At 60.1% G+C, this 114,984-nt stretch carries 101 protein-coding genes, 1 other RNA gene, 4 pseudogenes and 4 riboswitches (2 of these 110 running past the window's edge); of the genes and pseudogenes, 65 read left to right on the top strand and 41 right to left on the bottom strand.

Annotation, left to right across the window (positions count from 1 at the left end; all coding sequences use genetic code 11):
- Positions 1-606, top strand: partial view of an aromatic ring-hydroxylating oxygenase subunit alpha gene (locus GLX_RS06315; protein WP_014105164.1) — the 3' portion only. 486 nt of this gene lie to the left of the window's left edge; 606 of the gene's 1,092 nt are visible here — the last part of the coding sequence; its start codon lies beyond the left edge, outside the window; its stop codon occupies positions 604-606.
- Between the two features lie 67 nt (positions 607-673).
- On the opposite strand, the gene GLX_RS06310 is transcribed toward GLX_RS06315, so the two are convergent.
- The 4 genes from GLX_RS06310 to GLX_RS06295 all read right to left on the bottom strand — a co-directional run bounded on the left by GLX_RS06310 (position 674) and on the right by GLX_RS06295 (position 3,120).
- Entirely contained in the window at positions 674-1,150 is a 477-nt protein-coding gene (locus GLX_RS06310; RefSeq protein WP_231850416.1) for a DUF2147 domain-containing protein, read from the bottom strand.
- Between the two features lie 121 nt (positions 1,151-1,271).
- Positions 1,272-1,637 carry a hypothetical protein gene (locus GLX_RS06305; protein WP_148268544.1) on the bottom strand — a complete coding sequence of 122 codons (366 nt, stop codon included), beginning with the start codon at positions 1,635-1,637 and terminating at the stop codon, positions 1,272-1,274.
- Positions 1,638-1,745: 108 nt separating this feature from the next.
- A riboswitch (cobalamin riboswitch) is annotated at positions 1,746-1,980 on the bottom strand.
- Between the two features lie 194 nt (positions 1,981-2,174).
- Complete coding sequence (locus GLX_RS06300) at positions 2,175-2,531, bottom strand: hypothetical protein (protein WP_231850415.1); 357 nt, start codon at positions 2,529-2,531, stop codon at positions 2,175-2,177.
- Positions 2,532-2,634: 103 nt separating this feature from the next.
- Positions 2,635-3,120, bottom strand: coding sequence for a hypothetical protein (locus GLX_RS06295; protein ID WP_041247229.1), 486 nt, complete (start codon positions 3,118-3,120; stop codon positions 2,635-2,637).
- A 237-nt stretch (positions 3,121-3,357) separates the two neighbouring features.
- Positions 3,358-3,603: riboswitch (cobalamin riboswitch) on the bottom strand.
- Positions 3,604-3,730: 127 nt separating this feature from the next.
- Positions 3,731-3,972: riboswitch (cobalamin riboswitch) on the top strand.
- Positions 3,973-4,726: 754 nt separating this feature from the next.
- Between GLX_RS06295 and GLX_RS17080 the strand changes: the two are divergent.
- The 5 genes and pseudogenes from GLX_RS17080 to GLX_RS06270 form a co-directional block, all read left to right on the top strand.
- Positions 4,727-4,933 (top strand): annotated as a pseudogene (locus tag GLX_RS17080) (integrase core domain-containing protein); the annotation flags it as partial.
- A 370-nt stretch (positions 4,934-5,303) separates the two neighbouring features.
- Positions 5,304-6,287 carry a DUF1852 domain-containing protein gene (locus tag GLX_RS06290; RefSeq protein ID WP_014105162.1) on the top strand — a complete coding sequence of 328 codons (984 nt, stop codon included), beginning with the start codon at positions 5,304-5,306 and terminating at the stop codon, positions 6,285-6,287.
- 26 nt (positions 6,288-6,313) lie between these two features.
- Positions 6,314-7,342, top strand: a complete 1,029-nt coding sequence (locus tag GLX_RS06285) for a methionine synthase (RefSeq protein WP_014105161.1) — start codon at positions 6,314-6,316, stop codon at positions 7,340-7,342.
- Positions 7,343-7,500: 158 nt separating this feature from the next.
- Positions 7,501-7,931, top strand: a pseudogene (locus tag GLX_RS17075) (transposase); the annotation flags it as partial.
- Between the two features lie 375 nt (positions 7,932-8,306).
- Entirely contained in the window at positions 8,307-8,945 is a 639-nt protein-coding gene (locus tag GLX_RS06270) for a transposase (RefSeq protein ID WP_014105158.1), read from the top strand.
- Positions 8,946-8,973: 28 nt separating this feature from the next.
- On the opposite strand, the gene GLX_RS17070 is transcribed toward GLX_RS06270, so the two are convergent.
- Positions 8,974-9,731, bottom strand: a protein-coding gene (locus GLX_RS17070; protein ID WP_148268543.1) for an IS5 family transposase whose coding sequence is annotated in 2 segments (ribosomal slippage) — positions 8,974-9,410 and positions 9,410-9,731 — 759 coding nt in all. Because the reading frame shifts where the segments join, the coding sequence is not laid out codon by codon here.
- 109 nt (positions 9,732-9,840) lie between these two features.
- On the opposite strand from GLX_RS17070, the gene GLX_RS06255 reads away from it, so the two are divergent.
- Positions 9,841-11,091 (top strand): IS701-like element IS1452 family transposase, encoded by a 1,251-nt coding sequence (locus GLX_RS06255; protein ID WP_012812328.1) that lies wholly within the window; start codon positions 9,841-9,843, stop codon positions 11,089-11,091.
- A gap of 128 nt (positions 11,092-11,219) precedes the next feature.
- On the opposite strand, the gene GLX_RS18705 is transcribed toward GLX_RS06255, so the two are convergent.
- Together GLX_RS18705 and GLX_RS17060 are read right to left on the bottom strand one after the other, a co-directional pair.
- Positions 11,220-11,977 (bottom strand): IS5 family transposase gene (locus GLX_RS18705; RefSeq protein ID WP_193360659.1). Its coding sequence is split into 2 segments (ribosomal slippage): positions 11,220-11,656 and positions 11,656-11,977, totalling 759 coding nucleotides; the frame shifts between segments, so codons are not numbered across the junction.
- Positions 11,978-12,021: 44 nt separating this feature from the next.
- On the bottom strand, positions 12,022-12,378 hold the full coding sequence (locus GLX_RS17060) for a methylenetetrahydrofolate reductase (RefSeq protein ID WP_231850414.1): 357 nt from the start codon (positions 12,376-12,378) through the stop codon (positions 12,022-12,024).
- Positions 12,379-12,757: 379 nt separating this feature from the next.
- Between GLX_RS17060 and GLX_RS06235 the strand changes: the two genes are divergently transcribed.
- Positions 12,758-13,660 (top strand): LysR family transcriptional regulator, encoded by a 903-nt coding sequence (locus GLX_RS06235; RefSeq protein ID WP_041247227.1) that lies wholly within the window; start codon positions 12,758-12,760, stop codon positions 13,658-13,660.
- 493 nt (positions 13,661-14,153) lie between these two features.
- Here the strand turns inward: GLX_RS06235 and GLX_RS06225 are convergent, their stop codons facing one another.
- Positions 14,154-15,233 carry an IS5 family transposase gene (locus tag GLX_RS06225; RefSeq protein ID WP_014105152.1) on the bottom strand — a complete coding sequence of 360 codons (1,080 nt, stop codon included), beginning with the start codon at positions 15,231-15,233 and terminating at the stop codon, positions 14,154-14,156.
- Between the two features lie 220 nt (positions 15,234-15,453).
- Here GLX_RS06225 and GLX_RS06220 point away from each other — a divergent pair, with 220 nt between their 5' ends.
- Entirely contained in the window at positions 15,454-17,820 is a 2,367-nt protein-coding gene (locus GLX_RS06220; protein ID WP_014105151.1) for a TonB-dependent siderophore receptor, read from the top strand.
- A gap of 179 nt (positions 17,821-17,999) precedes the next feature.
- On the opposite strand, the gene GLX_RS06215 is transcribed toward GLX_RS06220, so the two are convergent.
- Together GLX_RS06215 and GLX_RS06210 are read right to left on the bottom strand one after the other, a co-directional pair.
- The gene (locus GLX_RS06215) at positions 18,000-18,416 is read right to left on the bottom strand and encodes a CrcB family protein (RefSeq protein WP_014105150.1); all 417 of its coding nucleotides are present in this window, start codon (positions 18,414-18,416) and stop codon (positions 18,000-18,002) included.
- Between the two features lie 36 nt (positions 18,417-18,452).
- Complete coding sequence (locus GLX_RS06210) at positions 18,453-19,262, bottom strand: universal stress protein (protein WP_041247225.1); 810 nt, start codon at positions 19,260-19,262, stop codon at positions 18,453-18,455.
- A 135-nt stretch (positions 19,263-19,397) separates the two neighbouring features.
- A riboswitch (Fluoride riboswitch) is annotated at positions 19,398-19,476 on the bottom strand.
- 234 nt (positions 19,477-19,710) lie between these two features.
- Here GLX_RS06210 and GLX_RS06205 point away from each other — a divergent pair.
- The 3 genes from GLX_RS06205 to GLX_RS17055 all read left to right on the top strand — a co-directional run bounded on the left by GLX_RS06205 (position 19,711) and on the right by GLX_RS17055 (position 23,408).
- A complete protein-coding gene (locus tag GLX_RS06205; protein WP_014105148.1) occupies positions 19,711-20,721 on the top strand; it encodes a zinc-dependent alcohol dehydrogenase family protein in 1,011 nt (336 codons plus the stop codon).
- A gap of 144 nt (positions 20,722-20,865) precedes the next feature.
- Positions 20,866-22,770, top strand: coding sequence for a Hint domain-containing protein (locus GLX_RS06200; protein ID WP_041247661.1), 1,905 nt, complete (start codon positions 20,866-20,868; stop codon positions 22,768-22,770).
- An 8-nt stretch (positions 22,771-22,778) separates the two neighbouring features.
- Positions 22,779-23,408 (top strand): helix-turn-helix domain-containing protein, encoded by a 630-nt coding sequence (locus GLX_RS17055; RefSeq protein ID WP_014105146.1) that lies wholly within the window; start codon positions 22,779-22,781, stop codon positions 23,406-23,408.
- A 33-nt stretch (positions 23,409-23,441) separates the two neighbouring features.
- Here the strand turns inward: GLX_RS17055 and GLX_RS06190 are convergent, their stop codons facing one another.
- Complete coding sequence (locus GLX_RS06190; RefSeq protein WP_014105145.1) at positions 23,442-24,449, bottom strand: NAD-dependent epimerase/dehydratase family protein; 1,008 nt, start codon at positions 24,447-24,449, stop codon at positions 23,442-23,444.
- Positions 24,450-25,001: 552 nt separating this feature from the next.
- Between GLX_RS06190 and GLX_RS18940 the strand changes: the two genes are divergently transcribed.
- From GLX_RS18940 to GLX_RS06160, 6 genes are all read left to right on the top strand, one after another.
- Positions 25,002-25,337: a hypothetical protein gene (locus GLX_RS18940; protein ID WP_231850413.1), complete on the top strand. Its 336-nt coding sequence runs from the start codon at positions 25,002-25,004 to the stop codon at positions 25,335-25,337.
- Between the two features lie 308 nt (positions 25,338-25,645).
- On the top strand, positions 25,646-26,044 hold the full coding sequence (locus GLX_RS06180; RefSeq protein ID WP_014105143.1) for a GlcG/HbpS family heme-binding protein: 399 nt from the start codon (positions 25,646-25,648) through the stop codon (positions 26,042-26,044).
- A gap of 31 nt (positions 26,045-26,075) precedes the next feature.
- Positions 26,076-27,308 carry an MFS transporter gene (locus tag GLX_RS06175; RefSeq protein WP_014105142.1) on the top strand — a complete coding sequence of 411 codons (1,233 nt, stop codon included), beginning with the start codon at positions 26,076-26,078 and terminating at the stop codon, positions 27,306-27,308.
- A 292-nt stretch (positions 27,309-27,600) separates the two neighbouring features.
- Positions 27,601-28,155: a hypothetical protein gene (locus tag GLX_RS06170; protein ID WP_231850412.1), complete on the top strand. Its 555-nt coding sequence runs from the start codon at positions 27,601-27,603 to the stop codon at positions 28,153-28,155.
- 39 nt (positions 28,156-28,194) lie between these two features.
- Complete coding sequence (locus GLX_RS06165; RefSeq protein WP_014105140.1) at positions 28,195-28,866, top strand: TetR/AcrR family transcriptional regulator; 672 nt, start codon at positions 28,195-28,197, stop codon at positions 28,864-28,866.
- Positions 28,866-29,492, top strand: a complete 627-nt coding sequence (locus GLX_RS06160; RefSeq protein WP_014105139.1) for a Crp/Fnr family transcriptional regulator — start codon at positions 28,866-28,868, stop codon at positions 29,490-29,492. The genes GLX_RS06165 and GLX_RS06160 overlap by 1 nt, the downstream gene beginning before the upstream one ends.
- 68 nt (positions 29,493-29,560) lie before the next feature.
- On the opposite strand, the gene GLX_RS06155 is transcribed toward GLX_RS06160, so the two are convergent.
- Together GLX_RS06155 and GLX_RS06150 are read right to left on the bottom strand one after the other, a co-directional pair.
- The gene (locus GLX_RS06155) at positions 29,561-30,664 is read right to left on the bottom strand and encodes a PepSY-associated TM helix domain-containing protein (protein ID WP_014105138.1); all 1,104 of its coding nucleotides are present in this window, start codon (positions 30,662-30,664) and stop codon (positions 29,561-29,563) included.
- 198 nt (positions 30,665-30,862) lie between these two features.
- Positions 30,863-31,765, bottom strand: coding sequence for a LysR family transcriptional regulator (locus GLX_RS06150; RefSeq protein WP_014105137.1), 903 nt, complete (start codon positions 31,763-31,765; stop codon positions 30,863-30,865).
- A gap of 97 nt (positions 31,766-31,862) precedes the next feature.
- Here GLX_RS06150 and GLX_RS06145 point away from each other — a divergent pair, with 97 nt between their 5' ends.
- From GLX_RS06145 to GLX_RS06135, 3 genes are all read left to right on the top strand, one after another.
- Positions 31,863-32,945: an aromatic ring-hydroxylating oxygenase subunit alpha gene (locus tag GLX_RS06145; protein ID WP_014105136.1), complete on the top strand. Its 1,083-nt coding sequence runs from the start codon at positions 31,863-31,865 to the stop codon at positions 32,943-32,945.
- Between the two features lie 780 nt (positions 32,946-33,725).
- Complete coding sequence (locus GLX_RS06140; protein ID WP_014105135.1) at positions 33,726-35,237, top strand: aldehyde dehydrogenase family protein; 1,512 nt, start codon at positions 33,726-33,728, stop codon at positions 35,235-35,237.
- Positions 35,238-35,429: 192 nt separating this feature from the next.
- On the top strand, positions 35,430-36,710 hold the full coding sequence (locus GLX_RS06135; protein ID WP_041247223.1) for an NAD(P)/FAD-dependent oxidoreductase: 1,281 nt from the start codon (positions 35,430-35,432) through the stop codon (positions 36,708-36,710).
- Between the two features lie 201 nt (positions 36,711-36,911).
- On the opposite strand, the gene GLX_RS06130 is transcribed toward GLX_RS06135, so the two are convergent.
- The 4 genes and pseudogenes from GLX_RS06130 to GLX_RS18920 all read right to left on the bottom strand — a co-directional run bounded on the left by GLX_RS06130 (position 36,912) and on the right by GLX_RS18920 (position 38,651).
- Positions 36,912-37,130 carry a hypothetical protein gene (locus tag GLX_RS06130; protein ID WP_041247222.1) on the bottom strand — a complete coding sequence of 73 codons (219 nt, stop codon included), beginning with the start codon at positions 37,128-37,130 and terminating at the stop codon, positions 36,912-36,914.
- Between the two features lie 213 nt (positions 37,131-37,343).
- Positions 37,344-37,812: pseudogene (locus GLX_RS19325) on the bottom strand (membrane-bound PQQ-dependent dehydrogenase, glucose/quinate/shikimate family); the annotation flags it as partial.
- A 121-nt stretch (positions 37,813-37,933) separates the two neighbouring features.
- Positions 37,934-38,122 carry a hypothetical protein gene (locus GLX_RS18925; protein WP_231850411.1) on the bottom strand — a complete coding sequence of 63 codons (189 nt, stop codon included), beginning with the start codon at positions 38,120-38,122 and terminating at the stop codon, positions 37,934-37,936.
- Positions 38,123-38,225: 103 nt separating this feature from the next.
- A complete protein-coding gene (locus tag GLX_RS18920) occupies positions 38,226-38,651 on the bottom strand; it encodes a hypothetical protein (protein WP_231850410.1) in 426 nt (141 codons plus the stop codon).
- 238 nt (positions 38,652-38,889) lie between these two features.
- On the opposite strand from GLX_RS18920, the gene GLX_RS06110 reads away from it, so the two are divergent.
- Positions 38,890-39,366, top strand: coding sequence for a GAF domain-containing protein (locus GLX_RS06110; protein ID WP_041247221.1), 477 nt, complete (start codon positions 38,890-38,892; stop codon positions 39,364-39,366).
- A 70-nt stretch (positions 39,367-39,436) separates the two neighbouring features.
- A complete protein-coding gene (locus tag GLX_RS06105; protein ID WP_014105128.1) occupies positions 39,437-39,991 on the top strand; it encodes a hypothetical protein in 555 nt (184 codons plus the stop codon).
- Positions 39,992-40,081: 90 nt separating this feature from the next.
- Here the strand turns inward: GLX_RS06105 and GLX_RS06100 are convergent, their stop codons facing one another.
- From GLX_RS06100 to GLX_RS19260, 8 genes and pseudogenes are all read right to left on the bottom strand, one after another.
- Entirely contained in the window at positions 40,082-40,690 is a 609-nt protein-coding gene (locus GLX_RS06100) for a glutathione binding-like protein (RefSeq protein WP_014105127.1), read from the bottom strand.
- Positions 40,691-40,849: 159 nt separating this feature from the next.
- Positions 40,850-41,710 (bottom strand): copper resistance protein B, encoded by an 861-nt coding sequence (locus GLX_RS06095; RefSeq protein WP_014105126.1) that lies wholly within the window; start codon positions 41,708-41,710, stop codon positions 40,850-40,852.
- Positions 41,707-43,563 (bottom strand): copper resistance system multicopper oxidase, encoded by a 1,857-nt coding sequence (locus GLX_RS06090; protein ID WP_014105125.1) that lies wholly within the window; start codon positions 43,561-43,563, stop codon positions 41,707-41,709. The genes GLX_RS06095 and GLX_RS06090 overlap by 4 nt, the downstream gene beginning before the upstream one ends.
- An 81-nt stretch (positions 43,564-43,644) precedes the next feature.
- Positions 43,645-44,022 (bottom strand): hypothetical protein, encoded by a 378-nt coding sequence (locus tag GLX_RS06085; RefSeq protein WP_014105124.1) that lies wholly within the window; start codon positions 44,020-44,022, stop codon positions 43,645-43,647.
- A gap of 88 nt (positions 44,023-44,110) precedes the next feature.
- Positions 44,111-44,452: a metal-sensitive transcriptional regulator gene (locus GLX_RS06080; protein WP_014105123.1), complete on the bottom strand. Its 342-nt coding sequence runs from the start codon at positions 44,450-44,452 to the stop codon at positions 44,111-44,113.
- 92 nt (positions 44,453-44,544) lie between these two features.
- Positions 44,545-46,923 (bottom strand): heavy metal translocating P-type ATPase, encoded by a 2,379-nt coding sequence (locus GLX_RS06075; RefSeq protein ID WP_041247220.1) that lies wholly within the window; start codon positions 46,921-46,923, stop codon positions 44,545-44,547.
- 93 nt (positions 46,924-47,016) lie between these two features.
- Positions 47,017-48,639, bottom strand: coding sequence for an ABC-F family ATP-binding cassette domain-containing protein (locus tag GLX_RS06070; RefSeq protein ID WP_014105121.1), 1,623 nt, complete (start codon positions 48,637-48,639; stop codon positions 47,017-47,019).
- A 405-nt stretch (positions 48,640-49,044) separates the two neighbouring features.
- A pseudogene (locus tag GLX_RS19260) lies at positions 49,045-49,249 on the bottom strand (nitric oxide dioxygenase); the annotation flags it as partial.
- 191 nt (positions 49,250-49,440) lie between these two features.
- Between GLX_RS19260 and GLX_RS06060 the strand changes: the two are divergent.
- The 6 genes from GLX_RS06060 to GLX_RS06035 all read left to right on the top strand — a co-directional run bounded on the left by GLX_RS06060 (position 49,441) and on the right by GLX_RS06035 (position 55,501).
- Complete coding sequence (locus GLX_RS06060) at positions 49,441-49,782, top strand: cupredoxin domain-containing protein (RefSeq protein WP_081477874.1); 342 nt, start codon at positions 49,441-49,443, stop codon at positions 49,780-49,782.
- Between the two features lie 2 nt (positions 49,783-49,784).
- On the top strand, positions 49,785-50,600 hold the full coding sequence (locus GLX_RS06055) for an FTR1 family iron permease (protein WP_014105119.1): 816 nt from the start codon (positions 49,785-49,787) through the stop codon (positions 50,598-50,600).
- A 542-nt stretch (positions 50,601-51,142) separates the two neighbouring features.
- Positions 51,143-51,763, top strand: coding sequence for a sorbitol dehydrogenase family protein (locus GLX_RS06050; protein WP_014105118.1), 621 nt, complete (start codon positions 51,143-51,145; stop codon positions 51,761-51,763).
- Between the two features lie 18 nt (positions 51,764-51,781).
- The gene (locus GLX_RS06045) at positions 51,782-53,419 is read left to right on the top strand and encodes a GMC family oxidoreductase (RefSeq protein ID WP_014105117.1); all 1,638 of its coding nucleotides are present in this window, start codon (positions 51,782-51,784) and stop codon (positions 53,417-53,419) included.
- Complete coding sequence (locus tag GLX_RS06040) at positions 53,412-54,740, top strand: cytochrome c (protein WP_014105116.1); 1,329 nt, start codon at positions 53,412-53,414, stop codon at positions 54,738-54,740. Before GLX_RS06045 ends, GLX_RS06040 begins: the two co-directional genes overlap by 8 nt.
- 194 nt (positions 54,741-54,934) lie before the next feature.
- The gene (locus tag GLX_RS06035) at positions 54,935-55,501 is read left to right on the top strand and encodes a phosphatase PAP2 family protein (protein WP_014105115.1); all 567 of its coding nucleotides are present in this window, start codon (positions 54,935-54,937) and stop codon (positions 55,499-55,501) included.
- A gap of 192 nt (positions 55,502-55,693) precedes the next feature.
- Here the strand turns inward: GLX_RS06035 and GLX_RS06030 are convergent, their stop codons facing one another.
- Both GLX_RS06030 and GLX_RS06025 read right to left on the bottom strand, forming a co-directional pair.
- Positions 55,694-57,085 (bottom strand): NAD-dependent succinate-semialdehyde dehydrogenase, encoded by a 1,392-nt coding sequence (locus GLX_RS06030; RefSeq protein WP_041247657.1) that lies wholly within the window; start codon positions 57,083-57,085, stop codon positions 55,694-55,696.
- A 263-nt stretch (positions 57,086-57,348) separates the two neighbouring features.
- A complete protein-coding gene (locus tag GLX_RS06025; protein ID WP_014105113.1) occupies positions 57,349-57,795 on the bottom strand; it encodes an Rrf2 family transcriptional regulator in 447 nt (148 codons plus the stop codon).
- Between the two features lie 542 nt (positions 57,796-58,337).
- Here GLX_RS06025 and GLX_RS06020 point away from each other — a divergent pair.
- Positions 58,338-58,562 (top strand): (2Fe-2S)-binding protein, encoded by a 225-nt coding sequence (locus tag GLX_RS06020; RefSeq protein WP_014105112.1) that lies wholly within the window; start codon positions 58,338-58,340, stop codon positions 58,560-58,562.
- Positions 58,563-58,764: 202 nt separating this feature from the next.
- Here GLX_RS06020 and GLX_RS06015 read toward each other — a convergent pair whose 3' ends face one another.
- Together GLX_RS06015 and GLX_RS17040 are read right to left on the bottom strand one after the other, a co-directional pair.
- The gene (locus GLX_RS06015) at positions 58,765-60,279 is read right to left on the bottom strand and encodes a sodium:solute symporter family protein (RefSeq protein WP_041247218.1); all 1,515 of its coding nucleotides are present in this window, start codon (positions 60,277-60,279) and stop codon (positions 58,765-58,767) included.
- Entirely contained in the window at positions 60,276-60,452 is a 177-nt protein-coding gene (locus tag GLX_RS17040) for a DUF3311 domain-containing protein (RefSeq protein WP_041247217.1), read from the bottom strand. The genes GLX_RS06015 and GLX_RS17040 overlap by 4 nt, the downstream gene beginning before the upstream one ends.
- A 546-nt stretch (positions 60,453-60,998) precedes the next feature.
- Here GLX_RS17040 and ppdK point away from each other — a divergent pair.
- From ppdK to GLX_RS05970, 7 genes are all read left to right on the top strand, one after another.
- The gene (gene ppdK, locus GLX_RS06005; RefSeq protein WP_014105110.1) at positions 60,999-63,674 is read left to right on the top strand and encodes a pyruvate, phosphate dikinase; all 2,676 of its coding nucleotides are present in this window, start codon (positions 60,999-61,001) and stop codon (positions 63,672-63,674) included.
- Positions 63,675-63,746: 72 nt separating this feature from the next.
- Positions 63,747-64,601, top strand: a complete 855-nt coding sequence (locus tag GLX_RS06000) for a pyruvate, water dikinase regulatory protein (protein WP_041247216.1) — start codon at positions 63,747-63,749, stop codon at positions 64,599-64,601.
- 179 nt (positions 64,602-64,780) lie between these two features.
- Positions 64,781-66,457 carry an alpha-keto acid decarboxylase family protein gene (locus GLX_RS05995; protein WP_014105108.1) on the top strand — a complete coding sequence of 559 codons (1,677 nt, stop codon included), beginning with the start codon at positions 64,781-64,783 and terminating at the stop codon, positions 66,455-66,457.
- Positions 66,458-66,917: 460 nt separating this feature from the next.
- Complete coding sequence (locus GLX_RS19215) at positions 66,918-67,049, top strand: hypothetical protein (protein ID WP_267128691.1); 132 nt, start codon at positions 66,918-66,920, stop codon at positions 67,047-67,049.
- 488 nt (positions 67,050-67,537) lie between these two features.
- Entirely contained in the window at positions 67,538-68,764 is a 1,227-nt protein-coding gene (locus tag GLX_RS05980; protein ID WP_014105107.1) for an MFS transporter, read from the top strand.
- A gap of 156 nt (positions 68,765-68,920) precedes the next feature.
- Positions 68,921-70,186, top strand: a complete 1,266-nt coding sequence (locus tag GLX_RS05975; protein WP_014105106.1) for an acyl-CoA dehydrogenase family protein — start codon at positions 68,921-68,923, stop codon at positions 70,184-70,186.
- A 69-nt stretch (positions 70,187-70,255) separates the two neighbouring features.
- On the top strand, positions 70,256-71,257 hold the full coding sequence (locus GLX_RS05970; protein WP_014105105.1) for an asparaginase: 1,002 nt from the start codon (positions 70,256-70,258) through the stop codon (positions 71,255-71,257).
- 147 nt (positions 71,258-71,404) lie between these two features.
- On the opposite strand, the gene GLX_RS05965 is transcribed toward GLX_RS05970, so the two are convergent.
- Both GLX_RS05965 and GLX_RS05960 read right to left on the bottom strand, forming a co-directional pair.
- Complete coding sequence (locus tag GLX_RS05965; RefSeq protein ID WP_014105104.1) at positions 71,405-72,544, bottom strand: hypothetical protein; 1,140 nt, start codon at positions 72,542-72,544, stop codon at positions 71,405-71,407.
- A 194-nt stretch (positions 72,545-72,738) separates the two neighbouring features.
- Positions 72,739-74,190, bottom strand: coding sequence for an amino acid permease (locus tag GLX_RS05960; protein ID WP_014105103.1), 1,452 nt, complete (start codon positions 74,188-74,190; stop codon positions 72,739-72,741).
- Positions 74,191-74,672: 482 nt separating this feature from the next.
- Between GLX_RS05960 and GLX_RS05955 the strand changes: the two genes are divergently transcribed.
- On the top strand, positions 74,673-75,527 hold the full coding sequence (locus tag GLX_RS05955; RefSeq protein WP_148268640.1) for a hypothetical protein: 855 nt from the start codon (positions 74,673-74,675) through the stop codon (positions 75,525-75,527).
- Positions 75,528-75,551: 24 nt separating this feature from the next.
- Here the strand turns inward: GLX_RS05955 and GLX_RS05950 are convergent, their stop codons facing one another.
- The gene (locus tag GLX_RS05950) at positions 75,552-76,820 is read right to left on the bottom strand and encodes a hypothetical protein (protein ID WP_014105101.1); all 1,269 of its coding nucleotides are present in this window, start codon (positions 76,818-76,820) and stop codon (positions 75,552-75,554) included.
- A gap of 263 nt (positions 76,821-77,083) precedes the next feature.
- Here GLX_RS05950 and GLX_RS17035 point away from each other — a divergent pair, with 263 nt between their 5' ends.
- Positions 77,084-77,740 (top strand): histidine phosphatase family protein, encoded by a 657-nt coding sequence (locus GLX_RS17035; RefSeq protein ID WP_014105100.1) that lies wholly within the window; start codon positions 77,084-77,086, stop codon positions 77,738-77,740.
- Here GLX_RS17035 and GLX_RS05940 read toward each other — a convergent pair.
- Both GLX_RS05940 and cobT read right to left on the bottom strand, forming a co-directional pair.
- Positions 77,637-78,389, bottom strand: a complete 753-nt coding sequence (locus GLX_RS05940) for an adenosylcobinamide-GDP ribazoletransferase (protein ID WP_014105099.1) — start codon at positions 78,387-78,389, stop codon at positions 77,637-77,639. The genes GLX_RS17035 and GLX_RS05940 overlap by 104 nt on opposite strands.
- Complete coding sequence (gene cobT / locus GLX_RS05935) at positions 78,386-79,414, bottom strand: nicotinate-nucleotide--dimethylbenzimidazole phosphoribosyltransferase (protein WP_014105098.1); 1,029 nt, start codon at positions 79,412-79,414, stop codon at positions 78,386-78,388. Before cobT ends, GLX_RS05940 begins: the two co-directional genes overlap by 4 nt.
- Before the next feature lie 52 nt (positions 79,415-79,466).
- Here cobT and cobU point away from each other — a divergent pair, with 52 nt between their 5' ends.
- The 3 genes from cobU to GLX_RS05920 are packed head-to-tail and all read left to right on the top strand — an operon-like array spanning position 79,467 to position 82,095.
- A complete protein-coding gene (gene cobU, locus GLX_RS05930) occupies positions 79,467-80,006 on the top strand; it encodes a bifunctional adenosylcobinamide kinase/adenosylcobinamide-phosphate guanylyltransferase (protein WP_231850409.1) in 540 nt (179 codons plus the stop codon).
- Entirely contained in the window at positions 80,003-80,611 is a 609-nt protein-coding gene (cobO, locus tag GLX_RS05925) for a cob(I)yrinic acid a,c-diamide adenosyltransferase (protein ID WP_014105096.1), read from the top strand. Before cobU ends, cobO begins: the two co-directional genes overlap by 4 nt.
- Positions 80,611-82,095, top strand: a complete 1,485-nt coding sequence (locus GLX_RS05920; RefSeq protein WP_014105095.1) for a cobyric acid synthase — start codon at positions 80,611-80,613, stop codon at positions 82,093-82,095. Before cobO ends, GLX_RS05920 begins: the two co-directional genes overlap by 1 nt.
- Positions 82,096-82,191: 96 nt before the next feature.
- On the opposite strand, the gene cbiB is transcribed toward GLX_RS05920, so the two are convergent.
- Positions 82,192-83,205: an adenosylcobinamide-phosphate synthase CbiB gene (cbiB, locus tag GLX_RS05915; RefSeq protein WP_014105094.1), complete on the bottom strand. Its 1,014-nt coding sequence runs from the start codon at positions 83,203-83,205 to the stop codon at positions 82,192-82,194.
- Between the two features lie 321 nt (positions 83,206-83,526).
- Here cbiB and GLX_RS05905 point away from each other — a divergent pair, with 321 nt between their 5' ends.
- The 7 genes from GLX_RS05905 (at position 83,527) to GLX_RS05875 (ending at position 91,370) form a co-directional block, all read left to right on the top strand.
- Positions 83,527-83,799: a hypothetical protein gene (locus GLX_RS05905; protein ID WP_014105093.1), complete on the top strand. Its 273-nt coding sequence runs from the start codon at positions 83,527-83,529 to the stop codon at positions 83,797-83,799.
- Positions 83,800-83,955: 156 nt separating this feature from the next.
- Positions 83,956-84,645: a gluconate 2-dehydrogenase subunit 3 family protein gene (locus GLX_RS05900; RefSeq protein WP_050856092.1), complete on the top strand. Its 690-nt coding sequence runs from the start codon at positions 83,956-83,958 to the stop codon at positions 84,643-84,645.
- The gene (locus GLX_RS05895; protein ID WP_014105091.1) at positions 84,642-86,429 is read left to right on the top strand and encodes a GMC family oxidoreductase; all 1,788 of its coding nucleotides are present in this window, start codon (positions 84,642-84,644) and stop codon (positions 86,427-86,429) included. The genes GLX_RS05900 and GLX_RS05895 overlap by 4 nt, the downstream gene beginning before the upstream one ends.
- A 5-nt stretch (positions 86,430-86,434) precedes the next feature.
- The gene (locus GLX_RS05890) at positions 86,435-87,760 is read left to right on the top strand and encodes a cytochrome c (RefSeq protein ID WP_014105090.1); all 1,326 of its coding nucleotides are present in this window, start codon (positions 86,435-86,437) and stop codon (positions 87,758-87,760) included.
- 87 nt (positions 87,761-87,847) lie between these two features.
- Positions 87,848-89,056: an L-dopachrome tautomerase-related protein gene (locus GLX_RS05885; RefSeq protein WP_041247653.1), complete on the top strand. Its 1,209-nt coding sequence runs from the start codon at positions 87,848-87,850 to the stop codon at positions 89,054-89,056.
- Positions 89,057-89,418: 362 nt separating this feature from the next.
- On the top strand, positions 89,419-90,495 hold the full coding sequence (locus GLX_RS05880; protein WP_014105088.1) for a quinone-dependent dihydroorotate dehydrogenase: 1,077 nt from the start codon (positions 89,419-89,421) through the stop codon (positions 90,493-90,495).
- On the top strand, positions 90,495-91,370 hold the full coding sequence (locus GLX_RS05875) for a TIGR01459 family HAD-type hydrolase (RefSeq protein WP_014105087.1): 876 nt from the start codon (positions 90,495-90,497) through the stop codon (positions 91,368-91,370). The genes GLX_RS05880 and GLX_RS05875 overlap by 1 nt, the downstream gene beginning before the upstream one ends.
- A gap of 16 nt (positions 91,371-91,386) precedes the next feature.
- On the opposite strand, the gene GLX_RS05870 is transcribed toward GLX_RS05875, so the two are convergent.
- A complete protein-coding gene (locus tag GLX_RS05870; RefSeq protein WP_041247210.1) occupies positions 91,387-91,971 on the bottom strand; it encodes a YqgE/AlgH family protein in 585 nt (194 codons plus the stop codon).
- 130 nt (positions 91,972-92,101) lie between these two features.
- On the opposite strand from GLX_RS05870, the gene GLX_RS05865 reads away from it, so the two are divergent.
- From GLX_RS05865 to GLX_RS05855, 3 genes are read left to right on the top strand one after another with little or no spacing between them, the layout of a single operon-like run.
- Positions 92,102-92,860 (top strand): SDR family NAD(P)-dependent oxidoreductase, encoded by a 759-nt coding sequence (locus GLX_RS05865; RefSeq protein WP_041247209.1) that lies wholly within the window; start codon positions 92,102-92,104, stop codon positions 92,858-92,860.
- Positions 92,861-92,862: 2 nt separating this feature from the next.
- Positions 92,863-93,786 carry a polyphosphate kinase 2 family protein gene (locus GLX_RS05860; protein ID WP_014105084.1) on the top strand — a complete coding sequence of 308 codons (924 nt, stop codon included), beginning with the start codon at positions 92,863-92,865 and terminating at the stop codon, positions 93,784-93,786.
- A 52-nt stretch (positions 93,787-93,838) separates the two neighbouring features.
- Positions 93,839-94,402 (top strand): DUF3465 domain-containing protein, encoded by a 564-nt coding sequence (locus GLX_RS05855; protein ID WP_014105083.1) that lies wholly within the window; start codon positions 93,839-93,841, stop codon positions 94,400-94,402.
- Between the two features lie 107 nt (positions 94,403-94,509).
- Here GLX_RS05855 and GLX_RS05850 read toward each other — a convergent pair whose 3' ends face one another.
- From GLX_RS05850 to clpS, 3 genes are all read right to left on the bottom strand, one after another.
- The gene (locus GLX_RS05850) at positions 94,510-94,833 is read right to left on the bottom strand and encodes a YnfA family protein (RefSeq protein WP_041247652.1); all 324 of its coding nucleotides are present in this window, start codon (positions 94,831-94,833) and stop codon (positions 94,510-94,512) included.
- An 86-nt stretch (positions 94,834-94,919) separates the two neighbouring features.
- Positions 94,920-97,250: an ATP-dependent Clp protease ATP-binding subunit ClpA gene (clpA, locus tag GLX_RS05845; protein ID WP_014105081.1), complete on the bottom strand. Its 2,331-nt coding sequence runs from the start codon at positions 97,248-97,250 to the stop codon at positions 94,920-94,922.
- A 148-nt stretch (positions 97,251-97,398) separates the two neighbouring features.
- Positions 97,399-97,770, bottom strand: a complete 372-nt coding sequence (gene clpS / locus GLX_RS05840; protein ID WP_041247651.1) for an ATP-dependent Clp protease adapter ClpS — start codon at positions 97,768-97,770, stop codon at positions 97,399-97,401.
- Between the two features lie 318 nt (positions 97,771-98,088).
- Between clpS and GLX_RS05835 the strand changes: the two genes are divergently transcribed.
- The 9 genes from GLX_RS05835 (at position 98,089) to folB (ending at position 106,406) form a co-directional block, all read left to right on the top strand.
- Positions 98,089-99,213, top strand: a complete 1,125-nt coding sequence (locus tag GLX_RS05835) for a D-alanyl-D-alanine carboxypeptidase family protein (protein WP_041247207.1) — start codon at positions 98,089-98,091, stop codon at positions 99,211-99,213.
- Positions 99,214-99,349: 136 nt separating this feature from the next.
- Entirely contained in the window at positions 99,350-100,156 is an 807-nt protein-coding gene (gene map, locus GLX_RS05830) for a type I methionyl aminopeptidase (RefSeq protein WP_014105078.1), read from the top strand.
- 50 nt (positions 100,157-100,206) lie between these two features.
- Entirely contained in the window at positions 100,207-101,982 is a 1,776-nt protein-coding gene (ggt, locus tag GLX_RS05825; RefSeq protein ID WP_014105077.1) for a gamma-glutamyltransferase, read from the top strand.
- A gap of 71 nt (positions 101,983-102,053) precedes the next feature.
- Positions 102,054-102,148: signal recognition particle sRNA small type (ffs, locus tag GLX_RS16405), an RNA gene on the top strand.
- A gap of 64 nt (positions 102,149-102,212) precedes the next feature.
- On the top strand, positions 102,213-104,240 hold the full coding sequence (locus tag GLX_RS05820; RefSeq protein ID WP_014105076.1) for a DNA polymerase III subunit gamma/tau: 2,028 nt from the start codon (positions 102,213-102,215) through the stop codon (positions 104,238-104,240).
- Between the two features lie 15 nt (positions 104,241-104,255).
- The gene (locus GLX_RS05815; protein WP_014105075.1) at positions 104,256-104,579 is read left to right on the top strand and encodes a YbaB/EbfC family nucleoid-associated protein; all 324 of its coding nucleotides are present in this window, start codon (positions 104,256-104,258) and stop codon (positions 104,577-104,579) included.
- 22 nt (positions 104,580-104,601) lie between these two features.
- Entirely contained in the window at positions 104,602-105,198 is a 597-nt protein-coding gene (gene recR / locus GLX_RS05810; RefSeq protein ID WP_014105074.1) for a recombination mediator RecR, read from the top strand.
- On the top strand, positions 105,195-105,980 hold the full coding sequence (locus GLX_RS05805; RefSeq protein ID WP_014105073.1) for an SDR family oxidoreductase: 786 nt from the start codon (positions 105,195-105,197) through the stop codon (positions 105,978-105,980). Before recR ends, GLX_RS05805 begins: the two co-directional genes overlap by 4 nt.
- 24 nt (positions 105,981-106,004) lie before the next feature.
- A complete protein-coding gene (gene folB / locus GLX_RS05800) occupies positions 106,005-106,406 on the top strand; it encodes a dihydroneopterin aldolase (RefSeq protein ID WP_014105072.1) in 402 nt (133 codons plus the stop codon).
- 44 nt (positions 106,407-106,450) lie between these two features.
- Here folB and GLX_RS05795 read toward each other — a convergent pair whose 3' ends face one another.
- The gene (locus tag GLX_RS05795; RefSeq protein WP_041247206.1) at positions 106,451-106,783 is read right to left on the bottom strand and encodes a TIGR02300 family protein; all 333 of its coding nucleotides are present in this window, start codon (positions 106,781-106,783) and stop codon (positions 106,451-106,453) included.
- Between the two features lie 181 nt (positions 106,784-106,964).
- Between GLX_RS05795 and aroA the strand changes: the two genes are divergently transcribed.
- The 3 genes from aroA (at position 106,965) to rpsA (ending at position 110,952) form a co-directional block, all read left to right on the top strand.
- Complete coding sequence (gene aroA, locus GLX_RS05790; RefSeq protein ID WP_014105070.1) at positions 106,965-108,320, top strand: 3-phosphoshikimate 1-carboxyvinyltransferase; 1,356 nt, start codon at positions 106,965-106,967, stop codon at positions 108,318-108,320.
- Positions 108,317-108,958: a (d)CMP kinase gene (cmk, locus tag GLX_RS05785; protein ID WP_014105069.1), complete on the top strand. Its 642-nt coding sequence runs from the start codon at positions 108,317-108,319 to the stop codon at positions 108,956-108,958. The genes aroA and cmk overlap by 4 nt, the downstream gene beginning before the upstream one ends.
- Positions 108,959-109,236: 278 nt before the next feature.
- On the top strand, positions 109,237-110,952 hold the full coding sequence (rpsA, locus tag GLX_RS05780) for a 30S ribosomal protein S1 (protein ID WP_014105068.1): 1,716 nt from the start codon (positions 109,237-109,239) through the stop codon (positions 110,950-110,952).
- A 250-nt stretch (positions 110,953-111,202) separates the two neighbouring features.
- On the opposite strand, the gene GLX_RS05775 is transcribed toward rpsA, so the two are convergent.
- Positions 111,203-113,908 carry a M16 family metallopeptidase gene (locus tag GLX_RS05775; protein ID WP_014105067.1) on the bottom strand — a complete coding sequence of 902 codons (2,706 nt, stop codon included), beginning with the start codon at positions 113,906-113,908 and terminating at the stop codon, positions 111,203-111,205.
- A gap of 73 nt (positions 113,909-113,981) precedes the next feature.
- On the opposite strand from GLX_RS05775, the gene GLX_RS05770 reads away from it, so the two are divergent.
- On the top strand, positions 113,982-114,984 hold the 5' portion of the coding sequence (locus tag GLX_RS05770; protein ID WP_041247650.1) for a serine hydrolase domain-containing protein. Its footprint extends 170 nt past the window's final position; only the first 1,003 of its 1,173 coding nucleotides appear in the window; it begins with the start codon at positions 113,982-113,984; its stop codon lies off the right edge, out of view.

Here is a 114,984-nt window from a genome sequence, read left to right as displayed (position 1 = left end):
AAGGTCGTGCAGTGCCACTACAGTTTTATGCATGAGAACCTGATGGATATGAACCATCAGGTTCTCCACAGCCGTCTGGTCGGAAGCATGAAACCGCGGTTTCTGGGAATGGAGTGTGGGAAGGATTTCGTGGAGGCCCGCTATACATTTGCCCGCACGGCCGGTAAGCAGCCGTTGAGCGAAGCCCTGATTTACGGACAACGCCGGAAAGACGGCCGGGATTTCGCCTACCGGGATGTCATGACCATCCGCACGCAGTATCCGTATCAGACATTACGTATCGAAACCCAGGGCGTAGATAAACCGGTGATGGAATTGTGGATCGCCTACGTGCCCCAGGATCGGGAAGAGCTGAGCAACCGCGTTTTCGGCCTGTTATCCATACGCAGGTTGAAAATCCCGTTTGTGCTGGATCTGGCATGGCCACTGCTGATCGCCTTTACGGAGCGGGTTTTCACTGAAGATCGCGAAATTGTCGAGCTGGAGCAGCAGGCATGGCGGGAGCAGGATGGCGACCGGAATCAGGAGGTCTTTCCGGTTATCGTGGCGCTGCGCCAGATCCTTATCCAGAATGGTATGTCGCCCCGGAAGGATGCCAGGGAGTAAACCGGTCGATGCCCATGCTCCGTCTTAATGCGCATGGGCATCTTCGCCTGACCTGGCACCATGCAGATCAGGTGCTCATTTTGCAGTCCGGGCCGATATGACCCTTATAAGGGAACCAGGTCTGCGTTTGCCCGAACATCGGAATCCCGAGATAGCCCCGTAACTTGAGTTGTCCAGACTGATTAACCCACATACGGGCCTGATAGACGTGATTGGTATTGGGATCGAGAATGGACCCGTTCCAGCGGTTCGGTTGATCCGTATCTTGCACAAAGTCCTGCAGCATGGGCAAGCCACATTCCGAACGTCCTGTCTGGTCCCGTGGGATTTCATCACTATAGTTCAGGCCCACCAGCTTCCCGCACAAATGGTCGCCACACCGTGTGATCTCGAAGACACCCTTGTGGTTTCTGGTGATCCATTGCCCCAGAACGGCGGGCGGAGCTGTTGTTGCTGGAGGAACCTGTGCGTGAACAGCAGCAGTTCCTCCAATCATGACACTGAAGAATAGCGAGACACAGGTTGCTTTTTGCGCAATATGCATGATGTCTCTTTCGTTGCTTCGCGCGTGACTGAAATTATGAAATATCGGCGGATTTATCGGCGAATTCGCATGGAAAAGCGCATGACCGATGCTCCGCGATGCATGCCGTAAGAATGAGCGGTTAGGGCACCATGGATGTTTTCCATAATGGTTCTGTCGCGCCCGTCATCTGCTGTCTGAAAAGCCCGGTATGACCTTTACCATCATGCGGGCGCCCTTGGCCGGTTAAATGTGCCGTGCCCGCAATATGCGCAAAACCAATGCCGGCACATTCTCCGCTACGTATCGAGACGGGATAGGTATGGCTGCCATATATCGGCGTGTCATGTCCCCACACGTCGCCAGAAGCCACGTCCGTCCGGCGCACGCTGAAGGAAATGTCGTCGGTGCTGGTGTCAGGAATATCAGCAGTATGAGCACATGTCCCTGAACCATACAGGGCGAGTGGACCGGTTGTCAGAAACGCGCCGGTCACATAGCGCCGCATTATGATGTCTCCACCAGAATTATGAAACATCTGGGGCATCGCTCAGTTATAATGGTCTTCCCATAACGCATGGGCAATCTCCTGCCTTCGGTGCATCCCGCCCGACGACGTGGTTTGCAGACGAGGGCAGGTCTCCTGGCTCACGGATCATGGCCTGCCAGTCCATGCCTTCCCATTTCCCGAAGGAAACAGTGGCTCACCCGCAGGTGAACGAACCGGTGGCATACCGCATACAGTTGCGGGAGCAGCCGCTGACTGGCTCCCGGAACAGAATTGTCCAGCCGGAGCGTTACAGCATTCCCTTTTAACCCGCTTGCACGGGGCCATCGTCAATCAAGAGTCTCATCTGATTATGCGCGAAGCGAAAGGAACGCCCAATTCCTCGAAACGCGATGCCGGTCTGCATGGAGCGAAGAGCTTGTTGATACTGATCAAACCGCTCGTCCCACCCCGATAACGCCAGATTCCTGAGTATCTTCACGCTTGTAACCGACAGGTGGGGTTACGCCGCTCATGCGGTGACCACTATGCTTTCAGTCAACCCTTTGGGCTTGGTATACCGTATAGGTGCATGGCGGCATCACGCGCGCCAATGGTCCAGTGTGCGGAAATATAGGCCTGAAGCAAAGCCATACGCGCCTCGATCCCGTGCGTGTTTGATAAATCGCAGGCTGTATCCACATAGGCCAGAGCCTCTGACAGCAGGGGCGAAAACAGTTCCTCCAGGTAGTTGCCCCGCGCCTTCGGCGCAGCGGGAAGCTGATCAGCGGGAGGTGCCAGACGAAGGAATGTTTCAAATCCATCTGCACGAATGCGGTCTTCCGGGTTTGGAACAGGGAGTTCCGTCCTGGCTATTGCCTGAATGACGTCTTCCCGGAGAGGTGCGGATTCCATAAGGCGGGATACCGATATGGAACGTCGACGTCGCCGCTGTTGTATGAGGATAAAACCCGGCGAAGGTACGGGAGAAGCCATCTTTTTTCTCAATCGGAATGGATTAACTGGAAAGGGCTGCATTGGACCGGTCTTCGTATGTCAGGATGCGGGCATCCTCGTCACGCCATGCTTCGATCATGTCAGGATTCTGGTTAAGCCATCCAATTCTCTCGGCGCAAGATACAGGAACTCTCAATTTTTGACCGCGCTGGTTATTCAGGATTATTCCGGTCTGCTGCAGGTGCCCATCTTGTATCCAGAGCAGACGTTTCTGGTTGGTGATCCCTAGTATCCGTTGCACCTGCCGCCGCGTAAATGGACGGGAAAACAGCGCGTTGATCTGTTTTTCCACTGAGTTGGCAATAGATTCCAAAGCGTCGGTCCTTTTACGCATAAGGACCGCTACAAAGCGGACGAAAAGCTGTTTTACCTCGGGCTGCCGCAGGCGAAGGGCCAAGGATTGATCAAGACATGCATCAGAAAACATACACATTGCGACAACCGGCTCTGGTTCTGTAACGGCTGCCATGCTCATATCTGTGTTCATGGATATTTCTTTTTTATCCAGAATAAAATGTAGGTACCTGTGTCACGAGGTCAGGAAATTACGTGCGAGTTATAAGCCGCCGGCCAGAAGGCCTACGAAGAGAACCTCTTTGCGAAGCCGGGATTTATCCGGGTACAGACTAATAATCCGCATATATAGGGAGCCTTGACAGGCACATCGATAAGCAAAAGAACGCGTCACGGCTGATCTCCTGCCGCCGGTCAGTCCCGCCCGGTGGCACGGTTTGCGACGGTAGCAGGTTTCCTGGCTCACGGATCATGGCAGTTCGGTCCTGTCTTCCCACTTCCCTTACTGGAAGCAGTGACCCATCTGACTGAATATCAGATGATTGGATCCGTCTACATACCGCCTACAGTTGCGGGCGCAGCCACCGACTGGCTCCCGGATCATTACAGATCCCGCCAGAGCTTACGGTATTCCCTATTACTCCGCTTGCGCGGCACCACCGACATAAAGGCTTGCTGCAATATGCGTCAGGTCTCGTGAGCTACGCAATATGGATTTTTCAAAAACCTGCAATGAAAGAGCATGGTGTCCTTCACACAGACGGGAAGCTGGCAGACTTGCACTGTGGGCTGGCCTGCGCCACACTACCTTTACATCACAAGGCCCCGTGCGAACGGGTTAATAGGGAACGCCGTGCGTTCTGGCAGGGCTTATCAGGGTCCGGGAACAAGTCGGTGGCTGCCCCCGCAACTGTAGGCGGAGAGATTCCGGATCGTATGTCCTTATGACAGGACCCGTCACTGGCTATGACGAACAGGCTGGGAAGACTGAACCGGTATTGACGACCCGTAAGCCAGGAGACCTGCCTTTGTGACGTAACCAGTTCTATCGGGCGGGGTGCCCGACAGACGGAGTGACGGCCATGTTTTCTGTTTTATCCGCAGCTTTCCCCATTCGCGTGTTCTTTTCTGAGCAGTGTTGAAGAATGACGTACGTCGGGCAATGGCATGTCGCGGGCCTACTCCCGTCAAACACTTCAAAGGAAACACGGGAAATGCATACATATATTGGCGGTAGCCAGCGAAACGGAACGGGTCGATCCTATTTTGGATCGGAAAGCCTGACCCCCGCACAGAAACGGGCTATTTTGTCCCTGCCAGAAGATGGTGGGTATGGAACCTTACTGGACGGAGGAAGTATCCGGTCATCTCTCGTATTGATGGGCTTTATCGCCGGTGGATGTTCGGCGCGGTGGGGCATGGAACGCTCCCGCCTTACCGAACGTGGCCGGGAACTGCGACACAAAATCGAAGGTCGCTGATTTTAGTAGTGAGGTTGTGTGACGCTACTGGCGGAATCGAGAATTGCATTGAGCCGAGGCTTCTACGGCATATTGTCAGTTAATGAGGATAATGATTGAGGCAAACCGAACGACTGCGAGGAAGGTTGATTTCGGTTTATCGTAGCGGGTTGCGATGACGCGGAACTGGACTTGTAACGGTTTTGTGCCGGTCATCTGGTAATCCCCTCATAAAAAGAGTGGCTTTTGAAAGAGAATTTTCTCAGCGTAAGGATGAGGAGATTCTGATGAAGAGAGATCGCTTTATTGATGCCCGGATCATGGGTGTGATCCGCCAGGCTGAGGGCAGGCACTCCGCAGCAGAACGCTTATATCGAACGCTACAACAGAACTGTCCGGCAGGAATGGCTTGAGCAGTCTCTGTTTGAAACCATTCAGGACGTGCAGGAAGTCGCAACACAATGGCTCTGGACATATAACAATGACAGACCCAACATGGGGAACGGCGGGTTTACACCCGCCCGGAAACTAAAAGAAGCTGCCTGAATTCTCGGTCAGAACCCCACTAAAAATGGGGGGGATTACCCCTGCTTCACAAAGATCGGCTTTGGATCCCAAAAGCCGCTTGACCACAACGGATACTCTCAGAAAATGGGCTCACACAGGTCAGAGGCTATAACCGTTGGTATTACTTTTGCGCTTTATCTTTTCCAAAGGCAATTCCACTAAATTCATTCATGAAATATATTAATGATTTTATGAAATAAAATCATTTTTGATCATAAGTGTGTTCAGGCATAAATGCAGCCATGATGACCACCACCGCATGGGAAAGCCAGAAGTTAAAACTGAAGATGTCTTGCATCATCAGTGCTCGCATTCTGGTTCGGGGTGAGAAAAAGAACGCAGGACCGCAATGATTCAGGACACCACATTCAGTATCCATCGGCTTCGTTTCGATGAAAACTATCACCCTTCCGATAGAACGCGCCTTACAACCAATTTTGCCAATCTGGCGAGAGGAGAAAGTCGCCAGGAAAATCTGCGTAACGTCCTGCAGATGATAGACAATCGGTTTAATGATCTGGCGCAGTGGGATAATGCCAACAGAGATCGCTACACTCTTGAACTTGAGATCATCTCTGTCGAAATGGATCTCGCCTTTGCTGGTAAAAACGGTAGCTTTCCTCTGATTGAAGTCCTCTACACAACAATTGTTGATAAAAACGCCAATAAACGGATAGAAGGTCTCGCTGGGAACAGTTTTTCCTCGTACGTGCGGGATTACGACTTCAGCGTGTTGTTACCAGCTTACAATAAAGAGAAAACCGAATTCAGTGTCCCGCATAATTATGGAGACCTGCATGGAAATCTCTTTAAAAGCGTTATGAACTCGTCTGTTTACAAGAAAAATTTCAAAAAACTTCCTGTTATCTGCCTGAGTGTCTCGACCAATCGCACCTATCATCGGACAAAAAATCAACATCCTGTTCTCGGCGTTGAATATGAACAACGTGAATTTTCTCTGACGGACCATTACTTTAAAAAAATGGGAATGCAGGCTCGCTATTTCATGCCGCGCAATAGCGCTGCCCCACTAGCCTTTTATTTTTTTGGCGATCTGCTGTCTGATTACTCTACTCTTGAACTAATCAGCACTATCAGCGTGATGGAATCTTTTCAGAAGGTTTACCGTCCTGAAATTTACAATTCCAACTCCGCTGCGGCTGACTATTATCAGCCGAGCCTTAAACATCAGGATTATTCCAACACCCGCATTGTATACGACCGTGAGGAGCGTAAACAACTGGCGATCTCACAGGGACATTATACGGACGAGCAGTTCATCAGGCCGTATCACGACATTCTTGAAAAATGGTCTGCCGGTTACACCGCTTAGATATCAGAAACACAAGGTCATCTCTCATGAAAACACTGCTCCCTACTTCAACGGCGGGTAGTCTGCCCAAACCCTCGTGGCTCGCCCAGCCTAAGACACTCTGGTCTCCTTGGAGATTACAGGGGGAAGAACTGGTCGAGGGTAAACAGGATGCACTTCGCCTAACGCTGGACGATCAGGACCGTGCTGGCATTGATATCGTCAGTGACGGTGAACAGACACGTCAGCATTTCGTCACGACATTTATTGAGCATCTCAGTGGCGTCGACTTCAAAAACCGTCAGACGGTTAAAATTCGCAACCGCTATGATGCGAGCGTGCCGTCCGTTATCGGCACCGTAGCGCGCGAAAAACCGGTTTTTGTCGAGGATGCAAAGTTTTTACGCACATTGACAAAGAAACCTATCAAATGGGCGCTCCCCGGCCCCATGACCATGATCGACACACTCCATGATGGTCACTACAAAAGCCGCGAAAAACTGGCCTGGGAATTTGCAAAAATTCTTAATCAGGAAGCTAAAGAGCTGGAAGCCGCTGGTATCGACATCATCCAGTTCGATGAGCCTGCCTTCAATGTTTTCTTTGATGAGGTCAATGACTGGGGCGTTGCCATGCTGGAAAAAGCCATTGAAGGACTGAAATGTGAAACCGCAGTGCATATCTGTTATGGTTACGGCATCAAAGCCAATATCGACTGGAAAAATGCTCTTGGGGAAGAGTGGCGTCAGTATGAAGAGATCTTTCCCAAACTGCAGAAATCCAATATCGATCTGATCTCGCTTGAATGTCAGAACTCCCGCGTTCCGATGGATCTGATTGAACTCATTCGTGGGAAAAAGGTCATGGTCGGCGCGATTGACGTGGCCACCAAAACCATTGAGACACCTGAGCAAGTCGCAAATATCCTACGAAAAGCGCTTCAGTTCGTTGATGCAGACAAGCTTTATCCCTGCACTAATTGCGGTATGGCACCGTTGTCGCGTGATGTAGCGCGTGGCAAACTGAATGCTCTGGGCACGGGTACGGAAATTGTTCGAAAAGAACTGTCGGCCTGACAGACAACTCGGCAGGTTTTTATCGTGGAGGGCACGCAGGTCTTGCCCTACCATAGGGCCTGAATTCCTAAAAATATCAACAGTCAGGTGGTAATCCCCCCATAAAAAGAGTGGCTTTTGAAAGAGAATTTTCTCAGCGTAAGGATGAGGAGATTCTGATGAAGAGAGATCGCTTTACTGATGCCCGGATCATGGGTGTGATCCGCCAGGCTGAGGGCGGGATCTCTGTTCCTGACCTGTGCCGGGAGCATGGGATCAGCAACGCCACGTTTTACCGGTGGCGTGCGAAATATGGCGGCATGGATGCGTCAATGATCAGTCAGATGAAGGCTCTGGAAGAGGAGAACCGTCGGCTGAAGCGGATGTATGCGGATCTGAGCATGCAGACGGATATCCTGAAGGAGGCTTTGGGAAAAAAATGAAGCGGCCAGCCCGGCACCAGGAACTGGCCGCACAGGCTGTGGCGCATCACGGGGTCAGCATTGCGCTGGCCTGTCGGTTTTTTGAGATATCCGAGACCTGCTTTCGCTATCGTCCACAACTGGCAGAAGAGAACGACAGGATTGCCGATCTGCTGATGGGACTGACACAGGCTTGTCTTATGCATTCCGTGTTGCTGCGTGCGACAAAGGACTGATTTTCCCGGGATGGCCATCCCGGGAAAATCAAGAAGGGGACGGGTCGGTAACAGGCGGACCTGAATGGGTCGACTTGAGAGTATGACCACCCCTTCTTTTCCTTGTGGCCTGAACGGATACCCAAGGTCCGGCCTCGGATGACAAGCATAGGACATGGAAAAGATGATGCATCCAGTTGCGGCTTCCAGGGCCGAATTGCCACCCGCATCGATCACAATCGGGATCGATGTATCCAAGGATCATCTCGACGCTGCCCGTCACCCCGGCGGTGATAGCGTCCGTGTCGCCAACACCCGCAAGGGCCAGACCGCGCTTCTGCGCTGGAGATGCTGGCGCGCTATGGTGCTCTGCTGGAGCCGGTTGCCCGTCCGGTCCGCACGGATCTACAGAACCGCCTGGCCGAACTGGTGGCCGCGCGCCGCAGTTTGATGCGCGACCGCACGGCAACGCTCAATCTCCTCAAGACCCTGACGATCGGCTTGCTGCAGCGCCACGCGCGTCATCGCCTGCGGCAGATCGAGGCGCAGGTTACATCCCTCGATGCGGCGACTGACGCACTCGTGGCGGAAGATGCGCATCTGTCCCGGCGCCGGGACGTGCTGGCCAGTATTCCGGGACTGGGGACGGTCACGGCTCATGCGCTTCTGGCCGACATGCCCGAGCTCGGCATGATGGAAGAAGGTCAGGCAACCTCCCTTGCCGGGCTGGCACCCATCACGCGCCAGTCCGGCACATGGCGAGGCCGCAGCTTCATCCAGGGCGGTCGTGCCACCGTGCGGCAAGCGCTCTACATGCCGGCCATCGTCGCCATGCGGTTCAACCCAGACCTCAAGCGTGTTTACGACCGGCTCATCGCCAAGGGGAAACACGCCAGGATCGCCATTACCGCAATCATGCGAAAGCTCATCGTGCTCGCAAACGCCTTGTTTCACAAAGAGCGGCTTTGGATCCCAAAAGCCGCTTGATCACAACGGATACTGCTAGGCTCAGGACTCATAGCCAGAAGATGACGGTTGCAGCGAGGCAGATGGCTGAGAAGAAGACGTTCGGGCATCTGTCATAGCGTGTTGCGACCCGCCGCCAGTCTTTGAGGCGGCCGAACATGATTTCGATGCGGTTGCGTCTTTTGTATTTTCGCTTGTCGTATTTGACTGGTTTTCCGCGGGATCTTCTTCCCGGAATGCAGGGCCTGATCCCTTTTTCCTCCAGAGCATCCCGGAACCAGTCAGCATCATAACCCCGATCCGCCAGCAACCACTGTGCCATGGGAAGGCTGTCCAGCAGAGCAGAGGCTCCGGTGTAATCACTGATCTGTCCGGCTGTCATAAAGAAGCCCAGCGGTCGTCCGTTCTGATCGGTAACCGCATGCAGCTTGGTGTTCATGCCCCCTTTAGTGCGTCCGATCAGGCGGCCTGGATCCCCTTTTTTAACCGCAGGCTTGAAGCCGTGCGGTGTGCCTTGAGATAGGTCGCATCAATCATAATAGTCTGAGGCTCAGCCTTCGCGGTAGACAGGCCATCCATCATCCGCATGAAAATGCCCATGTCGCCCCAACGCTTCCAACGGTTGTAGAGCGTCTTGTGCGGACCGTATTCTCGGGGCGCATCACGCCAGCGCATACCATTGCGGTTCACAAAAATGATGCCGCTCAGCACGCGGCGGTCATCAACGCGCGGTTTACCGTGGCTCTTGGGAAAGAACGGCCGCAGACGCTCCATCTGTTCATCCGTCAGCCAAAACAGGTCGCTCATCTTCAGTCTCCTTGCAGAGCCTGAAGCAAAATTCCCTACATAAATCAATGGGTCCTGAGCCTAGCACTACAGTTGCATTTTGTGTTGAGTTCTGAATCTATGGGTAACCATGATTCAGGATATGATGAGTGGCGGTACGTCTGTTGAAGAGACGCTGGAATTATGGGCGCGCTCGCTTCGGTCCGCCAAGGATCGGATGGCGCCGCTGTTCACGCAAAAACGTGTCGTAGATTCGGCCTGTGCTTTTCTTGATGTTTTGATTGGCAATGAACCACGCAAGACGGGATGGATGCGAGCGGAAGCCGCAGGAGATCCTGGTCCATGGCGGCAGCAGGCGCTTCTGGGACGCGGGCACTGGGATGCCGATGCCCTTCGTGACGTCGTCAGGGATTATGTGATTGAGCATCTGGGCACTGAAGAGGGCGTGCTGGTCATTGATGAGACCGGTTTTCTGAAGAAGGGTCAGGCGTCCTGCGGTGTGGGGCGGCAGTATACGGGATCTGCCGGCAAGATCACGAACTGCCAGATTGGTGTGTTTGGCGCTTATGTTTCGGAACGGGGGCATGCCTTTATTGACCGCGCCCTGTATCTCCCGAAAGACTGGACATCAAAGCCTGAGCGTCTGAAGCGGGCCCACGTTCCCGATGACGTGGTGTTTGCAACCAAACCGGCGTTAGCCTCGATGATGATTGAGCGAAGTATTGAGGCCGGTGTGCCGTTCCGCTGGGTTGCAGCAGACAGCGTGTATGGCGTGGGCGACGTAGAACGCACGCTTCGCCGGGCAGGAATTGGATATGTGCTTGGGGTCAAGGGCAATCACTGGTTCGGATCATGGGCAACGGAACCGCTGATTGCCGGAGAGGCGAAAGATATTGCAGCAGGACTGCCAGACCAGGCCTGGCGTCGTCTGTCAGCGGGGCACGGCACAAAAGGTGAGCGACTTTATGACTGGGCGTATCTTCCGCTTGCTGATCTGGATGCTGAAGAATTTGACTGCCCTATAGCCGGACCATGGACACGTGGCCTGTTGATCCGCCGAAACATCGCTGACGGGGACCTTGCCTATTTTACGACCTGGAGCCCGAAAGGGACAACCACGCAGGAACTGGTGAACGTTGAAGGGACGCGCTGGAGGATCGAAGAAGGGTTCGAGACGGCCAAAAACGAATTTGGTCTTGATCATAACGAGACCCGCTCCTGGCATGGTTGGCATCGGCACGTCTCTCTGGTCATGCTGGCCTATGCCGTCATGGCCAGTGTCCGTTACCAGGCAAACTCACTGAAACCGAAAAAAACACAACTCAGAACACGACAGTCCTTGTCCGCTGGTCCATTCAGGAGATCAGGCGCCTCGTCGTAAAACTTGCACAACGCAGACTACCCGTCTCTCACATCCTCAGATGGTCCGTCTTTCGACGAACGCATCAGGCCAGTGCTATCCGCGCTCACTCACGACACAAAATGCAACTGTAGTGCTAGGCTCAGGACTCATAGCCAGAAGATGACGGTTGCAGCGAGGCAGATGGCTGAGAAGAAGACGTTCGGGCATCTGTCATAGCGTGTTGCGACCTGCCGCCAGTCCTTGAGGCGGCCGAACATGATTTCGATGCGGTTGCGTCTTTTGTATTTTCGCTTGTCGTATTTGACTGGTTTTCCGCGGGATCTTCTTCCCGGAATGCAGGGCCTGATCCCTTTTTCCTCCAGAGCATCCCGGAACCAGTCAGCATCATAACCCCGATCCGCCAGCAACCACTGTGCCATGGGAAGGCTGTCCAGCAGAGCAGAGGCTCCGGTGTAATCACTGATCTGTCCGGCTGTCATAAAGAAGCTCAGCGGTCGTCCGTTCTGATCGGTAACCGCATGCAGCTTGGTGTTCATGCCCCCTTTAGTGCGTCCGATCAGGCGGCCTGGATCCCCTTTTTTAACCGCAGGCTTGAAGCCGTGTGGTGTGCCTTGAGATAGGTCGCATCAATCATAATAGTCTGAGGCTCAGCCTTCGCGGTAGACAGGCCATCCATCATTCGCATGAAAATGCCCATGTCGCCCCAACGCTTCCAACGGTTGTAGAGCGTCTTGTGCGGACCGTATTCCCGGGGCGCATCACGCCAGCGCATACCATTGCGGTTCACAAAAATGATGCCGCTCAGCACGCGGCGGTCATCAACGCGAGGTTTACCATGGCTCTTGGGAAAGAACGGCCGCAGACGCTCCATCTGTTCATCCGTCAGCCAAAACAGGTCGCTCATCTTCAGTCTCCTTGCAGAACCTGAAGCAAAATTCCCTACACAAATCAATGGGTCCTGAGCCTAGCTTCCGGGCTTGACGCCGCAGGGTGAATTTCAGGGCAGGCGGCCACAGAGATATCAAAATCCGCGATGAGATGCAGATCAGCGACAAGATCGCTGGCATAGGTATAACCCCCTGGTCTCGAAGTGTAATCAGTAGTGCCTGTAGAAAAATCGTCATGAAGGGGCACGATATGATTAACACCAGCATCCCAATAACGACGGGTAAAGTCATCCACCTCTTCGCGGTTTGCACCGACACAGGTCAGATGGACGGTGGGAACGAGGCCTGTCTCCTGCTTCAGACGCAATACCGTGGAGAGAGTATCGGCCTGCGTGATTCCGCCCGCGCCATAGGTCACCGAGACAAAGCAGGGTACAAGTAGTGCCAGAGCCGTTGCTCGATTGTGTCAGTTCGCGGTGGAACAAATTCGAAGACAGAATTGGAGCTTCGGAATTACGCGACAACAATCCGTTAATATGCCTTTCTGAGAACCAGTTGCTCAACCTCTCTGTCATGTCAGTAGCAAGTACTCACAACGTCCAATTTTTTCTTGAAAATATCAGGGAAAAGTTGGACGCTTTGTTTGAAGCCAGAGTAAAAATGGTCGTGAGTGTCAATGAAGACCATGATCCGTGTCCGTATGAATGATTGCTTTCCGATGATAGAAGTTTATAAAAATGAACTGGAATGATATATTTTTATATCTATATAAATTTTGTGCATTTATCGGACAGAACATGAGCATTCTGGAACGCAGTCATTTGACAATCATTCGGGAAGTTGCACGGGAAGGTTCGCTGACGGCTGCCGGGGCACGTCTGAACCTGACCCAACCTGCGCTTAGCCATTCCATTCGCAAGATTGAACAACAGCTTGGCGTCAAGATATGGCGGCGGGAGGGGCGATCTCTTGTTCTTACTCAGGCCGGTGAATGGCTTTTGTCACTGGCAAACCGTCTGCTCCCACAATTTGAACTGGCGGAAAGCCATCTTGAACAGTTCGCAAATGGCGGGCGTGGTACACTGCGTATAGGGATGGAATGCCATCCCTGTTATCAGTGGCTTTTAAAAGTCGTTTCACCATATCTGGAGAAATGGCCAAAGGTCGATGTGGATGTAAGACAGAAATTCCAGTTTGGCGGGATCGGTGCGCTGTTCAGTAATGAAATCGATATTCTGGTGACCCCTGATCCACTTTACAAACCCGGTCTGAAATTTACGCCGGTATTTGACTATGAACTGGTGCTGGCTGTCGGCCCCGAACATCCTCTTCGAAAGGCCAAATTTGTCTTGCCGGAACAACTGGCAGACGAAACGTTGATTACCTATCCCGTGCCGTCTGAACGACTTGATATTTACACGCAATTCTTACAACCAGCTGGTATTGGACCACGGCAGCAGAAACAGATTGAAACGACGGACATCATGCTGGTGATGGTGACCCATGGAAGGGGCGTTGCGGCACTTCCCCGCTGGCTTGTGAAGGAGTATGCCTCCCGCTTTAAACTCTATCCTGTAAAGTTAGGTAAACACGGCATTGCGAAACAAATATTCCTTGGCCATCGAGAAACGGATGACAACATTCGTTATCTCTGCAATTTTATTGAATTTGCGGCTTCTCCTCACTTGATCGTGCCCTGATGCAGTCTTGGGTGTTTCCTGCCTATTATGCATAGTCACATGTCGGCAGAATCCTGCAGAGTGACCCGACACCATATGTCTGCCGGTGCTAATTAATGAAGCGCGTCATGGCCTGAAGCAGCGCAAGACACTGCGCCCCAAAGGCAAGCTCCAACGCGGCGCGTTCCAGTATTTCCATGCTCGCGCCAGCGATTGCCACGACTGTCCGTTGCGGGCGCGGTGCGTTCGCCCTTCGCGTCATACCCATGTCGTCGTCTTCGACGTCAACCATCCCTCCTTGCTCAGGGCGCGAGGAAAACGGCTCGCATGGGGCGAGCACGAAAACTGCCTGTATGAACGGCACCGCTGACACGTCGAAGGTGGAGGGATCGAAGAACCGTTGATTGGCGCGCGTGGTTCCTGATTTCAGGCTTTTGTCGTGCTGATTGACGGTTCTTGGGGTGACTTTTGATCTGCGTCTTGAGCAGATCGGACGCTGTCGCCAATGGGATAGCTACGCGGCCGCGTTCAACCTCTCGAGGAAGAGGAAGCGGCGCATGTTGTAGACGATATTGGCCAAGCCAATCCTCATGGTGGCCCGGGTAATGCCCACGGTCCGGACGAACAATCCCGTCTGCGATTTCTGATCGGCAAAGACATGCTCGACGCGGGATCGGATGACGGACTTCCCTGCGTTAGAGCGCTGGATATGGCGGGGCATGGGCTTGAGATGCGGCTTTTTCCTGTGAACCTTCGAGACGAAACCCTCTTTGTCCATGAAGTCCTCATTGGCTTTCGAGCGATACGCGGTGTCGGCCCAAACGCTTGAGGCCGTATTGGTTTTATCGAGCAAGCCCTCGCGCAGCCTGGCACCATCACTGGCGGCGGCATCCGTCGCTTTCCATTTCCGGATCAGTCGAAACTTTCGATCGATGAAAATATGCGATTTGTAGCCAAAGAACGGAATGGCGAGGTCCGTGGACGGGAGCGTCCCGTCCTCCTGCCGCTTTGCCTTCGTGAACTTCAGTGTCCATCGCGCATGGCGATCCTTGTGGGACAACTTGGCAGGCTTGTCCTGCCAGTCCTGCGGAATGCGGCCTTCCCGAAGATCAACTTTCTCCGCGTTGGTATTGCGCTGCTTTGGCGCCGCCACCAGCGTGGCATCCAGGATCTGGCCGGACATCGGCAGATACCCGGCGTTTCGCAGGGTGGCGTCAAAGCGCTCGAACAGCTTCTGGATGGCGCCAGCCTCGGTCAGCCGTTCACGGAACAGCCAGACCGTTTTGGCGTCAGGCACCCGGTCCGATAACGCCAGGCCGAGGAAGCGCATGAAGGACAGCCGGTCGTTGATCAGATACTCCGTTCGCTCGTCGGAGAGATTGTTCAGCGTCTGGATCACCAGGATCTTGAACATCAGCACCGGATCAAACGGGGGACGGCCACCTTTACTTCCGTCCGCATAGGCCAGAGCCCTGTCCAGATCAGGACGGAACACCTCAAAATCCACAGTCCGAGAAAACGCTTCGAGCTGATCGCCAAGGCCACTCAAACGGGCTAGTCGCTCGTCCACATCAAAGAAGCCCGGCTGCTTCATGAGCCATTCCCTCAATCATCACAGAAGAGAGGGAATCACACACAGAGGGCCAGAACCAGGGGTTTTTCGAACCCTCCAATTGTGTTCTTCTGGCATCACTTTCTGATTATATCTGTAAAAATACACATATATATATGAATATATATAGACAATCCTGGTTCGTGCCGTGCAGAAGGAGCTACCTTTTGTTTGATATTTTTCTTTCGGGCACCTCTGAACCATGCATGACCGTTTCCATCCTGTCCTTGTTACCGCGACGTTTTGCGCCTCGCTGCTGACAACAACGACGCTGGCAACCGCAGCATCCGTGCAGCCGGAACAAACGGGTAAGCAGGCAATTGTAAAGCAGTCGGTCCCGGCAAAACCGGGCGGCGTGGCAGCCAGCGTCATACCGGCGACAACCGCCCCTATTGCCGGGATACTGGATGGTTCCAATGGCGAGACGATCACCGTTCACGGCCACCATGCGGCGGATGGCACCGGCGCCAAATACATGAACAAGAACATCTATCTCGGCCCGCTGGGTAACCGCGATACGCTGGATGCCCCTTATTCCGTGATGGGTGTAACGCATGATGTGGTGGTCAACCAGCAGTTGCGCAATATTAATGACATGGCGTCATTCCTGCCATCGGTTCAGTTGGAAATTCGTGGTGATCCGAATACATCGCGCCCGCAGTCGCGTGGGTTCGAAGCCGATGTGGTGGCCAATTCCCGTCTTGATGGCCTGAACGTGGTTTCCACCACGCCCTATCCGGCGGAATGGGTTGATAACCTGCAGGTTCTCAACGGTCTGGCCGGGGCCATGTACGGGCCGGAAAACCCGGCTGGTGTGTTTGAATATACCCTCAAGCGTCCGACCAACCGCCGTACCGAACGGCTTTCAGTTGGTGTGGATTCCATCGGCACGCCCACGGTCAATGGCGACATTTCGGGCCGGATTGGCCGCAATGGCTGGTTTGGCTATCGCCTGAACATGCTGCACGCCAATGGTTCGGCCTATGCGCCGGGCAGTTGGATCCGGCGTGAGATGGTCAGCGCCGATTTCGATATCCATTTTGATTCCAAGACGGTCCTTGAACTCGATGCCAGCCACTATACCTATGATGAACGTGGCATGGCACCCGGCTTTGGTATTGCTGCCGGTACTGCTGCCAATCCCACCGGCATTGGCGGACAGTTGCCCGAAGCGCCCGATCTGGGGCGGCGCATGGCGCCTGACTGGAGCGGCTACAACATGGAAACCAATACCTTCCTGGCCAAGATCAGGCACCAGATCAACAGGGACTGGAGCTTTACGCTGGGTGGCCTGTACCAGGATGCCATGCGCCAGTCCTTTGGCATAAGCGATACATTGAGCGCCACCCAGGGGTATGAAGGTTTCTATACATCCAAAGCCACGGCGACCACGACGGCGGATGATTTCCGCGTGGGTAGTAACATGGCGTATTTCAATGGCCGGGTTCACACCGGGCCGCTTACGCATGACCTGGTGATTGGCACCAATGGCTACATGATGGGCAATTATAACCCGACCAGAGCCGTGACTGGTGCCCAGAGCCTGGGTACATACAACATGTATGGTACGGCCCCGACCAACGGTACGCAGCCTTATTATACGGGTCGTTATAAATCCAGCAGTATCATGAGCCAGTCCTTCATCATTGGCGATACGATGCGGATCAACAAGCATTGGTCGGTCATGGGCACGCTGGCGTGGAGCTGGATCGACCAGAAGGGGGCGCTCAATGCATCCAGCCCGCTCAAGAGAACCTTCCAGGCCAATGCAACCTTCAGCCCGACAGCCAGCGTCATATACAAGCCGACCCAGAACCAGACCCTGTACTTCACCTATGGTCGTTCAGCCGAGGCGGGTCCTGTCACACCCAACAATTCGGTCTATACCAATACGAATCTTGCACTGCCGGTCGGGCATTCGGAAGAATATGAAGTCGGTTACAAGCTGCGTTATCAGAAAATGCAGTTCAATGTTGCCGGTTTCCGCATGACCTCGCCTTACGCCATGTATATTGCCGCAGCCAATGGGACCTGCACCCATACAACGAACTGCCAGACCTATGAATATGGCGGCACGCAGCGCAATTACGGGGTGGAAGCCCAGATCTCGGGTGAAGTGCTGCCCAACCTGTCTGTCCTGGCAGGCATGACGTGGCTGGATGCGGAACTGGTCAACAGCAAGACGGCCACTTACAACAACAAGGAGATTGTGGGGGCCGCCCCGCTGCAGGCCAACCTGCTGCTGGATTACCGCCTGCCGGCGTCGCTGGGTTCGTTTGCCTCGGGCTGGGCGTTCAATGCAAGCGTGCATTACATGGGCAACCGTGCAGCCAACCTGACCAACACGCTGCATACCGGATCGTACACCACGCTGGATCTTGGCACGCGCTATGCCTTCCATGTTTCCAAGTTCCCATGGGTTGCGCGTTTTGGCGTGAGCAACGCCACGAACGAGCGGTACTGGGCATCGGTCTACACCGGTGCGCCCAGCGGCACATCCGGTGCGGCCTCCACCCTGTATGCCGGTTTGCCGCGCGTCTATCATTTCACCCTGTCGATGGAATTCTGAAGGCTCTGCCGGCCAGTGGTCGCAGGACCGGTATTGAAGATCGTCCCGTCACGGTCTGTAGTGGGACCGATCCTGCTTTCGGGCCATGCCGCGTCTGCTTTTGACTGCGGGCCGACGGGTCTTGTGTAGCTGTAGCCTGATATTGTGGGTTCGCGCCCGTGTAGGATACAGGATGCGGTTCAGACCCGACTGGTATGGTTGCCTGCATTAATGGCCTGTGCCGCCATGTAACCCGCCGTGACACTGGCCATGCACAGCCCGACCGACAGCCCGATATTGAACAATGCGCGCGCGGGCGACCCGTTCCGCAGCAGATCAAGAGTCTGTAGGCTGAAGGAGGAGAAGGTGGTGTATCCTCCGCAAAGCCCGACCATGAACACAAGCCGTCCGGTTTCCGACACGGGCAGCCGACCATTGGCCGCCGTAAGGGTGCCGAAGAACGCGATGGCAAAGGAGCCGGTCACATTGATCATGATGGTGCCCCACGGCAGGACCTGGCTCCAGCGTGCGGTTGCCATCCCCAGCCAGTAGCGCAGGAGCGTGCCCCCGGCACCGGCAAAACCAATGAGCAGGGTGGATAGCACATTTGTGGACATGAACAGTGTTGCTTTCTTTTCTCGGGTTGCCGGGCTTCAGTGGTGGGTCAGAAGGGGTATGGTGGCCTGGGTCAGGATATCCATGGTGGCACCACCAAACAGCCATTCAACAAGATGCGGACGGCCATAGGCGCCCATGATCAGCAGGTCACCCTGTGCTGCAATGGCATGGTTCAGGATCTGCGTGCCGATATCCGTATCCGTAATGGTAAAATGCACAACCTCCACCGCCACGCCTTTATGGCGCAGCGTGGTCACCAGTTGCGGGTCCGGTTGGGTGCCAGGTCTATGCTCACCTATGATGACCGTAATCTTGCCTGCCTTTTCCAGCAGGGGCCATGCGCTTTCAATCGCGCGTTCCAGGCCGGGTGATGCATGCCACGCCACGACAGGATTCAGCCCGGTTGTTGCATGATGCTGCATGGGGGCAAGGACAACAGCGGCCCGTGCATCATATAACGCCCCGGACAGGGCCTGCCCGGTGGCACCCGTGCGCGGGCGTGCCAGAACGACAAGGTCGCTGTTCGTCGCCGCTTGAGCCACGACCTTACGGATGTCGCCTACCTGCTCGCTCCAGTTCATGTCGCTTCCATGGCCTGCCGTGCAGGCCCAGTCCGTATAGATCTGGTGGATCTGCCTGGTTCGTTTGGTCACCATGCGTGTAAAGCGCTGGCGCGCAGCGGTATCGGGCATCCCTTCATCGGGGCTTTGGTAATTCGGGTCGCGGGCGGGGTGCGGGTGAAGTACGCGGATTGTAGCCCCTGTCAGGCGGCTGGTCAGTTGGCCCGCGCTTTCCAGTGTTGGGCGTGCGGTTTCCGGGCAGTCAAGGATGACAAGGATACGCATGCGGCTTCTCCTGTTCATGCACAACGGGAGGGATGACGCAGGGCAGGCCATGCACGCCTGCCCTCGGTTTGTGGCAAATGAATGGGAATTGCAGGACAGCAGACCACGGACGCACTCCTCCCTCACGCATAACATGGCGGGGTAGGAATCATCAGCCCGGCGGGCGGTTCGATTTCATGGCTGAAATCAGGCAGAGTCCATTGCCATCTTTATTATGCGGACAGACTGGCAGGGAAGTCAATCTCGGCTCCCATACGGGCGCGGCAGTGTCCTATTATGTTATTACAGGTATGGACATGATGAGACCGGATACATGCAGTCCTGTCAGGTTGCCGCCAGGCTGGGGATTGTCCCATTCCCTGTTTTCATCGCCCTGTTTGACTGTTCCCCGCATATTATTGATTGATAGGGATCATACACAACCCGCAAATCCAGGGAGATACCAGCAATGCCCAGAACAGTTGTGGTGCAGCCACCGGGTGGTTTCGAGAATGTCGTTATTTCACACCAGCATGCCCCGCCCGCCCCCGGCGCTGGTGAAATCAGGGTACGCCTGCACGCCTCATCGCTCAATTATCATGATTATGCAGTTGTAAGCGGCATGTGGGGGCCATCCATGCCGCGCATTCCTCTGGCCGATGGCGCGGGCGAAGTGCTGGAAGTGGGGGAAGGTGTTACGGAATTTGCGCCCGGTGACAGGGTTGTCAGCACGTTTTTCCCGACATGGCTTTCCGGCAGGCCGAATGTGATCGGTTTTGCCACGGTGCCCGGTGATGGCGTGGACGGGTACGCCCGGGAGGAGGTCACCGCACCGGCAACATCGTTTACCCACGCGCCGCGTGGCTGGTCGGATGTCGAGGCCGCCACACTGACAACAGCGGCCCTGACCGCCTGGCGTGCCCTGTTTGTCGATGGTCAGGTCCAGCCGGGCGATACGGTCCTGGTACAGGGCACGGGGGGGGTGTCGATCTTTGCCCTGCAGTTTGCAAAAATGGTTGGGGCGACAGTCATTGCCACATCCTCCAGCGATGCAAAGCTTGAACGCCTGCGTGCACTGGGTGCGGACCATGTCATCAATTACCGGCATGATGCCGGGTGGGGCCAGACGGCATGGGACCTGACGGACGGGAAGGGGGTTGACCACATTATTGAGGTTGGTGGTGCGGCAACACTGGAACAGTCCATGGCGGCGGTCCGGGTTGCGGGGCATATTTCGGTTATCGGTATTCTGGGCGGTGTTGCGGGCGAGCTGGCCATCGTGCCCATGCTGATGAAACAGTTCCGCCTGCAGGGCGTGCTGGTGGGGTGCAGGGCGGACCAGCAAGCCATGGTGCGGGCTTTTGACAGCACGGCCATACGCCCCGTCATTGATGCTGTGTACCCGCTTGAGGAGATCGTTGCGGCTTTCCGCCATCAGGAAAGCAATCGCCATTTCGGCAAGATCTGTCTGGAATTCTAGATAGAGGCATACCCTGCGTGGTCCCTGACAGTACAGGCCCTGCCAGGGATGGTTTTTCTTTTGGCCAGACCGAGAAATTAACCGTTTTTTTTGTTTTCTGTATGAAAACACATACCATCACTTGCAAATGGTATGGACATCAACATGACCACAGCCACCACGGCGTCCGGTGTAACCTATAGCGAAACCGGAACGACAATCGGCATTCCCTTCTTGCTGACGACAACATCCTATGACGTTACGATAACGGACGCGGATGGCAACACGATCCAGACCCTGGACGGGATCAATACCGGTATTGACCTGTTGCAGCTGAAAGTGGCGCCAACGGGTGATGTGGTTACCGGGTCGGATTCCATCACCACGCTTGTTGGTCTTATTGGTGGCAATTACGTTTCCATGCCTGGCAGTACAGGCGCCATCAATGTCGTGGCCAGTGCGATCAGCGGCAATACATATTATATTGGCGGCGATACCAACATCAACATACTGGTCAATGCGCTTTCGGGTAATACCGTCAATATCTATGGTGGCACGGCAACCTTCTCGGGCAATCTGGTGCTGGGGCTGCTGGCTGGTTCGACCATCAACATAGGCTATGGCGGTACGTATGATGGTGGCAGCAATCTCATTAGTATCCTGACCGGTTCCACGGTCAACTTCAAGGATGGGGGGGGCACGCTTGTGCTCAATGCCGACAATTCGGCCCTCAACCTGATTGCCGCCAATGGCGTGTCAGGGATCACGTTCAACAATTACGATCCATCGCTCGATACCATCCAGCTCAAGAACACCACGGCTCCCATCGACCACTACACCATAACTGGTGACAGCACGAAAACCATAACGCTGTACGGACGCGACGGGTCGGAGGTCGCGGCCTATCAGGTCTCCATGTCTCCCGATGCAAGCCTTGCCAATGGTAACTACAGCGTGGCGGATGGCGGCACGGATAATCCGCTCCAGATCAGCTACGTGGGCGGGAATACGGATATTGGTGTCTGTTTCCTGCCCGACACCATGATCCGGACCCCGGCGGGAGACGTGGCGGTACAGGACATCAATGTCGGTGATGAGGTGGTCACTTACACCGCAGGCCAGCCGCAGGCGCGCAGGGTCGTCTGGACGGGCACGGCTCGGGCCACCGTCCGTCCGGGCCTGCCCGATGATGAGGCGGGCTATCCCGTCCGTATCGTGAAGGATGCCATTGCCGATGGCATACCCTACCGCGACATGCTGATCACGGCGGAGCATTCGCTCTTTCTGGAAGGCGGGTTCGTGCCGGTCCGCATGCTGGTGAACGGTCGCTCCATTTTCTATGACCATTCCATTACCACCTATGATTATTACCATATCGAGACAGAGCAGCATGCCGTCATCATGGCCGATGGCATGCTGACGGAAAGCTACCTCGATACGGGGAACCGCCATACCTTCCGCTCCAGCGGCACTATTGTCAGCATTGGCAGGGGACCGGTCCGATCCTGGGCTAAAGATGCGGCGGCCCCGCTGCTGGTTGCGCCGGAAGTGGTGGGTCCCCTTTATCACCAGTTTGAAACGCGGGCGCGCGAGACCCTCCATGAAATCCGTGTCACTCCTCCCGTAATGACCCATGATGCGGATGTGCATCTGATTGCCGATAATGGTGCGGTTATCCGGCAGATGCGCCAGAATCGCGGCTTTTCCATCTTCATGATCCCACCCGGCGTGCGTTCTGTAAGCATCATGTCACGCACCAGCAGGCCCTGTGATGCGATAGGACCGTATGTGGATGATCGCCGCCAGCTTGGTGTGCTGATCGGGGAGATCAGGCTGTTTGAGGGGAGTGTGGCCTATACGCTTTCTTCCCATCTGGACAAGGGAGTCGCAGAGGGATGGCATGCATCAGGCGACGGGCGTTGCCGCTGGAGCAATGGCCGGGCCGAACTGGCGCTGGGTCCACGCCACCCGACCCTTATGGGTCTGCTCTGCCTCGAAATCATTGCGGGCGGTCCCTATGCCGATATGCCGGCAACTGGCACCGATGACCTGCAACGCCTGACAGCCTGACCATACACATGCCCCGTGCCAGCCTGACGAAGATGGGTGCGGGGCGGACCGAACCCATGGACATGAATAACGCCCTTACCCTGAAAGCCGGGCAGGTATGGACAGGTGCGCCACCGCGTAACGAGGTCCGTATTATTGACCGGATCAGTGGTAACGCCATTACATTCAGCAGGAAGGCCGGTTCGCTTTCCGGTCGGAAAGCGCAGGCAACAACCGTGCTGGGCTTTCGTAAATGGATACAGCTAAGTCATGCCATTTCCGATGAGGGCCTGTCGGCAGCCAGCCTGCACGGCTTTTCGCCCTCGCGCGAGATCGGGCAGCGCATCCAGTTGCTGCGCCGGGCCGCAGGTCTGAGCCAGCAGGCATTTGCCGATATGCTGGGGATGTCACGTTCGGCCATTGCCTTTTGGGAAACGGGACGCGCCAACCATATCCGTGCTCATGTGCCGCGTATTGCACGGGTATTTGGTATCAGTGAGGAAGTGTTTCTCAACGGGCAGAATCATGAGCGGACATCCATCACGGTTACGGAGGATGAAAGGAACATGATAACGCTGTATCGCTCCCTTCCCGTGGAAGGCAGGCTTCAGGCCATCAGGAAGATGGAGATACTGGCCCGCAGGGAACAGGCAGCCTGACCTGACTGTCCCGACACGATGGCACGCGGGTACTCAGGTGGTGGGGAAAGGCCCGTAATAATCCCTGTACCATGCCACGAAGGCATCAACCCCGTCCTGGACCGACGTGGCGGGGCAGAAGCCTGTCAGTTGCCGTAGGGCGGTGCAGTCCGCCCAGGTGCGCAGTACGTCGCCCGGTTGCATGGGCATGTAGTTGCGGATGCACGGCCTGCCCAGCGCTTTTTCTATTGCTGCGATGAACGCCATGAGGCTGACTGGTTGGCTGTTGCCGATATTGATTACCCTGTAGGGTGCAACGGGACTGGCACCGGGATCAGGCTCGCCCGGTCTGAGCGGTGGTCTGACCATGAGCAGGCAGATCGCCTCCACCAGATCGTCAATATAGGTGAAGTCGCGTTCCATGATCCCGTTATTGTAAACATCAATCGGCTTGCCCGCCAGAGTGTTGGCGGTAAACCGGAACAGCGCCATGTCCGGCCGCCCCCACGGGCCATAGACGGTAAAGAAGCGAAAGGCGGTGAACGGGATGTCCCAGATATGGGAATAGGAATGTCCCAGTTCCTCGGTCGCCTTCTTGGTTGCGGCATACAGGCTGAGCGGATGGTCGCAGCGCTGGGATTCCACAAAGGGTATTTCCCTGTTCGCCCCATAGACGGACGAGGTCGAGGCCAGCATGACATGGCCGGGCCTGTGCTGCCTGACCTGTTCCAGAATGTTATAGGTTCCCACGATGTTGGCGCTGATGTAGCTGCCCGGGTTTTCAATGCTGTGGCGCACACCGGCCTGTGCCGCAAGGTGGATGACCAGTTCTGGCTGGCTCTGCTCAAATGCGGCCGCAATGGCCTGTGTATCTTCAAGCATGAATTCATGGCAGGTAAATTGCGCGAATTCCCGCAGCATGGCATGGCGTGCGTGTTTCAGCGCCACGTCATAATAGGGGACCATGCCGTCTATGCCCGTGACCTCATGACCTTCACGCAGCAGGCGCCGGGCAACGTGAAAGCCGATGAACCCGGCCGTGCCGGTAACAAGAACGCGCATCCTCAACTCCAGAAAAATGTGGCGGCCGGGAAGGGACGCGCCTGTCTTGCTTCAATCCTGCGTCCCGATGCCCATACCTCCTGACAGGGGCAGGGTAGCGGAAAGGATGGAACGGGACGGCGCCCGGGATACGCCCCGGTGCCCGGGCATGTTGTCGGGGCAGGCAGCATGCACGAGCAGGCATGAAAATTTCGTGCGGTGGCCAGTTGCGTTGTATTTCCCTGATGAAATGACATGTGAGGGGTATATGCCACAGCCAAGGGGCGCATGACCAGTCAGGCTGACGTGTCATGGCCGCGCTCCAGCCTTGCCACGGTTATCTTGACATGGTGGGGCCGGGCGATGGAACTGCACATTCGGCCATGCGGGGGCAGGGAGAGCAGGCTGTGGGAAAGGTGCCGTAACGGGTCCAGTCCATAGAGCGTTCCGCCGCTATTCTGGAAATCATCGCGCAGGTAAGGCGGCAGCGCGCCTGCAGCAGATCACGCCATTTCGGGCATCGGAGAAACCACCGTCCACAACATCCTCAAGACGCTGGACCAGTTGGGCTACGTGCAGCGAAGGCCGTATCATCTGGGCGGGCGTATCCTTAACCTCTCACGCATTGCAGGTGATGATGACGGACTGCGCGCCCGCATGCACCTGACCCTTGAGGCCATTGCGCACGAAAGCGGGGCCACCGCCTATCCGGGCGTGTCCAGCGAGGAGGAAGCGGTCTATCTGGATATTGTGGGGCCACGCGACCCGGTGGTGTGTGCATCGCGCCTGCAACGGCGCGAAACGCTGGAAGGCTCGGCAGTGGAGCTTGCCTTCTCTGGCTTTCATGCCCGACCTGGGCAGGCGTGTCTATGCAACCCGCGCCCATGCGCTCAACGCCACAGTGCTTGATGAGATCAAGGTGGTCCGGGTCAGAGAATATGCCCTGGACCTGGAGGCCAGCCAACCGGGCAAACACGGTGTGGTGGTGCCATGGCGGGAGAACGCGGAAGTGCGGGCCAGGCATTGCCCTGACTGACCCTTCGGCGCAGATGCCGCGCTACCGCCTTGTCCGTCTGGCATGGATAATGCGGCATGTGGAACAGGCCACCATTCAATAATGTTGAATAAATGGGGATTGTGTCCATTGGCGCGTTACGCCTGGTCCGGGATGGGGCTATTTTGCATTGTCTGACCAATAAGGCACGGAAACCACGTCCATGAAACTGTCCCAGGCAACCACCATGCTTGATGCCGCCCACGCTGAAGCCCGCAGGCGCGGGGTAAGTGTATGCATATCCATTCTCGATGCGGCGGCGTGGCCCGTGGCGTTCATCCGCATGGATGGCGCGCCGCTGGGTGTGATCGATGTCGCCAACAGGAAGGCCCGCACTGCCGTGCTGTTCCAGATGGACAGCGCCGAATTTGCCAAAATCGGCCACCCTGATGGCGCGGCCTATACACTGGAAAACACCAATGGCGGCCTGGCCAGCTTTGGCGGTGGGCTTGTACTGCGGGCACCCGATGGCAGCATGCTCGGCGGTATTGGCGTATCAGGCGCCAGTACGCACGATGATGTTGAGATTGCGCGTATTGCCGCGGCAACCCTTGTGGCCTGACCCGTTTTCCTTTTGCCGGACTTTGATCAAGATGACAGAAACGATGTCACCCACGCGTGCAGCATTGCCGATCACGGCACCCCACGGCACAAAAGCCGCCTTCCTGATCCTGACTTTCGGTACATTCGTGGTTGGGACGGGGGAGTTCGGCATCATGGGCATGCTGCCGGAATTCGCGGCATCCCTCGGCCTGTCGGCATCCGATGCCGGGCATGCCATTACGGCCTACGCGCTGGGTGTTGTGGTGGGCGCGCCGCTCATCACCATCCTGGGGGCGAGACTGTCGCGGCGGGAACTGCTGCTGATCCTGTTCCTGCTGTTCGGGACTGCCAACATCCTGAGCGTGGTCATGCCCACGCCGGGACTGGTGGAAATCGCCCGCTTTATCACCGGCCTGCCGCATGGGGCGGTGATGGGGATATCGGCACTGGTGGGAGCATCCATGGTAGAGCGGGCGCGGCGCGGTTGGGCTGTGGGGCGCATCCTGTCCGGCATTGCCATTTCCACGCTGGTGGGTGCGCCGTTCTCCACTTTCGCCGCCGATCATTTCGGCTGGCGGATCGCCTACCTGATCATTGCAGCCCTGGGATTCGTGACCTTTGCGGGCGTATGGCGCTACATTCCCGCCGATACACCCAACAGGGCAAACTCCCCCCTGCGCGAGATCCGCGCACTGGCCAATATCCAACTCCTGCTGACATTGCTGACGGCAGCCATCGGCTTTGGCGGCATGTTTGCCATCTATACCTACCTGACCAGTGTGCTGCAGAACGTGACCCATGTGCCCGAATGGCGGATCATGATCTATATGGTCGTGTGCGGTGCCGGGATGCTGATCGGCGCGAATGCGGGTGCGTGGCTGGTTGACCGCAACCTTGATCTTGCGGCCCTTGTCGCACTGGCGGGGAGTGCCGTTGTCATGCTCGTCTTCCCTGCCGTGCTGCATAACGAGGTGGGGTTGATGATTGACGTGCTGCTGGTCCCGGCATTCGTAAATGCGCTTGGCCCGGCCTTGCAGACCCGGCTCATGGATTTTGCGGGTGATGCCCAGACGCTGGCTGCATCCCTCAACCATTCCGCGTTCAATATTGCAAACGCGCTCGGGGCATCCATGGGCAGTGCCCTTCTGGCCAACCAGTTCGGGTATGGTTCGCTGGGTATCGGGGGGGCCTTGCTGTCGGCAGGTGGGCTTGCGGTCTATCTTGTGGCCATGTTCGTGCTCCGCTGCCACGGCCTGAAGGAAGTGCGCGGTCCTATCGACTGAACGGTGCGGGCGGATGTGGCAAGGACCGCGTCCGGCCCCGTAACGCTGGCTCCCGCCATGCGTCCGGCTTTTCTGATAGGCCGGGCAGTGTGGCCATGCCGGTTTTTACAATGCCTTGTGCGCCTGTGGTGAGGTGCCGGCACGGTGTAAAAAGGTGCTGCCAGGCAAGGGGATTCCGTGCCGATTGAATGCATTGACAGATAATATGCGGGTTTTGTAAAACGATACCGTACCGTTTTATCAATGGTGCGGCATGACCCGTGCATGCCCCATCCCGACAGAGCAGGATTTTATGAACAGAGGCAGCATGACCGGTTGGTGGCGTTGCAATGGTGCAGGCAGCGCGCATGGGGCGGGAGGCGTATGGTGGATGCGGGGACGGGCAGGTCTTTCGTATCGTTTTGTGGCAGGTGCCTGTTCTGTCCTGCTGGCACTCACCACACTTTCCCACGCTGCTCGGGCGGCCTGCGGGGAGCATGATGTCCGCATCGAACTGTCTGCCCGCCAGGTGGGGGTTATGGTGGGATATATGTGGGGGCGCGGCGTACTGCATGACGGGCCACATGCCTACCCCTTTACGGTGCGGGGTGGGGGCATGCTGTCGCTCGGCGGGGCCAGAATGTCCGGTCTGGGTTGTGTGCGCAACCTGGCGCGCATCAGGGATTTCAACGGTACGTACTGGACGGTGGGCGGCACGGCTACGCTGGGGCGCGGCACGACTGGCATTGACATGGAAAACGCACGGGGCGTTGACATCCAGTTTGCCGGTCGGAGCCATGGTGCCCAGTTGTCGGGGCAGGTCTCGCGGCTTTATTTCCGCCTTGCGGCCCGTCAGGCGCAGCCCTGATGCAATGGGGTGACCGAACGTAGGAAAGTGTGAGAAGTAATGGCCCTGTCTGCTCATAAAACCGGTGGCCGGCCTTCCGTTGAAGGGACCGAAGAACTGGACCGCACCGTACTCGACATTGCGACCCGGGCCTTTCTTGCCGATGGGTATGCCGCCACGTCCATGGAACGGATATCGCGCATGGTGGGGTGTAGCAAGGCGACCATCTACCGGCGCTATCATTCCAAGGAAGATCTGTTCAAGGCGGTCGTGCGTGCGCGGTGCAGCCATCTGTTTGATGCCATGCATGAAGCATCCCTTTCTCCTGATGACCCGGTGCAGGCGCTGCGGCAGCTCATGTGGCGTTTCCTTGAGTTCTCCCTCATTCCCGAAACGGTGGAAACATATCGTGTCATGATCGTGGATGGCCGCCGCATTCCTGCCCTGCTGGACAGTCTGGCAGGCGAGATTGCCAAGACCTTCTACGATCACATCGTAAGCCTTCTGGCCAGGGCCCTGAATAAGGGTGACACCCCGCAGGAGGTCGCGTGGCTGGAACAGCTTGCCCACGGCCTGACCGGCATGGTCGCGGGGTGGGCTTTCCGGTTGGTATTGGTGGGCCGGCAGCCGTTCGAGACAGAGGCAGGCAAGAAGCAGTTCTTTGATATTACATGGTCTGCCTTCGAGATGGTGATCCAGGCAAGCCGGAAGGACAGGGATACAGCGCAGTGATGCCATCCGACCACGCGGCGCTTATGGCAATCGGGGAAGCCGTGACGGTCAGGCCGGGCAGCAAGCTTTTCCGGCAGGGCGACACCGGAACGCATATCTACATGGTGGAAAGCGGGGTAGTGCGGATATCTCATGACCTGCCGGACGGAAAGCGGCAGGTACTCGCCTTCCGCTGGGCGCACGACGTGTTCGGCATGGCGCCAGATGGCTGGTATTTCAACAATGCCGATGCGCTGGACAAGGGGCGTATCGTACGCTTCCATACGGAAAAGCTGCAGGGGCTTCTGCTGGCTCGGCCACACATGCAGCACAGGTTCCTGCTCAAGGCAACGGCCGAGATCAGCCTGCAGCAGCACCGCATCATCCTGATGTCAAAATATGATGTTGTGACGAAGGTGGTGGCCTTCCTGCTGGAATGCTGTCGCAAGGACCAGTATTTTGATTCGGTGACACGCATCCTGACACTGCCCATGAGCCGCCCCGACATAGCGGATTACATGGGGGTCGCGACCGAAAGTGTGAGCCGTGCGCTGGGCGTTCTCGAGCGCAGGAAGGTCATTCATCGCCACGACATGCATCATCTTGCCATAGACCTGCCCCGGCTACGCGAATGTGCGCGGTTATAAGGCCCGCCACAGGGTAGCCCTGTCCTGAAAGACCGGGAAAAGCCTGCCATCATGGTGGGCAGGGATCTTCAGTCTGCCATGACGGGGGCTTTACGCCGGGCTGAATTCCTGCGGCGCATCACCCACATCACCCCACCGGACAACGAGAAGAAAACCAGCCCAACCCCGCACGCCAGGACCATGGCTTTCCATACGATGGCCACGGGACGCGGAGCTACGAGTCTGGCTTCATGCATCATGTGCAGCCACTGGAAGCTGCGCTCGCCATTGCGTTGCTGACCGGGGTCGCGCGTCAGGCGCAGGCTGTCGGCCTGTGCATCGTAATGCATGGAAGCAGGACGGTTGGCGCCATAGGTGGGCAGGATGACCTCAAGCGACTGCCGGGCCGGACTGTCCCCCAACTGGACCGAAAGCAGCGTTGCTTCGGGCATGCGGGTCCTGAGCGCCTGCAGGGCTGCATCCAGCCCCGCTTCCCCCGGTGCCGCGGTAGCGGAGGGGAGATGCTGGTGGGGCGGGGCCGGGCGGGTGTCGCCAAAGAGTGGCCGCATGAAGGGAAAGGCCAGGATGGTCCCGCTGACCGCCATGAACAGCAGCATGCCCGAAAGCCAGAAACCCATGCTGACATGCAACTCGCGCCACAGGCGCAAGCCGCGGGCGCGGCGTGACACCATGGTGGTGCGGCGCCATTTGCCGGATTGCCACAGCGCGGTAGAGGGGCACCAGATGATCAGGCCCGTCACCGCCATGGCCGTCAGCACGATGCCCATGATGCCGGTTGCGTTCTGGCCATAGGGTAGTAGGAACAGGTCGGCATGCACTGTGTGCAGGAAGCGGATGGTGGCCGGAATGGTGTAGGTGCCCATGACCGCCGGGTGGACCGGATTGACAAAGACTTCAAAGGTGGGATGGCGCTCCCCCGGTGGGCCGTAGGTCACGATGGCGCTCCTGCCTTCGGCCGGGGGGGCAAAACGCAGCGGAATCATGCCCGCCGGCATGCTGGCGCGGGAGGCTGCGATCATGGCCTCCGTGCTGGCGCGTGGCCCGTTATCGCCCACGGATGGCGGCCCGGGCAGCAGTAGTGGAATGATGATGAGCAATGCTCCGGTCAGTCCCTGCAGCATAAGGGGGAGCATGAGGATAAGCCCCATCCAGCGATGGACTTTACGAAGCATGCGGCATCTTTCCTGCGGACCGGATAATTGGTGCGTATGTTATCAGGCCGTGCGTATCATACCAACGGGTAGATATTATTGTTCCGGTAAGGAAAAGTATCAGCCTGACAGATGCCTGGCAGGGTTGGCGGGGGAGGGTCAGGCCACTGCCGGTCCGCATGATGGGGCGTGCGTGGTTTCGGGCTGGCAGGAATTCGCTCAGGCGGGTTCAAACAGGTGGCGCGCCATCTCCCCCATGACCAGACGGGCCGCAAACGAGGCGGAGCGGGTGCGGTTCGTCACCAGCGCCAGCGCCATGGATGAGAGGCGCGGGTCAATAATGGGGATGAAGCACAGAGTGCCCGCACGCACTTCTTCCATCACGTCCAGGTTGCTCAGTATGCCTACTCCCAACCCTTCGGTAACAAGGGATTTGATCATCTGCACATTATCAGCCGATGCCGCGATCTCAAGCGGTATGTCTCTGCCTGCCAGCAGCCCATCCAGTTCGTGGCGCAGGGCCAGCGGCGGTTCGGGCATGACCAGCGCATAAGCCGCGCACAGGCTGATCCGTGCGCTGTGCAATGCGGCAATGGGGTGGCCGGGCAGGGCGACAAACCCCAGCGAGACACCGGTGCTGCTCACCACCACCAGATCGCGCATAGGGGGGGGATCAAGCATCAGGCCATAATCGACATCACCTTGTGTCACGGTGGCCGCGATATCCTGGTTGTCAAGGATGTTGGTGCGGATGGTAATGCCCGGATGGCTGTGACGCAGCATGTGAACCAGACGGGGCACCGGCCCGCAGGCAAGGGCCGCGATCAGGCCGATTGTCACATGTCCCCGCCGCAGGCCCTGCAGGTCGGCAATCTGCTGGCGCACGCGCTGCATGCCGCGCATCCATCCCCGCCCTTCCGCCAGCAGGCATTCACCCGCAGGGGTAAGGCGCAGCCCGGTAGGCAGCCGCTCGAACAGTGGTACACCCAGCGCCGCCTCGCCCTGCAATATCTGGCGGTCTATGGCGGAAGCCGCGATATGCAGTTCTTCCGATGCCCGGCGGATGGAGCCGCACTGGGCCACCACCATGAAATAACGCATGAAACGGGAAAAAACCGGCACGGCGCATCCGCTCTCTTTTTGCGAACAATAAAAACGATATTATGATATATACGTGCATACGCACATTGGAAAAAATCGGGCATCCGCCGCCTTCAGGATGACCGCCATGTCCCCTTCCGCGCACGCTGCTGACCAGCTTCCCCGTAACTGCACATTTGAACCCGATGACTGGAAGATCCTTGCGCGCTTCTGGTACCCCGTGGCGCTTGAGCGCGATGTCGGAGACAAACCGCTTGCAGCCATGCTGCTTGATGAGCCGCTGGTGGTCTATCGCGCCGGTGAGGAAATTGTCATAGCCCATGACCTGTGCCCGCATCGTGGCGTGCCGCTCAGCCTGGGATCGGGCGATGGCCGCAGCATTGCCTGCGCCTATCACGGTTTTCGTTTTGGCGGTGCGGGGCGCTGCGTGCGCATTCCCGCCCATCCCGATAACGCCATCCCATCAAAGATGAACCTGCGCACCTATCCCGCCATCCGGCGCTATGGTCTGATCTGGACCTGCTTGCGGCCAGATGGTCAGTGGCCACAGGATGCCGACGCGATCCGGGACAGCGCCGACATTCCGCTCATGCCGCACTGGGAAGATGTGGGGTTCCAGCAGATTGTCTGCCCCTCCATCGACATCCATGGCTTTGCGGGACGGCAGATGGAAGGGTTTCTCGATGTGGCCCATTTCGCCTTTGTGCATACCGCGACCTTTGCCGATGCCGACAACCCTGTCGTGCCGTCGTACAGGCCGGTATTGACCGACAAGGGGTTTGAGGTCGAATACCGTAGCACCGTTGCTAACTACCCCATCGGTCGTGTGGCGTACGGGCATGACGGGTTTGAGTGGCTGCGTCATTTCCGCACCCATCTGCCCTTTACCGCGACCCTGACCGTATATTTCCCCGAGAACGGGCGGCTGGTGATCATGAATGCGGCAGCTCCCGTTTCCGCACGGCTGACGCGCCTGTTTGCGCCGATATGCCGTAATTTCGATACCGACCAGCCCGTGCAGGATGTGTATGACTTTAACCGGAGCGTATTTGAGGAAGATAAAGCCATTGTCGAAACCCAGAAGCCCGAATGCCTGCCACTTGATCCCCGGCTGGAAGCTCATGTTCCTGCTGACCGCAGTTCCATTGCCTATCGCCGGGGGCTGCGTGATCTGGGGTTGAGCCGCTTCTTCATTTCCTGAATACAGGGCGATGCCGTCATTACCCTGACCGGCAGTTCAACAGGTTTTCCCTTTTGAACTGCCTGAAAATCATGACGAGATTCCTGGGGAAGCCTTTTTAAAAGTGGCATCCCGGAAAATTCTATCAGTCGTTCATTCCAGAACGGTTTCTGATGCTGCCACGGCCGGTAGATGGACGGTAGCCTCAACACTGACCATCCTGTTGCTTCGTTGATTACAAAATAAAAAATTCACATCATGAAAACCTGCGCTGTCCATGTGGTGCGGGTGAGAGGTCGCCCGGCTGCGTATGCGGCCATAGCACGTCATGGGCGATCCGACTCAGGAAAATGATGCGATGGCCCGGACACACGCATGTTGGATAAAATTCATAAGGAATAAATATTTCCCATTTTTTAACATACTAACATATTGATATATAATAATTTGCACTGTGTATCTTATGGCACCAGATGCAGACCTCACGATTACGTTATATTATTTCCGATTGTCGTACCAAGTCTGTCTATATATATATGAATATAGATGGTTCCCCGATATTGCGCCGGGGCGTGTTCCGATACTGTCTGGTTTGGAGGGAAATAATATCCACCTGATTGGCACGATCATGATCTGCAATTTCAGGTTAGGAAGTAAATTCAGACATCCCTTACTGTATTTCGGATCACATCCATGCCTTCGTTTTGTTTATATCTTCAAAATACATGAAATTAATGAGGTTATTTCTGACCAATTTATTAATTTATGTTTTTTGAAGGATTGTACTGAAGGAATATTATCATGTCAGCAGACAGCCTTACGGCAGCCCCGCCGTTCAAATCCCGCTATGGCAATTATATCGGTGGTAAGTGGGTGGCCCCGGTCGATGGTCATTATCTGACCAATACATCTCCCGTTGATGGCCGTGTGCTGTGTGAAGTGCCCGCTTCCACCGCAGCCGATGTAGAACTGGCACTCGATGCCGCGCACAAGGCCAAGGCCGCCTGGGGCAACATGGCACCGGCAGACCGCGCGCTGATCTTGCTCAAGGCAGCAGATATCATGGAGAAGAACCTCGATCTTCTCGCCCGCGCCGAGACATGGGACAATGGCAAGCCCATCCGCGAGACCCTGACCGCCGACATCCCGCTGGCCATCGACCATTTCCGTTACTTCGCTGGCTGTATCCGTGCCCAGGAAGGTACGCTGAGTGAGATCGACGCCACCACCATCGCCTACCATTTCCATGAACCGCTGGGTGTCGTGGCCCAGATCATTCCGTGGAACTTCCCGCTGCTCATGGGTTCGTGGAAGCTGGCTCCCGCACTGGTTGCCGGTAACTGCGTGGTCATGAAGCCTGCCGAAAGCACGCCTGCTTCCATGCTGGTGCTGATGGAACTGATCGGTGATCTGTTCCCGCCCGGGACGCTGAACATCGTCAACGGCCTGGGCAAGGATGTGGGGGCAGCCCTGTCCAACAGCGACCGTATTGCCAAGATCGCCTTCACCGGTTCCACCCCGACCGGCAAGATGATCGCGCATGCCGCCGCCGAACACCTGATCCCGGCCACGCTGGAACTGGGTGGCAAGTCGCCGAACATCTTTTTTGCCGATATTATGGACAAGGACGACGATTACCTGGACAAGGCGATCGAAGGCTTCACCATGTTTGCGCTCAACCAGGGGCAGATCTGCTCGTGCCCCAGCCGTGCTCTGGTGCATGAATCCATCTATGAGAAGTTCATCGAGCGCGCTCTGCCCCGCATCAAGGCGATCCGCCAGGGCAATCCGCTGGACCCGAACACCATGATGGGTGCGCAGAACTCCCACGGCCATCAGGAAAAGATCCTGTCCTACATCGATATAGGCAAGGGCGAAGGCGCCGAACTGCTGACCGGTGGCGGTCGTCCCGACCTTGGTGGCGACCTGAACAACGGGTGCTACGTGCAGCCGACCGTGTTCAGGGGCAACAACAAGATGCGCATCTTCCAGGAAGAGATCTTTGGCCCGGTTCTGGCTGTAACCACCTTCAAGACAGAAGAAGAAGCGCTGGCCATCGCCAACGACACCCCCTTTGGCCTCGGCTCGGGTGTGTGGAGCCGCGATGCCAACACCTGTTACCGCATGGGCCGTGGGCTTGAGGCCGGTCGCGTGTGGATCAACTGTTACCATGTCTACCCGGCACATGCGGCATTTGGTGGTTACAAGAAGTCCGGCATCGGACGTGAGACCCACAAGATGGTGCTCGAACACTACCAGCAGACCAAGAACATGCTGGTCAGTTACAGTGAAAAGAAGCGCGGCTTCTTTTGATGCTGGGGCGGTGAAAGCCGCCACACCCTGAGCGACAGGCAGGACGGCCAGGCCGGGTTTACCGGTTCGGCCGTCCGGCGTCGTACCCATGCCGACAGGGTAGGAGTAGACGGATTTTTTTTGATTTAATGCATGCAGCAGGTTTTCCCCCCGGCGGCGGAGTGCTGTGCGGCAGGGTTGGAGGAATGTAGGATGGCACAAAAGTTTCGGGTCGTGATTGTAGGCGGCGGCGTGGCCGGACTGGCGCTGGCAACCCGGTTGGGTAATTCCATCGGGAAGTCGGGCCACGCGCAGGTCACACTAGTCGACAAGAGCTTCGCCCATGTGTGGAAGCCCATGCTGCACTGCTTTGCCGCAGGCACGGCTGCCAATGAGAATGACCGCATCAGCTTCCTATCACAGGCCAGTCGCCATCATTTCGAATTCTGGCCCGGTGAGATCGCGGGCATGGACCGCACGGCCAAGACCATCATGCTCGCCCCCGTTGTCGAACCGACCGGTGAGGTCATACTCGATGAACGCAAGCTGGAATATGATGCGCTGATCCTGTCGATTGGCAGCCGCGCGAATGATTTCGGTACGCCGGGCGTGGCCGAGCACTGCCTGTTCATTGACAACCTTGTCGAGGCCAACGGCTTTAACGAACGTTTCCGCATGGAACTACTCAAGGCATTTGGTAATAACGAGGAACTGGACATCGCCATCGTGGGCGGTGGCGCCACCGGTACCCAGCTTGCGGCTGAACTGCACAAGGCGCTCGATCTGGCCTCGCTCTACAGCTTTGGCAAGAAGCCGCCGAAGCTGAAGATTACCCTGCTTGAGGCTGGTCCCCGCATCCTGCCTGCTTTCCCTGAAGCGGTTTCCACGGCCGCGCAGAAGGAGCTTGAAGCCATTGGCGTGACCGTGCAGACAGCGGCCATGGTCAGTGGTGCCGATGAAAAGGGCTTCATGCTCAAGGATGGCACCCGCATTCCCGCCACGCTGCGTGTATGGGCGGCAGGGGTGAAGGCACCCGATGTCACGCGCAAATTCGGTAACCTGAAACTTTCGCGTTCCGGCCAGCTTGAAGTGCGTCCTACCCTGCAACTGGTCGAGGATGACAACATCTTCGCTGTAGGCGATTGTGCCTTCATTGCCGAAAAGCCGGTTGCTCCCACGGCGCAGGCCGCACGCCAGCAGGCGCACCACCTGGCCCGTCATATTCCGGCGTGGATCAATGGCCGCGCGCTCCCGCCCTTCGCTTTTAACAACAAGGGTGCAGTTGTGGCACTGGGTGACTATAATGGCTGGGGTACATTTCCTGGTGGCAAGGTATTTGGTGGTGGCTGGCTGCGTGGCATCAGCGCGCGCATGGTTCATCTCATGCTGTACCGCCAGCACCAGTTCGAGCTTTATGGCACGTTCCGCGGCCTGATTTCGTGCCTGGTGGACTGGCTGGATGTATTCGTGCGCCCCTCCGTCCGGCTGGACTGACGCCTTTCTTTTTTCAGGGCGCAGGTCTGTTTACCGCCGCATGTCTTCGGGCATGCGGCGTTTTTCGTGACCGCTGCGTGATGGCCCGCAGGGGGAGTGTCAGGCAGGGGGAAGGGGTTGGCCGGTTTTACTGCCCGAATTCCCTGAAAGGTCAGGTCTGGGCAATGATGATCTTCTTCTGGTCGGCAAATTCGGTATCGGTCAGGTTTTCTGGTGCTGCAAACCGGTCGGGTGTCCCCTGCGCAGAAGGCTGTACGGTATAGCCAGAACGATATTTTCCTGAGCCTCCAGCGCCTCTTCATTGATGATGCTGCTGTCACGTAACCGCGCCAGTCGGGCAGGCCAGTCACAAGCGATGTTCAGGCTGTCGGCCTGTGCGGCGGGCAGGTCATTTCTCCATCCGCTTTCTGTGGGGTGCATTCCCACGTTATTTCTACGTACCATTGTTTTGCGGCATTGTTGCCATGTCGCGCCTCTGGGCAGTGCAGGCATGGCGGTTTTTATCCCAATACAGATGTAATCAGCAGCACGACCCCGACCGGACAGAAAAAAGGGGTGCCAGCCTGAACCGGACACCCTTGGCGTGCGTGCGCTGCGATTACTGCGCGATTGTGGCGGCATCTTTTTTCATCATCAAACATAATAGGCGATGATGTGGTCATCACTGCGGGTGCCAAGACCCCCGGTGGCCGCCTGCTGCGATCTGGACATACTGCTTGCTCTCGATCTCATAGGACATGGGCGTTGCCTGGCCACCGGTGGTCAGGCAGTCGGTCAAGGTGATCTTGCTGGTGGCAAGGTCAAAGGTCCGCAGGTAGTCATCTGCCATGGCACCCATGAATACGAGGCCACCCTTGGTTACAATGCCGCCACCAATGTTGTACATGCCCGTGGGTAGCGGTAGGTTGTTATGCGTTTGGAACAGCCCCGTATCGTGGGTCGTACCCATGGGGTGTTGCCATACGATTGTCTTCGTAATCAGATCAATGGCCGAGATCGTGCCTCAGTTCGGCTCCATGCTGGGGATATGCAGCGGGTTCCGCCACGGGCTGGTCAGCGCGATGCAGGGCGTGCCGTAATCAGGTGAGACGGACAGGGCGTCCGGTATCATCATCCAGCTATGGGCGTGCAGCGTGCCGCCAACTTTGAGCAGTGTGATCTCCAGGTTAAACTCATACCCCTGGTCGGGGCCTGCAACCGTGCCTTCGCCATCTTGCTGCACATCACCTGTGCGCGTGGCCCAGGCCCGCTTGAGGTGGCTGATATTGCCCCACGTAATTCTGGTTCAGCGAGGAATAGCGGTTTTCCCCATCGTGTGCCCGTAGGCTTGCCTGTCGGCATTGGCCACGCCATCGGCGGTCGGGTCGGGTCGGGTCGGGTCGGGTCGGGTTGACCGGGCTCTGAGCTGCCATGCGGCCCTTGGACACAGTGCCATCTATGGAGTGGGCGCTGAAGTAACTGATGGCCAGCACCACGGCCGCCAGGTCAATGGTGCCAGCATCTCCCGCTTGTCGGTCAGCCAGCTTTCACTGGTGCATCAGACTCATGGCCGCAGCATCCATACGCCAAAGCCGATGGTGCCATCAGCCGGACTTCCAGCTCCCGGATGTTGAAGCCCGTTTCGATCAGTACCCACAGGGTGGTCAGTCTCAGGAAGGCTGCAGAGATCCGCATGGTCAGACGGAAGGCCTTGATCACCTCCACTGCCACGGCAGGAATCAGGCAACCTACCAGCACATAGAACCATGACCCGCCCAGGAACATAAGCTGTGCACTGCCAAAGAAAAATCCCCGCCAGTTCCAGAAATACTGAGGTTGTGATGGAAAACAGCGTTTATTTATCCTCTCACATTCCTGCGTTATTTCTGAAATTTTAAATAGATCACAATGGTAGTAGGACTGGCTCCTGTCTTTGTACGGCCAGCGTGTCTGCAATACCATGACGCAAGCAGGCGGCATCAGATGGATTGCAGGGAATGTCACATGTATATGATGCAAACATATGGCCCTGTCTCATGAATGAGACACTTGTCCCGTCCCTGCCGGTGATGGCGGGAACAGCATGGTGCGCAGGCCGTGCGCAAACGTCGCGCTCGCTGTGGGGAAGAAGGCCGGTTGACCCGGTGACACAATCATGCCCACTGAAGGCAACTTGAGTGTGACAGAGGATCAGAGAACCATGGCCGCCCCCACCCTGCGCCTGACCCCGGACGAACTGGTGCCGGGTGTTGCTGCCGTTCTGGCAACGGAGACGGACCTGATTGCCAATATGGCGAACATCGCCGCCCTTGTATATGAAGCCCTGCCGGACCTGAACTGGGCGGGGTTTTACCTGTGGAAGGAAGATCAGTTGGTGCTCGGTCCCTTTCAGGGTCGGGTTGCCTGTACGCGTATCGCATTCGGCAAGGGGGTCTGCGGGGCGGCCGCGCGGGATCGGGTAACGCAGGTCGTGCCGGACGTACACGCCTTTCCCGGCCATATCGCCTGTGACGCGGCATCCGCTTCGGAAATCGTCGTGCCCATACTGGTAGGGGAGCGATTGCTGGGCGTGCTGGATCTCGATAGCCCGCACAAGGCACGTTTTGGCCAGGCTGAGCAGGCCATGCTGGAAAAGATTGTGGCGTTGCTGGTGCAGACCCTGCCCGATGGAGCTTGACGGACGGCAATGGCCATTCTTGTCCATATCCATTAAAATATAGATATCGACGGGGTATCAAGGACAGATCATGAGCATGCGTGTGAAAAAGGGAATGCTGGCAGGGCTGCTGGTGCTGGTCATGGGCAGCGTGGCCAGCCCTGTTCTGGCGGCACAGCCCGGCCCGCAGGATACGGACAGCGCATGCGCGGGGACAGGGCCGGTCCTGCCTGATGAACTGGCTGGTTGGGCCACGCCGGAATCTGCCACAGCTGCGGCCAATGCGGCGGGGTTGGCCGCCATGGTTCTTGTGCCCGGCCGCGCGGTGAGCGCCCGCCTGCACCTAGTAAGCAAAATGGAATATGTGCTGCCGCCAGAACAGGCCGGTGCCCCGGACAGTACGGGCGGCATGGTGGTGTTCCAGGCGCCCGTGGCTGGAACATACCGGGTCATGCTGGGGCAGAAAGCATGGCTGGATGTGGTGCGTGGCGGTGAGACCACGGCATCCGTCCACCACCAGCACGGGCCCGCATGTAGCGGTATTGGCAAGATGGTGGACTTTGAACTGCCTGCCGGGCGCTCCGTTATTGAACTGAGTGCCGCCAGCACGCCTGAAATCGAAATCATGGTGACAGCCGTACCGTAAGGACTGCCCCATGTCCTGCCGCCACTGCGGGCCGGACCAGCAGAGGCGGCAGCAGCGGGGCGCTTTGCTGCCGGTTACAGGCCGCCGGGTTCAGGCCAGCCCTTCTGTCTTCAGGGCCTTGAGGGTAGCGGGGCGGGCAAAGACCCGCTCATGCAGGGCATATGCCTTGGGATAGGCCGAAATATCCACATTCACATGCGGGGCCCAGCTTAGGATGACCGCAATCAGTGCGTCCGCCTGCGTAAAGCCCGTGGGCAGCATGTAGCCATCCGTTCCCGCATCCAGTTCCGCTTCAAGCTGGCCCATCCGGCGGGCGATCACGCTTAGGATGCGTTCACGTGTTACGGCTGGTAGGTCTGGGGCAAAAAGCGGGCCAAAAGCGCTGTGCACGTCCTCGCAGAAGCCCAGTGCTTCAAGCAGGCGTGCCTGCTCCAGTGAGCCTGCTGCCGGATGGAAAGCGGCAATGTCGGACTGTGCGCCAATATAGGGCAGCACCGCCACGTTCTGGGTCAGTACCACACCGGGAGCGATTTCCAGCGCCGGCACAGCGCCACGCGGGTTGATCCTGAGGTAATCCTGCCCATTGGCCGTTTTCTTGGTCTTCAGGTCCACCTGCTCCAGCGTGTAGGGCAAGCCGGTTTCGTTCAGGATGATATGTGAGGCGAGAGAACAGGCACCAGGCGTATAATAGAGCTTCATGGAGTACTATTCCTTGTCCTTGTATCGGCATGTTTGTCGGCCATTCCGCTTCGTGTGTGATCTCGGGCGGGGCGGATGAAAGGTGGCACAGCGACCCGGTGATGAGAAGCAGCCCCACCGGGCAGCAGCCTTTCCGGGCCAGGCTGTGCCGCAGGCAGGTCAGAACCAGCCGCGAATGCCAAAGCTGAACCGCAGCGTGCCTGTCTCCCCCTGCTGGTCATGCACAATCCGGCGCGCCTGTGTCAGGTAGCCGGAATAGGTCACGGCAACATAGGGGGCGAATTTGCGCCATATTTCATAGCGCAGCCGTAGCCCGGCATCGACATCGGACAGCCCGGCGCCCACCTGCCGTGCGGGATCGGATTTGGTGTAGAGATTGAACTCTGCCTGAGGCTGCAGGATCAGCCGGTTGGTCAGCAGGAAATCGTATGATCCCTCGATCCGGGTGGCGAACCGCCCCCGGTCGCTTACATAGGCGGTGGCCTGGAATTCAAACTGGTAGAGAGCAAGTCCCTGTATGCCTACAGCGCCCCAGGTGCGCGTCGGGCCATCGTCAATATCCGCACGCACGCCGCCCTGCACGTTGAAATAGGATGAAATGGCACGGCTGTACAGCAGTTCATGATCGCCATCATGCAGCCGTCCCCGCTCAAGCGTACCTTCGGACTTGAGCCAGACACGGTTGTAGTCGGTCCCGTACCAGGCTTCCCCATCCCAGCGGAAATCCGTGCCACCAGGTGCGTAGCGTCCCTCCAGTTCATCCATGATGCCGTGGAAATAGCGGGCATGGTCCATCACCGGCTTCATGTTGCCCAGATAGACCACCGGTGTGGCGGAAGGGGCATCGGCAGCATGATAGGTCGGCTTGGGTGGGGCGTACGTGCGGGGCGTATTCTTGTGGGGGGCTGTGTGTGTGGTGGCCGTGTGGGTGCTGGCACTGTCCGGGCTGGTGGGCTGTGCCAGTGCCGCCGCGCCCATGCCGGATGACAGCACGGCGGCCATGCAGATCAGGCCCCTCATTCCACAATGACCGTGCGGAACATGCCCAGTTCCATATGCAGCATGAGATGGCAGTGATAGGCCCACATGCCCGGTGCATCGGCGGTAACCAGATAGCTCAGCCGTGAACCGGGCTGCGCGATGATGGTGTGTTTATATGGGCGGTATTCTCCCTGTCCGTTCTCCAACTCGCTCCACAGCCCGTGCAGGTGGATCGGGTGTTCCATCATCGTGTCATTGATCAGGGTAAAGCGTACCCGTTCGTTGCGTTGGAGGCGGATTGGCCCGGACTCGGAAAATTTTCGGCCATTGAAGCCCCATATGTAGCGTTCCATGTTGCCGGTCAGGTGCAGGATGATCTCCCGCGAGGGTGGGCGGGGGTCCGTGCCGGGGCGGGTGGCGCGTAGCTGCCGGTAGTTCAGCACGCGGCGGCCATTGTTCTCCAGCCCGTCGCCGGGGCTGTCCAGGCGGTCAATAGGCATGCGGGCGATGTTCTGGTTTTCCACATTCAGTGGTGGTGGTCCCGGATCATCGATTTCCAGCGCGGGCGTGCTGGCCGGTTGGGTATGCCCCATGTCCATGCCGGGCATGCTGCTGTCCATTTCCATGCCGGGCATGTTCATATGATGCAGGGCGTGGTCCGGTTTTTCGTCCGGCATATCCATGTCCTGCATGTCGTGGTCCGGCTGCGTGTCGGGCATGTCCATGTGCTGCATGGCATGGCCCGTTTTCATGTCGCCCATGCCCATATCGACCATGGTTCGCACCGGGCGCGGGTCCATGGGCGGGATCGGGCCGCTCATGCCGGGGCGGGGGGCGAGGGTGCCCCGGGCGTAGCCGGTGCGGTCCTCGCTCTGGGCAAAGATGGTATAGGCAGCGCTGTCGCGTGGCTGCACGATCACGTCGTAGGTTTCCGCCACCCCGATACGGAATTCATCCACCGGCACGGGTTCGACATCATTGCCATCAGCCTGTACCACCAGCATTTCCAGACCGGGTATGCGGATATCAAAAAACGTCATGGAGGATGCGTTGACAAAACGCAGCCGTACCCGCTCACCGGGGCTGAATAGCCCGCTCCAGTTCATGTCGGGCGCATGGCCGTTCATCAGGTAAGTGTAGATGATGCCGGTCACGTCCGAAATGTCGGTCGCCGCCATGCGCATGCGTGACCAGGCCAGGCGGTCCTTCAGGGCCGGTAGCAGGCCACCTGCCATGCGAGCCTCATGCGGCAGGGAAGCGGCAGTGCGCTGGCGGAAGACATAGTAGTCATCCTGCATCTTGAGGTTGTTGATTATGTCCATGGGCGAGACATCCGTCCATTCAGACAGCACGATCACGTAATCCCGCGCACAGGCATGCGGGTCGGGGCGCAGGGGGTCGATCACCACCGCGCCATACAGTCCCTGTGCTTCCTGCATGCCGGAATGGCTGTGGTACCAGTAGGTTCCGCTCTGGCTGACCCGAAAGCGGTAGGTAAAGCTCTTGCCGGGCGGTATGCCGGTAAAGCTCAGGCCCGGCACGCCATCCATGGTGTAGGGCAGGCGTATTCCATGCCAGTGAATGGAGGTGTCTTCATCTTCAAGCGTGTTGGTCACGCTCAGGGCAACCGTATCCCCCTCCCGCCAGCGCAGGATGGGACCGGGCACGGCCCCGCCTATGCATGGCGCGTGCAGGACCTTGCGGTCGATTTCGATACGGGTGCGGCCAACATTCAGGCTCCATGCCGGGTGCGAGGCTGGTGGTACCATGCCCGTGGGGCTGGCATGGGCGGCAGGTGGGCGGGGCAGGGCGGCGGCAAGGCCGCCCGCGCCCAGGCCCGTCACGAAGCGCCGCCGGGTCAGGCGCGCGCGTGAGGGAACAGGCATATGCATGGGAAAAATCCGGAAAACAGGGCTGTCAGAACCTGCCGGGGCATGCGCGCCAGCAGGGCATGAAGCACGCCAGACAGGCGTTTATGTGTTCCGGTTTTTCGGGGGGCGGAGCGGGGGCAGCCAGTCACCGCCCGGGTGCCGGGCCGGGGTATGGATCCCGAAGGGCCGTCCGCCCGTTATGGGACAGGCGATCAGGTGCGGCGTGGTAGGGGGGGAGGGTATGTCCGTGCCCGCATGGATATGGCAGCACTGTCCGCCCGTGGGTGTGGTGTGGTGCATATGGACCATGTGGGCGGCATGGGTTGCCGCTGTCATGCACTGGGGCTGGTCTGCCTGTGTACAGACAATCAGGGTGGGATGTGCCCGTGCGGGCAGGGGAACAGCACCGACCAGCAGCCCGACCTGCACCAGCAGCCAACTCAGCAGACCAATCCAGACCCGGCCATGTGTCCTGATCATTCAGGGCTCCCGTGCACCGATGCACCACGCATAGACAGGGGTTTTATAATACCCATGGGGGGCATAAGAAAGCATTTTTTCCACTTTGTTAGCGGATCAGCTTGCGTACGATCCCTAGCAGTTCATCCATCGTCTCATCTCCCCCGTCTTCCATTACGGCCTTGCGCACGCAGCCCTTGGCATGTGTGGACAGGATCTGGATGGCCACCCCGTCCAGTGCTGCCTTTATGGCCGAGACCTGGGTCAGGATATCAACACAATACCGGTCATCCTCGATCATGTTCAGCACGCCGCCCATCTGGCCTTCAATGCGGCGCACGCGATTAATAAGGGCTTTCTTGTGGGGCTGTTCAACCTTTTTTGGGTCAGGCTGCGGGACGCATTGCGCGCACTCTGCCTGTTTTTTTCCTGGCTGTCCGTTTCGTGGCATGCACCGTAATTCCCTGCATCGTTTCGTGGCACGATAGCAGCCTAAGGCTCCCCGCACCACGCATGCTCCGCATTGCGCGCGGGGCGGGGCATTCAACTGCCCGCGCGGGTGCCGGGCTTCCAGCGGTTGAGTAGGAGCGCGTTGCTGACGACCGAGAGCGAACTCATGGCCATCGCACCGCCCGCCACGATCGGGTTGAGCAGGCCGAACGCCGCCAGTGGCAGGCCGAGAATGTTGTAGATGAAGGCAAAGAACAGGTTCTGGCGGATCTTGGCAATCGTTGCGCGGGAAAGCGAGATGGCATCGGGCACACTGCCCAGTTCGCTGCGCATCAGGATAATATCGGCTGTATCGAGCGCTATGGCAGCCCCGGCGCCAATGGCAAAGCTTACATCGGCCGCCGCAAGGGCCGGGGCATCATTGATCCCGTCCCCCACCATGCCCACGACTGCGTTCTCACTCCGGTATTTCTGCACTTCATGCGCCTTGTCGGCCGGCAGCACGCCCGCGCGGTAATCATCCACCCCCACCGCGCGCGCCACCACGGCGGCCGTGTGCTGGTTGTCGCCTGTCAGCATGATGACCCTAATGCCCGCGGCCCTGAGCGTGCTGACGGTTGCCACCGCATCGGGGCGCAACTGGTCGGACAGGGCAATATAGCCCAGAAACCGCCCATTCGCCGCAACGCCGATGGTGGTCTTGCCTTCATGCTCCAGCCGGTCGGTTACCGCAGTGTCGGGCATGAGGTTGCTGTCCGTCAGGAAGCGGGGTGAGCCAAGGCATGCGGCAATCCCGCCAACACGCGCGGTAACGCCCTTGCCCGGTATGGCCACAAAATCCGTGACCGGTTCCGGTGCTACGCCATTGGCCTGCGCATGCGCCACGATGGCCCGGGCCAGCGGATGTTCGGAATCCTGTTCCAGCGCGCAGGCCATGGCCAGCAGCGTGTGTTCATTCACGCCCGCCGTGGGCAGGACATCGCTGACACCCGGCCTGCCCTGTGTTAGCGTGCCGGTCTTGTCCATGATGAGCGTTGTCAGCTTCTGTGCCCGTTCCAGCGCATCGGCGTTGCGGAACAGGATGCCCGCGCGCGCGCCCGCCCCGGTGCCCACCATGATGGCCGTGGGCGTTGCAAGCCCCAGCGAGCATGGGCAGGCAATGACCAGTACCGATACGGCGGATACGATACTCCACCCCGCATTGCCCGTTACAAGCCATCCCACCACGAACGTGACCAGTGCGATCGCCAGCACCGCAGGCACGAATATGTTGGCAATCCGGTCCACCAACCGCTGTACGGCGGCCTTCGATCCCTGCGCCTGCTCCACCATGCGCACGATATGGGCCAGTGCCGTATCATGGCCCACGCCGGTGGCGGTAGCGCGCAATGCGCCGGTGGTATTGGTCGTGCCGCCAAAGACCGTGCTGCCGGGTTGCTTGATCGTCGGCAGACTTTCTCCCGTCAGCATGGCTTCGTTGACTTCCGATGCCCCTTGCGTGACCGTGCCGTCAACAGGAATGGCTTCACCGGGGCGTACCACGAATGTGTCGCCTACGCGCACATCCGCCACGGGCCGGTCCACAATGCTGCCACCGGTCTCGATATGGGCTATGGCGGGCTGCAGGCGCAGCAGGCTTTCAAGCCCCGCCCCCGTCTGGTTGCGTGCCCGGCTTTCCATTAGCCTGCCTAGGGAGATCAGGGTAATGATCGCGACACTGGCCTCGAAATAGATCGGCTGCTTCAGGCCCAGTGCGACCACAATCGCGCTGAAGCCGTAAGCAATGCTGGTGCCCAGTACCACCAGCACATCCATGTTCGCCCCCCCGCCGCGCACGGCCTTCCAGGCGCGCGCATACATATGGCGCGCGCAGTAGGCCTGAACGGGTGTTGCCAGCAGCCATTGTAGCCAGCCGGGCATCATGTGCATGGAGCCTGACAGCATCATCACCATCTGCCCCCAGAAAGGGAGCGACAGCAGCAGGGTCAGGCCAAACTGGCGGCAGGCCGCGTGCCATTCCCGCGCGCGTTCCATGCGGGGATCAGCCTGTGGCGTATCTTCAACGGGTTCTGCGCCGTAGCCCGCCTTTTCAATACGGGCGATCAGGGCGGCGGGATCGGTTACGCCGGGCACGAAGACGATATGCGCCCGCCCGGTGGCAAGATTAACGCTGGCGCGTGTCAGTGGCAGGCGGTCTAGCACCTTTTCGATCCGGGCGGAGCAGGCAGCGCACGACATGCCGGTTATGGCCAGGTCGATGCTCTTTTCCCCCACCGTAAAACCTGCCTTGCCGAGGGCGGAGGCAACATTGGCAAGGGTTGCGGCGGGGGTGTCCAGTGTGACCTGTACGCGTTCGGTGGCAAGATTGGCGGTGGCATGCACCCCGTCCTGCCGGTTCAGGACTTTTTCGATACGGGCAGCGCAGGCAGCGCACGACATGCCGCCAACAGGGAATGTAAAGGTCTGGGGCATGGGGCCACTCCGTGAGCATGCCACCCTGATATTATACCCCCCTATGGTATTATCAAGGAGTAGAACATTATTTTTACCGCCGCCTGCCCGCGTCTACGCATGCAGTCCCGGTGCTTCCTGCCCGGTGCGCGCCACATATTCCGTATAGCCACCATCATACTGGTGAATGCCATCTGGTGTCAGTTCCAGTACCCGGTTGGACAGGGCGGAAAGGAAGTGCCGGTCATGCGAGACAAACAGCATGGTGCCTTCGTACTGCGCAAGGGCGGTGATCAGCATTTCCTTGGTGACGATGTCCAGGTGGTTGGTCGGTTCATCGAGCACCAGGAAATTGGGCGGGTCGAACAGCATGAGCGCCATGACCAGCCGCGCTTTCTCGCCGCCTGAAAGCACGCGGCAGCTCTTTTCCACCTCATCGCCCGAAAAGCCAAAGCTGCCCGCAAGGGCACGCAGCGAACCCTGGCTGGCCTGCGGGAAGGCATCATCCAGCGTCTCGAACACCGTGCGGTTGCCATCAAGCAGGTCCATGGCATGCTGGGCAAAATACCCCATCTTTACGCTGCCCCCCAGCGTGACCGTACCCGCATCGGGCTCGGTCGTGCCAGTGACCAGTTTGAGCAGGGTGGACTTGCCCGCGCCATTGACGCCAAGGATACAGCACCGTTCCCTGCGGCGGACCAGCAGGTCAAGGTTATGGTAGATCACGCGGTTGCCATAACGCTTGTCCACGCCGCGCAGCTTGACCACGTCCTCGCCCGAGCGGGGCGCGGGCGGGAACTCGAAGCTGACTGCCTGCCGCCGCTTGGGGGGCTCCACGCGGTCGATTTTCTCCAACTTCTTGACGCGGCTCTGCACCTGGGCCGCGTGCGAGGCGCGGGCCTTGAAGCGTTCGATGAAGTTGATTTCCTTGGCCAGCGCCGCCTGCTGGCGCTCGAACTGGGCCTGCTGCTGCTTTTCGTTCTGGGCGCGCTGCTGCTCGTAAAACTCGTAATCGCCCGAAAAGCTGGTCAGGCTGCCGCCATCAATCTCGATCACCTTGTTGATGACCCGGTTCATGAATGCCCGGTCATGCGATGTCATGAGCAGCGCGCCGTCATAGCCCGCCAGAAACTGCTCCAGCCAGATCAGGCTTTCCAGATCCAGATGGTTGCTCGGCTCATCAAGCAGCATCACATCGGGGCGCATAAGCAGGATGCGGCCCAGGGCAACGCGCATCTTCCACCCGCCTGAAAGACGGCTGACATCGCCATCCATCATTTCCTGGCTGAAGCCCAGGCCATGCAGCACCTCGCGCGCCTTGCTGTCCAGCGCGTAGCCGCCGAGTTCCTCAAAGCGGGCCTGTACCTCGCCAAAGCGCTCAAGGATTTCTTCAAGCTGATCAGCCTGTTCGGGGTCGGCCAGCGCATTTTCCAGCGTAGCCAGTTCGGCGGCTACTTCCGATACCGCACCGGCCCCTTCCATCACCTCGGCCACGGCGCTGCGGCCTGCCATTTCGCCTACGTCCTGACTGAAGAAGCCGATGGTGGTGCCACGATCAACCAGGATCTGGCCCTCATCGGGTTCTTCCTGTCCCGTGATCATGCGGAATAGCGTGGTCTTGCCCGCGCCATTGGGGCCGACCAGCCCGATCTTCTCCCCCTTCTGTAGGGCGGCGGAGGCCTCGATAAAGACCAGGCGCTGGCCGTTATGCTTGCTGATGCTGTCGAGACGAATCATGGGTCCTCGGGGGCTGGAGCTGTCGGCGCACTTAATACAAACCCGTGAGCCGCGTAAACCGTGGCCTGCCCGGCCCGAAGGGAGCGTTTCAGTGTGTGGGCGTGTCGTTGCCCGCCATGGCATAGGCGCAGGGACTACCGCATACAGGGCGCTGGTAGGTGGATGTGCATGGATGCGGCGTAGAAGGGGTTGATATGGGTGCGATTGGTCATGGCGCCCGCCCGGGCGGGTGCTGCATCGAGCGGGAAGCTCATCTGGATGTCATCTGCGGTGATTTCGGGGCCTACACCAAGCAAACCATTCGCTCGTCGCCTGTGTCTGTTCCCAGTAATCCATGTGTAGTTTTACTTGTGGGTTGATGACCTGTGTCTGCGCCCCTTTGCAATCAAGGCAGCAAAGGGGCTTACCGGCCATGGCGCCAAGGCTGTCAATGTTGCGGGCATAGGCCAGCGCCGCCAGCGCGCGGAGTTGTTCCCCATCGGTCTGGTGCGAAAGGGTGAACAGGTCACGGATTGCAGGAGTGACGCAGCAAGTGGCGGTACATTTCCGTCGTAATGACCAGGCCATGCGCTTTTAGCGCGGGTACGGATGATGGCGTGGGTCGTCTCATAAAAAGGGGCGGTCAGGGGAATATCCCATAAAGATATATATTATATGAATCTTTATGGAGGCGCAGCACACTGCATGCCGCCCATGTCAGTCCTACATTGATGGAGCGGGGAATGAGACGGCATGGTTCTTCCTATAATTGACAGTAATAATTAGTCGCATAATATGCGCGACACGACAGGAGTGTCCCGTATGCGTTTTGTAAGTGTTGTTTCTCCCCTCTGGCTTGCCGCATGCGTGTTCGTGCCGCATGCTCAGGCTCAGGACCCGGTGCATCTGGAGGTGCGTGACCATCATTTCACGCCAGATCATTTCACCGTTCCCGCAGGCCAGCGCTTCCTGATCGTGCTGGACAACCATGATGACACGACAGACGAGTTCGAGAGTTACGACCTGAAATTCGAGAAGATCGTGGTACCCGGCGGCACGATCACGGTACATGCTGGCCCACTGCACCCCGGCACCTACAAATTCTTTGATGATTACCACCCCGATCAGGCCACGGGTACTGTCACCGTAACGCAGGAGCCCTGATCATGCTGGGAAGTTTGCTGATTGTTTTTCGTGAGGTCATGGAAGCGGGCCTCATTATCGGGATCGTACTGGCGGCAACGCAGAATATTCCTCACCGTGGCCGCTGGGTGGCGGGCGGCATTGCCGCCGGCGTGGTAGGGGCGGCGATTGTGGCCGTTTTTGCTGGCAGCCTGTCGGCTGCCCTGTCTGGCAACGGGCAGGATGTGTTTTCCGCCACTATTCTGTGCATCGCGGTGCTCATGCTGGGGTGGCACACGGTCTGGATGACACGCCATGGCCGTGAGATGGCGGGGGATATGAAGGCGCTGGGGGCCGAGGTCGTCTCGGGCGAGCGTTCGCTGGCCGCCATGGCGGTGGTGGTTGCCGTGGCCGTGCTGCGTGAAGGGGTGGAGGTGGTGCTGTTCCTGTATGGCATTGCCGTGTCCACCCATTCCGGCCCGCTGGCTATGCTGGGAGGAGGGGTACTGGGTATTGTAGCGGGAGCGGCGCTGTCCTGGCTGCTGTATCGTGGGCTGATCGTGATCCCGCTGCACCGGCTGTTCGCGGTGACCGGTCTGCTGATTGCCTTCCTCGCGGCGGGTATGGCCAGCCAGGCCGCGGCCCTGCTGGCGGCCGATGACCTGCTGCCTGCCTTTGGTTACGAGATATGGGACACGTCGTGGCTGCTGTCCGATGGCGGCATGCTGGGCCGTGCCGCCAAGGCGCTGTTTGGCTATTCGGACCGGCCCATGGGCATCCAGCTTATGGCGTGGGGCGTGACGCTGGTGGTCATGGTGGTGGCCACCCGGATCGCACGCAGGCGCCCGGCCCCCCCATAGGCTGCTGGTGCCAGTCCCGGTGTGGGCGGGTCACCATGCCGGGCCAGGTCATGCAACAAACGATGCTGTCAAGGTATGCATGATATACTGGTTAGAGTTCTCATTTTTATGATTTTTTATGTAAATAAGTCTATTCAATAAATATAATAAATAAGATTGGATGGATTTGTACCGGCCAAGATTAAGATATTTTAATGTATATCTGTGCCGGATTTATTTTAATAAAAAGTAAAAAATTTGTTCTTATTTAAAATAAGTGAAAGTTACCTGTTGGTTGTTTAAATAATATTTTTCTGTATTTTGTAATAAATTATTATTAATGATATTTAATGCTTACATTATTTATAAACACAATAGGTATATTGCCTGTTTATAGATTTTACTCAGGAAGTGTAAGTCTGTCATACGCTAATATAGGGATATAAAAAGTTGCAGGGTCACATTCGGTAACGCTATCGAGTGAAGCACTATTGCATCCCGCATGGTCATGCCTGTATCTCCGGCATTCCTGCTGGACCAAAGCGCATGAGAGGCGACGCCAGATGGCTGCAGACCGGCCCTGTTTTCCTGCCAGTATCCACCTTTCCACTCCCAATGCGGTCCGGTTGAATCGGGCGCTGCGCATGTCTCGGCGTGACATGCTGCTTGGTGCCCTGGGTACTGCCGTCATGACCCTTGGCACGGGCAGGGGACTGGCTGCTACTGCTGCGGTGGAAGACGATGCGGAGGGGGCGCTGTTCATGGCTCTCTCGCAGCGCCTGACCGATCGTGATGCGCTCGACCCACGCATTGGTCATGCGCTTTATGCTGGCATCGTGCAGGGTGCGCCGCAGCGGCGTGAGCAGATCCACAAGCTGCACGACCTCATGGCGGGTGGTAATTTTGGCAGCGCGCGCGACCTGGCCAAGGCGGCTGAACAGGCCGACCCCGCGTTTAAGGACGTGATTCACGAAATCATGACCGGCTGGTACCGTGGCGTTGCCGACCAGAAGGTCGTGGTCTATCGCTCGGCGCTGATGTTCGACATCACCAAGGATGCCATCTACCCAAAGACATATGCGGCAGGTGGTCCGTTCTACTGGACCCGGACGCCCCCGGAAGTAGCGCTGCCCAAAGGTGAGCCAGCCCTTTCGCCATCGAAATTTGTCGTAGAACCCACCTGATATTCCGGAGCATTTTCCATGCCTTCCGACCAAGATCTTTCAGCCGACGTTGTGATCGTCGGCTCCGGCGTTGCGGGCAGTTCCATTGCCAACGAACTGGCGCGCGCGGGTATTTCTGTCATTGTGCTGGAAGCTGGCCCCCGCGTGGATCGTCAGCATTTTGTCGAGAATTTCCGCAATCTCGAGAACAAGCCCTCCTATCAGGGGCCATTTCCGTCCGTGCCATGGGCGGTCCATCCCCCCAACCAGATCACGCCCAACGATTACCTGCATACCACCGGCCCGGATGCCGAAGCCTACCAGCAGGTCTACCTGCGCATGATGGGCGGCACGACATGGCACTGGGCGGGATGCGCCTGGCGCTACCTGCCATCCGATTTCGAGCTGAAGACCCGCTACGGGCAGGGCCGCGACTGGGCATTGAAATATGATGACCTGGAGCCGTTCTACTACCAGGCCGAAGTGATGATGGGCGTATGCGGCCCGGACCCTGCCAAGGAGGACCTTGGCTCCCCGCGCCGGCAGCCCTATCCCATGGATGCGCTGCCCATTTCCTATGCTGCCCAGCAGTTCCGCCAGTTGATCAGCGAAAAGACGCCCTACCGCGTCGTGCATGAACCGCAGGCCCGCAATACCCGCCCTTATGACAGCCGTCCGACCTGCGAGGGGCATAACAACTGCATGCCGATCTGCCCGATCGGGGCGATGTACAATGGTAGCTATTCCGTCTATCATGCCGAGGCGGCGGGGGCGAAGTTCGTGCCCAATGCTGTGGTGTACAAAATTGAGCGTGACAGCGCCAATAAGCGCGTGACGGCAGTGCATTACTACGATCCCGACAAGGGATCACATCGTGTGACCGGCAAATACTTCGTCATTGCCGCGCATTGTATCGAAACCGCCAAGCTGCTGCTTGTCTCATCCGATGAACAGAGCCCCAATGGCGTTGCCAACAGTTCGGGCCATGTAGGCCGGAATATGATGGACCATACCGGCGTGCAGGTGACTTTCATCAGCGGCGACAAAGCGTTGTGGCCCGGTCGTGGCCCGCTTGAGACCAACGTGATCGACAACTTCCGTGATGGGGACTGGCGTAACGAACGCGGTGCGTACCTCGTGCACATGGTTGATGACAACCAGGTTGACCTTGCCACGCAACTTGCCATTTCCAAGGGGTATGTGGGCAGGGAACTTGAAGAGCAGATCCGCTATCTTGCCTCCCATACCGTGCGGCTGTTCAGCCATAACGAGGGGCTGGCCGACCCGGACAATCGCCTGACACTCAGTGCTACGCACAAGGACGTGCTGGGCATCCCCCACCCGGAAGTCTATTACAAGCTCCCGGAATACACGGTTAAGAGCTGCGAGCACACGCGCGGCCTGTTCCGTGATCTCATCGGCCTGATGCACGGGACCGACGAGCAGTGGACCCCCGGCTACTTCCCGCAGGACCATCCCGCGGGTAGCACCATCATGGGTACGGATCCCAAGGATTCCGTGGTTGATGGGTTCTGCCGCACGCATGACCATGAAAACCTGTTCATTGCGAGTTCGTCCGTATTCTCGTCGGTCGGGACCGGCAACATCACGCTGACAGTCGCAGCCCTTGCCCTGCGTGTTGCCGACACGCTTAAAAAAGAACTCGCTCATGCCTGATGTGAAACGCACTATCCTGTGGTCGGTCCTGACCGCCGGCACAGCCCTTGCCGCTCTTTCCCCCCTCAGTGCGCGGGCGGATGACCAGCAGCCTCCCGCCGATCTGATGGCCCGGGGTGAATACATTGCCACGGCAGGGGACTGTGTGGCCTGCCATACCGCACCCGGCGGGAAGCCGTTTGCCGGTGGCCTGCGTATCAGCACGCCCATGGGCGATGTCATTACCACCAACATCACGCCCGACCCCGAGCATGGTATTGGCCAGTACACGCTGGAAGATTTCGAGAAAAGCCTGCGCCACGGCATCCGCCGCGATGGCAACCGTCTCTATCCCGCCATGCCCTACGTCTCCTATTCAGGCATGACGGATGAAGACGTCAAGGCGCTGTACACCTGGTTCATGCATGGGGTGAAGCCGGTGGCGGAATCACCTCCGGTAACGGAACTCAACTTTCCGGCCAACCTGCGCATAACCATGGCGGCGTGGGACCTTGTAGCCGGGAGCGTTACGCCCGAAACAGGTGATTCCGCCACGTTTGACAAGCTGCGTCGTGGCAAGTACCTCGCCAATGCGCTGGCGCATTGTGGTACCTGCCACACCCCGCGTAACATCATGCTCAGCGAGAAGCAGGACAGCTACCTTGCTGGTGCACCCCTGCAGGGCTGGTATGCGCCCAACATTACTTCCAGCAAGACAGCGGGTATTGGCAACTGGAGCGAGGATAGTCTGGTCCAGTATCTTCGCACCGGGCATGTCGATGGTCTGAGTCAGGCGGCCGGCCCGATGGGCGAGGCGGTCGAGCATAGCACCAGCCATCTGACTGATGCGGACCTGCATGCGCTTGCCGCCTATATCCTTCAGGTTCCCGCCAAGGATGATGAGGCCGAGCATACCCCGCGAGAACAGGTAGGCAAGGCGGCAGACGTGCCCGATATCCGTACGGGTGAGCTGACCCGTATCGACAGGCTCGATGAGATGGATGGCGCGCACATCTATGATGGCAACTGCGCTGCCTGCCATGGTGCCAATGGGGCTGGTACCAGTGACCATTATGCACCGTCGCTGTTCCACAACACGGTTGTAGGGTCTGCTCGCCCTGATAACCTGATCATGGTCATCCTGAGCGGCGTGGACCGCACGGCAGGGGGGCTGCATGTCCACATGCCCGGCTTTGCACAGAACTCCGATGTGCAGCGCCTGAGCAATGCGGAAATTGCCAGCGTAGTTAATTACGTCATGGCGACCTTCGGCAGTGGCGACCATGGCGTGACCGCAGACCAGGTGCAGCAGATGCGCGCCCAACTACCCAAGGCACCCTGATACCGCCAGATCCGGTACCCCGTAACACGGGTGCCGGATTCCGCGCCGGGCCGTATGGCAAGACCGTTGCCTGCCGCCTGCATAAAGCAGGGCACATATGGCGGGCAGGGTGCTAACCTGCCCTGGCATGCCGGTGCGGCTGGACGGCCAGACCTGTACCATGCATTCGGACAGGCGGGAGTGATCCTATCATCATGATGCGCTTTATCACCGATTTTGCAGACCAGGGCGTTATCCTGCCGGTCATGGTAACGGGTGGTGTGGTCATGGCGCTGTATGGCTGGTGGCGGGGTGCGGCTGTATGGGTGGTTACGGTCAGCCTTGTACTGGGCATTATGTTGCTGCTCAAGATTGCGGGCCTGTACTATGCGTGGCTGGCCCACGTACCCATCATCAGCCCCAGCGGGCATGTTGCGGCAGCCTGCGCGGTCTATGGCGGCCTGCTGCTCATGCTGGGGCAGGCACGCTTTGCCCGTTTTCCCGTTTTCATGATGCTGCCTGTTCTGGGGGTAGCGCTTGTTGTTGGCCTAACCCGCCTGTCCCTGCACGCCCATACGCTGTTTGAAGTCGTGACGGGGGGAATTGTGGGCTGTGCGGGCGCGTTCATGATCGGGCGCAGATGCGGGCCGGTCCCTCATCCTTTATGGATGTACCTGCTCTCCTGCATGGGCGGTGTCGCCTGGCTGTTTCACGGCTATCATCTGGCGATCGAGGGCACGATACGCAACTTCTTCGCACCCGAATCCCTGTTTCATACCTGACGTGCCAGCATGCCGGGCCTGTGTGGCCCATGCGTGCGGTCCTGCCCGGCAGGGCATCAGGGTGTTGTAGTAGAGGGATCGTAGGAGGGCATTCTGGCGCAGCCCGGCTGGGGGCAGAAAAGGAGCCATCAACCGGGTTTATCCGGTTGATGGCCGGTCTTTATGACCAGAAGGGTCTGGTCTATGCGCCGATCAGAACGGTGCGTCGATGTCCACCACGTCAATCAGCTTGTGATTGACGAATTCCTTGATCCCAAGGCCAATCAGTTCACGGCCGTAGCCAGAACGGGCCACGCCACCAAACGGCAGGTCGGCCTTAACCATGGTCGGGTGGTTGACATATACCATGCCGGTGTAGATCTGCTCCGCAACCTTCACGCCACGCTTGGTGTCCTTGGTAAACACGGCACCGCCCAGACCATAGGGGGAATCATTGGCGATGCGAATGGCATTGGCATCATCCTTGGCACGGTAAAGCTGGGTTACGGGGCCAAAGAATTCCCACAGGCGTGCGGCATTGTCCTTGTGCAGGTTGGTCATCAGCATGGGGCGGAAGAACGCACCTTTTTCCGGCACCGGACCACCGATGACTTCAACATGCGCGCCGTGCTTCTTGGCTTCCTCGACCTGGGCCAGCAGGTCGTCCGCTGCCTTCTGCGAGGACAGGGGAGCCAGCTGGGTTGCCGGGTCCATCGGGTCACCTGCCTTCAGTTCGGCAACGCCCTTCTTGTACATCTCGACAAATCTGTCATAGATGGCATCCGCCACGATAATGCGCTTGGCCGATACGCATACCTGGCCCGCATTCCAATGACGACCGAACACGGCCCACTTCACGGTTTTTTCCAGATCAGCATCATCCAGCACGATGAAGGCGTCCGAGCCACCAAGTTCCATGGTGGATTTCTTGAGCGCCTTGGCCGCGATACCGGCAATGACGGTGCCAGCCCCTTCAGAGCCGGTCAGGGCTACGCCACACACGCGCGGATCGCTCAGGATCACTTCGGTGTGATGGCGCGCGGCATACAGGTTGCGGAAAGCCCCTTTGGGCAGGCCGGCTTCCTGCATCAGCGTATCAAAAGCGGCAGCGCATTGCGGCACGTTGGAGGCATGCTTGAGCAGGACCGTGTTACCGGCGGAAAGCTGCGGCGCGATGATGCGGGCAACCTGATAATAGGGGAAGTTCCACGGCTCAACCGCGAAGACAATACCCTGCGGCTGGTGGATGAGGGTAGCGTCGCCTTCGGCGGCATTGGCCACGGGCAGTTTTTCCGGTGCCAGCAGTGCCTCGGCCCTGGCGGCGTAGTATTCAAAGATTTCCGCCGAGAGAATGGTCTCCGCCTTGGCTTCGGCGTAGATCTTGCCCATCTCCAGCGTGATCAGCCTGGCATATTTGTCGATATCGCGGCGCAGGATCTGGGCGGCGGCCGTCATCACCTTGGCGCGTTCGGCAAAAGATGTGTGACGCCATGCCTTGAATGCATCATAGGCCTCGGTCAGGGCAGTCTGGATTTCCTGGTCCGTGGCATCGGGAAAAGTCTTCAGCTTTTCACCAGTGTAGGGGTTGGTCGTTGCATAAGCCATAAGCAGTATGTTCCTCAGAGTTTTGTTGACTATATATTCCACGGACACGCGTGCAAGAATCGTTTCATGTGCCGTTTTATTCCTGCTGACCATAGATTGCGGCCAGTTGCGGGCGACTGACTGTACAAAGCCTTGCAGGATCTGCACTTTCCGCAGTTGCAGCATGCCCGCCATGGTCGCACCATGAAGGGAAATTTACCTTGCGGACCGATCTGGGCACGGATTTTTTCTTGACGCAATGGTCAGGTTTTTTCCGGTTGTGCTCACATCATGGTGGGCAATCGCAGGCGCAGGCGTTCGTTATCGGTTATGACATCGGCCAGTGTATAATGATCCAGCACCGCGATGAAGGGGTCCAGCGCCTTTCCCAGCACGCCACGCAGACTACAACAATCGGCCAAAATGCAGGACTTTGCATCGATCCTTGCGTGCTGCATGCAACCGACCGGCGCCATATCTTCTTCCGTATGGCACACCACATCGTCAATCAGGATGGAGGCGGCAGGCTGGCCCAACCGCAGGCCGCCATTGCGACCCCGGACCGTCTTGAAAAAACCAGCCTGGCCCAGGCGGTGGATAATCTTGACCAGATGGTTTTCAGAAATGCCATAAACGCCCACAACCTCGCGGATGAAGGTGAGGTGGTCGGTATGAATCCCCAGATAGATCAGTGTCCGCAGGGCATAATCGGTATGCAGGGTCAGGCGCATGGTACAAGATATATAACGTTTGCACCGTGTTTCCAGTGGAAAGGGATACTATTCCCGACCTGTCCGACGCCCATGCGCAAGGGCGGGCAGGCGGCAAGCGCGTGTGTCGGGCACTCTGCCTGACCGACATGCGGCCTGTATCAGAGGTTACGATGTCGTGCAGCACGATATCGACCACATTGTATCCATTTAAGACTGTGCTTCCCGATGACATGACTGGCCAGGAGCAGATTGGACAGTGAGCATGGTGGGTGACGGTTCTTCCGTACGGGCCGGAACGGATAACACCAGTGTGCATGGTGCTGCGCCGGATGCCTCTATGGCCAGCATAGGTCGTATTTCGGACGGGAAAATTATTTCCTGGTTCATGAAGAATTTTATAAGGAATTATCGAACGTAATGATTATAAAAATACCTATATCCATCAAGTGGGCCGGGAGTGGCATGCAGGACAGGATTAAAAACAAGAATGAGTATTAATTGTATTGCGACTTGTTCTCATTTGTGATTATGTAACGCCACACTACGGATGGAATGGATGGATGTTTGTCTGCTCCTGCAATATGCTGACCGACACGGATGTGGAAACGGCCGTAAAAAATGGCGCCGTAAGACCTAAAGAAGTCTATGAATCCAAAGGATGCCGGGCCCAGTGCGGCAACTGCGTGACCGGTGTGGTCTGCCTGCTGCGGCAGATGATCCATCAGGGCCGGATGGTCGTGCCGGAAGCCGCACATGGCGCGGCCGCGATGGGCGCCGCAGTCTGATCCACGGTCTGAAACGGCAAAAGGCCCCAAAAGGGGCCTACCTGCATGGAAATCGATATCAGGAATGGTTCAGGGCAGCGGCCCTTCTGGCTGGTGCTGCCCGTCGTTGTGCCTTCGTTGGCAGGGGTTTGGTCACCGATATGACGACCATGGCATATCCCTGCACGCTGCCCTGATGTGGGCGCATGCAGGGAGCCATATCCTATCGCTGCACGCCCGTCGGGCCGGTCCGCAGGGTGGAAGGGGAGGCACCAAGCGCCAGCCGGATGACCGAGCCCAGTGCCAGGGTTACGGCAATATTGATGACCAGTCCCAGCAACCCGGTGGAAACCGAGGCGGAAAAACCGGCAAATGCGATGGGATGCACCGGTTTGAGTCCATCCATCCAGCACAGGCCCAGTCCGGTAAGCGAACCGACGATCCACCCCCCGATCAGGGCGGGCGCGGGCAGGCGGAGCGGCAGTAGCCCCATGATCAGCGCGGGGAAGGTCTGTAGGATGATGACGCCGCCGAGCAGTTGCAGGTCGATGGCAAACTTGGCGTTGAGGAACACCACGCAGATCAGTGCGCCAATCTTGACCCCGAAGCCTGCCAGTCTGGAGCCGGTCACGGATTCGCTGTGTCTGGGCAGGATGTTGTGCATGATCAGATTGGCCGCACCAATGGCCATGACCGAAGCAGGGACCAGCGCACCTACCGCAATTGCAGCAAAGCAGAAGCCGGCAAACCATGACGGGAAGATGGCCAGAAAAAGTTGTGGTACCACCTGCGAGGACGATGTGGTCACGATGCCGGCCGCATGCGCCATCAGCCCCAGCAGCGCGATCAGTCCCAGCACAATGGTATAGATCGGCAGGAACACCGCGTTCTGCCGGATCGTATCGGCTGATTTGGCAGCAAGGATGCCCGTAAGGGTATGCGGGTAGAGGAAGGCGGCGAAGGCGGATGACAGGGCCAGCGTTGCATAGGGCACCGTCTGCCCCTGTGACACGATCCGTCCGTCCGGCACGGGGGGCAGGTGTTGGGTGGCAGTGTGGAACATGGCGCCATACCCACCCAGATGGATCGGCACGATGATGACCGCTGCCAGTACCGCGATATAAATCATCACATCCTTGATGAAGGCGGTCAGCGCCGGGGCGTGCAACCCCCCTAGCCAAGTATAGGCCGCAAGGGAGACGAAGGCGATCAGTAGCGGCAGCATGCCGGTAAAGCCCAGTGCCTCGATCACGGTGCGGATGCCGATAAGCTGTAGCGCGATATAGGGCAGCACGGCGATCAGTCCGCTTAGCGCCACCGCAAGTTCCAGTGTCCGGCTGCCAAAGCGTGCGCGTACGATATCGGCCGCCGTGGCATGTCCGCCATCACGCGCGATGGTCCACAGGCGCGGCATGACCGCAAAGATGAACGGATAGACGATGATGGTATAGGGCAGGGCGAAAAAGCCAAACCCGCCGGTGGAATAGACAAGTGCGGGCACGGCGATGACGGTGTAGGCGGTATAGAAATCCCCCCCCACCAGGAACCATGTGACCCAGGCACCGAATTCACGGCCACCCAACCCCCATTCCTCGCCTGCCGTGTGGCTGGCAGTGGTCTTGCGCCGGTTCAGCAGTGGCCGCCACAGCCGGACGGTACTGCCCAGTACGATGGTGGCAACAAAGCAGAGTACGAACACGCCAATGGCGGCGTTGTCGGGAAGAATTGATGCATTCATGACTGACGGTCCGACTTCCAAGCCATCCATATAAGGACTGAGGTTACGGGCACCCAGGCAAGCTGATACCAGTAGAAGAATGGAAATCCGAACAGGGTCGGGTCATGCCGGTTATACAGTGGCACCCACAGGAGCCCTGCGAACGGCAGGAGGAGGAGCAGCGCTTTTTTCATTATGACCGTACTTCTTGTTTTTTTATGGCCGGGAAGGATTTTTTATTAAACACTGGCCGAGTGTCAACATAATTAAATGGATAGGAAAGTATTTTCGAGAGAGATTTTGTAATAGAAATTTTATTATTGTGCAGTGCGCAACAAATTTGCTGCAATGCACAAGAAAATATTAAAAAAATATGCATTTTGAGGGGCCATAAATTAATTCATATTATAAATAACTAAAATTATAAAAAATAATATGATAGGGGTATTTCCTATTGGCAACCAAAAGATCAAAGCCAAAAATTATTATAACACATTGTTATATAAGTAATTTATTTTAGATGGTCATGTTGGGGAGTCTCTTCTGTCCGGACCATGTAAGGTGATGCGCCCATTTTGTGCCGTCAAAAATAGTGATTGCCCCTGTGGGGGTCTGGCGGTTAATTTCTTGTCCCGGACCTGCCAACAACAAACAATACTAATAGCGCGGTCGCCTGTTTTTACCCTGTTCCGGACCAGGCGTGATTTCTGACAGACGGACGCGTGTAGGAACGAACAGACATGACCAAATGGGTTTACAGCTTCGGAAGTGGCCTCAACGAAGGGCGCGCGGATATGCGCAACCTCCTGGGGGGCAAAGGCGCCAATCTGGCGGAAATGGCGGCGAACGGCCTGCCTGTTCCGCCGGGCTTTACCATTACGACGGAAGTCTGTTCGGCCTTCTATGAAAACGGCCGGAAATATCCTGATGCACTGAAGGCGCAGGTGGATGCCGCTCTGCAGCGTATCGAGCAGTCCATGGGTCTGCGCTTTGGTGACCCTGAAGCCCCGCTTCTGGTCTCGGTGCGCTCGGGTGCGCGCGTGTCCATGCCGGGCATGATGGATACGGTGCTCAACCTCGGCCTCAATGACCAGACGGTCGAAGGTCTGGCCCGTTCATCGGGTGATGCCCGCTTCGCATGGGACAGCTACCGCCGGTTCATCCAGATGTACGGTTCGGTCGTGATGGGTGTGCCCCATCACCATTTCGAGGACGTGCTGGAGCAGTTCAAGCGCGCCAACAGCGTGGAAGATGATACCGCCATTACGGCTGGCCAGTGGCGCGCCATCGTGGTGGATTATCACCACATCATCACCACTCATACCGGCGCCGAATTCCCCACCAACCCGCAGGACCAGTTGTGGGGTGCGATTGGCGCCGTATTCGGATCGTGGATGAACCCGCGCGCCAACACCTACCGCAAGCTGCACGAGATCCCGGCTTCGTGGGGGACGGCAGTCAACGTGCAATCCATGGTGTTCGGCAATATGGGCGATGACTGCGCGACCGGCGTGTGCTTCACCCGTGATCCCTCGACGGGTGAGAACATTTTCTATGGTGAGTACCTGATCAATGCACAGGGCGAGGATGTGGTGGCGGGTATCCGCACGCCGCAGCCCATGGCCTGTGCACGTGCCGAAGCTGGCCAGCACCCGATGGAAACCGCTCTGCCGCAGGCTTACGGCGAACTGCTGCGCGTGCGCTCCCTTCTGGAAACCCATTACAAGGACATGCAGGACATCGAATTCACCGTCCAGCGCAACGTCCTGTACATTCTCCAGACCCGCAACGGCAAACGCACAGCGGCCGCAGCACTCAAGATTGCCATCGACATGGCACGCGAAGGGCTGATCACGCAGGAAGAGGCCATCCAGCGCGTGCCCGCCGCATCGCTTGACCAACTGCTGCACCCCACACTCGATCCCAAGGCCGAGCGCGTGCAGCTGACCCGTGGCCTCCCGGCCTCTCCCGGTGCGGCAGCGGGTGCGGTCGTGTTCACTGCGGAAGAGTGTGAAGCCCGTGCGGCGAAGGGGGAGGACGTGATCCTCGTCCGTATCGAGACCTCGCCGGAAGACGTTCACGGCATGCACGCCGCCCGTGGCGTGCTGACCACCCGTGGCGGCATGACCTCGCACGCCGCCGTGGTGGCGCGTGGCATGGGGCGTGTGTGTGTGGCCGGTGCCGGCAGCATCCATGTCGATTATGCGGCGGGCTCCCTGAATGTTGGCTCCCATACCGTAAAGGAAGGCGAGTGGATCACGCTCGATGGCGGGACGGGCGCGGTCTATCTGGGGCGCGTGCCCACCATCGAACCCGTGCTATCGGATGATTTCAACACGCTCATGGGCTGGGCGGATGCGGTGCGCCGCCTGGGCGTGCGCGCCAATGCCGAAACACCCGAAGATGCGCGGACCGCACGCCGTTTTGGTGCGGAAGGGATCGGTCTTGCGCGGACCGAGCACATGTTCTTTGGCCCCGACCGCATCGGCTTTGTCCGCCAGATGATCATCGCCGATGAGGAAAGTGTGCGCCAGAAGGCCATTGCCGCCCTGCTGCCGTTCCAGCGCGAGGATTTTGCCAGCCTGTTCCGCATCATGGCCGGCCTGCCGGTCACGGTGCGCCTGCTCGACCCGCCGCTGCATGAGTTCCTGCCGCATGCCGAAGCCGAAATGGCCGAAGTGGCGCAGGCGCTGGGCAAGAGTGTGGATGACGTGCGTACCCGCTGTGCGGCACTGGCCGAAACCAACCCGATGCTGGGCCACCGTGGCTGCCGCCTTGGTCTGACCAGCCCGGAAATCTATGCCATGCAGGTGCGTGCGCTGATTCAGGCGGCGGTGATGGTTGAAAAAGAACTGGGTAAGCCCATCCACCCCGAGATCATGATCCCGCTGGTGGCGACAAAGGCTGAACTGGCCACCACCCGCCGCGCGGCCGAGGACGAGATCGCGCGCGTGTTGAAGGAAGAGGGAACCAACCTCAACTACTCCATCGGCACCATGATCGAACTGCCTCGTGCTGCCCTGCAGGCGGACCAGATCGCCGAATATGCCGATTTCTTCTCGTTTGGCACCAACGACCTGACCCAGACGGCCTTTGGCCTGTCACGTGATGATGCAGGCTCTTTCCTGCCTTACTACGTTGACCATGGCCTGCTGCCGCGCGACCCGTTCGTATCCATCGACCGTGATGGCGTGGGCGCGCTTGTGCGCCTTGGTGTGGAACGTGGCCGACAGACCGCCCCGGACCTGAAGCTGGGCATCTGCGGCGAACATGGTGGTGACCCGGATTCCATCGCGTTCTTTGATGAAGTCGGGCTGGATTATGTCTCGTGCTCGCCCTTCCGCGTACCGGTTGCCCGCCTTGCCGCCGCCCAGGCGGCGCTGGCCACGCGCCGGAAGGCCGCAAGCCCGGCCTGAATGTGCCCTTGGCCATAACACCGTAAAAAATGGCGCCCTGCCTGTGGGTGGGGCGCCATGTCAGGCAGGACCATGAGCAATCAGCCAATTGTCCTGCACCTTGTCTCCGAAGCGACAGGGCAGGCGCTGGAAGCCGTCATGCGCGCCTGTAGCGCGCAGTTTCAGGATGCCGAGTTCTCGCCACGCAACTGGAACCTTGTGCGCACCCGCGTGCAGGTCGGGCGCGTGCTGGCGGGGATACGCGATGAGCCGGGGCCGGTGCTCTCCTCGCTCACTTCACCCGACCTACAGACCATCCTGCGCGTGGAGTGCGCGCGCATCGGGGTGCAGGTCAAGAACATTCTTGATAGCACCATCCATTTCCTTGAAGAGCAGACCGGCATTGTGGCCGAGCGCCATCCTGGCGGCCAGTACGTGATGGATGACAGCTATCGTCGCCGCATTGATGCGATGCAGTACGTCATCGCTCATGATGATGGGCAGAAGGCCACGGACCTTGCTAAGGCCGACGTGGTCCTTGTGGGCGTGTCGCGCACATCCAAGACACCAACATGCTTCTACCTTGCCAACCGGGGCATCAGGGCGGCCAATATTCCGCTGGTGCCGCATGCGCCGCTGCCGCCGGGACTGGTGGATTTTCATGGTCTGGTGGTGGGGTTGACGATCGACCCCTATACGCTGCTTGAAATCCGACGCTCACGGGTTGGCATGATGCTGCCGGGACGCTCCATCGCCACCCCCGGCATGTCGGAAACATCCGTTCGGCCGTATATCGACCCCCAGAATGTGCAGGAAGAACTGCAATGGGCGCGCCGGTTATGCGTCCGGTTCAAATGGCCGCTCATCAACGTAACTCACCGCTCGGTGGAGGAGACGGCTGCTGCCATCATCGACATGCTGGAGCATGACGGCGTGACGGGGAAATAGCGCGTCGTCCGCTTTTCCCGTCACGCTTCTCGTGCCGTCTGCATCCTGCCTCATGCCGATAGGGGCGTGTGGGTGGGGGCTGCCGCTACACTGCGTGGGCTTTTCATCCTTGCCAAACAGTGATCTTGATAGCCGGACGGTCAATCAGGGCCGGACGGGAACAGGGAAGGCGTGGGACCATGCGCGGATCAATCGGGAGTATGTTGCTGGATCGGCTCCGGCTGAGTGGGGTCTCGCGCATTTATGGCGTGCCAGGTGACTACAATCTGGAATTCCTGGCACTGATCGAGCGGACCCCCGGCATCACGTTTATCGGGACCTGTAACGAACTCAACGCCGCCTATGCGGCCGATGGTGATGCACGGCTGACCGGTATCGGCGCCGTACTGGTCACGTATGGGGTCGGAGACCTGTCGGCGCTGTCGGCCGTGGCGGGTGCATGCGCGGAAGGGGTGCCGCTGGTCGTGATTTCCGGCATGCCGCCGTGGCATGCCATCGAATCTCGCGCGCTGGTGCATCATACGCTGGCCGACGGCAATTATGATAACGTCATGGCCTGCTACCAGCAATTCACGGTGGCGACGGCCCGCCTGCATCCCGCCAGTGCCGTAGCCGAGACGGATCGCGTGCTGCACGCGGTGCAGGCGTTCAGGCGCCCGGTTTATATCCAGTTCCCATCTGATATCTGCTATGTCGATGTAGAGGTGGGATCATCCCCCGTCGCAGCAGGGCTATCGGACCCTGCACTGGTAGACCGTGCGGCTTCATGCATAGCGCAGCGCATCAGACAGGCCCGCCAGGCCGTGGTGCTGGTCGATGCTATGGTGCGGCAGTATGGCCTGGCGGAGCGGGTGCAGCAGTTGTGCATGCAGTACGGCATTCCCTACGCTGTCCTGTCCTCGGCGCGTACTATCATGCCGGAGGAGGGGCAGGAATGGCTTGGGGCTTATGGCGGTGCTGCCTCCGCCCCACATGTGGCCGATTATGTGCATGGGGCCGATTGCGTGATCGGGTTGGGCGTGCGGTTCGTGGATTCCACGTCCGGCTATTTTTCGCAACAGATCGGTGTCGGTGCGCTGGTTGATATCCAGCCTTTCAGCCTGACCTGCGATGGTGAAAACTTTCAGGGCATAACTGCGGCCAGCCTGCTTGATGCGGTCCTGCATAAACTGGCGGCGCAACCGCATAAGCGCGCGGACCTCCCGCCCCCAGCAGTAAAGACTGCCCCGCCACCTGCCCCGCAGGCATGGGAACAGGCGGTTTTCTGGCCCAAAGCCGAGGCTTTCCTCCAGCCGGGTGATGTGGTGGTGGCCGATAACGGGTCATCCATGACAGCCATGCTGCATGCGCGCCTGCCCGCGCGGTGCAGCCTGCTGGTGCAGCCCATATGGGCTGCCATCGGCTATTCCCTGCCGGCAAGCCTTGGAGCCTGCCTTGCTACGCCGCATAGGCGGCATGTGCTCTTTATTGGCGATGGGTCATTCCAGATGACCGCGCAGGAATTGTCCACCCTGCTGCGCCACCGGTGCAACATCACGATCTTCCTGATCAATAATGGCGGCTATACCATCGAGCGGATGATCCTGGGACCAAAAGCCGCATACAATGATATCGCCAACTGGGATTATGCCAGCCTGCCCATGGCCCTGGGGCCAGATGCAGCGCCCCTGTCGCTCAGGGCGGGGAGCGTGGCGGAACTGGACGCGGCACTGGCGCAGGCCGCGCGGCACGAAGGCGTTGTGTTTGTGGAAGTCGGCTTTACCCCCATGGATGCACCCCCAGCCATGGCGGCCATGGGAGCCGCCGTGCGCCGCTATGACTACGGAATCGAGACCCCTGACCTGAAGGACGCATAGGGGGCAGCACCAGGCCTTTCCCATAACATTTATGGCGAAAGGCCTGTTTTTTGTGCTGGACGGGAGCCTCCATGCAGGTTATTGAAAATACATCTGTTTTTTCGGTGTCGCAGGAAATGTGACAGTCATCCTGCTGAAGCGGGCTAAGAAACAGAAATTGACATCACTAAAATGTGATCATGAATGGTTTAAATTTATGCGTTTGCATATTTTTTAACCAGATCATTCCCCCTTTTTTTCAGAAAAAATCGGTTTTGCTGCTTTTTGTGGCGTCATTCTCCATCCTGTCTGGGATAGAGCAATGATTCTTAGATGGTCGTGAGTATTTGTTGGTCAACAATATCATATAAAATATGTAATGAGTCCGTTTTTTTCAGTAAATATGGCATGTTTTCCATTGCCTGTATTTTAGTTCTGGTGTTCTTTCCGTCTCACCAACTCAACACCAGAGGAAAAACAAATGTTCATTACAAACATCAGCACCATGATTGCTCACTCCGTCAACGCCATGTCTTCCCTGACCATGGTTGCTTTCCTGCCCATGATTGCTGCCCTGATGGTTGCGACCATCGTGTCTGATCGCGCTGCCTGATTGCTGGGGGTTCTGTCCTGATACCCCTGCAGCCGGAATTCCCACAATAATGTGGGAATGGCTGGCAGGCAGTACAGTAGGGCTATCTGCATGACGGGCGCTTCGGCGTCCTTTTTTATGCCTGCCATCTGGCACAAGGCCAGTATCTGACCTGCATTGCGGTTGTGAATGACCACGCATGGCCGGTGCTGTCATGCCCGCTTACGCAACTGCACTGTTTTTTTGCTTTTCTGGAATTCAGCATGAAGGCCGGGCGGGGCAGGGTGTGCCATTCTCCATGGGGAGCAGGGGTCTTGGCCTGTTCCATGATTTTTACTTCACGGTCAGTCCGCCGGAAACCGGCCTTGCCAGCCAGTGGCAGCAAGGCATAGCCTGAAGATATGGACTTCGCGCGTCATGCAGGGTTGTAGGCGGTCGTGCATGGGTGTATCGGCCCGGAAACATCAGCGCGCACATGCGCGTGTCCCTATCTTTTCCTGGGTCCATGCATGACACAGACACCAACCAACGCTGGCGTGGGGACGGATGTATCCGTTCATGACGCCGTCCGTCCTGGCCTGATCTTCTTCATCCTTGCATTGGGCGGTTTTGCCATTGGCACGGCCGAATTTGCTGCGATGAGTCTGGTCCCCATGATCTCGGCGGACATGCACGTCACCGTTCCGCAGGCGGGGCATGCAATCGAGGCCTATGCGGCGGGCGTGTGCGTGGGCGCGCCCCTGATCGCCATGATCGGAGCCAAGCTGAGCCGCAAATACCTGCTGATCGGCATGATGATCATGTATGTGGTGGGTAACGGACTGACCGCACTGGCGCCGAATTATGGGCTGCTGCTACTGTGCCGCTTCATCAGTGGACTGCCCCATGGGGCCTATTTCGGCACGGCGGGCATTGTTGCGTCCTCGCTTGTGCCGATCAACCGGCGCACGCAGGCGGTGGCGCGTGTGGTGCTGGGTTTGACTATCGCCACGATTGGTGGCGTGCCAATGGCCAATGGCCTGGGTATGATGGTGGGCTGGCGCTGGGCCTTCGTGCTGATTGCGGGTCTGGCGCTGTGCACGATGATGCTGATTGTCCGTTTCGTGCCCATGGACCCGCCGCGCCCGCAGGCCAGCGCCATGACAGAAGTGCGTGCCCTGCGCAACCGGCAGGTCTGGCTTACGCTGGGCATTGGCGTGGTGGGCTTTGGTGGTATTTTCTGTGTCTATACCTACCTTGCCTCCATTCTGGAGGTGGTGACGCAGGCGCCTGCCTATATGACTCCGGTCATGCTGGCGGTATTTGGTGTGGGTATGACCGTGGGTACCATGGCCTGTGCCTGGGCGGCTGACAGGAAGATGATGCCGACCATTGGCGGTACGCTTCTGGTCAATGCGGCGGCGCTGGCGGGTTTTCCGGGTTCGGTGCATTCCGTGTGGGGCATGATGCCCATCGTGTTCATGATCGGGTGCGGCGGCGGGCTTGGCACTGTAATCCAGTCGCGCCTGCTCAGCGTGGCGGTGGATGCACAGGCCCTGGCCGCAGCCATGAACCAGAGTGCGTTCAACATGGCCAATGCCATCGGCCCCGCGCTGGGTGGTCTTGCCATTAGTGCCGGGCTGGGCTGGTCTTCGGTCGGGTGGGTTGGTGCCTGCCTGGCTATGGGCGGGTTCATGATCTGGCTGCTTACCCTGAGCGACATCCGTGCCGCCGCCCGCAGGCAGGCAGGCGGCTAGAGCGGAACCTGTCTGAATGCGTACATTCAGACCGGTGAAGATGTTCGTAAAAACAGTACAGCAGAACACTCCCACCGAACCGGTTTTCGGTGGGAGTGTTCTGGGCTGGCTGGGTAGGATGGTTGCTGGTCTGCCTCATCTTTTCTATCGTGCGGCATGACAACCCCGTCCCCTGACGTACATTGCCTGCCGCCCCTGCTGCATGACCTGCTGCCGCCCTATCGCATAAGTGGCGCGACGGGGGCGGTGCTGCTGCGTGTGCAGCATGTGCTTGATACCCGCATTGCCCCCACCGCGGCGCAGCGTGACCGGAGCGGTGGCTACCCTCATCAGGCGATTGCGGCCCTCAAACCGACAGGCATTCTGGCCCTGGCGGTGCCGGTGGAATGGGGTGGGATGGGCGTGACACAGGATCTTTCCCTTGAAGTCATGCTGCGCCTTGCCGTGGCGGACCCGGCCGTGGCTCAGATATACAAGGTGCATGATGACCTCCTGCGTGAGATATTCGCTTATGCGCCGCCTGCGCTGAAGGCGCAGCTTGCGGCCCGTATTCTGGGCGAGCATATCATCCTTGGCATGGCGGTCGCTGAAAATGGGCGCACGGCCGACAGTTTCCTACAGACGCTGGCCCGCCCCGGCCCTGATGGCATGCATGTCCTGTGCGGGCGCAAGATCTATGCCACCGGCGCATCGGGTGCCGATCTGGTGGCGGTCTCGTCATTCAACCCGGTGGCGGCGCAACAGGCGGGATCGGTCCGTGCGGGGGTGCGTATGGACCTTGTGCCGCGTGGGACGCAGGGGATGGTCTTTCATCATGACTGGAACCGCATGGGCCAGCGCGCCACCGATTCCGGTACCGTAACACTGGAGCAGGTGTGTGTGCACGATAGCTGGAACGCACTGGCATCCGATGCGGACCTGCCGCAGCACGTCGCCCTGCGCTTCCAGGCCGGTTTCAGCGCGATTCTGGCGGGTATCGGCATTGGCGCGTTGCGGACTGTCTGTGCGTTCGTGCCCCGGAATGCCCGGCCATGGGGTGCCGCAGGGGTGGAAAATGCCGAGCAGGACCCCTATGTGCGCCGCCTGCTGGGTGAGATCGGGGCCGACCTGTTTGGCGCCTATTGCGCTGTGATGGAGGCAGGCCGGATGCTGGAACGCTATGAAGGCGGCCAGGTATCGCGTGGTGCCGTGGCCATGGCGGCCAGTGCCGCGCGTTCTCTGGCCACGCGCGCTGGACTGCGGGCGGCCAGTGATGCACCGTCTGCCGCCGGCGCGCGGGGGACCGATGCCGCCTATGCGCTGGACCGTTACTGGCGCGATGCCCGTACCGTTTCGCTGCATGACCCCGTTGAGTGGAAGAATGCCGAAATAGGCCGCCACCTGCTGACCGGCTGGCTGCCCAAGCCCGGGCTTTACCAGTAGCGTTGTTTGACACGATCAGTCTGCGCGTGATTGATCGCACGTCCTGATCCGACCAGTGGGAACCCGACCATGCCGCGACCTGTCATAGCCATTATCTCCACCGGCGGTACCATTGCCCGGCAGGCTGCCGACCCGCGTGATACGGTCGACTATGCGGAAATCGGCACAAATATTGACGGCGATGACCTGCTGGAGGCGCTGCCCGAGGGTGTGCGTGCCCGCTTTGCCGTGCGCGGGATTGCGTTTTCAAGCTGTGATAGCGTGGAGATGACCCTGCCGCGCTGGTTTGAACTGGCCGGTGTCATCAACCGCACCCTTCTTGAGCAGCCCAATGTGGACGGGGTTGTGGTGACGCACGGCACGTCCTCGCTGGAGGAGGCGGCCTGTTTTCTTGATCTGGTGCTGGATGTGTCCTGCCCCGTGGTGGTGGTGGGCGCCCAGCGCCCGGCCAGCGCCATCAGTGCCGATGGCCCGGCCAATCTGTTCGCGGCCCTGCTGGTGGCGTCCGCCCCGCAGGCCGCAGGCCGTGGCGTTCTGGTTGTGGCCAATAATGAGATCCATGCGGCACAGGAAGTCACCAAGGCGTCGACCTACCAGTTGGAGACCTTCCGCTCGCCCGATTTCGGGCCAATTGGTATGGTGGAGGCAAACCGTGTCATTTTTGGCCGCATGCCTGCCTATCGTCGGCACATTGGCTGGCCCGAAGCCTACGGTGTGGGGGGCACGGTGCCGCGCGTGGATATCTGCTACAGCCATGCAGGGGCTGATGGTGTGGGCATACGTGCCTTTGTGGCGGCAGGGGCGCGGGGCCTGATCTCGGCGGGGATGCTGCCGGGCATGTGCACGCCTGCGGAAAACGTGGCGCTGGATGAAGCCGTGACCCGTGGCGTGGTGGTCGTGCAGGCCACCAGCGGCTATTGCGGTGGTGTGGTGCAGCGGCAGGAATTGTGCCAGCGCGGCATTCTTGCGGCTGGGCACATGCGGCCACGGCAGGCGCGCATCCTGCTGGCGCTGGCGCTCATGACCGGGATGGACCGGGACGGCATGCAGGCGCTGTTTGACATGCCCTGACCTGCCCCCGCAGGGATATGCCGTAAGGCATGAAGGCGTTTCTGGTGACGCTTTTTTTCAAAAAGCTTTAAAGAGCGTCACCTTTATTGAAACAAGACGGCACCCAGAAACTTTTGTTCTTAAATAGTCTTGCAGTGTGTGCGATTTTTAGAAAATACTGTTGAACGCCACCTGTGGTGAGATGACCTGCCCGGTATTATGCCCGGCAAAGATGGCCGTCACCCCGGCAATCACGCCAAAGCGGGGCGACCAGTTATATTCAATGGCCGGGGCTATCAGCCAGTCACCCGAAGCCTGCCCCAGCAGGTTCTGGTAACGCCCCTGCGCGTCATGCCCGCGCACGACCGCGCCATTGGCCCAGTCGCGTGCCAGGTCCATTGCGATGACCCATTTCTGGTTCACACCATATTCCAGCGAAAAGCCGCTCTCCCCATACATGCCCGGATGCGCCAGCCCACGGAAGCCAGCGGTGGTGCCATAGCTGGAGGTATCGGCAATGTGCGCCTGTGTCAGCGCACGGCGGAACGTACCCCACATGCGCAGTCGCAGTTCATGGTGGCCGGGCAGGGTATAGGTGGACTGTTCCGTAAACGCGAGGCGGAAGGTATAGGTGCCCGTACCCACGCCATCTTCATCGCGCCCCAGACGGGTATAGTCGCCTGAGGGAAAGGCCACCCCCACAAATACGCTTAGCGCCGGAATGAACCGCTTCGGGTCCGCATCAAGGTAGCGCCACATGACATCCACTGGCAGGTCACCCATTTTCAGGCCACTGGTCGTACCACCATGGCCCCTGCGCCAGCCGTAACTTATGTCCGGTGTCATCTGCAGGCTGATGGAGTTGGTGATGGAATATTTGTAAAGCGTGAAGTTCGAGACCGCGTGCGCCCGGTCATGGACCGGCATGCCGCCACCTGTACTGTCCAGATAGCCCACTGGCTGGCTGTAGGCGACATACGGTTCCCATGCAAAGACGCCTGCCTTTGTCAGTGCGCCGGAAGGCGAGACGAGCGAACCGGTATACCACTGGGTATAGGCCTCCCGCTGACCCTGGGAACCGGCAGCAACGCCATTGCCCGTGTTTTCCGCCCATGCCGGGCGGGTGGGGCCCAACAGCGTAAAAACCGATAGCGCAACGAATAATATTGATTCCGAAATCGTAATGTATGATGGTGCATGATAGGGGTGATCAGGCCGTGCCTGCAATGTGGTTGCATTGCACAGGCGTCGGCTGCCCGCGCACTGCACTGCGCTGACCGGTATTGTGGGAGACATGGTTACGGCCATTTCCTGCTTTGAACATCCCTTCACGCATGGCAGTGCGTACCGGGTCTTGTTGATGGCGGGGGAACGTAAGGGCGGGGTGTCGTGGGGCCATGCACTGTGGCAGCAGGCACGGTATCAGGACATTTCTTGCAGTACTCCTTGCTTTGACAAAACTGGCTGGACCGGCGGGGGAATGGCAGTTCCTCCGCCGGGTTTCATGCCGTGGGTGGAGATGTGTCGTCCGTCCGGGCGGCGTGCGCGTTATGGGTGGGGGCAAGGTATTTCCAGCCCGCCACCAGCAGCAGCCCCACCACCGGAATGCTGGCCAGCGTGCAGGTGCCGTTGGGGTAATCGCATGCCATCAGCACCAACACGCCGCCCAGGAAGGCCAGTGTCAACCATGAGGTGAAGGGGGCGCCCGGCATTTCAAAACCGGTCGGTGCGATCCGCCCGCTGCGGACCGCCTGGCGCAGCCGGATCTGGCTGAGCAGGATGAAGGCCCATGTGCTGATGATGCCAAGGGCGGCCATGTTCAGCATGATCTCGAACACCTGCGATGGCACGATATAGTTCAGCACCACCCCCACCAGATAGACCGCAACCGTAAGCAGGATGCCGTTGGCGGGTACGGAATGCGTGTTCATGCGCGCGAGCATGCCGGGTGCCGCCCCTCCCAGTGCCATGGCGCGCAGCACGCGCCCGGTGGAATACAGCCCGGAATTGAGGCTGGACAGCGCGGCGGTCAGCACCACGATGTTCATGATCGTATCGACACCGGGTATGCCCAGCGCCTCGAAAAAGGTTACGAACGGACTGGTGCCCGCGTGGTAGGCCGTCCAGGGCAGCAGGTTGACCAGCAGCACGACCGAGAACACATAGAACAGCCCGATGCGCCAGATGACACTGTTGATGCTGCGCGGCAGGACCGTGCGCACATCAGCGCATTCCCCCGCCGCCGTGCCGATCAGTTCAATGCCGGAATAGGCGAATACCACGCCCTGCACCAGCAGCAGGCTGGCCACCAGCCCGTGCGGGAACAGGCCACCATTGTCGGCAATCAGGTGCAGACCTGTCTGGTGGCCGCCCACCGGCATCCGCACACCCAGAATGACGCTTCCAATGACCAGGAACAGGCACAGCGCCACGATCTTGATTAGAGAGAACCAGAACTCGATCTCCCCGAACCACTTCACGCCCACCATGTTCAGAGTTGCAACAATGCCCAGCGCCATCAGGGCAAAGACCCATTGTGGCACGGCGGCGAATGTACCCCAGAAATGCATGTAGAGCGCAACCGCCGTAATATCGACAATGCCGGTCATGGCCCAGTTCAGGAACGACAGCCAGCCTGCGACAAAGGCCGCCTTTTCCCCCAAAAACTCGCGTGTGTAGGAGACAAAGCTGCCGCAGGTCGGACGGTACATCACCAGTTCGCCCAGCGCACGCATGATCAGGAACGAGAACAGACCGCAGACCAGATAGACCAGCGCCAGCGAAGGGCCTGCCGCCTGCAGCCGCGACCCGGCACCCAGGAATAGCCCGGTCCCGATCGCGCCGCCTACGGCGATCATCTGGATCTGGCGCGCGCCAAGGCCCTTCTGATAGCCGTCATCTTCCTCCGGCACGATGGGCGTGCTGTCTTCCTGCGCGGGGTCTGGTCTGCTCATGCTGTGATCTCCGCCATGATCGGCACGGGAGGAAAGGCAAAACTGTGTCGGGCAACGGGTGGCGGGTCCGGTCTGTCTGTCATGATGAGGCTGATGACGCTCGCGTGCTGTCGTAATATGGATATACCCCGTGTTTCAGACGACGGTCCGGTTCGGGGCGGCAGGCTTGTGCAAAAAATATGCAGTTTCCGTCTGTGTATCTGCAAGGGTGGCTGTGCCGTCTGGCTGCCAGCCGGTGGTATGGGATGTTATGGAAAGAAATATCATGTGGCATCAAATGGTTGTTCTACAGCGAACATTGTCAGACGCGCTAATGACTGACAAGTATGGATGCCTTAATAAATACGTTATGACTAATAAACAGTCATTATTTTCAAAACATCAGCAATTTATGCCTAATTATTGGTCTATTGAGGAGCCCCCAGGACATGCCTGAAATGGAATCTGCACAACGGGGATGGTGGCCTGCATGTCGGGGGGGCATGGGTGTACTCGGGGCCGTGCTGGCATGCCTGCTCTCCACTGCTCTCGCCCATGCCGATAATGAACATTTTGAAGGCAGCGAACTGGCGCATGATGCCCCGCAGTATTTCGTGCTGCGCCCCGAAGGCCGTGCCGTGCCGGGTGAGACGGGAGAACTGCGCCTGTCGGAAAGCGGGATCGAGTTGACCAATGGCGAACAGTTGGAAGTGACGCTGGTGCCGGCACGTGGCAGCCATCTGGTCTATCAGGTGGAGTATGGCCAGAACCCGCGCCTGCCATCGGGGGCAACCCTGTGCCCCCTGCCGCTCAACCCGCTTTACCTGGATTTTGAAAGCCTGCCTGAAAGCCCAGACATTTATGACATGAGCCTGTATTGCGGCTCACGTCCGGTGTCCTTCAGCGCGATTGCCCCCAACCGGCGTGCGGGTGTGTATCACTATCGCCGCATGGCGGATGCGGTGTGGGCCCACAGCACGACCGAGGGCGGCTACCTGCACGGTGCCGTCGTGCAGTATTGCGCCACCCGTCATGAAGCCGCAGGCAGCAATGCCTGCACCAGTCGGGAGGAAGCCGCCTATGCCGCCATCATGGCGCGCAAGGTGCCCGCCCCTGTGCTCAGGCGGTGCGCGGCTTATGTGACGGGACTGGCCGGGCATGTGGGGTATGTCAGCTTTGCCGGTCTGCTCAATTGCGCGCGTGTGCGCGACAGCCGCGCCCTGTTCGATTACTGCACAACGCGCATAACCGGACAGAAGCGGGAGGATGATACCCGTTTCCTTGATGGCAACCCCACGCAGGCCCAGGGGGTTGCGGTATGCTTCAACGCGCTGGCGGCACGGCAGGCGCGTGAATAGGCCCCGGCGGGCGCGCCTGTCCTGTCAGGCTACATCGGGCACTTCTATGCCCGATACGAACTTGAATATGTCTTCATGGTGCAGCAGGAACACGCGGTGCTTCTTGCCCAGCAGCAGGGCCTCCTGCGTGTAGGGCGCGTTGGACACGATGGCACCGATATCGGCCTTGCTGTCCGTCTTTTCCTTTATGCCCTGCAAGATCACGTCCTCATGCACCGGTTTGCGGTCCATCCAGCAATGGACCAGCATCTTCAGGTCGTTCCTGTGCCCCTGTATGACCGAACCGAGACCAGTGGCCACGGGGGGGTGGGTTTCCCACCCGGCCTTGCCGATCCACTGGGAGCAGAAGGCAGCATACTCCTCCTGGTTCATGTCCTGATGATAGAATCCGGGCGCGGTGGTATTCGCCTGGGCGCCGGGCTGGGGACTGGCCGCGACGGTAGTGACGTGCGCCTGCACCGTCCTGCGTATGTCGGGCCATGACGCGTTGCGGCCCGAACGGGTCAGGGCAGGGATGAGGGTGGCATGCGAAAAGCGTTCGACATGCGTCTCCCATGCGGTCTGCGCCTGGCTGCCATCGGCTTGGGCCTGCTGGTACCACCGTGCCAGCATGGGGCGGTGGCGCTTGGTCAGTTCCATGCACTGGTGTATGGCGCGGCGGCGGTGTGTCATGCGCCAGATCGTGCGCAGTACCAAGATTGCAATCCACCCTGCACCGCCAGCGAGCATCAGCGTCAGGATCAGTGATCCCAGCTTCTGGAAGCCACGGGTCATGAAGAACAGGTCTGTGGGCAGCGGTGTGTCCGCATGCTGTACGATGACCGGGGGAACGACGTGCGTTTTCGGGGTTTCGTCCGGTAGGGTGGATTCGGGTAGGGCTGCCTGCGGGGCTGCGACGGGCAGGGTCGGTAGTGCATGCCGCTCGGCCATCATGGAGGAGGGGCCGGCCAGTGTGGGAGCAAGGGGGGCGATGTCCCCTGTCATGAAATATAGCGGTGGCAGTCCCGGCACGGGCGGTACCCGGCGCATGAGCGGCAGCCCGTTGCGGTTGGCGATCTTCTCCCAGCGGAGATCGGGTGTGACCAGATGGCAGTCCCCCTGCCGGAACAGGGTCTTGCGCCATGCGGGTGACTGCTGGGCGGTAATGGCGCGGTCGGACAGGCTGCGCAGGATCGCGTCATCCCCGCAGGCCAGCGTGGGATGGGTCACGCCAAAAAGGCCTGTGGCACTGGCGCTTGCAGGCAGGCACAGAAGCAGGCAGGCGCTGGCCCATATCCGCATGATGCTGGTCATCCTTCCGGTCTGGAGCACAGGCTGGTGCAGATCCAGGGTCTCGGCAAGTCACGATGTACAGAAATACTGATGTTGATATGCAGAATAAGGGACTTTTTGTAAACAGGCTTTATTTGGTCCGGTACGTTCAGGTTTTGTCCTGTGGTGTTCACAAGGTCGAAAAGTGGCATGTTTTTATCGGGTAGCTGCCCCCTTGTCCGTCTTATGGCGATGTGTGTGAACATCGCGGATGCTGGGTACAACATGTTGGAGAGCAGGGGCGCATGACTGACCGTTTTGCAATTGTGCTGGCGCGCCACCCCGCGGTTACCGGGGTGGAAGGCCTGTGTTACGGCCAGCAGGACGTTGCTCTGGCTGAAGGGTGGGAGCGTATGGCTGATGGCCTGCGCACGGTCATGCAGGGGGTAGGATGCCGGATTCTGTTTTCATCCCCTGCCCGCCGGTGCCGGATGGTGGCCGAACGGGTGGCGGAGTTCATGAATGTGGACCTGCGGATTGATTCACGTCTGCGTGAAATCAGTTTCGGGGAATGGGAAGGCCGCCCCTGGCACTACATTTCCCGCGCGGCTCTTGATGAATGGGCGGCTGATGTGAGCGGATTTACCCCCCCCGGCGGGGAAAGCGGGAGCGCCCTGCGCACCCGCGTCCGCCAGTTCTGGGCGGATATGCAGCGCACGGGCCAGTCTTGCGGCGTGATAACCCACGGGGGGCCGCTGCGCCTGATGCAGGGTATGGTTCAGGGGGCGCCGGGCAGCCTGCTGGCCCCATCCCCCCCATTGGGGTCAGTGCGGGTGGTGGAGCAGGGGAATCCCCTGTTCACGACAGGGCTGTCAGAATCGCACATTCCGTCACGGCTGCCGTTGCACCAAGAACGTCACCCGTCTGGCCGCCAAGCTGCCATCGTGCAAGGCGGCACATGATCCCGGTGGCGGCTACCGCCACCGCCACGGCTGTCACCGCCCGCGTGCCGGGTAGCAGCACGGCAGCAAGGCCACCGGCCATGCACAGACACGCCACCAGTGCCGTGGCGGGCAGGTGGTGCAGCGTGCTGGCCAGCCCGTCGCTGCGTGCGGGGGGCAGCCGCCACAACACGCCCACCATGGCCGCTCGCGCCAGTGCACCCGCTGCGGGCAGCGCCACGAGTGCCGTAGCCCCCGGCATGGCGGCCAGTGCCCCCACGCGCACCAGTATGGCCACCACCAGCGCCATCACCCCGTAACTGCCCACCCGGCTGTCGCGCATGATCTTGAGCTTGTGCGCCCGCCCATGGCCGCCGCCACAGCCATCGGCCATATCTGCCAGCCCATCCTCATGCAACCCGCCGCATAGCAGGAGTTGCAGGCTGATGGCCCACCCCGCACCGGGCAATGCCGCAATGCCGCAATGCCGTAGGCTGGCATAGGTCAGCGCGCCTGCCGCCCCCAGCACGGCCCCTACCAGCGGCCAGCACCATATACTGCGCGGCATGGACCAGGGTAGGTCGGTTCCACCCAGCCAGCCCGTGGGTAGGCGGCTAAGCAGGCCGATGCCGCAGGCCAGGTCGGCACGTAGGCGGGCCAGCGTGCTCATTTCCGTCCACTGACCTCGGCTTGCGCGAAAGTGGCCATGCCGCACAGGCAGGCGGTGGCCGCGCGTACCAGCGGTATGGCAAGCCCCGCGCCCGAGCCTTCACCCAGCCGCAGCCCCAGCTCCAGCAGCGGTGACAGGCCAAGGGCCGTAGCAAGGCGGCCATGCCCGCTTTCGGCCGAACAGTGGGCCAGCCGGGTATGGTCAAGCCCGCCAGCGTGCAGCACCTCCAGCGCAGCCACGGCGGCGGTGCAGATGAAACCGTCCAGCAGTACGGGAATATTGTAATGACGCGCGGCAATGGCCGCCCCCAGCATGGCGGCGAGTTCATGCCCGCCAAGATGGCGCATCACCGCCAGCGGGTCATGCAGGTGGGCCGCATGGTGGGCCAGTGCGCGATCAATCACCTGTGCCTTGTGGCGCACGCCCGCATCATCCAGCCCGGTGCCGCGACCGGCCCATGCGCCGCCGCCCCCGCCAAACAGCCCTGCGCATACGGCAGCGGCCGTGGTGGTGTTGCCAATGCCCATTTCCCCCAGGCATAGCAGGTCCGTGCCGGGGCGGACCGCCGCCATGCCGCAGGCTACGGCGCGCAGGAAGGCAGGCTCATCCATGGCGGGGGCGTGTGTAAAATCTGCTGTCGGACGCAGTTCCTCAACCGCAACCACTCGCAACTGCGCCCCCGATACGCGTGCGATCTGGTTGATGGCCGCTCCCCCATTGCGGAAGTTTTCGACCATCTGGCGCGTGACATCGGTGGGCCACGGTGTAACACCCTGTGCAGTCACGCCATGGTTGCCAGCAAAGACGATGATCTCTACCCGTTCGGCTCGTGGCCACGCGGTGCGTTGCCACTGCCCCGCCCAGCGGGCCAGTTCTTCCAGCCGCCCAAGGCTGCCCGGTGGCTTGGTCAGGCTGGCATCATGGTGGGCAATGGCGTGGCCTGCCGCCATATCGGCAGGGGGAGGGGTGATGCACAGCGCGCGGAGCGCAGCCATGTTCTGCGGGGAGGAAAGACGGGGTGGCATGCACAGCGTTGTGTGGTCTTATGGGCCATGATGCAAGATGGTGGAGAAGAAAATGAAGGCGCACCCCCCACAGGCCAGCCATGGCGGCATGCAGGGCTGCATTCTTGTGCTGGGTGGCGCCCGCTCAGGTAAAAGCCGTTTTGCGGAAGGACTGTTTCCTGCCTGGCCTGCGCCATGGACCTATCTGGCCACCTGTCAGCCCCATGATGGGGAAATGACAGCCCGCATCGCCACCCACCGCGCACGGCGGGGGCAGGGTTGGCACACGGTGGAGGAACCGCTTGACCTGCCGCGCGCGCTGGATGCAGCCGCCACCAGCCCCGTGCTGGTGGACTGCCTGACCCTGTGGCTGACTAACCTCATGCTGGCGGAACGTGATATTGGGCAGGTAACGCGGAACCTGCTGAGCGCCCTTGGCCGCCGGGCGGGGCCGACGGTACTGGTCTCGAACGAGGTGGGGCAGGGGATCGTGCCCGACAATGCGCTGGCCCGGCGCTTTCGTGATGAGGCTGGAGTGCTGCATCAGGCTATTGCGCGTGAGGCTGCGCGTGTTGTTTTTGTGGTGGCAGGTCTGCCAATGGAGATGAAATGACCCTTACCCCCGAAGAAATCCGCCACCGTGAAAAGATGGCCAAGCGCAAGCAGGTCCAGGACAGGGAAGTCAGCAGCAAATCCATGGAGAAGGGACTGCTGGCGGTGCATACGGGGGCAGGCAAGGGCAAATCCACCGCCGCCTTCGGCATGGCGCTGCGCACGCTGGCGCATGGTGGGCGCATCGTGGTGATCCAGTTCATCAAGGGCGCGTGGAACACGGGGGAGCGCAAGGCGCTCGAACGCTTTGGCGACCAGGTGGAATGGCATGCGCTGGGCGAGGGTTTTACCTGGAACACGCAGGACCGCGCGCGTGACATTGCCAACTGTCGCGCTGCATGGGATCAGGCGCGCGCGGCGCTGAAACGTGCTGATGTGAGCATGGTGATCCTTGATGAACTCAACATCGCGCTGCGTTACGACTACCTGCCCATAGATGAAGTGCTGGCCGATATCGCCGCCCGTCCCTTCATGCAGCATGTAGTAGTGACCGGCCGCAACGCCCGGCCCGCCATGATCGAGGCCGCTGACCTGGTCACTGAAATGACGCAGGTGGCCCACCACTTCAAGAAAGGCGTCAAGGCGCAGGCCGGGATCGAGTTCTGATGCCCGCGCGCGCGCTCATGATTCAGGGCACCGGCTCGTCCGTGGGCAAGTCGGTGCTGGTGGCGGGTCTGGCACGCGCGTTGGTCCGGCGCGGGCTGCAGGTGCGCCCCTTCAAGCCACAGAACATGTCCAACAATGCAGCCGTTACGGCAGATGGTGGTGAGATCGGGCGCGCGCAGGCGCTGCAGGCGCGTGCCTGCGGGGTATTGCCCTGCGTGGATATGAACCCCGTACTGCTCAAGCCGCAGGGCATGACCGGCTCGCAGCTTGTGGTGCGTGGCAAGGTGCGTGGGCAGGTGCGCGCGCGTGATTTCCAGTCCTTCAAGCGCGGGCTGATGCCCGAGGTTCTGGAGAGTTTCCACACACTTGCAGCACAGGCGGACATCGTGCTGGTGGAGGGGGCGGGTTCCGCGTCCGAGATCAACCTGCGCGCCGATGACATCGCCAATATGGGCTTCGCGCAGGCGGCGGGCATCAATGTGGTGCTGGTGGGCGATATTGATCGCGGTGGGGTCATTGCCAGCCTTGTGGGCACACAGGCCGTGGTGGCGGCGGAAGATGCACGGCGTATAAAGGGTTTTGTCGTCAACCGTATGCGGGGCGACCCGTCGCTGTTTGCAGCGGGGATGGAGGCGATTGCGGCCCGCACGGGCTGGCAGCCCATCGGGCTTGTGCCGTTTCTTGATCGCGTGCGCGACCTGCCTGCGGAAGATGCCGCCGACCTTGCGCCTGGAGGCGCGGTGGCAGGCGGCGACCTGCGCATTGCTGTGCCCTGCCTGCCCATGATCGCCAATTTCGATGACCTTGACCCCCTTGCGGCGGAGAATGGCGTCTCGCTGCACATGGTGCCACGCGGGCAGGTGCTGCCGCCGTGTGATCTGGTCATCCTGCCCGGCGCCAAGGCCACGATTGCCGATCTGTCGGTACTACGGGCGGAAGGGTGGGATATCGATATCCATGCCCATGTGCGCCGGGGCGGCCATGTACTGGGCATATGCGGCGGCTACCAGATGCTGGGGCGTAGCATTGCCGACCCCGGCGGAATAGAGGGGCCGCCCGCCACCGTGGCCGGACTGGGCCTGCTGGATGTGGCCACCGTGCTGGAAGGCGGCAAGCGGCTGGAGGCGGTAAAGGGCCACCTGCTTCCTGAACAGGCCCGCGTGCGGGGGTATGAAATGCATATGGGCCGCACAACAGGCCCCGACCATGCCAGCCGTCCCCTGCTTGACCTGTGTGGGCGGCCTGATGGCGCGGTTAGCCCGTCGGGGCGGATATGGGGCACTTATGTGCATGGCCTGCTGGCCGATGGTGCGGCACGCGCGGCGCTGCTGGCACGGCTGGGTGGTATCTCGCACGGGTATGACCATGACATGCGGATTGACGCAGCACTTGATGCGTTGGCCGATCATCTGGAAGCGCATCTTGACCTTGATGCCCTGCTGGCTCTGGCCCGGCCTGTAGACTGTGCAAGCATAGTGTATTGATCAAAACGGAATAGAAGTTTTTTGGGTGTCGCCTTTTTGTAAAAAGCTTTACCAAAAACTTTTGTATGATTACCTGCTTTTTGCCGGGCTGTCCTGTCAGGCAGTTCTCTGGCGCCTGCGCCATGCCAGCAGGCCAAGGGCTGACAGCCCGGCCAGTGTCTGGATCAGGCAGGCCCGGCGGTAGAGTTTCAGGGCACGGTACAGGTCATCGGGACGCAGCGCGGGCGTGCCGTCGCCCACCCATGGCTCGGCAACAGGCACGCCGTCATAGGTGCGTGGGCCAGATAGGCGGATGCCCAACGCGCCGGCCATCGCGGCCTCTGGCCAGCCCGCATTGGGGGAACGGTGGGCGCGGGCGTCGCGCCATACGGTGTGCAGTGCGGCCCCCGCGCGCATGCCCGGCAGTGTCAGCGCCGCAAGGATGATCCACAGGGCCGACACGCGCGAAGCTGGCAGGTTGACCAGGTCGTCCAGCCTGGCGGCAGCATAGCCAAAGGCTTCATGCCGGGGCGTGCGGTGGCCGATCATGCTGTCTGCCGTGTTGACGGATTTATAGAACACCGCGCCCGGCAGGCCGCCCACTGCCATCCACAGCAGGGGGGCTACGATCCCGTCGGAAAAATTTTCGGCCAGTGTTTCGGTTGCGGCTCGCAGCACACCGGCTTCATCCAGTTGTTCAGGGTCACGTCCTACAATGTGGGAGACCGCAATGCGGGCGGCAGACAGACTTTCATCCGCTGCCTGTGCCACGGCCAGCACATGGTCATGCAGCGAGCGCTGCGCCACGAGCGAACTGGCCAGCACGGCGGTAACCGGCAGCGCCATCCAGCGTGGCAGGAGGTGCCGGATCAGCCGGGCGATGATCATGGCGCTGGCCGTAGGCAGGGCCGCGATCACGCCTGCCGCCACGAAGCCTGCCAGTCTGCGCTGGCATGGTGTGCGGCGTGGCGTATTGAGCCACCGGTCCAGCGTGCCGATCAGTCCTCCGATCCATATGACCGGATGGCCGATCCGGCGCACGAGTGCCTGCGGATAGCCCATGGCCGCATCGGTCATGGAGGCCAGGCAGGTAGTGCCGAGGTTTTGCAGCAGGAAAAGGGACGCACGCATGGGGTGTGGATATGGCCCCCTCTGCCTTCCGGTCAAGGCGACTGATGGTGGGCGCGGCCATTCTGCCGGGCTGGAACTGCATGGAAATGGCTCGTGAAGTCATTGCACATGACATCGCACCTAAAGGGCGTGTCGGTGGGGCGACACGCCGGTTTCTGTGCGTCCTGGCCTTGACAGGCAACGGAGGGCCTGCCCGAATGGAGCCCGGTGACAGCCTTTTTGCCATCTGTCGGGCCTGTGGGTATTGATGGCCGGGATATACCCGACGGTGCAGTCCGGGCAGACCGCATTATTTCATTTCATATTGTTATTTGAGGTCACATGGCTATGGATGAAAGCGTAAGACCTGCATCCCGCAAGGTCCGTCCCACCAGGACCGCAACTCCTGCGGCCGGGCAGGGGCGCAAGACCAGCCATGGCAAGGCCCAGTCGTCCGCTACGGATGCAAGGGCCGCTCAGCGCGGGTCGGCGCCCCGGCGCTCGGCGGTGGAGGCATGGCGGGCGACGCGCGCTGCGCGCAAGCAGGCGCGCGTGGAGCGTCTGGCAGCCCAGAAGGCGGAACAGGAAAGAGATGGCAAGGGCAATGCGCCATAGCCCTGAAGGGCTGTTGCGACGGATAGTGTCCCGCCATTTTTTGCCGATCATATTTTCTTGCATTAAGAAAAATGACGAGAAAATGGTCTAGGCATCCCTGTGTGCCTCACGAATGGCGTGAGGGACGGGTCATCGTGTAGCGGGAAGGCATACTTTTTGGGTATTGGCGGTTTACGGTTCACGTCGTCGCGGCGGCAATTCATACTCGGGCTGGCCGGGGCTGTGGCCTGTGGCACGGCCCTGACCCCTGCGGGCCGGGCAGCAGCAGCACCCTACAGGCCACAGTTCTTCAATGCCGCCGAATGGGCGTTTCTTGTCGCTGCCTGTGACCGGTTGATCCCTGCCGATGCCAGTGGCCCCGGTGCCGTGGCGCTGGATGTGCCGCGTTTCATCGACCGCCAGATGGATACGCCTTATGCCAGAGGTGAACAGTGGTACATGAGCGGCCCCTTTGTGCAGGGAGCCGCCAATCTGGGCTACCAGTTACCTTATGCCCCGCGTGACCTGTACCGCCACGGCATTGCGGGCATGAATGCGCATGCCGCCACCCGGCACGGCCAGCCCTTTGCAAGCCTTGCCCCTACCGTGCAGGACGGCCTGCTGCAGGCGGCTGAAAAGGGCAGTCTGGTGTTTGGTGATATTCCATCAGTCGTGTTTTTTGAGCAGTTGCTGGCCAATGTCATGGAAGGGGCGTTCAGTGACCCCATTCACGGCGGCAATACCGGGATGGGTGGCTGGGCCATGCTGGGCTTCCCCGGCGCACGGGCCGATTTCATGGACTGGGTGGACCAGTACGGTGCGCATTACCCGCTGGGCAGTGTCTCCATATCGGGAGAGAGAGCATGAGCGCGGACGCACGCAGGTTGGACCCGGTTGATGTGGTGATTGTGGGGGGCGGCTGGGCCGGCAGTATCATGGCCAAGGAAATGACCGAGGCCGGGCGCTCGGTCGTGGTGCTGGAACGCGGACCGGATCGCGGTACGGCGTCCGATGGCGCCTATCCTGCCTCGATTGACGAGCTTGAGGGTAATTTCCGCTACAGGTTGTTTCAGGACCTGTCCAAACACACCGTCACCATCCGCAACAACAGCCAGCAGGTCGCGCTGCCCTATCGCCGCATGGCCGCCTTCCTGCCCGGTGAGGGGGTAGGCGGTGCGGGGCTGCACTGGTCGGGCGTGCATTTCCGCATACCGCCCGATGATCTGCGCCTGCGCACGCGTGTGATCGAGAAATATGGTGCGAAGTTCATACCCGAGGGGATGAACCTGCAGGACTACGGCGTGACGTATGAGGAACTGGAACCCTTCTTCGACAAGGCGGAAAAGGTGTTCGGTACCGCAGGTGAGCCTTATAAGGTCAATGGACAGGTGGTGGGGAAGGGGAATGTGTTCTCTCCCTCGCGCTCGGACCATTTTCCGCTGCCGGCGCTGAAGGATGTCTATACCGCCCATCTGTTCCGCAAGGCGGCGGAGGAAGCGGGCTTCCACCCCTATTCCCTGCCTGCGGCCAACGCATCGCGCCAGTATGTCAATCCGTATGGCGCACAGATGGGGCCGTGCAATTTCTGCGGGTACTGCAGCGGGTATGCCTGCTACATGTATTCCAAGGCCTCGCCCAATGTGAACATCCTGCCCGTGCTGCGCCGCCACCCGCTGTTTGAACTGCGTGCCAGTTGCAATGTGCTGAAGGTGGAACTGGATTCCGATGGCAGGCGCGCCACAGGCGTCACCTATGTCGATGCCGAAGGCAATACTGTTACCCAGCCGGCCGAACTGGTCATTCTCAGTGCCTTCCAGTTCCATAACGTGCGGCTCATGCTGCTCTCGGGCATTGGCAAGCCTTATGACCCGGCCAGGAACGAAGGCGTGGTGGGGCGTAATTTCGTCTATCAGAACGTAACCACCAGCACCGTCTGGCTCGACCCCAAGACCGAGACCAACCAGTATATTGGTGCAGGTGGCGGCGGTGTGGCGTTTGATGACTTCAACAGCGAGAACTTCGACCACGGGCCGCTGGGTTTCGTGGGGGGATCGCCCGTCTGGGTCAACCAGGCGGGTGTGAAGGCGATTGCGGCCGCCCATTCCGGCGGCCCGCCTGGCACGCCGCGTTGGGGCAGTGCGTGGAAGGCGGGCATGATTGATACCTACCGCCATTCCCTGCGCATCGATGCGCACGGCACCAACATGGCCTATCGTGACGTGTACCTGGATCTTGACCCGACATGGAAGGACGCCCACGGCCAGCCGCTTTTGCGTATGACGTTTGACTGGAAAGACAACGACATCCGCATGAACCGCTACGTGGTCGATAAAATCGGTGATGTAGCGAAGGCCATGGGGGCGCGTCAGGTGCACCTGACCAGACGGGAGTTCGGCAAACCGTTCGATACACGCCAGTACCAGACCACCCATCTGGGCGGTGGTGCCGTGATGGGAACGGACCCCGGCACCAGCGCGCTCAACCGCTACCTGCAGTCATGGGATGTGCATAATGTGTTTGTAATCGGGGCCAATGCCTTCCCGCAGGGCACGGGCTACAACCCGACGGGCATGGTCGCGGCCCTTGCTTACTGGGCGGCGCACCATATCCGCACCACCTATCTTGCCCATCCCGGGCCGCTGGCGGGGTAAGGGGGATGAAACGCAGCATTGCGCGCTGCCTGTTGGCGGCGGCGGGACTTGTGGCCTCTCTCATGCCCGGCGGGCGTGCATGCGCGCAGGATGACGTGGTGGCGCGGGGCGAATACGTGGCCATCACATCCGATTGCGCGGCCTGCCACACCGTGCCCGGTGGCGCGCCCTTTGCGGGCGGTCTTGCATTCCACCTGCCCACGGGCACGCTGTATGCCCCCAACATTACGCCTGATCCCAAGGTGGGCATCGGGCAGTATTCCGAAGCTGAGTTCGCGCGCGCCCTGCAAAAGGGCATCCGCCGCGACGGGGCCAGCCTGTATCCGGCCATGCCCTATCCATCCTATGCGCGCATGACGGATGAGGACATGCATGCGCTGTATGCCTACTTCATGCATGGCGTAAAACCCGTGGCCACCCCGGTGGTGCAGAATGGCATGACGTGGCCGCTATCCATGCGCTGGCCACTGACCGTGTGGCGCTGGCTGTTCGCGCCTGACCCGCAGCACATTCGCCGTGCCATGGCCGTACGCCAGTTCTCCGATCCGCTGGTGGCCCGTGGCAGCTACCTGGTGGAGGGGCCGGGCCATTGCGGTGCCTGCCATACGCCGCGTGCCATCACCATGCAGGAAAAGGCTCTGACGGCGCAGGATGGCTCATTGTATCTTTCTGGTGGCGATGCGGTGGATGGCTGGCGGCCCGTCAGCCTGCGTGGCGAGGACCGCACGGGGCTGGGCCGGTGGAACGAGCAGGACATCACGCGCTTCCTTGCCACGGGCCGCATGCCACTGGGGGCGGCGTTTGGCGGCATGACTGATGCCATTGGCCATGGCACCCAGCATATGAGCGATGAGGACAGGCTGGCCATCGCCCGCTACCTCAAGACCCTGTCGCCCGCCGCGCATACCGTGGCGGGGGGCTGGACCTATGACCCGGCAGCGGGCCAGGCGCTGCATGCGGGTGATGTATCGGCCCGTGGCGCGCGGCTGTATGTGGATAGTTGTGCCGCCTGCCACCGCACCGACGGGCACGGCTATCCCACCACCTTCCCACCGCTGGCGGGCAACCCGGTGGTGATGGACCCCGCCCCTGACTCCCTCATCCACATCGTGCTGGAGGGCAATACGCTACGCGCCACCCGGCAGGCGCCATCCGCCTTTGTCATGCCCGGCTTTGCCGCGCGCATGGATGATGCGGCTGTAGCCGATACGGTTACCTTCATCCGGGCGGCATGGGGCAACAGTGCGCCCGCCGTAACGGCTGGCGATGTGGCAAAAGTCCGCCGTACCCTCTCGTCCGCGCATCCGTCCGCTTCCCTGCCCCTGAACTGATTGTGAAGGACCGCGTGCGGCGCCTTGGTTACCCTGTGCGCATAGGCTTGCATGAATGGGCCGCAGGCAGCGCGCATAGGGGGAATGATGATAATGTCCATACATAGACGGGGCCGACTGGCTGTCATCGTGTCACTGCTGGTGGCGCTGGGTGGCGTGGCGCAGGCGGCCCCACCCGCGCTGGCGGTCATCAATCGGGACCATGGCATCGCCTCATCCGGTCCGTTCGAGGTGGTGGCCCGCTTCGAGGGGCCGGGACCGTCGGGCATTGCCGTTACCCATGGGCGGGTCTTCGTGGGCTTTCCCCGCCATGCGGTCAACCACAGGGGGGCGACGCTTGCGGAACTGAAGGATGGCAGGCTTTATCCCTATCCCGATGCGGCGCACAGCATGCCCTCAGACCGCGCGCCAGCAGACAGGCTTATGTCCATCCACGGCATGACCACCGATACGCAAGGTCGCTTGTGGGCCATTGATGACGGCAAACTGGCAGGCCATCCACTGACACCGGGCGCTGCCAAGATCATTGGCATTGATCCGGCCACCAACCGCATCTTCGCCAGTATTGTCCTGCACGCGCCTGCCCTGCTGCCCGACAGCCATATGAATGACCTGCGCGTGGACCTGACTCACGGGGCGCAGGGCACGGTCTATATCACGGATTCCTCGTTTGGCATGTCGCCTGCCCTTGTGGTGGTAGATATCGCGACCGGCCGCCAGCGCCGGGTTCTGGCCGGGCACCCTTCCATACAGGCCGAGCGGGGCTTCATGGCGGTGGTGGAAGGGCGGCCGCTGGTATTCGACCCGCCACGGCACCCGCCCGGCTTTGTATGGGGCGGGGTGGATGGCATCACCCTCTCGCCCGATGGCGGCACGTTGTATTATAGTCAGTTGACCAGCAGGCGGCTGTACAGCATTCCCACCAGCCTGCTGTCCGATTTTTCCAAGGATGACACGCAGCTTGCCGCCGGTATCCGTGACCTGGGGGAAAAGGGGGTTGCCGACGGGCTGGCCAATGATGCGAAGGGGCGTATTTACACCACGAATTTCGAGCATGATGCCATCTTCCGCCGCAATACCGATGGCTCGTTCGATACCATGGTGCATGATCCGCGCATCCTCTCGCCCGATGGCATATTTGTCGATGGCGACATGGTTTACTGCACGCTCGGGCAGTGGAACCGTCTGGGCAGTTTCAATGGCGGACATGACCTACGGGTTCCGCCCTATTATCTGATCCGCTTCCCTACCGATCCGGCCCCTGCTGTGGATGCCGTGAAACCTGCACCGGGCTAGTGGGGGCAGTCCGGTCGGGCGGAATGGTCCATGATGCATTTAACAGTGAAATAAAGATGGATGGAGAATATTATGTTCTGGATAAAGAGGATTCTCCAGATTCAAAATCCGTATTGTTTTCGATCAACAAAAAAACAAACAATATATTGCAAGGGAGTTTCCGGGATGGGGAATATGTCGGCATGTGGAAATTCATATTAGATGTAGACAATACGTAACCATGTGTCCGCTCCCGGTTGGCGGCAAACCGGGCGTTCCGTTCCTGCCGGGTTCTGCCGACAGCACGCTTGCGCCGATGGGCCTTTGCCCGCTGGGGCGGTTGCCTCTTTCCCCCGGCGCGGAATTGCGGCAACACTTTCCCCATGAATATTATGTCGCGCCTGATTCTGCCGCTGATGCGCCGCCTGGACCCCGAGGTCGCCCATCGTATCGCCCTTGATGCCCTGCACCTTGGCCTGGGTGGGGTCGTGCGCCCCGGCAATGATGATCCGGCCCTGTCGGTAAGGGCCATGGGGTTGCGCTTTCCCAACCCCATCGGCATGGCGGCGGGCTTTGACAAGAACGCCCAGGTTGTCCGCCCGCTGGCACGCTCGGGTTTCGGGTTTGTGGAGGCCGGGACCGTTACCCCCCGCCCGCAGCCGGGCAATCCGCAGCCTCGCCTGTTCCGCCTGACCGAAGACCGCGCCATCATCAACCGCATGGGCTTCAACAACCACGGCATCGACCGGTTTGCCGTGCGTATGGCCCGCCTGCATCGTGTGCTGTCACCGCGCCGGGCCGCTATGGGTAGCCGGGTGCCGGTAGGCGCCAACCTTGGCATCAACAAGACCGGTGCCGACCCTGAGCGCGATTACCCGATGCTGGTTGGGCGCGTAAAGCATTATGCCGACTATATTGTCATCAACCTTTCATCGCCTAACACGCCGGGGTTGCGTGACCTGCTGGAGGCTTCGCGCCTGAAGGGCATTCTGGATGCGATCAATGCTGCCCATCCCGAGCGACCGCCGCTTCTGGTCAAGCTCTCGCCCGATATCGCGCATGATGACGTGCCTGCGGTGGTGGAAGCTGCGATTGCAGGCGGCGTACAGGGGCTGATCGTGTCCAATACCACCATATCGCGCCCCGCCGGGCTGCTCAGTCCCGATGCGGGTGAGGCAGGCGGCCTGTCCGGTCGCCCGCTGCGTGCGCTGGCGCAGGACATGCTGGCCCGTGTGGCAAAGGTCGCCAATGGCCGTGTGGCGCTGGTGGCATGTGGTGGGATCGAGACCGGCGCCGATATCGTGGACCGCGTGCGCGCGGGTGCCGATCTGGTGCAGGTCTATACTGCCTATGTGTATGAAGGCCCAGCCATCCTTGCGCGCCTCAAGGCCGAGACCCGCCGCGCCCTGAGCGCCCAGGGTTTCGAGACACTGGCTGATGCCAAAGGCACCGCGCTGTGATGAAATGGCATGACGGCCTGGCCGGGCTGGGCAGCGATTACGACGGCTATATCCTGGACCTGTGGGGGGTCGTGCATAATGGCGTTGCCCCCTATCCGGGCGTGCTGGACTGTCTTGGACACCTGCGCGCGGCGGGCAAGCGGGTCGTGCTGCTATCTAATGCGCCCCGGCGCACCGCAACGGTGGAGACGGGCCTGCGCCGCATGGCTGTCGGTGCTGACCTGTATGATGGCATCATGACCAGTGGCGAGTGCACACACCGCATGCTGGCTGCGCGCACCGACCCGTGGTTTGCAGCCCTTGGCCGCCGCATGGTCCATCTTGGCCCGGACAAGGATGTGGATGTCTATGCCGGGCTGGACCTTGATGTGGTGGAGGATCCGGCACAGGCTGACTTCGTGCTCAATACTGGACCCGATGCCGAACTGGGCGAGAACGAGATCGCCCCCTACCTGCCCATGCTGGAACAGTGTGCGGCACGCCACCTGCCCATGATCTGCGCCAATCCAGACCAGCAGGTCATCCGTGGCACCCAGCGGCTGATCTGTGCCGGGGCCATGGCAAGCTGGTATGAAGCGCACGGGTGCAAGGTGCGCTGGATCGGCAAGCCCTACCCGGAAGTGTACGGACTGGCGCTGTCACTGCTCGATGTGCCGCCCGCGCGGGTCCTGGCGCTGGGTGATGCGCTGGCAACCGACATGCGCGGGGCGAAAACCGCAGGCATTGATGGCTGCTGGGTGCTTGGTGGCATCCATCAGGAAATGCTGGGTGGCAGTTGGGCGGAAGGGCGCAATCCCGATCATGACCTGGCCGTGGCCGAAGTTACGGCTGCGGGGCTGTCTCCCGTGGCTTGCGTGCCCTCCCTGCGCTGGTAGCCAGCACGGGAACGGCTCAGGCGTGGCCGGCCGCCATGCTGTACCATGTGGGGTCGATGTGTACGCTGGCTAGCGCCTGCCGCCATTTGGCGTTGTGGTCGGGGCCGAACACGATGGCTTCGGTGGCGGGAGCGGCCACCCATGCATCGTGGTGCAGCATTTCCTCTTCCAGCTGGCCTGCGTTCCAACTGGCGTGACCCATGGCCAGCAGGGCATTGGCGGGACCATTGCCATCGGCAATGTCGCGTAGCACATCCAGGCTGGCGGTCAGCGTAGTGGTGCGGTCTACCGGTAGGCTGCCGTCACCGCTCCAGTCCGATGTATGTAGTACGAAACCACGCCCGTTATCCATCGGCCCACCCGCGCACAGGTTGATGCGGCGGCGCGGCGGCACGGGAGCGATGCCAAGCTGTTCAAGCACATCGTCCAGAACGGGTTGTGACAGACGGCGGTTGACAACAAGACCCATCGCCCCATCCTCGGGCGTGTGGGCGCACAGGTAAATGACACTGCGCGCGAAGGCAGGGTCGGTCAGGGCGGGTGTGGCCACCAGCAGGTGACCCGTCAGGCTACGGCCTGGAGTTGTCGTGAATGAAGCCATGCACCACCATAGAACCGGATTTGGCCTGATTTGCAACCATTTCAGGCATAGGGGCGCTTGATGTCCATCCCCCCATGACGGGAGCATGCCGATATGCAAGGCTATTCCGTATCCTAGCAGGAGAAGCATGATGAAGCAGATCGCACTGGTAACGGGCGCTACCGCCGGGTTTGGCAGGGCCATTGCCGAGCGCCTTGTCCATGATGGCTACCGGGTCATTGCAACCGGGCGCAGGCAGGAGCGGCTTGATGAACTGGCGACACACCTCGGCCCTGACCTGCTGCCCTTCCGGCTGGACATGAATGATGCCAAAGCCATTGCAGGCCTGCCCGCCAGCCTGCCCGAAGGCTGGCGTGATGTGGATGTGCTGATCAATAACGCAGGGCTGGCGCTGGGTATGGAAAAGGCGCAGGAGGCCGAGATCGCCAACTGGCAGACCATGATCGCCACCAACGTGACCGGCATGGTCGAACTGACGCGCGTGTTGCTGCCGGGCATGCTGGCGCGCGACAGGGGCCATGTCATTGCGCTGGGCAGCACGGCGGCTATCTATCCTTACACGGGTGGCAATGTGTACGGGGCGACCAAGGCCTTTGTCCGCCAGTTCACCCGCAACCTGCGGTGTGACCTGCTGGGGAACAACGTGCGTGTGACCAACCTGGAACCCGGCCTGTGCGGGGGGAGTGAGTTCAGTAACGTGCGCCTGCGTGATGATGCGAAGGCGGCCGCCGTGTACGAAGGCACGAACCCCCTGCTGCCTGCTGATATTGCTGAGACGGTGGCATGGGTGCTCTCGTTGCCCCGGCACGTCAACATCAATGAGATCGAACTTATGCCCACCTGCCAGGCAGCCGGTGGCCTGTCGGTTGCACGTGGCATGAAGGACTGAGTATGCCCAAGAAAGATACTTCCAATAAGCTGGCCCGTCGTTTTACCGTTCACAACGGCCATGATTTCTCCCTTGCTGCCTGCCCCACCCGGGCGGCGGATGCCTGCGGGCTGGACAAGAAAGCCGGCAAGCAGTTGCTCAGGGAGCGGATTGGCCGTCTCTCCCAGTTGCAGTCGCTCCTGTATGCCAACGGGACGTGGTCGCTGCTGATCGTGCTGCAGGCACTCGATGCGGGTGGGAAGGATGGCGTGATCAAGCATGTCATGTCCGGTATCAACCCGCAGGGGGTCAGTGTCACGTCCTTCAAGCAGCCTGGGCCGGTCGAACTGTCGCATGGCTATCTGTGGCGCGAGCACCTTGCCGCTCCGGCGGCAGGACGCATCGGCATTTTCAATCGCAGTCACTACGAGGAAGTGCTGGTGACCCGCGTGCATCCTGAACTGCTGGAGCACGAATGCCTGCCATCCACCCTGCGCCACAAGCCGAGCTTCTGGGAAGACCGCTATCACGATATCAACCATTTCGAGCGGTATCTGGCGCGGCAGGGTACGCTGGTGCTCAAATTCTTCCTGCACCTGTCCAAGGAAGAGCAGCGCAAACGCTTCCTGCGCCGGATCGAGCACCGTACCAAGAACTGGAAGTTCTCCCCCTCCGATATTCATGAGCGCCAGTACTGGGATGATTACCAGCATGCCTATGAGGAGGCGATCCGCCGTACCGCCCACCCCGATGCGCCGTGGGTCGTTGTGCCAGCCGACCAGAAATGGTTTGAACGCCTGGTGGTGATCGAGGCGATTATTGATACACTGGAAAAATTACACCTGAAGATGCCGACATCCGACCCCTCCATGGAGCAGGAGATGGAGAAGGCCCGCAGGCAGCTTGAGGCTGAGGCCCCGAAGTCCGGTACCAACGCCGTGCATTGACGGACCGCTCCACACCCCGCAAAAGATTGTGATCTTGCATGATGGGAGAACAATGATGGCAGCGACACGCTGGCCGCTACGCGGGGTAATGGGGCTTGCGGCCCTTCTGGCGGTGCAGGGCGCGTTTGCACCTGCCGCCCATGCTCGCCACCACCGCCACCGCCATGAAGCGCACGAGGAAAGTGCGCGTACTGGCGGGGAAGGGAAGGAAAAGGCACAGCCGATTACCAGTCCCGTGCCCGAATCCTGCGATAACAGCAAATTCCTGGCAGACCTGCGGGCAGCGGAAAGCGCGCAGGCACCCCATCCCGACCGGGTCGAACATGTCTGTGGACATGTAATGACGGTCGCCCCCGCAAAGCGTACCCGCAGCGGGCTGCATGGTTACTTCTATGTCGATGTAGGACAGGGGGTCTCCATCCGCATTGTGTCCGACCTTGACCGCATGACTGCGCCCACATGGCCATGGGTGGCCAAAGGGGACCAGACCGATGTGCTGGGGCGTTATTATTATGATAACCCGCAAAGCCAGGGCATTGACTGGACCCATCACGGCACTGGCAAAAGCTGGCCGGTTGAGGGTTATGTGGTGGTTAACGGTACCCGTTACCAGTAAAAAGAAGAGTAAAAGTTTTTTGGTGCTGCCTTTTTCAAAAAGGCAGCGTTTTTTTAAGGATTTTTGACAAAATCTTTACCAAAAACTTCTTTCTGATTTAATGATTTTCAGCCGTGCGGGGCCAGCAGGATAATGGCTGCCCCTGCAAGGCAGATGGCCGCCCCACCCAGATCCCACCGGTCGGGCGGCAGGCTCTCCACCAGCCACGACCAGATCAGGCTGGCGGCAATATAGACCCCACCATAAATGGCATAGGCCCGGCCCGCGTTATCGGCAGGGCTGAAGGTCAGCAGCCAGGCAAACAGTACCAGTGAAAGGCAGCCTGGCAACAGTACGAATGCCGAACGGCCAAGGCGCATCCATGCCCAGAAACAGAAACAGCCCGCAATTTCGGCAAAGGCGGCGGGGATGTAGAGCAGTGCGGTCAGCATGGGTTCTTTCACGGGTATGAATAAAAAAACAGGGATCATTTCTGATCCCTGTCCTTGTTGGTCGGTCCGGTTATGAAGGGGAGAGGTTAATCCGCCGCTTCTTCTTCACGGGTGCTGTCGCCTTCATCCCCTTCAGCAGAAGCGTTTTCCGCCTGCGAGATGTATTCAAAGTCCAGCTTGCCATCCTTGAGCGTGATCTTGGCCACCCCGCCCTTGGTCAGCTTGCCAAACAACAGTTCCTCAGCCAGCGGTTTCTTGATGTTCTCCTGAATGACACGGCCCAGCGGGCGTGCGCCATACAGCCGATCATACCCGCGTTCCGCCAGCCATTCACGCGCGGCGGACGAGATCTCGATCATCACGTTGCGGTCTGCCAACTGGGCTTCCAACTGGAAGATGAACTTCTCAACCACCCGGTCCACCACATGCGGCGACAGGTTGGCAAACGGGATGATCGCATCCAGCCGGTTGCGGAACTCCGGCGTAAACAGGCGCTTGATCGCATCCTCATCCTCGCCTTCGCGTGACGTGCGGCCAAAGCCGATCGCTTCCTTGCTCAGGTCAGCAGCACCCGCATTGGTGGTCATGATCAGGACTACGTTGCGGAAGTCCACCGTCTTGCCGTTATGGTCGGTCAGGCGGCCATGGTCCATCACCTGTAGCAGGACATTATACAGGTCCTGGTGCGCCTTCTCGATTTCATCAAGCAGCAGGACCGCATGCGGGTGCTGGTCGATGGCATCGGTCAGCAGGCCACCCTGGTCAAAGCCCACATAGCCCGGCGGTGCGCCGATCAGGCGCGAGATCGAATGCCGTTCCATGTATTCCGACATGTCGAAGCGGATCAGTTCGATCCCCAGCGTACTGGCAAGTTGCTTGGCCACTTCCGTTTTGCCGACACCCGTGGGGCCGGAGAACAGGTAGTTGCCAATCGGCTTTTCCGGATCACGTAGTCCGGCGCGCGACAGCTTGATTGCGGCGGTCAGCGCTTCGATTGCCTTGTCCTGCCCATAGACCATGCCCTTGAGGTCACGCTCCAGCGAACGCAGCGTTTCCTTGTCATCGGACGAAACGCTCTTGGGCGGGATGCGCGCGATCTTGGCGACGATATCCTCCACATCTTTCAGCGTGACCGTCTTGCGGCGGCGGTTTTCAGGCACCAACATGCGCGATGCACCGACTTCGTCAATCACGTCGATGGCCTTGTCGGGCAGCTTGCGGTCATGGATGTACTTGGCGGACAGTTCCACCGCACCCCGGATCGCATCATCGGTGTAGCGCACCTTGTGGTGCTTTTCGTAATTGACTTTCAGCCCACGCAGGATCTTGACCGCATCATCGACCGAGGGCTCCGCCACGTCGATCTTCTGGAACCGGCGCACCAGTGCGCGATCTTTCTCGAAGTGCTGGCGGTATTCCTTATATGTGGTCGAACCCATGCAGCGCAGCGTGCCGGCCGCAAGGGCGGGCTTGAGCAGATTGGAGGCATCCATCGCCCCGCCCGAAGTCGCACCCGCCCCGATCACCGTATGGATCTCGTCGATGAACAGGATGGAGCCGGGGTTGTTGTCGAGTTCGGTCACGACCGCCTTCAGCCGTTCCTCAAAATCGCCACGGTAGCGGGTGCCAGCCAGCAGCGCGCCCATATCCAGCGAATAGATGGTGGAATTGAGCAGCACTTCAGGCACGTCACCTTCGACAATGCGCTTGGCCAGCCCTTCGGCAATGGCGGTCTTGCCCACGCCGGGGTCACCCACATAGAGCGGGTTGTTCTTGGTGCGGCGGCACAGGATCTGGATCGTACGCTCGATTTCGGAGTCGCGACCGATGAGGGGATCAACCTTGCCCGCCAGCGCCTTTTCATTGAGGTTGGTGCAGTAGGTGGACAGTGCATCCTGGCTTTTCTGCCCGGGCTTTGCACGCTCCTCATTCTCATTGCTTTCGGGGGGACTGCCAGCCACGGGGCGACGCGTGGAGCGGTCTGGTGCCTTGGCAATGCCGTGGGAGATGAAGTTCACCGCATCCAGACGTGTCATGTCCTGTAACTGCAGGAAATACACCGCATGGCTTTCGCGCTCGGCAAACAGGGCCACAAGCACGTTCGCTCCGGTTACCTCGTCCCGCCCGGTGGACTGGACATGGATGGCGGCGCGCTGGATCACGCGCTGGAAGGCGGCAGTGGGCTTGGGGTCAACAGTACGGTCGGCGGCGAGACCTGCCAGATCCTTGTCCAGAAAGTCGGTCAGGTCGGTGCGCAGCTTGTTCATGTCTACCCCGCAGGCGCGGAATACCGTCACGGCATCCGGATCATCGAGCAGGGCAAGCAGGAGATGTTCAAGCGTTGCGTATTCGTGCCGGCGGTCACCCGCCAGTGTCAGCGCACGGTGAAGCGTCTGTTCAAGATTACGTGACAACATGCCGAGACGCTCCTTTTCCAGATGGGGCCAGCATGGCCCCGGAGATCATAACCGGTAAGTCAGGACAATCCTTGCCCCGTTGCCGGGGAAATGCCAGCACAAAATGCCATGGCATGCGATAGGGCCACGACGGGGGCTTTCCCGTTGGTCAGTCCTTTTCGATGGTGCATTGCAGCGGGTGCTGGTTCTGGCGGGCCAGATCCATCACCTGTGTTACCTTGGTTTCCGCGACCTCATACGTAAAGACCCCGCACACACCGACACCACGTTTGTGAACGTGGAGCATGATGTCTGTCGCTTCCTCGCGGTTTTTCTGGAAAAAACGTTCCAGCACATGCACCACGAATTCCATGGGCGTATAGTCGTCGTTGAGCATCAGCACCTTGTACATCGCCGGCTTACGGGTCTGCGGGCGGGTGTGGATGACCACGTCGATCATGCCGTCATCATTGCCGGGGAGACTGTCCTGGCCGCCATTGCGCCGTGGCGGCGTGTTGCCACCATGGCTGTGCGGGCGCATCCCGGCCCTGGCGGGCCATGGTGCGGAATGGGGTAGGAAGGGGCGGGCATGAGCAGACATGACATGTACCATATTGGAACTTTCCCACCTGTTGAAAGGGGTACGGGGGCATTGGCACAAGGATTTTTTTATGCTCGCTCCCATGGCTTTCATCCTTTCGCCATGATCGGGTATGGAAATACGCTCTGGACGAACAGAAAACCTTTCTTTTAGAATGCCTCAAGACCAGCAACCCGTAAATGGACGGAGGGGCGTGCGTGAACACCGCATGTCCACATGCCATATGACTGTCATTGCAGCCGCAGGTTCCCCCCTTATATGAGCCGTTTTGCCATCCACTCTTTCTCGCGCTTCCGCGTCATGGCCACCGTCGGGCTGTGCATCGGCCTTGGCGGCATGCATGCCGCGCGTGCCCAGTACGCAGGCCAGGTTAGTTCCATCGTGGTGGATGCACGCACCGGTGCCGTGCTGTCCCAGCAAGACCCGGACCTGCGGCGCTATCCCGCCAGCCTGACAAAGCTTATGACGCTCTACCTGACTTTCAAGGCCGTGCGCACGGGTCAGATCTCGCTGGATCAGCAGATGCCGGTTTCCGTCCATGCCGCCTCAATGGAGCCGTCCAGGCTGGGCCTGCGGCCTGGTTCCTCCCTTACGGTCGAGCAGGCGGTGCTGGCGCTTGTTACCAAATCCGCCAATGATGCCGCATGCGCTTTGGGCGAATTCCTGGGTGGAGGGGACGAGACCCGCTTCGCCGCGATGATGACGCGTGAGGCAGGCCGCCTGCACATGTACGACACCGTGTTCCGTAACGCATCCGGCCTGCCGAATCCGGAGCAGATGACCTCGGCGCGCGACCTGGCTGTTCTGGCGCAGCACCTGATTGTCGATTATGGCGAATATTATCATTATTTTGCCGTGCCCGGATTTTATTTCCACGGGCGTGCCATCCCCAACCATGATCCCATGCTGGGCGTCTATCCCGGGGCCGATGGTCTTAAGACCGGTTATACGGATGAGGCGGGACATAACCTCGTCACTTCCGCCGTGCGCGATAACGTGCGTCTGATTGCGGTGGTGATGGGTGCGAAATCCAATGCCAGCCGCAACAACGCCATGGCGGAACTGCTTGATGCCAGCTTCCAGGCCGAGGGTATAGCCCCCGCTACCGTGCGACCGCTGGTGCTGGCGCGCGCGCAGGCGGCCCACGCGGCATGGGGGCGGCGCCCGGCGCACGGCACTGTGCTTGCCTCTGCCCGCCTGCATGCCTCCCGGCCGATGGAAGTGGCCGAAGCGCCTGCCATCCCGGCATCCTACATCCGTCTCCGGCACGGGCATGGTACGGTGGTGCACATTCACCCCGCCCCGGTACGGGAGCATGTCCATCTTGTCAGCATGGGCCATGCCGCACATACGACCCATGTGCGGGCCAAAACCCGAAGCTGACAGCAAGCGACTGGCACTGTATAGGGAATACCATCATCCATCCGGTGTGTCCGGCCCTGCGGGCGGGTGCGCTCCTGTTGTCCCTTCATGACTGCGGGCGGGTGGTCATGTATCGAGTGCAGGAAAGGATCACGCCATGGAAGGCGATATGCGGGGCGGTGGAATCCAGCTCCATTCCCCCGAGGATTTTGCCGGTATGCGGGCGGCAGGCCAGCTTGCCGCCCGCACGCTGGACATGATCACGCCCCATGTGCGTGAAGGGGTAACCACGGGCGAACTTGACCGCCTGATCCACGATTTCATGGTCGCCAACGGCGCGGTTCCGGCCACGCTGGGTTATCGGGGCTATCCGGCTTCGAGCTGCATTTCGATCAACCATGTCGTCTGCCATGGCATACCGGGAGACCGTGCGCTGAAGGATGGCGACATTCTCAACATTGACGTGACCGTCATCCTTGATGGCTGGTATGGTGATACCAGCCGCATGTACACGCTCGGCAAAATTCCCATAAAGGCCCAGAAGCTGATTGAGGCGACTTACGAGTCGCTGATGCTGTCCATTGATGCCGTGCGCCCCGGCGCCACGCTGGGTGATATCGGCCACGTCATCCAGACCTATGCCGAAGCGCGCCGCTTTTCGGTGGTGGAGGATTTCTGCGGCCATGGAATTGGCCGCACCTTCCATGCGCCCCCCAATGTGCTGCATTATGGCCGTCCCGGCGAAGGGCTGGTCCTGCGACCGGGCATGTTCTTTACCATCGAGCCGATGCTCAATGCAGGCCGCGCGGATGTAAAGATCCTTGATGATGGCTGGACAGCCGTAACCCGTGACCGTTCGCTCTCCGCTCAGTTCGAGCACATGCTGGGTGTGACCGAGGACGGGTGCGAGGTCTTCACCCTCTCACCCGCAGGCTTTACCTGTCCGCCCTACCCAGTGGCATGAAGCAGTACCCGGAGGGCGCGATGAGACAGAGAACCAGAAACGGAACCTTCATGCTTTTTTCCGGCAAGCTGCGGTACAGTGCGGTCTTTCTTACATGCATGGCCACAGGCGCGCCCCTGCCAGCCTGCGCTGCCGTATCCGACCCGCTGGCGTTCGAGACCACGCGCGGGGGGCAGGCCGTGGGCCAGGCCCCCATGCCGGGCCGTGAGGGTATGGTGGTAACGGCGCAGGATATCGCCTCGCATGTAGGGGCCGACATTCTGGCGCGCGGTGGCAATGCGGTGGATGCAGCCGTGGCTGTGGGCTATGCGATGGCAGTGGTCTATCCCGCCGCCGGCAACATCGGCGGCGGCGGGTTCATGACCCTGCGCACGCCGGACGGGCATGTCACGTTTCTTGATTTTCGTGAGCACGCGCCGGGTGCGGCCACGCCGGACATGTATCTTGACGGATCGGGCCATGTCATTGCCGGTGCCTCCACCAAAGGGTGGCGGGCTGTGGCCATTCCCGGCACCGTGGCAGGTATGGAGGAGGTGCATGGCCGCTGGGGCAGGCTGCCGCGCGCGGATGTGATGGCGCCCGCGATTGCGCTGGCGCGTGATGGTTTTATCCTCAAGGCCAGCGATGTGGACCTGCTGCGCACATCTACGGCCGCTTTTGCCAAAGACCCGTATGCCAGCAAAATTTTCCTGCATGCTGATGGCACGCCGCTGGCAGTAGGGGAGAAGCTGGTGCAGTCCGATCTGGCCCGCACGCTGGAGCGGATCGCACGCGATGGCGCGCGCGCCTTCTATGAAGGGCCGATTGCCAAAGAAATCGTAAAAAGCAGCACAAAGGGCGGCGGTATCCTGTCGCGCCGGGATTTTGCCAGCTACCATACGCGTATGATGGCCCCTCTGTCGTGCGACTATCGTGGCTATCATATCGATACGGCTCCCCCGCCCAGCGGGGGTGGTGTGGCATTGTGCGAGATGCTTAACATCCTGTCGGGCTACGACATGCACGCCCTCGGGTTGCATACGGCGGCCAGCGTGCAGCGTGAGGTCGAGGCCATGCGCCACGCCTATGCCGACCGGCAGGACCTGGGCGATCCGGCCTTTGTCACCAATCCTGTCGCCCACCTGACCGATCCGGCCTATGCACGGCAGATCCGCCAGTACCTGCCGCTCAACCACGCTGTCCCTTCCGCCAGCCTTCATCCCGGTAACGCCGGGGGCGAGAAGGAGGAAACCACCCATTATTCCATAGCCGACCGTGATGGGATGGCCGTTGCCGTGACCTACACGCTCAATGGCTGGTTCGGCGCGGGTGTGGTGGCCGGGCGTACCGGCATTGTCATGAATGACGAGATGGACGACTTTTCTAGCCAGCCCGGTGCGCCCAACATGTTCGGTATCGTTGGCAGTGTAGCCAATGCGATCGCACCGGGTAAGACGCCACTTTCGTCCATGGCACCGACCATTGTCTCACGCGCGGGGCAACCGGTCATGGTGCTGGGCAGCCCCGGCGGGTCGCGTATTCCCACCATCGTGCTGTCAGTACTGACGGGTATGGTGGATTACGGGCTGGACGTGCAGCAGGCGGTCGACCTGCCGCGCATCCATGAACAGTGGCAGCCCGATGTAGTGCAGGTGGAAAAGGGTGCGCTTTCCCCCGCTGTTGAACGCACCCTGACCCGTGAGGGCTATACGATTGAGGAACACGCCCCTTGGGGCGTGGCCGAAAGCATTCTGGCCGGTGGTCCGCGCATCGGCCGTGCGGGGCAGGCCCGTTACTATGGCGGGGCCGACATGCGCCACCAGTCCGGCGCTGCCGTAGGGGAGTGAGGACAGGGGGCTGTTATTTTTTTTCAATGCCCCTTGTGCATAGGGCGGGTGTATGTGTTAGAACCCGCCCGGGAGATCGGTTGTAGACGGATACCTTGCTAACCTGGTCAGGTCCGGAAGGAAGCAGCCGTAGTAAGTTTCGTCCGGGTTATGGCCGGTCTTCCACCTGCAAGTTTCTGTGTCGCCATCGTGCCGCGCATGATGGCTACTTCTCCAGCCCGGATGCATCAATGACCGTCCCGTCGGATCAGGATCGTTCCGAGGAGGCCGGGCTGCCTGCACCGCCCGCAGATGGTCCCGGCCTGTTTGGCGACGCACCCCAGCCATCTCCTGTGCCCGCCGGGCCGGATGACGCTGCGGCAGCGCCCTACCGTGTGCTGGCCCGAAAATACCGCCCCACTACATTCGATGACCTGATCGGGCAGGAAACTACCGTCCGCATTCTGCGTAACGCCTTTGCCCAGAAGCGTGTGGCGCATGCATTCATGCTGACTGGTGTGCGCGGTGTGGGCAAGACGACCACGGCCCGCATCATCGCGCGCGCGCTCAACTGCACCGGGCCAGATGGCAAGGGCGGCCCCACGGCCGACCCGTGTGGCGTATGCCCCAACTGCGTGGCGATTCTGGCGGACCGGCACCCTGATGTGCTGGAAATTGACGCCGCATCCCGTACGGGCGTGGATGATGTGCGTGAAATTATCGAGGCGACGCGCTTCCGCCCGCTGCAGGGACGCATGAAGGTCTTCATCATTGATGAGGTCCACATGCTCTCGCGCAACGCGTTCAACGCCCTGCTCAAGACACTGGAGGAACCGCCACCGCAGGTTACCTTCATTTTTGCCACAACCGAACTGCGCAAGGTGCTGGTGACCGTGCTGTCGCGGTGCCAGACCTTTGCGCTGCGCCGCGTGCCGCAGGTGGAACTGGCCGCCCATTTTGACCGCGTGGCACAGGCCGAGCATGTGCGTTTCAGCGCCGATGCGCTGGCCCTGATCGCGCGCGCGGCCGATGGCTCGGTGCGTGATGGCCTGTCGCTGCTGGATCAGGCCATGGCCCAGGGTACACTGGATGGGGAAGGGGGGGTAGATGCTGCCCCCATCGGGGTGGATCTGGTATCGGGCATGCTGGGGCTGGCGGATCGCGGGCTGGTGTTCGACCTGCTGGAAGCCGTGCTGGAAGGCCGGGCTGACCGCGCGCTGGATATAACGGGTGATGTGTACATGCGTGGTGGTGACCTTGGCGTCATGCTGGGCGATGTACTGGAGCTGGTGCATACCGTCTCGCGCATCAAGGCCATTCCGGCCCTGCGTGATAATCCCGAACTGCCGGAAGCCGAGCGCCAGCGGGGTGCCGCATTGGCCGAGCGCGTGCCGGTGCCAGTGCTGGGGCGGACATGGCAGATGCTGCTCAAGGGTGTTGCCGAAGTCGAGCACGCGCCGGACCGTAGGCAGGCGGTAGACATGGTGCTGATCCGCCTGTGCTACGTTGCCGACCTGCCACCACCGGGTGATGTGGTGCGCGGGATGCTGGGGCAGGACGGTGCGGCCACGCCCATCCACGCTTCCCCCATCCCGGCGGGTGCGGAGGGACAGGGTGCCCCATCGGCCCATGCGGGGGTACAGGCCGCTGCCGCCCCGGTCGGTGCGTCACCGCCTGTGGGCGGTGGGGAACTCCGCATGGTGGCCAATGGTGGCATGCGGGTGGACAGCGCGCCCCACCCCACGCCCAGGCCGGGCCAGATGGAGGAGACCGAACCCGCTCAGCTCCCCACTGCACCACCACGTACATGGCGCGAGACCGTGGCCTTTGTCTCGGGCCGGGACGCCATGCTGCATGGCCACCTGCGACATGCGACCCATCTTGTCTCCTTCGCCCCTCCATTGATCGAGGTCCGCGTGGAGCGCAACAGCCTGCCTGGCCTGGCCCGGCGGCTTGAGGCCCTGCTGCGCGAGGGAACGGGTGACGGTTCATGGCAGGTCCGCCTGTCGGATGCGCCGGGTGAGGCCACCCTGGCCGAGCAGGGAGCGGAAATCATCCAGTTGCACCGTGCCGCAGCCGAGGCCCATCCGCTGGTGCAGGCGGCAATGCAGGTTTTTCCGACCGCCCGGCTGGGTGAGGTGACCGACCACGCGCTTGATGATTACGGCCTGCCGCCCGAAGAAATGGCGGGCCAGAATTTGGTTCCGGATCTCGAATTTGCCCCTCTCGATGCCGATCTGGCAGGAGAGGATGATCTGGATACAGACGAGTTTGCTTGAGGAGATATACCAGACATGAAAAATCTTGCCGGTCTTATGAAACAGGCCACCCAGATGCAGGCCCGCATGGAAGAAATGCAGGCCAAGCTGGAAACCATGACCATCGAAGGCAGCGCGGGTGCGGGCATGGTCACCCTGACCATGAACGGCAAGGGGGACATGAAGTCGATCACCATCGACCCCAAGCTGGCAGATCCGGCTGAAATGGAAATGCTGCAGGATCTGATCCTTGCCGCCAGCGCCGATGCCCGCAAGAAGCTCGATGCGACCGCCAGCGAGGAAATGAAGAAGGTCACCGGCGGGATGAACCTGCCCGGCGGCATGAAATTCCCGTTCTGAGCATCTGCCGGAAGGAACAGGGATGAGCGGCCGCGGCGAGATCGACCGCCTGATAACCCTGCTGGGTCGCCTGCCGGGGCTGGGGCCACGTTCGGCACGGCGCGCGGCCCTTGCCCTGCTGCGCCAGCCCCATGCACGCATGCTGCCTCTGGCGCAGGCCATGGAACAGGCGGCGCGGGCCGTGCGCACCTGTTCGCGCTGCGGCAATCTGGACACCACAGACCCGTGTGGCATCTGTACGGACCCCACGCGTGATGACGGACTGGTCTGCGTGGTGGAGAACGTGGGCGACCTGTGGGCGCTCGAGCGTGCGGGCGTGCATCGTGGTGTGTATCAGGTGCTCGGTGGTACGCTCTCCGCCCTTTCGGGCATCGGGCCGGATGACCTGAATGTCCAGTCCCTGCTGGACCGTATCGCCGCTGGTGGTGTGCGCGAGGTGATCCTTGCACTGGGCACCACGGTAGAGGGCGCTACAACCATGCACTGGCTGCATGAACGTCTTGCTCGTTTTGATGTGCAGGTCAGTCGTGTGGGGCAGGGCGTGCCCGTAGGGGGCGCGCTGGATGTGCTCGATGACGGCACACTTGCTGCTGCCATCATGGCGCGTCGGCCCGCATGAACTCCGCCCCATATTGGCCGGTGCCACAGGGTATGCCGCGCGTGGCGCTGGTGACCGGGGGGGCGGCCCGCCTTGGCCGCGCGATTGCGCTGGAACTCGCGCACGCGGGGTTTGACGTGGGCCTGCATTACAACCATTCCATGCAGGCTGCCAGAGAGACCGCGGCCGAAATCCGCGCACTGGGCCGCCAGGCCCACCTGGTGCAGGCTGATCTGGCATGCGAGGCGGCGGTGACACCCCTGCTGGGTGCTGTAACGCACGCGCTGGGGCCGGTTGGCGTGCTGGTGAACAATGCCAGCCTGTTCCGGCGTGATGAATGGGACAGCGCCACTCGCGCGGGTTGGGATGCCCACATTGAGCCCAATACCCGCGCGCCATTCGTATTGATGCAGGAATTCGCCCGGCTGCTGCCTGCCCATGCCGAGGGCATGGTGCTGAACATGCTTGATGAGCGTGTCTGGTCGCTTACCCCGCATTTTGTCAGCTATACGGTGTCCAAGGCGGCATTATGGACACTGACCCAGACCATGGCGCTGGCGCTGGCGCCACGCAATATCCGGGTCAATGCCATTGGCCCCGGTCCGGTCCTGCCCACGCCGGCCCAGAGTGCGGAGCAGTTCGCCCGCCAGTGTGCCTCCGTGCCGCTGGGCCGTGTCGCTACACCGGATGAAATTGCCCGTGCGGCGCTCTCACTGGTCTGCCTGCCTTCCGTGACCGGGCAGATGCTGGCGCTTGATGGCGGCCAGCACATGCAGTGGTCGCCTACGCCCGTACGGGGCTGAATCCTTCAACCGACCGGAACTATCATGTCCCTGCTGCCGCCCTGGAATGAACCCGAACCGTTGCGCTGCTTGTTCGTACGCAACATGGTACTGGACGCCCGTATAGGCGTATTCGCGCATGAGCAGGGGGTAACCCAGCGCATACGGGTCAATGTGGCCTTTGGCGTGGCGGATGACGCAACGCTGGCGGTGGGTGTGGATGATCTGGCGCGCACGGTCTCGTATGAGCGCGTGGTGCTGCTGGTGCGCGAACTGGTGGCGCAGGGGCACGTGGCCCTGGTCGAGACGCTGGCCGAGCGGATCGCCGCAGGCGTGCTGGCGGAAAAGCGCGTGCGTGTGACACGGGTCAGCGTGGAAAAACTCGACATCTTCGACGATGCCGAATCGGTTGGCGTCGAGATCGAGCGTCGTAATCCCGCCTGCTGATGCACAGTGACCCGGCGCTTTCGCGCCGGGCCTGTCGGGCGGGATCAGTTGTCGTGGTCGTCCTTGTCGGTTTTTACGTCAATGTCGGCGCTGCTGATGTCATCATCGTCATCATCATCCAGTCCTGCATCGTCGGGCAGCACGGCGTCGGTGTCTTCATCCGTATCTGTGTCCAGATCGACATCGTTTTCCAGCGCATCATCGCCGGTCTTGGGCTTGGATTCGGGGACGACTTCCACCGGGCGGCGCACGCGGGGCAGTTCTACGGGCTGTTCAGCACCGCATTTGGGGCAGATCGCCGGATTCTTGTTTAGATCGTAGAAACGGGCGCTGCAGGAGACACAGACACGTTTGGTGCCGAGGTTGGACTGAACCATCTTGAACCTGTCGATCCTGTTTTGAATGATGAATGGAGCCACGGTATTCGTAAAGTGGCAAAAGGCGCAGCCCCATGCCAGTTTGTGCGCCGCCTGTCAAACGGTGGCGCATGCCCCCGACAGGGGGATCATGCCGATCTGTGATTGACTTTGCCACCTGGAATACGGAATTGGACGCGTTATGAAAACCGATCATGCCCCTTCTTCCGTCTGCGCGCTGACGGTCTCGGCCCCGCGTGCGGGCCTGTCCGGCCATGTCAATGTCCCGGGCGACAAGTCGATCAGCCACCGTTCGCTGATGTTTTCTGCCCTTGCGCGCGGCACGACCCACATCGTTGGCCTGCTTGAAGGCGAGGACGTGCTGCGTACCGCCGATGCCATGCGTGCGCTGGGTGCGGATATTACCCGCTCTGAAACGTCTGGCGTGTGGATTGTAGTGGGTCATGGCCTGGACGGCCTGCGCGAACCCGCCGATGTGCTGGACATGGGCAATTCGGGCACGGCTGCCCGCCTGCTATCGGGCATTCTGGCAAGCCACGGCTTTACCTCCGTCATGACGGGCGATGCCAGCCTGCGTGGCCGTCCGATGAAACGCGTGATGGATCCGCTGGCCGCCACGGGGGCCACGTTTCTGGCGCGTCAGGGCGGGCGGCTGCCACTGGCCATTGCGGGCAATGCCAACCCGCCGCCGCTCTCCTACCGGCTGCCGGTGGCTTCAGCCCAGGTCAAGTCCGCCGTGCTGCTGGCCGGGCTGAACGCGGTGGGCGAGACGCGGGTGGAAGAACCCGTGGCCACGCGCGACCATACCGAAAACATGCTGCGCCACTTTGGCGCCAGCGTGCAGGTGGCCCCGCTGGATGCGGGCGGGTGCGTCATTACCCTGCAGGGGCGGCCGGACCTGGTGGCGCGTGACATCGTGGTGCCGGGTGATCCGTCATCGGCGGCCTTCGTGCTGGTGGCGGCGCTGCTGGTGCCGGGATCACAAGTCAGTGTACGCGGTGTGGGCCTGAACCCGTTGCGCACTGGCCTGTTCATCTCACTGCGCGAAATGGGGGCAAATCTCGTCATCAGCAACGAGCGCGTGGAAGGGGGGGAACCGGTAGGTGACATCACCGCCACTGTCGGCGCGTTGCACGGTGTGGATGTGTCCGCCACGCGCGCGCCGTCCATGATTGATGAATATCCCATCCTTGCCGTTGCCGCCGCTCACGCTACCGGTCAGTCGCGCTTTCGCGGGCTGGAGGAACTGCGCGTGAAGGAAAGCGACCGCCTTGCCGCGACCGTGGCCTTGCTGGAAGTCAATGGCGTTCGGGTTGAGGTCGTGGGTGATGACATGATCGTGCATGGCACCGGCGGTGCCATTCCCGGTGGGGGCCTGGTCCGTACTCATATGGACCATCGGCTGGCCATGAGCGCCATCATCATGGGGCTTGCGGCCCAAAAGCCGGTCTCGGTGGATGACACGGCTTTCATCGACACCAGCTTCCCCGGTTTCACCACCCTTATGAACAGCATCGGCGCAGGGCTGGGGGCATGACGCGGCGGCTGGTCATTGCGGTTGACGGGCCTGCCGCCGCAGGCAAGGGCACGCTGGCACGCAGGCTGGCGGAAGCGCTGGGCCTGCCTTATCTGGATACCGGGCTGCTGTATCGCGCCACGGGGCGGCGCATGATCGATGCAGGGCAGGACCCCGCCACGGCACCGGCGGAGGCATTTGCAGCCTCTGTCGGACTTGCGGACCTGAGCCGCACCGACCTGCGCGTGCCCGAAGTGGACCGCGCCGCCAGCCTTGTGGCCAGTCAGCCCGCCGTGCGCCGCATGCTGGTCGATGTGCAGCGCCGTTTTGCCGACACGCATGGTGCGGTGCTGGACGGACGGGATATCGGTACCGTCATTTTTCCCGATGCCTCGGTCAAGCTGTTCATCACCGCATCCCCCTACACCCGTGCCGTGCGGCGGTGGGAACAGATGGCGGCCTGCACTGACGTGCCGGATCGCGCTGAACAGATTGCCCGTGTGGAGCGTGAGATCGCGGCACGGGATGCAGCGGACTCCAGCCGCGCTGTCGCCCCCCTACGGGCGGCGGAAGATGCTGTGCATATCGAGACCGACCACCTGAACGCGGATGAGGTACTGGCCGAAGCGCTCCGGGTCGTTGCACGCATGACGCGCTGAAGCGTTTTTGTGCAAGAACCAGGGATCGCGGCCATGGTTTTTATTGACATCTGCCATCCATAGGGTGTCTGTGCACAACGGTGCATACCCCACGCGCCCGCGCGCGGGGGGTGGCGTTACATTTATTGGCCGTCAGGCGTGCTGCGACCGTGTCGGGGCATTTTTTCGCCGGGCAAGCCGTTCCCATGGCCGCGTGCATTCATGCGGGCAGGCGGGGCGCAGGATTGTCCACACGCGCCCGCGTGGTGATGTGTGGTTACAGGATTTACGAGTAACTCATGGCTTCAGCCACAACACAGCCCGTCGCCGACCATAAGGGTGGCGAGGACTTTGCCGCCCTTCTTGAGGAAACCCTTGGTCGGGACTCCGCCTTTGACGGTTCCGTTGTCACGGGTCGCGTCGTCCGCCTGACGGATGAATTCGCGATCGTCGATGTCGGCCTGAAAAGCGAAGGGCGCGTCTCCCTCAAGGAATTCGGCCCGCCGGGCGTTACCCCCGATGTCAAGCCGGGCGATGTCATCGAACTGTTCGTCGAGCGGTACGAAGATCGTGACGGATCCATCGTCCTGTCGCGTGAAAAAGCCCGTCGCGAGGAAGCCTGGTCGAACCTGGAAAAGGCGTTCGAAAGCAACCAGCGCGTCAACGGCACCATCTATGGCCGCGTCAAGGGTGGCTTCACCGTTGACCTGGGCGGCGCGATGGCGTTCCTGCCCGGCAGCCAGGTGGATATCCGTCCTGTACGCGACGTGACCCCGCTGATGGGCGTGCCCCAGCCCTTCCAGATCCTGAAGATGGACCGCGCACGCGGCAACATCGTCGTGTCGCGTCGTGCGGTTCTTGAAGAGACCCGTGCGGAACAGCGCAGCGAGCTGATCCAGGGCCTGAAGGAAGGCATGATCCTTGATGGCGTGGTCAAGAACATCACCGATTACGGTGCGTTCGTGGACCTCGGCGGCGTCGATGGCCTGCTGCATGTGACCGATATCGCATGGAAGCGCATCAACCACCCGTCCGAAGCCCTGCAGATCGGCCAGCCGGTTCGCGTGCAGGTCATCCGCTTCAACCCCGATACGCAGCGTATCTCGCTGGGCATGAAGCAGCTTGAGGCTGACCCGTGGGAAAACGTGGCGATCAAGTACCCCCCGGGTGCCCGTTACACCGGTCGCGTCACGAACATCACCGATTACGGTGCATTCGTGGAACTGGAGCCGGGCGTCGAGGGTCTGGTGCACGTGTCCGAAATGTCCTGGACGAAGAAAAACGTCCATCCGGGCAAGATCGTCGCCACTTCTCAGGAAGTCGATGTGATGGTTCTGGATGTGGACAGCGCGAAGCGCCGCATCTCGCTGGGCCTGAAGCAGGTGCAGCGCAACCCGTGGGAGCAGTTCGCCGAGGAACACAAGGTTGGTTCCGTGGTGGAAGGCGAGATCCGCAACATCACCGAGTTCGGCCTGTTCATCGGCCTGTCCGCCGACATCGACGGCATGGTTCACATGTCCGATCTGTCGTGGGACGAGCCGGGCGAAGTTGCCATGAGCCACTACGAAAAGGGCCAGGTCGTGAAGGCCAAGGTTCTGGACGTGGACGTGGAGAAGGAGCGCATCTCGCTCGGTATCAAGCAGCTGCATGAAGATCCGGCCGCCGATACCCTGAGCAAGGTGCAGAAGGGCGCCGTTGTGACCTGCATCGTGACCGCTGTTCAGTCGAACGGCATTGAGGTGAAGGTTGACGACGTGCTGACCGGTTTCATCCGCCGTGCGGAACTGGCACGCGACAAGGCCGACCAGCGTCCGGAGCGTTTTGCCGTTGGTGAGCGTGTCGATGCGAAGGTTGTCTCGGTTGACCGCGCAGCCCGCAAGCTGGCCCTGACCATCCGCGGCCGTGAGGTCGAGGAAGACAAGCAGGCGATCACCGACTACGGTTCGTCCGATAGCGGGGCTTCGCTGGGTGATATCCTGGGTGCAGCGATCCGTCGCCGTAACGCAGAGAACTGATCCCGCAACAGTGTCCGGCCTGCCATGTAGGCCGGATAGTGTGCGAAAAGGGCGGTGCAGGAATGCACCGCCCTTTTTTATTGGATTGCAGGGACTTTATCGGTCTGGATGCGGAAAACGGTGGCTGGAACGCGCTCCCGTACAAATCATGAAGAAGTTTTTTGATGAAGCTTTTTTCAAAAAGCTCCAAGGAACGCCGCCTTTTAAAAAAGGCGGCACCCAAAAACTTTTATTATTTTAGAATAACCAGTTACGGCGTAGTAACCGGCCCCTTGATGATTGTGGCCAGATCCGCCGGGCGGATCCATTTGCGGAAGGCATCGCGGATGGTTGTGGCATCCATCGTGTAATAGGCCTGTGCCGCGATATCGTTCTGATTGAATGGTAGGCCAAGATTACTGAAATGCAGGTAGCTTTCGGCAATCGTATCAAGACTGGCCGATTGCAGGGCCAGGCTGCGCAGCAGGCCCGTGCGAGCCATGACCAGTTCGTCTTCGCTGACAGGTTCGGTCTGCATGGCGATAAGGTCATGCACGGCAGCCGTACGGGCGGCGGCAATCTTGTCCGGGTCTGCACCGAAGGAGATGTTGTAGGCGCTGCGGTGGCGCTTCCATGTCAGGTTGCTACGGACGGTATAGACATATCCGGTGCGGACCCGCAGGTCGCGGTACAGGCGCGATGAAAAGCCGGAGCCAAGGATTTCATTGCCCATGTTGAGTGCGAAATGCTCCGGGTTGTCCACCGTTATGCCCAGGCTTTCAGGGAGCGATACGCTCGCCTGCATGCTGGACGGATCGGGCACATGCATAACGCGCGCATGGCTGTCCGGTCGGGGCGGCAGGTCGATTGCAGGGGTCGGGCCAATGGCCTGCCATGGACCGAAGGTACGGGTAACTGCCCTGTAGGCGGCATCGGGCGTGATGTCGCCGGTTATGACGATGGTGGTCAGGTCCGGGCGGTAAGCCGCCCCCCAGAAGGCCCGACAGTCCGCCAGCGTCAGTTTCATTACCTTGGCCGGGTTCGCCTGCCGTAGCGAGGGGTCACCCGGTGGGGATACGGCGGCCTGGAGTGCCCGGCCAAACAGGTAACTGGGCGAATGCAGCAGGCCGGACAGGGAGGCGGCGGTATTGGCGCGTACCACCCTGAACGCCGCTTCGGGCAGGGAGGGATGAAGCTCGTTTTCCGCTAGCAGGTCCAGTCCCCGGTCAAAATCCGGGGTCAGCACGTTCAGGCTGAATGTGGTTCCCGCACTTTCGGTAGCGGCAATGTCATCCAGTGCTTTCTGCAGGCCAATCCGGTCATGCATGGTGCTGCCATAGCGGAACAGTTCATCGGTAATGTCGGCAATGCCTTCCTGGCCGGGAGGTTCCTGCATGTCCTCGTTATGGCGGATGATACCATACAGGTTGATGGTATGGCTGACGGTGGCGGGGCGTACGACCAGTTTCAGTCCATTGGGCAGGGTAAAGGTTGCAGGCGGTGCCGCAGGCACGGGGGGGCGTACGGTGCGCAGGCTGGCATTGGCCCACGCGGGTAGGGTGACGGGGTGATCCGGCACGCTGGCAAAGGATTCGGAGCCGCCAAATCCCTTGCCGGGTGCGGGGTGGCCGCCGTCGCGCGGGGTCAGGATGGCGGTAATGGCCTGTTGTGGGTCAAGTACCTGCCGGGCCAGGCGGTTGACGTCCTCCGGTGTGACGGCGGCGAAGGCGGCTGCCTCGTCATCGGGGGATTGCAGACCCATGACCGCCTGCGCTTCCGACCAGCTTTCCGCAAGACCGGAAATGCTGTTGGCGGCAAAGCCAAGCTCGGCCAGTTCCTTGCGCTTGGCTGCATCGACCAGATCGGCAGGTACGCCGTTTTCACGCAGGCTGCGCAGGATGTCCTGCATGCGGGCCTGAAGGGGGCCGGGCGCGCTCCCCTTAGGGAAGGCAGCAATGGCGATGCCGATTCCCGCATCCGATTTGGTTATGAAGTCAAAGCTGGCCAGCAGCGCACGCCCCTGTGGCACCAGTTCATACAAGGCGCCCCGCTGGCTGGACAGCACATCGGACAGGATGCGCGCCGCAGCGAAGTCATGGCTGTTCTGGCCGGGCATGCGGCTGGCTATGGCCACCAGCCCCATGGGGTAATCGGTCGGGAACTGCAGGGTCTGTGCCTGAACGGGACCAGGATGGATTTCCGGGCGGGCGGGGAGTTTGCGGGCCGGGATCGCGCCAAAGGTCTTGCGCACCATGGCCAGCGTACGCGCCGCGTCCACATCGCCCGCAATGACCAGTATGGCGTTGTTGGGGGCATACCAGTCGCGGTAGAATCGGCGCAGCAGGGTGGTATCCGTCCTGTCAAACGACGGGCGTGTGCCCAGTGCGTCATGTTCGTAGGGGGTGTTTGCAAACAGGATGGACTGTAGCCGCGACAGGTAGACATAGCCCGGGCTGGACAGATCGCGCGAGACTTCCTGCTCGATCGCCCCACGTTCATGCGCCCAGTCATCGGCTGCCAGTGTCAGGCCGTTCATGCGCAGGGCCTCGATGTGGAGCAGCACATCCAGGTTTTCAGCCGGGGCGGTGTAGAAGAACTGGGTTACGTTTTCCGTCGTATCGGCATTGTAGCTGCCGCCCAGCCGTGCGCCGATGGCGGCCAACTGGTCACGATCCAGCCCCTCGCTGCCCCGGAACATCATGTGTTCCAGCGCATGTGCCGTGCCGGGAAAGGCTGCCGGTGCCGCGGCTGAACCGGCAAGGTAGTTGATTTCGGTACTGACCACCGGCGCCAGCCGGTCCGGCACGATCACGACCCGCAACCCGTTGGGCAGCGTGGCCTGTACCGGCATTTCGGGTTGCTCCCGTACTGCTGTGCCCGTCCCGGTCCGGGCAATGGCGGGCAGGCCGGGTATCAGGCAACTGGCACATAACAGGAAGGAGAGGGGGAATGTCTTGCGAAACAGGCGTGCTATCATGCCCCAAGGTTACGCTGCTTTGGGCGTGCCGACCAGTTCACCTGTTTTCCTTCTGTCCAACAAGGATGAAATCATGCCCCACGCCCAGCCTGATCCCGCGCATATGGCGGACCGTGTCCGTCAGGTCATGCAGGTTGCCGTGCAGACCGGCCGACTGATCGGCGCGGTCGTGCTGGTGGCGGTTGACGGCCAGACCGTGGTGACCGAGGCCATGGGGCTTGCGGACAGGGAACAGGCAAGCCCCATGCGGCCCGATACCGTATTCCGCCTCGCATCCCTTACCAAGCCCGTGGTGACCGCCACCGCCCTTGCTCTGGTCGAACAGGGCATGTTGGACCTGCATGCCCCGGTTACCCGATACCTGCCGGACTTCCGGCCCACCCTACCTGATGGCGGGGCCTGCGTCATCACGCCCCACCAGTTGCTGACCCATACCAGCGGGCTGACCTATGGCTTCTCTTTCCCGCGCGATGACAATCCCTACCTGCGTGCTGGGGTGTCGGACGGGATTGCCGACCCCGGCGTATCGCTGGCCGATAACCTTGCCCGCCTGGCCACGACGCGGCTGGTTTTCGCGCCAGGACAGGGGTGGAGCTACTCGCTGGGGCTGGATGTGATGGGCGGGGTGATTGAAAAGATTACCGGCCTGTCCCTGCCACAGGCCGTGCGCCAGCATGTGGGCGGCCCGCTGGGGTGGCTTCAGACCGGCTTTGTCCCGCCCGCGCATGACAGTCTGGCCGCCTGCTATGCCGATGCGCGGCCCGTCCCGATCCGCATGGGCGCAAGTTATGCACTGCCTCGCCTGTTGCCCGGTGGCGGGGTGGGGGAGATCCGCTTTGCACCCGACCGGATATTCAACCCCGCTTCCTATCCCTCTGGTGGTGCGGGCATGGTGGGCACAGCAGGAGAATTCCTGGCGTTTCTCGAAGCTGTCCGTCTGGGGGGCGAAGGGCTGCTGGCACCCGCATCGGCCGCACTGTTCGGTCGCAATGCGATCGGAGATGTGGACATGGGGCCGCTTGCACGCGGTCGGCGTTTTGGCTATGGCGGCGCGGTTATAGCCAATCCCGAGGCCG

Source organism: Komagataeibacter medellinensis NBRC 3288, assembly GCF_000182745.2.
In the GTDB taxonomy this organism is placed as follows: domain Bacteria; phylum Pseudomonadota; class Alphaproteobacteria; order Acetobacterales; family Acetobacteraceae; genus Komagataeibacter; species Komagataeibacter medellinensis.
This window is presented reverse-complemented; position numbering and strand designations above follow the sequence as displayed.

Bases quoted from the DNA above. Each gene is read 5' to 3' on its own strand.
- GLX_RS05950 (WP_014105101.1), bottom strand. From the start codon at position 76,820: ATGACCAGCATCATGCGGATATGGGCCAGCGCCTGCCTGCTTCTGTGC.
- GLX_RS05955 (WP_148268640.1), top strand. From the start codon at position 74,673: ATGGGTGTACTCGGGGCCGTGCTGGCATGCCTGCTCTCCACTGCTCTC.
- GLX_RS05850 (WP_041247652.1), bottom strand. From the start codon at position 94,833: ATGCTGACCGCACTGCTCTACATCCCCGCCGCCTTTGCCGAAATTGCG.
- GLX_RS06000 (WP_041247216.1), top strand. From the start codon at position 63,747: ATGAGCAATCAGCCAATTGTCCTGCACCTTGTCTCCGAAGCGACAGGG.
- cmk (WP_014105069.1), top strand. From the start codon at position 108,317: ATGACGCGGCGGCTGGTCATTGCGGTTGACGGGCCTGCCGCCGCAGGC.
- clpA (WP_014105081.1), bottom strand. From the start codon at position 97,250: ATGTTGTCACGTAATCTTGAACAGACGCTTCACCGTGCGCTGACACTG.
- GLX_RS06225 (WP_014105152.1), bottom strand. From the start codon at position 15,233: ATGAAGCAGCCGGGCTTCTTTGATGTGGACGAGCGACTAGCCCGTTTG.
- GLX_RS06060 (WP_081477874.1), top strand. From the start codon at position 49,441: ATGCGTTTTGTAAGTGTTGTTTCTCCCCTCTGGCTTGCCGCATGCGTG.
- GLX_RS05905 (WP_014105093.1), top strand. From the start codon at position 83,527: ATGGCTATGGATGAAAGCGTAAGACCTGCATCCCGCAAGGTCCGTCCC.
- GLX_RS17055 (WP_014105146.1), top strand. From the start codon at position 22,779: ATGCCCCGTGCCAGCCTGACGAAGATGGGTGCGGGGCGGACCGAACCC.
- GLX_RS05880 (WP_014105088.1), top strand. From the start codon at position 89,419: ATGAATATTATGTCGCGCCTGATTCTGCCGCTGATGCGCCGCCTGGAC.
- GLX_RS06035 (WP_014105115.1), top strand. From the start codon at position 54,935: ATGATGCGCTTTATCACCGATTTTGCAGACCAGGGCGTTATCCTGCCG.
- GLX_RS05835 (WP_041247207.1), top strand. From the start codon at position 98,089: ATGAGCCGTTTTGCCATCCACTCTTTCTCGCGCTTCCGCGTCATGGCC.
- GLX_RS05805 (WP_014105073.1), top strand. From the start codon at position 105,195: ATGAACTCCGCCCCATATTGGCCGGTGCCACAGGGTATGCCGCGCGTG.
- GLX_RS06030 (WP_041247657.1), bottom strand. From the start codon at position 57,085: ATGGCTTATGCAACGACCAACCCCTACACTGGTGAAAAGCTGAAGACT.
- GLX_RS18920 (WP_231850410.1), bottom strand. From the start codon at position 38,651: ATGGTATTGCAGACACGCTGGCCGTACAAAGACAGGAGCCAGTCCTAC.
- GLX_RS06310 (WP_231850416.1), bottom strand. From the start codon at position 1,150: ATGCATATTGCGCAAAAAGCAACCTGTGTCTCGCTATTCTTCAGTGTC.
- GLX_RS06015 (WP_041247218.1), bottom strand. From the start codon at position 60,279: ATGAATGCATCAATTCTTCCCGACAACGCCGCCATTGGCGTGTTCGTA.
- GLX_RS05995 (WP_014105108.1), top strand. From the start codon at position 64,781: ATGCGCGGATCAATCGGGAGTATGTTGCTGGATCGGCTCCGGCTGAGT.
- GLX_RS06205 (WP_014105148.1), top strand. From the start codon at position 19,711: ATGCCCAGAACAGTTGTGGTGCAGCCACCGGGTGGTTTCGAGAATGTC.
- GLX_RS06095 (WP_014105126.1), bottom strand. From the start codon at position 41,710: ATGAGGGGCCTGATCTGCATGGCCGCCGTGCTGTCATCCGGCATGGGC.
- GLX_RS06235 (WP_041247227.1), top strand. From the start codon at position 12,758: ATGAGCATTCTGGAACGCAGTCATTTGACAATCATTCGGGAAGTTGCA.
- GLX_RS06155 (WP_014105138.1), bottom strand. From the start codon at position 30,664: ATGCTTCGTAAAGTCCATCGCTGGATGGGGCTTATCCTCATGCTCCCC.
- GLX_RS05920 (WP_014105095.1), top strand. From the start codon at position 80,611: ATGCCCGCGCGCGCGCTCATGATTCAGGGCACCGGCTCGTCCGTGGGC.
- GLX_RS05860 (WP_014105084.1), top strand. From the start codon at position 92,863: ATGCCCAAGAAAGATACTTCCAATAAGCTGGCCCGTCGTTTTACCGTT.
- GLX_RS06180 (WP_014105143.1), top strand. From the start codon at position 25,646: ATGAAACTGTCCCAGGCAACCACCATGCTTGATGCCGCCCACGCTGAA.
- GLX_RS05970 (WP_014105105.1), top strand. From the start codon at position 70,256: ATGCCGCGACCTGTCATAGCCATTATCTCCACCGGCGGTACCATTGCC.
- cobU (WP_231850409.1), top strand. From the start codon at position 79,467: ATGAAGGCGCACCCCCCACAGGCCAGCCATGGCGGCATGCAGGGCTGC.
- GLX_RS05975 (WP_014105106.1), top strand. From the start codon at position 68,921: ATGACAACCCCGTCCCCTGACGTACATTGCCTGCCGCCCCTGCTGCAT.
- GLX_RS06100 (WP_014105127.1), bottom strand. From the start codon at position 40,690: ATGAAGCTCTATTATACGCCTGGTGCCTGTTCTCTCGCCTCACATATC.
- rpsA (WP_014105068.1), top strand. From the start codon at position 109,237: ATGGCTTCAGCCACAACACAGCCCGTCGCCGACCATAAGGGTGGCGAG.
- GLX_RS06025 (WP_014105113.1), bottom strand. From the start codon at position 57,795: ATGCGCCTGACCCTGCATACCGATTATGCCCTGCGGACACTGATCTAT.
- GLX_RS05895 (WP_014105091.1), top strand. From the start codon at position 84,642: ATGAGCGCGGACGCACGCAGGTTGGACCCGGTTGATGTGGTGATTGTG.
- GLX_RS05885 (WP_041247653.1), top strand. From the start codon at position 87,848: ATGATAATGTCCATACATAGACGGGGCCGACTGGCTGTCATCGTGTCA.
- cobT (WP_014105098.1), bottom strand. From the start codon at position 79,414: ATGCCACCCCGTCTTTCCTCCCCGCAGAACATGGCTGCGCTCCGCGCG.
- GLX_RS06175 (WP_014105142.1), top strand. From the start codon at position 26,076: ATGACAGAAACGATGTCACCCACGCGTGCAGCATTGCCGATCACGGCA.
- GLX_RS06020 (WP_014105112.1), top strand. From the start codon at position 58,338: ATGTTTGTCTGCTCCTGCAATATGCTGACCGACACGGATGTGGAAACG.
- GLX_RS06210 (WP_041247225.1), bottom strand. From the start codon at position 19,262: ATGCGTATCCTTGTCATCCTTGACTGCCCGGAAACCGCACGCCCAACA.
- GLX_RS05815 (WP_014105075.1), top strand. From the start codon at position 104,256: ATGAAAAATCTTGCCGGTCTTATGAAACAGGCCACCCAGATGCAGGCC.
- GLX_RS05820 (WP_014105076.1), top strand. From the start codon at position 102,213: ATGACCGTCCCGTCGGATCAGGATCGTTCCGAGGAGGCCGGGCTGCCT.
- GLX_RS06290 (WP_014105162.1), top strand. From the start codon at position 5,304: ATGATTCAGGACACCACATTCAGTATCCATCGGCTTCGTTTCGATGAA.
- GLX_RS05890 (WP_014105090.1), top strand. From the start codon at position 86,435: ATGAAACGCAGCATTGCGCGCTGCCTGTTGGCGGCGGCGGGACTTGTG.
- GLX_RS06190 (WP_014105145.1), bottom strand. From the start codon at position 24,449: ATGCGCGTTCTTGTTACCGGCACGGCCGGGTTCATCGGCTTTCACGTT.
- GLX_RS05795 (WP_041247206.1), bottom strand. From the start codon at position 106,783: ATGGTTCAGTCCAACCTCGGCACCAAACGTGTCTGTGTCTCCTGCAGC.
- GLX_RS06305 (WP_148268544.1), bottom strand. From the start codon at position 1,637: ATGCGGCGCTATGTGACCGGCGCGTTTCTGACAACCGGTCCACTCGCC.
- map (WP_014105078.1), top strand. From the start codon at position 99,350: ATGGAAGGCGATATGCGGGGCGGTGGAATCCAGCTCCATTCCCCCGAG.
- GLX_RS06055 (WP_014105119.1), top strand. From the start codon at position 49,785: ATGCTGGGAAGTTTGCTGATTGTTTTTCGTGAGGTCATGGAAGCGGGC.
- GLX_RS05940 (WP_014105099.1), bottom strand. From the start codon at position 78,389: ATGAGCACGCTGGCCCGCCTACGTGCCGACCTGGCCTGCGGCATCGGC.
- GLX_RS06255 (WP_012812328.1), top strand. From the start codon at position 9,841: ATGATTCAGGATATGATGAGTGGCGGTACGTCTGTTGAAGAGACGCTG.
- GLX_RS19215 (WP_267128691.1), top strand. From the start codon at position 66,918: ATGTTCATTACAAACATCAGCACCATGATTGCTCACTCCGTCAACGCC.
- GLX_RS17035 (WP_014105100.1), top strand. From the start codon at position 77,084: ATGACTGACCGTTTTGCAATTGTGCTGGCGCGCCACCCCGCGGTTACC.
- GLX_RS06140 (WP_014105135.1), top strand. From the start codon at position 33,726: ATGTCAGCAGACAGCCTTACGGCAGCCCCGCCGTTCAAATCCCGCTAT.
- clpS (WP_041247651.1), bottom strand. From the start codon at position 97,770: ATGCGCCCGCACAGCCATGGTGGCAACACGCCGCCACGGCGCAATGGC.
- GLX_RS05960 (WP_014105103.1), bottom strand. From the start codon at position 74,190: ATGAGCAGACCAGACCCCGCGCAGGAAGACAGCACGCCCATCGTGCCG.
- GLX_RS06170 (WP_231850412.1), top strand. From the start codon at position 27,601: ATGAACAGAGGCAGCATGACCGGTTGGTGGCGTTGCAATGGTGCAGGC.
- GLX_RS06040 (WP_014105116.1), top strand. From the start codon at position 53,412: ATGCCTGATGTGAAACGCACTATCCTGTGGTCGGTCCTGACCGCCGGC.
- folB (WP_014105072.1), top strand. From the start codon at position 106,005: ATGTCCCTGCTGCCGCCCTGGAATGAACCCGAACCGTTGCGCTGCTTG.
- GLX_RS06145 (WP_014105136.1), top strand. From the start codon at position 31,863: ATGACCGCCATGTCCCCTTCCGCGCACGCTGCTGACCAGCTTCCCCGT.
- GLX_RS06215 (WP_014105150.1), bottom strand. From the start codon at position 18,416: ATGTCCACAAATGTGCTATCCACCCTGCTCATTGGTTTTGCCGGTGCC.
- GLX_RS06160 (WP_014105139.1), top strand. From the start codon at position 28,866: ATGCCATCCGACCACGCGGCGCTTATGGCAATCGGGGAAGCCGTGACG.
- GLX_RS06220 (WP_014105151.1), top strand. From the start codon at position 15,454: ATGCATGACCGTTTCCATCCTGTCCTTGTTACCGCGACGTTTTGCGCC.
- GLX_RS06135 (WP_041247223.1), top strand. From the start codon at position 35,430: ATGGCACAAAAGTTTCGGGTCGTGATTGTAGGCGGCGGCGTGGCCGGA.
- GLX_RS06105 (WP_014105128.1), top strand. From the start codon at position 39,437: ATGAGCATGCGTGTGAAAAAGGGAATGCTGGCAGGGCTGCTGGTGCTG.
- GLX_RS06090 (WP_014105125.1), bottom strand. From the start codon at position 43,563: ATGCATATGCCTGTTCCCTCACGCGCGCGCCTGACCCGGCGGCGCTTC.
- GLX_RS17040 (WP_041247217.1), bottom strand. From the start codon at position 60,452: ATGAAAAAAGCGCTGCTCCTCCTCCTGCCGTTCGCAGGGCTCCTGTGG.
- GLX_RS06075 (WP_041247220.1), bottom strand. From the start codon at position 46,923: ATGCCCCAGACCTTTACATTCCCTGTTGGCGGCATGTCGTGCGCTGCC.
- GLX_RS05775 (WP_014105067.1), bottom strand. From the start codon at position 113,908: ATGATAGCACGCCTGTTTCGCAAGACATTCCCCCTCTCCTTCCTGTTA.
- GLX_RS06200 (WP_041247661.1), top strand. From the start codon at position 20,866: ATGACCACAGCCACCACGGCGTCCGGTGTAACCTATAGCGAAACCGGA.
- GLX_RS06295 (WP_041247229.1), bottom strand. From the start codon at position 3,120: ATGAACACAGATATGAGCATGGCAGCCGTTACAGAACCAGAGCCGGTT.
- ppdK (WP_014105110.1), top strand. From the start codon at position 60,999: ATGACCAAATGGGTTTACAGCTTCGGAAGTGGCCTCAACGAAGGGCGC.
- GLX_RS05965 (WP_014105104.1), bottom strand. From the start codon at position 72,544: ATGGCCGTAACCATGTCTCCCACAATACCGGTCAGCGCAGTGCAGTGC.
- GLX_RS06165 (WP_014105140.1), top strand. From the start codon at position 28,195: ATGGCCCTGTCTGCTCATAAAACCGGTGGCCGGCCTTCCGTTGAAGGG.
- ggt (WP_014105077.1), top strand. From the start codon at position 100,207: ATGCTTTTTTCCGGCAAGCTGCGGTACAGTGCGGTCTTTCTTACATGC.
- GLX_RS06110 (WP_041247221.1), top strand. From the start codon at position 38,890: ATGGCCGCCCCCACCCTGCGCCTGACCCCGGACGAACTGGTGCCGGGT.
- cobO (WP_014105096.1), top strand. From the start codon at position 80,003: ATGACCCTTACCCCCGAAGAAATCCGCCACCGTGAAAAGATGGCCAAG.
- GLX_RS06085 (WP_014105124.1), bottom strand. From the start codon at position 44,022: ATGATCAGGACACATGGCCGGGTCTGGATTGGTCTGCTGAGTTGGCTG.
- GLX_RS06270 (WP_014105158.1), top strand. From the start codon at position 8,307: ATGCTGGCGCGCTATGGTGCTCTGCTGGAGCCGGTTGCCCGTCCGGTC.
- GLX_RS05865 (WP_041247209.1), top strand. From the start codon at position 92,102: ATGAAGCAGATCGCACTGGTAACGGGCGCTACCGCCGGGTTTGGCAGG.
- GLX_RS06070 (WP_014105121.1), bottom strand. From the start codon at position 48,639: ATGATTCGTCTCGACAGCATCAGCAAGCATAACGGCCAGCGCCTGGTC.
- recR (WP_014105074.1), top strand. From the start codon at position 104,602: ATGAGCGGCCGCGGCGAGATCGACCGCCTGATAACCCTGCTGGGTCGC.
- GLX_RS05875 (WP_014105087.1), top strand. From the start codon at position 90,495: ATGAAATGGCATGACGGCCTGGCCGGGCTGGGCAGCGATTACGACGGC.
- GLX_RS06050 (WP_014105118.1), top strand. From the start codon at position 51,143: ATGGCTGCAGACCGGCCCTGTTTTCCTGCCAGTATCCACCTTTCCACT.
- GLX_RS06300 (WP_231850415.1), bottom strand. From the start codon at position 2,531: ATGGAATCCGCACCTCTCCGGGAAGACGTCATTCAGGCAATAGCCAGG.
- GLX_RS06130 (WP_041247222.1), bottom strand. From the start codon at position 37,130: ATGCACCCCACAGAAAGCGGATGGAGAAATGACCTGCCCGCCGCACAG.
- GLX_RS05855 (WP_014105083.1), top strand. From the start codon at position 93,839: ATGATGGCAGCGACACGCTGGCCGCTACGCGGGGTAATGGGGCTTGCG.
- cbiB (WP_014105094.1), bottom strand. From the start codon at position 83,205: ATGCGTGCGTCCCTTTTCCTGCTGCAAAACCTCGGCACTACCTGCCTG.
- GLX_RS05980 (WP_014105107.1), top strand. From the start codon at position 67,538: ATGACACAGACACCAACCAACGCTGGCGTGGGGACGGATGTATCCGTT.
- GLX_RS06045 (WP_014105117.1), top strand. From the start codon at position 51,782: ATGCCTTCCGACCAAGATCTTTCAGCCGACGTTGTGATCGTCGGCTCC.
- GLX_RS18925 (WP_231850411.1), bottom strand. From the start codon at position 38,122: ATGGCAGCTCAGAGCCCGGTCAACCCGACCCGACCCGACCCGACCCGA.
- aroA (WP_014105070.1), top strand. From the start codon at position 106,965: ATGAAAACCGATCATGCCCCTTCTTCCGTCTGCGCGCTGACGGTCTCG.
- GLX_RS06080 (WP_014105123.1), bottom strand. From the start codon at position 44,452: ATGCCACGAAACGGACAGCCAGGAAAAAAACAGGCAGAGTGCGCGCAA.
- GLX_RS05870 (WP_041247210.1), bottom strand. From the start codon at position 91,971: ATGGCTTCATTCACGACAACTCCAGGCCGTAGCCTGACGGGTCACCTG.
- GLX_RS06285 (WP_014105161.1), top strand. From the start codon at position 6,314: ATGAAAACACTGCTCCCTACTTCAACGGCGGGTAGTCTGCCCAAACCC.